This is a genomic window from Tenacibaculum sp. 47A_GOM-205m, from assembly GCF_000518405.1.
GTDB lineage: Bacteria > Bacteroidota > Bacteroidia > Flavobacteriales > Flavobacteriaceae > Polaribacter > Polaribacter lutimaris.
Genome location: NZ_JADN01000009.1, coordinates 1 through 115,343, shown reverse-complemented (window position 1 = coordinate 115,343; position 115,343 = coordinate 1). Strand labels below are relative to the sequence as shown.

Genomic DNA, 115,343 nt, shown 5'->3' with positions numbered 1-115,343 from the left:
AACTTCCGATTGCTTTTCTAAAAAGTTTACAGAGATATAAGCATCTCTTTGGAAAAAACGACTTTTACGCATGTTTTTCATTGAAATTCTACTAGCTGTTAGGTTTGCAACACAACCGTTTTCAAATTCAATACGTGCATTGGCAATATCAGGAGTTTCTGAAATAACTGATACTCCACTTGCATGCACATTCTTTACTTTTGAATTTACCACAGATAAAATAATGTCAATATCATGAATCATTAAATCTAAAACAACAGGAACATCTGTTCCTCGAGGGTTAAATTCAGCTAAACGATGTGTTTCAATAAACATTGGTGTGTCAATCAAGTCTTTAACAGCCATAAAAGCAGGGTTAAAACGCTCTACATGTCCAACTTGACCACGAACATGATGTTGACTAGCTAAAGTTCTTATAGCTTCTGCTTCTAATACTGTATTAGTAATAGGCTTTTCAATAAAAATATGCTTCCCTTTTTCAATGGCTTGTTTAGCACAATCAAAGTGAGAAAGAGTAGGAGTAACAATATCAACTACTTCAACAGCATCAATTAATGCTTCTACTGAATCGAATAATTTATAGCCAAACTCATCAGCTACTTTTTGAGCGTTTTCTGTAAAAGGGTCATAAAACCCTACTAATTCGTATTTTTCTGATTGTTGTAACAAACGCAAATGGATTTTTCCTAAGTGACCTGCGCCTAAAACTCCAGCTTTTAACATAAGTGAAAGATTATTAGTTATTTGATTGGTTTGTTGAAAAAGAAATGATTTCCACAAAAAATCAACGCAAACAAAGATACACTTTTATACAGATTTATTACTACTTTTATCCTGCCGAAATTTTATAATTATTGAGCCCTATAAAGGGGATTTTAAATAAGAAATTATAGGTTTTATAGTAATTTAGCTAGTAATTACCTATTGGTAGATTAATGTAAGAATGAAGGATACAACCAAACATCAAGGACTTAGAAATCAATTAGCAAACGTTTTAGAAGCAAAAGGAATTACCGATACTAAAGTATTAGATGCGGTACGAAAAATTCCAAGACACTTGTTTATGGATAGTAGTTTTGAAGCACATGCATATCAAGACAAAGCTTTTCCTATTGCGGCTGAACAAACCATCTCTCAACCTTATACTGTGGCTTTTCAATCGGAAGTTTTAGAGATACAACCTGGTGAGAAAGTGTTAGAAATTGGTACAGGGTCTGGGTACCAGACAGCAGTTTTATTAGAGTTGGGAGCAGAAGTGTACTCGATAGAGCGTCAGCACGAATTATTCAAGAAAACCTCTATGTTTTTACCAAAACTAGGATATAGACCCAAGCGTTTTATTTTTGGAGATGGTTATAAAGGGTTACCAGAAGAAGCTCCTTTTGATAAAATTATTGTAACAGCTGGGGCTCCGTATGTGCCTAAAGCACTATTAGGACAGATTAAAGTAGGAGGTAGGTTGTTGATTCCTGTGGGAGATAAAGAGCAAGTAATGACATTGTTTATTAGAAAGTCACCAAAAGAATTTGAAAAGCATGAACTAGGTGGTTTTAGGTTTGTGCCAATGTTAAAAGAGAAGAATTAAACAAAAAAATCCGCCTAAAAAAGCGGATTTATTGAATTTGAATAAAGAAACATCAACTTATTCAGCAATCGCTACTTCAGTTGCATCGGCAACTACTACCTCTTGTTGTTGATGTTGTTTTTGTTGAGTTTGATTAGTTTTGGCTAAACCACAAGGACTAGTACTTCCGCAAGAAGAAAAACCTAATACACTAACAGTACAAATTGCAATAAATACTACTTTTTTCATGTGTTTGTTTTTATCGTTTTTAATAGTAATACCTTAATTAAGCAAGGTATAGTTATGTAAGCTATACTATTTAAAATAGTCAATTTATTGAATGTATAATGATTATTTTAAACAGATTGGCTTAATTGTTTTTTATTTAATAGAAATCAAATATACATATTTCTGATTAAGTCACCAGAATTTTCCTTCTTTTCAATAACGTTAAACTCTACCATTTTATTTTGTATGGCAGAAATTAAATCTTCACTAATAGGTTTTCCATCGTTCCATTCTGTAATAGATAACCACTTTTGAATATCATCTAGCTGTTGTTCGTATCTATTAGCAAGAATTTCATCGATGTTGTCAAAGTCTTTAAAATCTTTCGTACAGCTGTTAATAATATCGTGTACTTTTTTTACTTCTTCAAAATGGTTTTCTAATATTTCGTTACGAACAGCAATTACAAAACAAGGCCAAGGTGTAGGGCAATCACCAACACGTCTAAAAGTGCCGTTATCTACCAAAGGTTTTGTTGTAAAATGTTCCCACATAAAATAACCTGCATCACCATTTGTTAAAGCGTCAATTCCTCCTTGTAAATCTCCAACTACTTTAAATTGTAAATTGTTTACATTCCAACCATTATTATGCGCATTAACAATAGCCATAAGGTGCGAACCAGAGCCAAAGCGACTAATGGCTACCGTAGCATGTTCTAAATCAGCAATAGTTTTAAATTTAGAGTTTGCACCTACATGAATTCCCCAAATAAGTGGACTTTTTACAAAGGTTTGTGTGATTTTTGAAGGATTACCATTGATGATGTCTTTTATAATCCCTTCTGTAAGTACTAAAGCGATATCAACTTCGCCAGCACGTAGCGCTTTAGACATGGCGCCTGTACCTCCAGGGTAATCTTGCCAACGCAGGTTGATTCCTTCTTTAGTGTATTCTTTATTTTTTAAAGTAATGTACCATGGATAATTAAAGTGTTCTGGTACACCACCTATTCTTAACTTTATCATGAAATAATTAAAATAATAATTATTAAAAATATTAATAATACAGAGGTTAATACTGTAAAAAGTGAATTAGATGTAAATTTAGGAAGTCTAGTTTCAATATTAGGTAATGAATCTAAATAGATTTCAAGTTGATTTTTCACACAAATAGTATCAAATTTTTTTCTGTCAGAATTTTTAATATAATACTTGTTTGACCTTGAGTTAGTTAAATATTCTAATTCATTATGATACTGAATATTGTTTTCAAGCATTAATTTTTCAAACTTAAATATATCTTGAAATCGAATATGAAATTTAAACGTTTCCTCTCCATTAAACATTTATTCAACTAATTTATCTAGAGTATATACAATCAAATCATTAACGACTTTGTATGGATCTTCACTAAATGTTCCATTGGCTCTGTTAGCAATAATAGCATTCATAGAGGCTGCATTGTGCCCTAACAATTTGGCTAAACCGTAAATGGCAGAAGTTTCCATTTCTAGGTTAGTAATTCGATTATTGTTATAGTTAAAACTATCAATTTTATGATTTAACTCAGCGTCTTGTAAAGGTAAACGTAACACACGACCTTGAGGTCCGTAAAAACCACCAGCAGTAGCTGTAATTCCTTTGTAAACTTTATCAGATAATAACTTGTTTTCTAAAGGTTTTCCGTTAGAAACAATTAAGGGATATGATTTTTTTGTACTCCAGTTAGTATGTTTTATAAAAGCTTCTTCAAGATCAGGGTGTGAAATTTCATCTACTTGATATGATTGAAGCAATCCGTTTAAATCTAAACCATGAGAACTTAATAAAAAACTATCAACAGGAATATCATTGTGTAAAGAGCCAGAGGTTCCAATTCTTGTTATGTTTAATTGGGTATGGTTTTCTTTTACTTTACGTGTATTTAAATCAATATTTACAAGTGCGTCTAACTCGTTTAAAACAATATCAATATTATCAGGACCTATACCTGTAGAAATAACAGTAATTCGTTTTCCTTTATAGGTACCAGTGGTAGTTTTAAATTCTCTTTTTTGGGTGCTGAATTCTATCGTGTCAAAATGTTTCGTAACCTTATCTACACGATATTGATCACCAACGAAAATGATATCGGAAGCAATATGTTCAGGTCTTAAATTCAAATGATAGATACTACCATCTGGATTTAAGATGAGCTCAGAATGTTGTATACTCATTTATGATGTTATTTTTAACAGCTTATCGGTAGAGTTTACATAGAGATAGCTGTATTTTTTTGCGCCACCAAGATACGAAAAATCAGAACGAATTTTAGCATAATAATTGGTTTGGTTTTGCAACACCTTTTTTCCTGTCTTACTTAATTTAACAGGATCAAAAGAAGTAAATAGTTTTTTAAGTTCATCTAGCTTATGAAAATATTGATTATCACCAAATCCGTAATTTTCTTGATGAGTTAACATGTAGTTAACTAATTCGTTTTGGTTAGCAAAATTATGTTCGTTAGCAGTTTTTAATATGTTGTTTTCTAAGTGATTTAATCCGTTTTCAATTGAAGGAAAACGAAGTAAGTGCGCTTTAATAGCACTTTCTAAGTAAATAAAAGGTGATTTTGGATTGAATTTATGAGCATTTTCAAGAGGTAATGGGCTGTCAGAACAATATAATTGCCATATATAATCAGCATATTCAATATCATCGTTAGTTAACTCTATCCTATTTTCAAAATGTTGTTGTAATTGTGTTTCAGATAATTCTCCTAAACCAAATAATTTTTCTTCTCCAGGAATTTTACCACTTGTAACTAAAGAAACTTTGTGACCAGAACGGTATCGTTTTAACCAACTAATTACAGCAACCATGTTTATTTGGCAAAACAAATCGTACTCAAACCATAAAACAATTTCATCTTGTTGTTTTTGGTTACAAAGGTTTCTGTATTCTTTTAAAGTGTAATCGATGAATTTCTTTTTAGTGATTTTATAAGAGTCTTTTAAAAAGTCGAAACGGATTTTCCAAAAGTTTTCGCTTCCAACATCGACAGAAGTTTTTCCTTCACATAACATTTCACGCCAAGTAATAATGTCTCCTTCAATATTTAATTTTTGAAGTCTTTGAGTCGTGTAGTCTCCATTAGTTATGTGTAATAAAGAATGTTTCATAATTTTTTAAGGGAATTAGTTGATTTCTTTATTGATATAAAATAAACGGTTTATTTTATACGTTATTATTTATTGATTGATATTTAACACTTTACAAAAAGTTGTAAATATAAAAAAAATGTCGAGGAATCAAATTCCTGACATTTTTTTGTTTATCCACCAACGCGTTTTACGTTGAATCCTTTGTCTTTTAAAAGCTGCATTATAGTGTCTCTATAATCGCCTTGAATGATGATTTTGTCATCTTTAAAACTACCACCAACACTTAGTTTAGTTTTGATTTCTTTTGCTAATTTCTTGAAATCTTCAGTAGCTCCATTGTATCCGTCTATAATAGTAACTGGTTTACCTTTTCGCTTTTCGTATTTGCATAAAATAGGATCATCTTGAAGCCAGATATCAGGCTTTTCTTCAATAGATTTTTCTTCAAATTGATGATCAGGGAAAAGATTTTTTAATTGATCTTGTAAATCCATTAGATTTATTTTTTCAATCCTAATTCACGTAAACGCTCATCTAAAAATTCACCAGCAGTAATATCTTCAAACTGCTTTGGGTTGTTCTCGTCAATACAGTTTTCTAAAACATCTAATTTCATATCAGAAACAGGGTGCATAAAAAAAGGAATAGAGTAACGAGAAGTTCCCCATAATTCTTTAGGAGGGTTTGTTACTTGGTGAATGGTAGATTTTAATTTGTTGTTACTATGACGTGATAACATATCACCTACATTAATCATTAACTCATCTGGTTCAGCAATTGCGTCAATCCATTCTCCTTTGTGGTTTTGAACTTGTAATCCTTTTCCTTGAGCTCCCATTAATAAAGTGATCAAGTTAATATCACCATGAGCGGCAGCTCTTACAGCTCCTTTAGGTTCTGTAGTAATAGGAGGGTAGTGAATTGGACGTAAAATGCTATTTCCGTTTTTAATATAATTATCAAAATACGTTTCTTCCAAGCCCAAGTGTAATGCTAACGAACGTAACACGTATTTAGCTGTTTTTTCTAACATTTGGTATGCTTCTTTACCTACTTTGTTGAATTCAGGTAATTCCTCAACCTCTACATTTTCTGGGTATTCTTTAGCGTACTTTGAATCTGCATCAACATACTGACCAAAGTGCCAAAACTCTTTTAAATCTCCTTCTTTTTTTCCTTTTGCACTTTCTTTACCAAAAGAAACATATCCTCTTTGACCTCCAATACCTGGAATTTCGTACTTTTCTTTTACTTCAGTAGGTAAATCAAAAAACTTCTTGATTTCAGCATATAAGTTATCTACTAATTCATCGTCTAAAAAGTGTCCTTTTAATGCTACAAATCCTATATTCTCATAAGCGTCACCAATCTCGTTGATGAATTTTTGTTTTCTTTCAGCATCATCAGATAAAAAGTCTGCTAAGTTTACGCTTGGAATTTTATTCATTGTTAATAAGTTTTATTATTCAAGCTGTAAAGTTAGTGAAATCAAGTGTATGCTGATAATTTATTTATTAACAAAAGGGATTAAGTACGATATTGTATAGTTAAACCCGAAGCCTGTGTTACTTTCAAAAACACGGTTAAAACCAGGGGTATACAAGGTTTTAAAGCCTTTTTGATCGTCGATACTTAACATAATTTTATATGAAAAGCTAAAACCTACGAACAAGTTTTTAAAAGTTTCTGCTTTTATACCTAGTTGTAATTCAGTCCAATGAGCAGTAAGTCCATCATCAGACATAGGTGTTTTAATAGGAGTTGAGGGAAAATAAGGAGGAAGGTTTTCTGTTCCTGAAGAAACATTAGGTTGGTAGCTGTTTAGGGTATGATCAAATATGGCAAAACCATAACGCATACCTACGAAAATTTCATTGTTCATATCAAGCCAATTTTCATAAGCGTTGTAATTAGCTCCAATTTTGATATAATTTCCTTTGGCAGAAGAAGATAAAAAATCTTCAAAAGTAGTTTCATCTTCATGTCCTATTTCTGCAGCAACATACCATTTTTTAGAGATTCTATAATCACCTACAAGTTCTAAACCACTATAGCTTTTATCAACAATAGAAAGAGCTGGTTTGCTAATATCTATTCCAAGACGTAAGCCATATCCTGTTTTGTATGTAACGGTATCTTTTTTTTCTTCGGATTTTTCTTTAGTTGTGTTTTGTTGAGAATAACCGTTTATAAACACAAAAGCGAAACATAGACTAATGAAATACTTGTACATGGGCGCTAGCTTGATTGTCGATTAAAGGAATTTCTTTGGTAGATAAACTGTCTATCCAACCAGTATGATCTAAAGTTACATTTTCATAAATAATTCTGAAACCACATGAGCGAGAAACGAAATCTTCTTCAGGGTTATATTCAATAGTTAGCGTAGCGGTTTGATTGTTAGCTATATTACCGTCTACATCATTCATTTTTAATGTATAAACTGTTTTTTGTGATGTGCCATCTAATGGAATAGCAATACTATCATTAGTTATATTTGTAAAAAGACTATCCGTTTTACCTTCTGCAATGACAGATAAGCGTTCTACATTTTTTAAGTCATTCGTATTATCCATGTCGTAAAAACGAAGCACTAAATTGGGTGTTACTGGATTTTGTGTACAGAAATCATCTTTTTCACAGGCTGTTAAACCTACTATAAGTATGAATAGAGCAATATATTTTTTCATTAATATTTATTTTTCAAATAAAACTACCGTTTCTATGTGTGATGTATGTGGAAATTGATCTACTAAACTAATCTTTTTTAATTGGTATCCGTTGCTTATCAATTCCTCCGTGTCACGAGCTTGTGTTGCTGGGTTACAAGATACATAAACCATTCTATCAGCGTTTAAGTTTATGATTTTCTTAAGCGTTTTTGGCGCAATTCCTGCACGAGCTGGGTCTAAAATAATGGTTCTTATTTTGTTTTTATATTGTGGGTGTTCATTTAAGAACTTTCCTACATCAGCTGCATAAAATTGTAAACCTTCAATATTGTTTCGTTCTGCATTCTTCTTAGCGTCTTCAATAGCAGAGGCTACAATATCTACACCAACAATTTTAGTGTTATTCGACTTTGAAGCAATAATTTGCCCAATGGTTCCAGTACCACAGAATAAATCCATCACTACGGTATTGTCAATTGCATCTTTGTTTTCTAACGCATAATCAACTACTTTGGTATATAGTTTTTCGGCAGATTTAGGGTTGGTTTGGAAGAAGCTTTTCATGCTAATTTCAAAATTCAACCCTAATAACTCTTCTACAATTTTATCTTTTCCGTATACCAATTTAACGCTTCCTGAAGTAGCAATAGTTCTATCACCAGTTTCGTCGTTAATAGTGTGTAATAAACCAGCCACTCTATCACCAAATAACTCTACTAGATAGTTAGCAAACTCTTTTAAATCAAATTTTGATAAATCGTGAGAAGTGGTTACTAAGTTGAATAATAATTCGTTGGTTTTGTATGATTTTCTTACCACAAAATATCTAAAGAAACCTTCTTTTTTAGGTCCGTGCCAAGGCGCCAAACCAGTTTTTTCACAATACTCTCTAATGTTTTTGATGTTATCTTCAACTTGTTTGTCAAATAAACCAGAATCTTTTTCAAGGTTATCACCCATCCACCAAACACCACGACGTTTAAAACCTAATGTAAACTCATCTATATCGGTTTTATTTTCACGGTCGTAACCAATGGCAGAAAAGCCATATTCCATTTTATTGCGGTAGTGAAATACATTTGGAGAAGCAATAAACTTATCAAACAGATCTTCAATATTTTCAACTTTACCAATGCGTTTAAATAAAGATAAAGTACTTTCTTGCTTGTATTTGTGTTGTAAATCTATAGGTAATTGAATATAAGGTGCTCCAGGAATATCTTGATATGGAACAGGTACTTCATCATCAGAATGTTTTAAAACATCAATTAACTTACACTCTGCATACTTCTTTTTTGATTTATCTACACGTGCTTTTACTAATTGTCCTGGTAAAGTGTTAGGAACAAAAACTACAAAAACACCTTCTTCTGAACGTATTCTTCCAATTCCTTTTCCGCCGAAGGCATAGTCTTCAATTAAAATTTCAATGACTTGTCCTCTTTTTACAAACTTATTTCGCTCTCTTCTTGGCATTCTATACTATGATTTATGGTGTGCAAAATTAGGAAAAGATATGGTTTGAAGATAAAAAAAAGACTACTCATTTAGAGTAGTCTTTAATCTTTGTTGTGAAGGCTTTTTTATTGACCTGCTTCTTTTTTAGCTTCTTTTATCATTTGTTCGTTTGCAACAATAGCAAATTCAACACGTCTGTTTTTACTTCTTCCTTCAGCAGTATCGTTAGTAGCAATAGGATCTTTAACACCTAGTCCTTTAGTTTCAAAACGACTGTTGTTTAATCCTTTACTAGCTAAGTAGTTTCTTACTGAATTAGCTCTTTTTTCTGAAAGTTTTTGGTTATAATCAACAGCACCAGTACTATCTGTATAACCGTAAATTACAATATTTGTGTTTTCATAATCTTTAAATACAGGTACTAATTTATCTAAGTTGGTCTGCGCTGTAGCTGTTAAAGTAGCTTTATTAGTAGCAAAACGAACAGCATTTTCTCCTAAAGTAAGTTTAATACCTTCACCAACTCTTTCTACTTCTGCACCTGGTAAAGCTTCTTCAATTTCACGAGCTTGCTTATCCATTTGGTTACCAATTACACCACCAGCAACACCACCTACAACACCACCTAAAATAGCTCCTAATTCAGAGTTGTTTTTGCTTCCTACATTGTTACCTATTACAGCACCTATTACAGCACCAGCAGCAGTACCAATAGCAGCACCTTTTTGAGTGTTGTTAGCGTTTTGTATAGATTTACAAGAGGTAAAAATAGTACCAGCTAAAAATAAAATTGATAAACTATAAATGGTTGATTTTTTCATAATATTCTTATTAATTATTGTCTTTGAAATGAATATGTAATGTCTTTTACTTGCCCTGCAACGTTAACTTGATCTATTAAATCAAAACTAGTTTCGGTAACGTTACGTAACCTTAAAATATATCCAGCATTAACGTCTTTAGCTTTGTGATTATTAATAACCTTTAATACAAAGTTTCCATCTTTATTAACATACCATGTAATAGGAGAGCTAAAGTCTTTACAATCTGTACTTGGATTATTTAAGCTCATTTCTCCTTTGTTGTTGTTTGAAACAAAACTCCAGTTACTACCAATAAAGCAGTTAGAGTCTTCTAAATTAAATGAGTTTACTTTTAGGTAGTTTGAACCTGGAAAGTTTACAGCAGTAATAGTCCAGTTACCTTTTAGCATTCGTTCAGTTTTATTGTCAAGTTTAGTGTTAGTTACAGATGTAGATTTACACCCAATTACAGCTACTGAAAGCAGTAATAAAAAAAAGATTCTTTTCATAAAATGATATTTAGTTAATTCCTTTTAAAGATAAAAAAACTATTTAACCTTGTTTTTATTGTTTATTATAAAAAAGTTATGTTGTTTGTATTTTTAGACCCTTCAAAGTCTATGAAAGTCACTTAAATTTGATAATTTTGTAGCTAGGGATGATTTCTTTCCCACGCTGAATTTTCGAAATTTCTTTTTCGAAAGGATAAAGGTAGATAAGGAATGGTTATTTTATAAATTTTAAAAATTAAGAAAAATGGCTGTTTTAGACCAATTAACTTCGCAACAAGCGATCGACTTAGAAAACAAATACGGAGCGCATAACTATCACCCATTACCAGTAGTATTGAGTAAAGGAGAAGGAGTATATGTATGGGATGTTGAAGGAAAAAAATATTATGATTTTTTATCAGCTTACTCTGCAGTAAACCAAGGACATTGTCATCCAAAAATTGTTGGAGCGATGGTAAACCAAGCACAAACATTAACGTTAACTTCTCGTGCTTTTTATAACGATATGTTAGGAAAGTATGAAAAGTTTGCAACTGAATACTTCGGTTTTGATAAATTATTACCAATGAATACGGGTGCTGAAGCTGTAGAAACTGCTTTAAAAATCTGTAGAAAATGGGCGTACGAAGTAAAAGGAATTAATGAAAACGAAGCACAAATTATTGTTTGTAAAAATAACTTCCACGGAAGAACAACTACAATTATTTCTTTTTCAAACGATCCTGTTGCACGTAAAAACTTTGGTCCGTTTACTGAAGGGTTTATTAAAATTGAATACGATAATTTACAAGCTTTAGAAGAAGCATTAGAAAACAACAATAATATTGCTGGTTTTATGGCTGAACCTATTCAAGGAGAAGCTGGGGTATATGTGCCTTCTGAAGGATATTTAGCAGCAGCTAAAGCGTTATGTGAAAAGCATAATGTATTATTTATTGCTGATGAAGTACAAACAGGTATTGCACGTACAGGTCAGTTATTAGCAGTAAACCACGAAGATGTACAACCAGATATTTTAATTTTAGGTAAAGCTTTAAGTGGAGGAGCATATCCAGTATCTGCAGTATTAGCAAACGATGACATTATGAATGTTATTAAACCTGGTAACCACGGTTCTACTTTCGGAGGAAACCCTGTTGCTGCAGCAGTTGCTATTGCAGCATTAGAGGTGGTTAAAGATGAAAAATTAGCTGAAAATGCTGAGCGTTTAGGTGAAATTTTTAGAGAGGAGTTGGCTGAGTTTGCTAAAGAAAACGAATTAGTAACGTTAGTACGTGGTAAAGGATTGTTAAATGCTGTGGTAATTAACGATACTGAGGATAGCTCAACTGCTTGGGATATTTGTATGAAGTTACGTGATAACGGTTTGTTAGCAAAACCAACACACGGAAACATTATTCGTTTTGCACCACCATTAGTAATGAACGAAGAACAATTAAGAGACTGTATTAACATTATTAAGAAAACTATTACTGAGTTTAAAAAATAAGTTTACAGCATTGTATATTAAAAAAAAGGAACGATTTAATCGTTCCTTTTTTTGTTGTTATTTATTAGTTTTTAATTACTAAAACATGAAACTAACATTTTTATAAATGTTATTAAAAATGTTTAATAGCAATTTAGGTACTTTCCTGTACACTTTTTAAATTGGTGATTTTTTTTGGTGTACAAAAATATAATTAGTTTGCCATTTCATAAATATTTAGGTGTCTTTTTAAGATTCCAGAAGGCGTATTTTTGGTTTCATCAAAAATTCGGGTATCACCAAAAAGAATAAAACTTTCTTTAGCTCTAGAAACCGCTACATTTAGCATATTAGGCTTGTTGTCTTTTTCAAAAAACAAGGTTCCTTCATCATCATTAGAATACACAGAGCTGAACAAGATAATGTTTCGTTCTGCACCTTGTAAAGCGTGTACTGTACCCAGTTTAATGTCGCTAACTTTATAGCCCGCATCGGTTAAAGCTTTAGATAATTCTCCTTTTTGACTTGCGAAAGGGGTAATGATTCCTAAAACAGGTTCAATAGCATCTACATTGTAGGCTTCTTGAATGGTTTCTTTGTTTTGCTGTAACCAAGAAATTATGGCTTTTACTTCACTAATGTTTTGACGACTGTTGTATTTGCGTTCACTAACTCCTTCTATATGATATGCCATCATTGATGGGAATGCTTGGTTTTCTTTCGCTTTTCCTTTCATGGGTTTTAAAATACCATCGTACGCCAATTCGTTGCAAAAACTAATAATTTCATCATTACATCGTCTGTGCTCTAACAAAACCAATCCTTGTTCTTTTTTTGCGGGTAGGGGAGTTTCAAATTCGCAGGCATTTTGAGCCATTTTCATAATGCTTCCGCTAGAAGCTAAAAAACCTAGCTCATCTAAATGTGCGTCATTTTGATTTTCAATAATATCAAGACTTGTTAAGTTTCCTTGGTCAATTTTTTTAGGAATAGACCAAATAGGTTCAATTTGTTTTAAATCACCTACTACAAAGGCTTTTTGAGTTAATGAAAATACAGGAATACTTACTTCTGGAGTAACCTGACCTGCTTCATCAATAATTAATAAATCTAAAAAATTGTATAGCGGTAAATATTCAAAAATAGGTTTTCCGTTTTCGTTTTCTCCTTGAAATTGACTGTATAAAAAGTGACTTGGAGCTGTATAAAAGGTAGCTACAAAACAAGGAGTTAACATGGCTCTTCGTTTCCATTTAGCTTTTATAGCGAGTTCACCAGTTCCTTTTTCGGTATCATATTCTAGCATTTCTTTAGTCTCAAGTAACCAACGAGCTTCCCAATAATGGGTTGCTAATAAAAATGCTTTGTGGCGTAAATCAATATCTAATTCATCATAAAAGAAACGTTGTGTGGTGTCGTTAGAGTTTATTTTTTCATATTCGTATGCCCACATTTGTTCTTCTGAAACAAAAGGAAATCCTTTAATATTGTTTTCATACTTCCAGTTTTTTAGGCTTAAATGCGATTGTAATAGCAGATTTACATTGTTTGTACATTCTTTTATGTATGCTGCTGCTTTTTTAGCATTTAAGAATGTTTTTTCTGTAGTTTTAAAAACATGTTCAGAATTTTTTGTTTCCAACTGAGTCTCATCAATAAAATAGCGTTGTACTTTATCAATAAAATCAGTGTCTTTTGCAGCTGTTTTTAAATCGTTTAAAACAGTTCTCCATTCTTGTAGTTTGGAGATTTTAAACGTATTTTTTTCGATGAAATCTTCTTCGTGTACGAGTATGCTGTTAATATAGTTTACAGCATTGATATAGTTTCTAGAGTAGTCAACACCATCAGCTAAAATATTTTGAATCCCAATAATTTCTTCTTGTAAATGATTGCATACATCGTCAAGTGAATTTGTTTGGGTATTAAAGTACTGACAGTAGTTTGTTAAAAAATAATATTCTGCTTCAGAGATGTATTTTTCATTTTCTAGATTACATAATGTTCCTTCATGACCAAATAAGTTTCCCTTTAAATAATTAATATTGGCCAGTTTTTTCTCACTTTTTGAACTGGATGGGAGGTAGGTAGCATATCCGTTAAAATCAGGAATCCAACGATTGGCCAATTCTCCCATAGTACTTTCAGAATTGATAAAACTATCAATAATATTCGTTACTGCTTGGTTGTTGTTAGAACAAGCTAAGATTATAGGAGCTTCTTCACCGTTAATAGCGGCTTTTACAAATTCGGTAGCAACTAAACTTTGTAAAAGTGTAGTTTTTCCAGTTCCTGGAGGTCCGTTTACAGCAGTAACCGCATTTTCTTCGGCAACTAAATAGGATAATAATGTTTTACGTTGACTAACAGAAAGTGGAAATTTATTTGACATTTGCCCTAAATGCAAATGGTTATACACTAAAAATCCGTTATCGGTAATGGCTTCTTGTCGTTCTCTAGTATATGGGTTGATGATTTTAGAAAGTACGGGTAATTCATCCGTATTTTTAAGTAGGTTTTCGTACAGAAATAAAATACTTTTTGCTGTAGAAATTTTAGAACTTAAAGCAAAGTAAGTAAGCTCATATTGCGTGGTATAGCGTTCTACTTGATAACGGTATAGGTTGCTAAAAGTTATCGCAGAAAATACTTCGTTAATATAGTTCCAGTATTCATCCCAAGGCACAGGGTCTTCGCTATTTTCAAAATCAGGAGAAGCTAATTCTTTAGCATCTAAAACGGTATCGATAGAAGAGAAGATAAAATCGTTCTTAATATCTGCCATAGGAGTTAGATAGTTACGAACAATTAAAGGAAATCCATCTTTTGGAGCTGATAATTGTCCTGAACGATTTACAATAGCACTAATCCAAAAAGGATGAATAGTGCGTTGTTTGAATTTAGTGTTGTCGGTTTGATAAACTAAATGAAAGGGGGCAATTAATATTTTAGTTTCTTCTACTTTATGCCACTTAGGATTGTCTTTTTTAGTAATTCCTTTTAATCGATTAATTCTACGTTCTTCAACATCTAACAGTTGACTTGCTTGTTTAGAATTGATGAGCGCATTGCTTAAATCGGATGATTTTTGATAAAAAAGGTTTTTTATTTTACTAATGTCGATAGCTAAGTTTTCACTATCAGATAAGCTGTTTTTATAATATTGTAACCAGTTTTTTTCGTCGTTCATAGTTGTTCTCGTGCCCTTGAAATGTGATTTTTTCAATAAGAAAGGGTGCGAAAATACTATATTCAACGGGTGAAAAAATAGTTTTTGTTAGCTTTTTATTAACGAAAAAAAATACTCTAAGAGTAGAGGGTTAATTATCAATAAAATAAAAAGAAGAAAAATTACTGCCTTGCGTAGTAATGATAATCTTTAATTACGGTATTTATAAATTGAGCAGGTTTTTGCTCTGTGGTAATTCCTGTTAACTCAATAACTTTTGTATGTAGTTTTAAAATTACTTTATGATTTCTTTTTCTCATGGCGTCCCTATATACATTTGAGATAGTGTGAATATCGCTATCAGTCAACAAAGTTACTTGCGAATAGGTAGGAGTGTAATTGTCTACTACATCATTAGCAATGGTATCTTTTAAAGTAATTCTTTTCTTTTCAGATATTACAGTAGTTCCCGCAGCAATATCTCCTAAGCGTTGCCCTTTTCCGTTTAATAAAATCGTAAGAACAGCAACAGAACCACTAGCTAAGGTAAAATCTACAACTCGTAATAACCAACGAATTAAATAGCTTCCAAAAGTAGGTTTAGATCCGTCTAACTTTACCACTCTAGTTTGGTTAAAGTATTTTCCAGGAGTTTGTCCGTTCATTAAAACTTCAAAAATCAAGCTGTAAAAAAATATTGGCAATCCAAGCAGCATGTACAAGCTCAGGTATTCCATACTAAAAGGAATATCTAACATTCCTATTATAATGGCAATAATGATATAATATCCGAAGATAAATAAAGCATCAATTAAGTATGACCCTATGCGAGTAGTAACATGTGCGACATTTTGGCTAATAGCGATGTTCTGAGCTGTTTCTATTTGAAATTTATCCATGTATTAGTTTTTCAATTTTTTTATTGATATTTCTACAACTTTTTTTAGTTTAGCGAAGATAAAAATATTCTATGATTAAGGAAACTTCTCAACAAATACACTTTAATTTTTTGAGTAAATGAGAGAAGCTGCTTTTGTAAATAAAAATAAAGAAAAGTGGCAGCTTTTTGAAGATGCTTTGTATCAAAAAACAATTATCTCTCCAGATAAATTATCAGATTTATATGTAGAGTTAACTGATGATTTGAGCTATGCTAAAACCTTTTACCCTAATGGGAATACGGTTGTGTACCTTAACTCTATAGCTTCTGCTGCGCATCAAAAAATTTATAAAACCAAAAAAGAAAGTAAGAATAGATTTACCAGTTTTTTTAAAACAGAGTTTCCTTTACTTTTTTACAGTTATCAAAAAGAACTGTTTGTTGCTTTTATCGTTTTTGCTTTTTTTACAATATGCGGTGTTTTTTCAGCAGCGACTGATACTGATTTTGTACGTCTTATTTTAGGTGATACTTATGTGAATATGACCCTAGAAAACATAGAGAAGGGAGATCCTATGGCTGTATACAAAGATGCAAATGAAATTAACATGTTTGTTGGAATTACTATGAACAACATACGAGTTGCTATGTATGCTTTTGTATTAGGAATACTGTTTTCCGTAGGAACCCTATACATAATGATGCAAAACGGAATTATGTTAGGCTCATTTTTGTATTTCTTTTACGAAAAAGGTTTGTTTTGGGAATCTTCAAGAACTATTTGGATCCACGGAACTATAGAAATATCAGTAATTGTAATTGCAGGTTGTGCAGGTTTGGTATTGGGGAATAGTATATTATTTCCTAAAACCTATTCACGATTAGAATCGTTTAAAAGAGGAATGAAAGACGGATTGAAAATTATGGTAAGTACCATTCCGTTTTTTATTGTTGCAGGTTTTTTAGAAGGTTTTGTAACCCGTCATACCGAAATGCCCGATTGGTTAGCTATTTTAATTATAGGTACTTCATTAGTATTAATTATATTTTATTACGTCATTTATCCAGTTAAAGTTTATAAAAATCAACTAACACATGAATAAAGAATATATCGAGTTTAAAAGAGAGAGAGATTTAGGAAGTATTATTTCAGATGCTTTTAAGTTTATTAGGTTAGAAGGAAAACAATTCTTTTTATCTATTTTAAAAGTAGCTGCAATACCAATAGTTGTAGCTGTAGCTTCTATGATTTACTATATGATATCTATGTCATCAATAATTACTGAAGATGCAAGTGCTGTTATTGGTATGATAGGATCTGTGTTTATTATGATGATAGCTTATTTAGTAGCCATTGTTTTTATAAACCTAGCAGGTATGTACTACATTAAATCTTATATAGATAATAAAGGTGTGGTGAATCAAGAAGAAGTTGTGGCTAACACAAAAGCAAAGTTTTGGTCGTTTACAGGTTTTGGTATTTTAGCAGGATTGATATTGTTTGCAAGTGCTATGTTATGTGTATTACCAGTATTTTATACTTGGCCAGCGTTATCTTTAGGGGCTTCAATCTTAGTGTTTCAAAATGAAACAGCTTCAGGAGCAGTGGGTAAATGTTTTAACTTTATAAGTGGGTATTTCTGGGAAGTTTTTGGAGTAGTTTTCGTGGTGTCTATTTTGGTAAGTGTTCTAGGATATGTATTCCAAATCCCAGCAATGATTTATCAATTTGCAAAAATGGGATTAAGTATGGGGAGTGATGATCCAGCAGAAGTTTTTGGGTTTTTTAGTGATCCTATTTATTTGATTTTAAATGTTGTTTCAATAGCAGGTCAGCTAATTTTTTATTCAATAACGTTAATCACCAATGTGTTTTTATATTTTGATGTTAACGAGAAAAAGAATTTAACAGGAACTATTGAAAGAATTGATAGTTTAGGACAGTAATCTTTTGAAACAGTTTCTTTTTTACATAGCGTTTTTTATTTGCTCAATAACTCTTTTCTCTCAAGAAGAAAAAAGAGAAGTTAGGTATGATGATACTATTATTGAACAAAAAAAGTTTGATGCTCAAAAAATTGAAGAGTATAAACAAAAAGAAGAGTTTATATACATCGTAGAAAAGAGAGAACCTACTATTTTAGAGAAAATATGGGATTGGATAAAGCGAACAGTTATTAAAATACTTTCATACGTTTTTGATGATATTACACCAGCAGTAGGATTTTTACGTGTTGTTTTAAAGATTTTGCCATATGTAATTGCAGGGCTCGTACTTTTCTTTATTATAAAATTCTTCCTAAAAGTAAACGCTAGTAATATTATTGATGGTAAAAGAGTAAAACCTATCGTGCATCTTTCGGAAGAAGAAGAATTGATAAAAGAGAAAGATTTACCAAAGTTAATAGAGCAAGCCATTACAGAAGGAAACTATCAATTAGCTGTGCGTTATTACTATTTATTTTTGTTAAAAAACTTATCAGATAAAGAGTTTATTTCTTGGCAACAAGAAAAAACAAATGAAGATTACATAAAGGAATTGGCATCTAAGCAACAATTACATGGTGATTTTAAAAAGCTAACCTATTTGTATGATTATGTATGGTATGGAGAGTTTTCAATCGATAAAGAAAAATTCATGCAAGCAGAAAGTAAGTTTAAAAATACACTAGCTAAAATTTACTAATTTGGATAAGAAACTTAAAATATACATTGGTTTATTGGTGTTTATACTGCTAGGTATTATTTATATCGAGTCAGTAAAACCGAAAGAAATCAATTGGTATCCAAGTTATGCAGCTAAGCATAAGATTCCGTATGGTACGTATGTATTGCATAAAGAAATGCCAAGTTTATTTCCGAAGAAAAAAGTAAAAGATATACATCAAAATCCGTATACTTTTTTAAAAGATTCAACCAATAACGGAACTTATTTTTTTGTTGATAATGCACTGAATTTTGGTGAAGATGAGTTTTCTAAACTGCTCAAGTTTGTAAAAAGAGGCAACAATGTTTTTATAGCTACAAACGGAGTACATATTGATACATTAAAAACAGAAACAAGTATTTTAACAACATCGGCTTTTGAAGAAAAATCGTATCAAAAAATGAGTAATCCAATTTTTGGTGAAACAGAATATCATTTTGATAGAGATTTTTCTAAATTCTATTTTTCTGAAGTAGATACCTTAAACACAACTGTTTTAGGTGAGTTAGTAGTAAGAAATGAAAACGATTCTATCATCAGTAAAAAACCAAATTACATTAAAGTAAAACACGGAAAAGGAAATTTCTATTTGCATACTTTTCCGCAGGCTTTTACCAATTACAACATGTTGTTAAACAACAATTATGAATATGTAGCGAATGTGTTATCGTACTTAAATAATCAGCAAAAAAATGAAACGGGGGCTGGGGGAGGCTCTAATAGTAGAAGTGCCATTTTATGGGATGCCTATTATAAAACGGGAAAGAGTGGCATTGCTTCACCCATGCACTATATTTTATCAACCCCACCGTTAAAATGGGCATATTACATCGCTTTAATAGGTGTATTATTTTTCATTATTTTTAAAGGAAAACGAAATCAGCGATTAATTCCTGTAATTACACCGTTAAAAAATCAAACGTTGGCTTTTACACGTACCATAGCAAATATGTATTATGAAAAGTCAGATCATAAAAATATAGCAGAGCATAAAATTAACTATTTTTTAGAGTACATAAGAGTTAAATACCGATTATCAACTCTAAAAATAGATGAGAATTTTTATAAAAATGTAGCTAGTAGAAGTGGAAATTCTGAAGAAAAAATCAAAGATTTATTTCAGAAAATAAAACAGATACAATCAAAATCAAATATAATCGAAGAGGATTTGATAGCCTTAAACAAAGCTATTGAAGATTTTAAAGCATATAAAAATAGTTAATATGAATACAGAAAATAATTCAGTAGAAACAACAAACGAGTTGTTTACAAGTAGAGTTGACTTGTCAAAATTAAAAGAAGCTGTTATTAAAATAAAAGAACAGTTAGGAAAAGTAATTGTAGGACAAGAGGAGTTTATGGAGCTGTTATTAGTTTCTTTATTAGCTGATGGTCATGTGTTAATTGAGGGAGTTCCTGGAGTTGCTAAAACAGTAACCGCAAAACTATTAGCAAAAACCATTGCAACTGATTTTAGCCGAATTCAATTTACGCCAGATTTAATGCCTTCAGATGTGTTAGGAACTTCGGTACTAAATATGAAAACATCTGATTTTGAATTCAAAAAAGGACCTATTTTCTCAAATATTGTATTGATTGATGAGATTAACAGAGCGCCTGCAAAAACACAAGCAGCGTTGTTTGAGGTGATGGAAGAAAAACAAATTACGATGGATGGTGAGCGTTATGTTATGAATCCACCATTTATGGTATTGGCAACCCAAAACCCAATAGAGCAGGAGGGAACTTATGCTTTACCAGAAGCCCAATTAGACCGTTTCTTGTTTAAAATAAATGTAGGGTATCCTAATTTAGATGAAGAAATACAAATTATCACTGCTCATAACGATCGTAAAGGAGCACTACCACAAACTAAAGTGGAAGCAGTATTAACTGAGTCTGAATTATTAGAATACAGAAACAAGGTTTTTGAGGTATTGGTAGAAGAAAAGATTATCAAATATATAGCGCAACTCATTTCTAACACGCGTAACAATGCACATTTGTATTTAGGAGGTTCGCCAAGAGCAAGTATTGCAGTATTGATGGCATCTAAAGCGTTTGCGGCAATTAACGGACGTGATTTTGTAATTCCAGAAGATGTAAAAAAGAGTATTTATCCAGTATTACGTCATAGAATTATGTTAACTCCTGAACGCGAAATGGAAGGAATGACTGCCGATAAGGTGATTGAAATGATTGTACAATCTGTAGAAGTTCCAAGATAGTGATTCAATTCTTTAAATCGTTATACGTACACAATCGCTTTTTTATCTATATAAGCGTAATTTCGGCATTGTTTTTATTGTCGTTTTGGCTTCCTGCGTTGTATTCAGCAACATGGATGTTAGTATGGTTATTTGTGATAGCGATGTGTGTTGATGTACTTATTTTATATCGATTTAAAAATGGATTTTCAGCGAAAAGAATTGCATCAGAAAAGCTGTCAAACTCTGATGATAATGAAATAGCAATTACACTTGAAAATAATTATCCGTTTCAAGTTTTTATTTCGTTGATTGATGAATTGCCAGCACAATTTCAAAAAAGAGATTTTGAACATGGAATGTCTTTGAAACCTGGAGAGAAGTCTACTTATACATACAATGTAAGGCCTGTTGAAAGAGGAGAGTACAAATTTGGAAAAGTAAATGTATTCGTGTCTTCTTTTTTACAAATGTTTTCTAAACGTTATTTGTTTTCTGCGGAAGAAAGTGTGAAAGTATATCCGTCGTATATACAAATGAAGAAGTATGAGTTTTTGGCTATGAACAATAACTTAACGGAGTTTGGTATGAAGAAAATTCGACGAATAGGGCATACAATGGAGTTTGAGCAGATAAAAAACTATATTCCAGGAGATGATATTCGTACCATAAACTGGAAGGCTACTGCTAAAAGAGCGGAGTTAATGGTGAATCAATACCAAGATGAAAAATCGCAGCCTATTTACTCTATAATAGACTTAGGACGCGTAATGAAAATGCCTTTTGAAGGATTAAAGTTACTAGACTATGCAATTAATTCAACGTTAGCTTTTTCAAACATAGCTTTATTAAAAAATGATAAAGCAGGGATGCTTACATTCTCTAAAAATGTAGAGAAAATAGTAGCAGCGAGTAGTAAGAAAACAAATTTATCGGTCATAAACGAAGAGTTGTATAATATAACTACCGACTTTTCGGACGCGAATTTTGCTTTGTTGTATGCAAATATTAAACGAAAAATAAATCAACGTAGTTTGTTGATTTTATATACTAATTTTGAACATATTTCAGCTTTAAAACGTCAATTACCTTATTTAAAGGCTATTGCTAAAAAGCATTTATTGGTAACTGTTTTCTTTGAAAACACAGAGTTGGATACGTTAATTAAAGAAAATGCAGAAGACTTGCAAAGTGTTTATCACAAAACAATTGCAGAGAAATATGCTTACGAAAAACGTTTGATGATAAAAGAACTAGAGAAAAATGCTGTGCATGCTATTTTAACCAAGCCGCAACATTTATCCGTAAATGTAATTAATAAATACCTAGAGTTTAAAGCAAAAGGAATGATATAAAAAAAGCGACCATTTGGTCGCTTTTTTATTTTTTTATTGATGTAGAATTATTGTAGTTCTTGTAATCTTTCTTGTAATAATTCTGGATTTCCTAATGCATCCATTCCTATCATTGAAATAATCCAAACAATGTAAGCTATAAAAATAACGTTTAATATAATACCAACAATACCAAGTATTTTCCCTGTATTAGCATTTTTTACTCCCTCGTACATATCAGGGTTTTCGTTATTCAATTTAATAGCTTTGTTACCTAAAACTAAAGCAATAATTCCTAAAGGTAGCCCAATAACTCCATAACAACAGCAAGTTACAATAGAGCATATACCTAAAACTAATGCAGTAGTTGAATTTGGTAGTTTTTGTTTTTCCATAGTTTTTCTAAAGTTTAAATTATTTGATTCATTTTTATTACATAGCTAATCACAATAATGGCTATGTTAACGATAGCCAATATACTGATTATTTTTTGGGCGTATTTTACTTTATAAAAGAAGTTAATAGCAACCACAAAAGCTAACGCTAGTAAGGTATATATAGCAGGGTACATTTTAAAAGCCGCTATAAATTCCCCATGAAAAACTAAGCTTAACGCACGTTGTATACCGCAACCTAAACAATCCATTCCAAAGAATTGTTTGTTTAAGCAGGGTAGCATATAATCTTCTAATTGTAAAAACATGGCTTATTATTTAAACATATCCATTCCAGGAATGTTAGGCATCCCACTCTTTGCAGCAACTGCTAATTCTTGTTCGTTAATTTCACCAGCACGCTTTAACGCTTTGTTTAAAGCTAAAATTAAGTAATCTTCTAGCTCTTCTTTATCTTCTAATAAAGATTCGTCAACAGTAATAGCCTTTATTTCTCTATTTGCCGTTACGGTAACTTTTACATTTCCATCAGCAACGCTTTCGTCAATTAAAACGGTATCTAAACGCTTTTTTGTTTCTTCTACTTTTTGTTGGGCTTCTTTTAATTTACCCATCATTCCAGAAATATCTCCGAACATAATCCTTCTATTTTATGATTTACTTAACAACAAAAATAGTATTTTCACAAGAAATATAAACCAACTTTAAAAATGAAAAAATTAATGCTACCAGCTTTGGCATTTAGTCTTATTTTTGCGTCTTGTAAAAAGCAAGAAATGAAGAAAGATATCAAAGCTCCAGTTGCTGAAAAACAGCCGACAAAGTTAGAGAAACATGGAGATGTACGTACCGATGATTATTTTTGGATGCGTTTAACCGATGAGCAAAAAAATGCTGAGGTTAAAGATGAGCAAACCCAAAAAGTATATGATTACCTAAATGCAGAGAATACCTATTATGATGAAATGACGAAAGAAACGAAAGAGTTTCAAGAAGAGTTATTTCAAGAAATGAAGGGACGTATAAAAGAAGATGATGAGTCTGTTCCGTATAAACAAGATGGGTACTTTTATATTACGCGTTATGAAAAAGGGCAACAGTACCCAATTCATAGCCGTAAAAAAGAAACTTTAGAGGCTGAAGAAGAAATCATGTTTAATGTGAATGATGAAGCTAAAGGATATGATTATTTTCAGTTAGGAGGATTAACGGTATCGACAGATAATAAATTAGTTGCATTTGCTACTGATACAGTAAGTCGTCGTCAGTATTTTATCAGAATAAAAAATCTTGAAACAGGTGATATTTATAAGGATGTTATTGAAAATACTACAGGAGGTTCTGTATGGGCAAATGATAATAAAACATTGTTTTATGCTAAAAAAGATCCTGTAACGTTACGTTCTTCAAAAATATACAAACATACGTTGGGTTCTGATGCGTCTTTAGATGAATTAGTGTATGAAGAAAAAGACGATACGTTCGGAGCTTTTGTTACCAAATCAAAATCTAAGGATTATATCATAATAGGTTCGTATAGTACAGTTTCTACAGAGTACCATGTATTAGATGCTAACAATCCTGATGGAGAGTTACGCATTATTCAACCTCGTGAGCGTGATTTAGAGTACGATGTAGCACACTACGGAGATCATTTTTATATCAAAACGAATAAAGACGGAGCGACTAACTTTAAGTTGATGAAAACTCCTGTAGATAAGCCTGGAAAAGAAAACTGGGTAGATGTAATTCCTCATAGAGATGATACGTTATTTGAAGATTTCTCAATTTTTAAAGACTATTTAGTTTTAGAGGAAAGAAATGAAGGATTAAATAAAATCCGTATCAAGCGCTGGGATGGAGCAGAAGATTATTACTTGCCTTTCGATGAAGAAACATATTCAGCAGGTGTATACGGAAATCCTGAGTTTGATACAGAGGTAATTCGTTATTCGTATAACTCAATGACAACTCCAAGTTCTGTGATTGATTTCAACATGAAAGACAAATCAAAAGAAATTAAAAAAGAACAAGAAGTTTTAGGAGGAAAGTTTGATAAAAACAATTATGTAAGCAAACGTATTTGGGTACCTGCTCGTGATGGTAAAAAAGTAGCGTTGTCAATTGTACATCATAAAGATACTAAGCTTGATAAAAACACACCAATTTTACAATATGCATATGGTTCTTACGGATATACAATTAATGACGGATTTTCAACAACACGTTTAAGTTTATTAGATCGCGGATTTGTATATGCATTAGCGCATATTAGAGGAAGCCAGTATTTAGGACGTGAGTGGTATGAAGATGGTAAAATGTTGAATAAGAAAAACACATTTACTGATTTTATTGACTGTTCTAAATATTTAATAGATAATGGTTATACATCTCCAGAGCATTTATATGCTATGGGAGGTTCTGCTGGAGGTTTATTAATGGGAGCTGTAATTAATATGAATCCAGAGTTATATAATGGAATAATTGCTGCGGTACCATTTGTAGATGTAATTTCTACGATGTTAGACGATAGTATTCCATTAACAACAGGTGAGTATGATGAGTGGGGTAATCCTAATAATAAAGAATATTACGATTATATCAAGTCGTATTCTCCTTATGACCAAGTTGAAGCTAAAGCATATCCAAATATGTTGGTAACTACAGGACTACATGATAGTCAAGTACAATATTGGGAACCAGCAAAATGGGTGGCTAAACTACGTGAGTTAAAAACAGATAATAATTTATTATTCTTACATACAAACATGGAAGCAGGTCATGGAGGAGCATCAGGAAGGTTTGATGCTTTAAAAGAAACTGCAGAAGAATACACGTTCTTTTTAATGTTAGAAGGTAAGTTAAAAAAATAATTATATTTTTGCGCTCGATTGAGTGTAAGTGTCATTGCGAAAGCAACGAACAATCTCAACAGATTTTTCGTGTCTAATTTTCGTAATGACACTTTTTCTTATTTATAAAACATAATGAAAAGACATCAAGGTATAACCAATTCAATAATAGATTTAGTAGGTCAAACCCCCATGATTCAACTGCATCGAATTACCCAAGATTTACCGGGTACATATTATGCAAAAGTTGAAGCCTTTAACCCAGGGCACTCTGCTAAAGATAGGATTGCACTGCATATTATAGAAACTGCTGAAGAAAAAGGAATTGTAAAAGAAGGAGATATTATTGTAGAAACAACTTCAGGAAATACAGGGTTTTCATTAGCAATGATTAGTATTGTAAAAGGGTATCGCTGTATTTTAGCAGTAAGTGATAAGTCTTCTCAAGATAAAATTGACATGTTAAAGTCAATGGGAGCAGAAGTACATGTTTGTCCTGCAAATGTTACTCCAGACGATCCTCGTTCTTATTACGAAGTAGCAAAACGATTGCATAGAGAAAATCCAGGGTCTATTTATATCAATCAGTATTTTAATGAATTAAATATTGAAGCACATTACAAGAGTACAGGGCCAGAAATTTGGGAACAGACTGAAGGAAAAGTAACACATGTAGTCGCAGCAAGTGGAACAGGAGGTACAATTTCTGGAACTGCGCGATACCTAAAAGAACAGAATCCTGATATTCAAATTTTAGGAGTAGATGCTATGGGGTCTGTTATTAAGAAGTATCATGAAACTGGTGAGTTTGATGCAAATGAAATTAGTCCTTATAAAATTGAAGGATTAGGAAAGAACTTAATACCTACTTCTACCGATTTTGATGTGGTAGATGTGTACGAAAAAGTATCAGATAAAGAAGCAGCGTTAAAAGCAAGAGAATTAGTGAAAACGGAAGGGATTTTCGCAGGATACACTTCTGGAGCAGCCTTACAAGCTACACAACAATACGCAGACAACGGATTTTTTGATGAAAATAGTGTAGTAGTGGTGATTTTACCAGATCACGGTTCTCGTTATATGAATAAAATCTATTCTAACAATTGGATGAAAGAACAAGGTTTCTTATAAAAAACCTTGTGTAATAAAACTAAAAAGTTTCGTTTTTGTTTTTTAGCATAAGCAATAGCGGAATTAATGACGTTGTTTTAGAATAAATGTCATCTGATGGGAGATAGGGGGAAATGCTATTGCCTATACTTAGAGTTATATGTTAGATTTTTTAATCGTCCACATAGCTCCATTTTTAGTAGCAATTTTTTCTAAATACTCCTTTTTCACGAGGTCATTTAATAATTGTTCACTTTGTATTCTAGGAATTCCAGATAATTCTGAATACTCTCTAACAGTAAGTGAATTGTATTTAGCGAATAAAGTTTTCCAGTCCTTAGCATATTCACTTTTAGAAATTGTAGGTTGAATTTTTAAAATAGCCATTTCGTAGAAAGCATACGCTTTAGAACCGTATACGATTTCTTGGTTGCCAGAATTATCTTCAAAATACATTGTAGGAAAACCTCTTACTCTATAAGCTCTCGCTAATTTTAAATCTTCTTCAAATAATAGTTTAGCTTTTCCTTCATAATCAGTTTTTAATGAATCAACATCAAGTCCTACATTTTTTGCTGCGGTTGCCATGTGCTCCCATTTAGCAATATTTTTCTTTTTTAAGAATACCATTTCTCGCATTTCTCTTAAAAACAATAGCGCTTTATCTTGGTCTTGCAACTGAGCAGCTTTAAATGCTATTGAAGGAGGGTAAGATGAATCTAAAGGGTCTTCTAACCACACATCCCCATCTATAGGCATATCGTAATAAACGCTAACTTCGTCCCAATGGTGAGCAACGTCTGAAGGTTTGCTTATTCCACCGCTGTTATAGCTCCAATCAGGTAATAAACCACCCATTCTATAATCAATTTCAATATTATCTCCGTATTCTAACTTTAATTTTCGTAGTTGAGGTTCAATCCCCCAACAAGAAGAACAAATAGGATCGGTAAAGTAAACTACCTTTATTTTCTTTTCTTTTGGTTGCTCTTTTTTTATAGTAGCGTTTTCGGTACTATCATTTGCTACTTCGCACATTCCTGTTAGCGGATCGCATAAAAGCGGATTTGAGTTCGATGTTTGTTCATTCATGTTGTTTGTTTTTGACTGTCCTTTGCAAGCTGCAAGATTCAACAAGGCAATAAATACTATTAGTACATTAATATTTTTAACCATGTTCTTATTTGTTTTACAATTGATTTATAAAGCAAAACTATGATAGATAACTAGTATATTTGGCATGAGTTTCCTAAAGGAAAGTACTTTCCTCTAGGAAACTGCCTTAGTGTTTAAAGAATAAATTATAGAGTTTACATCAGTGAAAAAATCAGTAATAAACAATACAACTGTTTGTCAAGTTAGAATGCAAGCTATAAGTGATGCAATGAGTATCTTATCAGGAAAATGGAAGTTCCATATTTTAGGAACGCTGATAGAAGGCAATAAACTAGGGTTTATGGATTTATTGCGAGAAATTAACGGAATTGGATCGAAAATGCTATCGAAAGAATTGCAAGATTTAGAAATGAATCGTTTGGTTAACAGAACGGTTAAAAATACGAAACCAATTACGGTTGAATATACCATTACTGAATACAGTAAAACACTAGCTCCTTTAATTGATAATTTAGCAAACTGGGGAATTAACTATAGGCAATCGATGTGTGAGGATAAATGATTTTAAATAAGGAGAAAAATTTATTCTCATAATTTAGATGAAAGAATAGAGAAGTGAATAGGCGTAATAATTTACAGAATTATTGCCACAGATATTCTAAATCTTCTAAATAAAAATAAGTTTCATAGGCTTTATTTGTGTCTTTTTTAAATAGAAATATATTTTTTGATTTTGAAGGTTTACTAATAGAATCTCCTTTTTCAAAATATTTTAAAGCGTCTTGATTAATTCTTAAATTAATTAAACCATTAACATTTTTAAGTTTAAATACAAAACCACCTGTAGATCGAATTTTGTATTCGATTACTCCTTCGATTTGATTATTAAAGAAGATTCTTTCTTTATTTTTATTATTCCAGAATATAAAAATAACAAAAGAAATAAATATTAAAATTAAGCTTGTTTTTAGAAGTTTAATTACCATAGTTTCTAAAACTTATAACTCCATCAAAAGTATTTAAAAATGTTTATTGATAAATTAATTTAAAAAAACAATTACTCATACAACAAATACTGCTCACGTACTTTTTTAAAATTATCTAAATCTTGTTGCCAACTAGCTTTAATTTCTTCTTCCGAAAGTCCTTCTTCAATTTGTTGTTGCAATTTTTTAGTTCCTGCTAATTTGGTGAAAAAATCATTAAAAAAATCTTTTTTAGGAGACTGTTGATACGCTTTTAGTAACCAACTAAGGTCTAAGTTAGCTAAACGTTTTGAAGTGCTTAAATCTTCTCCAAAACACATCCTTTCTTTATGTTTAGGATGCTTTGCTCCTTCGTTGGACTGTGGTGTAAAGCTAAAGTCTGATTTTTCTAAAAAAGGTGAACCATACACTTGAAACTGTTTGTTGGTGCCTCTTCCAGCAGATACATTAGTTCCTTCAAAAAAGCACAAACTAGGGTATAGGTTTATTGAAATGTCGTTCGGTAAATTAGGCGATGGTTTTATCGGTAAACTATATGTTGACTGATGTGTGTAATTTTCTAACTGAATAACAGTTAAATCACATTGAATACCATTTGCTAACCATTGTTCACCGTTAATCATTTGTCCGTATTCCCCAATCGTCATTCCATATACAACAGGTACAGGATGCATCCCTACAAAACTTGTATGTTCGGGTTCTAAAACAGGTCCGTCAATATAATGCCCGTTAGGATTGGGTCTATCTAATAAAATCACAGGAATATTTGCCTCAGCACAAGCTTCCATCACATAATGTAACGTAGAAATATAGGTGTAAAAACGCGCGCCCACATCTTGAATGTCAAAAACTACAACATCAATTCCTTTGAGTTGCTCAGGAGAAGGTTTTTTATTTTTTCCGTATAAAGAAATAATTGGAATCCCCGTTTTTATGTCCTTTCCATCAGCAATCGCTTCACCAGCATCCGCTTTTCCTCTAAAGCCATGTTCAGGAGCAAAAACTTTTTGTACGTTAATTCCCTCGTAATTATGTAAATAATCTACTAAATGGTGTGTAACATGTTTAGATCCCATAACATTGGGTGAAACTTCAGCTCGTTGTAATACTTGTAAAACGGAAGTTTGATTTGCAACAATGGCTATATTTTTATTTTTTAAAAGAGGAAGGTATAGGTTAGTTCTATCAGCACCCGTTTTAATTGTTTTTGGTTCTTCTTGTTTTATAGCTTCTTTAGTAGTAGATTTTTTTTGCTGTTGTGCACAAGAAGAAAATTGAAAACTGAATACTAAAAAAAGTAAAAAAATGGAATTAAAAGAAAGCTTCATCTATAAAAAATTAAAACATAAAGGTACAGAATTCTATTTTTTAAGAATAATAAAAGTTAAAGAATTAAAACCTAGGTATTCTTCTCTTTCTTTACATAAGAATTAATTACTTTTGGTTTTGTAAAAAAGAAAACATTTGAACTTCGAACTATTCATAGCAAAACGAATCATTGCCCGTAAACAGTATAAAAGCAGTATTTCATCACCTATCATAACCATTGCTACTATAGCCATTGCTCTTGGTGTAGCTATTATGTTGGTAGCGGTATCTATTACCTCAGGGTTTCAGAATAAGGTACGTGATAAAATGACAGGTTTTAAAGGGCATATTCAAATTGTAAATTATGATAATAATAATTCAGATGTTTCCACAGTTCCTATTGATATTAACCAAGAGTTTTATCCTGAATTTAAAAATATTGACGGCATAAAAAAAGTGCAACCGTTTGCCAATGTGGGAGGGATAATTAGAACTCCAACCGATTTTGAAGGAATTATTCTAAAAGGAGTTTCAGCTGATTATGATTTTACATTTTTTAACGAATGTTTGGTAGAAGGTCGTTTACCAGATTTTTCGCAAGATAGAAATAGAGAAATTCTAATTTCAGAATCCATAGCAAACCGATTACATTTTAAAGTTAACGATACAATTCAAACATGGTTTGGTGCAGAAAATAGTAGTTTGAAATTTAAAATGAGAAAACCTGTAGTTGTAGGAATTTACAATACAGGGTTTGAGCAGTTTGATAAAATCATGGTGTTGGGTGATTTAAGAGAAGTACAACAGATTAATCGTTGGGAAGAAAATCAAGTAGGGGGTTTTGAAGTACTGATAGATGATAACGATGAGTTAAAACAAAAAGGTGATGAAGTGTATACAAGCATTGGTGCAACCCTAAATAGTATTACAATTGTAAGTAATTATCCTGCTATTTTTGAGTGGTTAAAACTACTAGATAATAACGTGTGGTTTATTATCGGAATCATGGTATTAGTTGCAGGAATAAACATGGTAACAGCTTTGTTAGTGCTTATTTTAGAGCGTGTACAAATGGTTGGCATACTTAAGGCTTTAGGAAGTGTAAATTGGAGTATCCGAAAAATATTTTTATACAATGCTTCTTACTTAATTTTAAAAGGATTGTTCTGGGGTAACCTTATTGGGCTTAGCATTCTTTTAATTCAGAAATATACGAAGCTAATAAGTCTAGATCCTGAAACTTATTATGTATCAACAATGCCTGTAGATATTAATTTATTAGCTATTTTGTTGTTAAATATTGGTACGTTAGTATTATGTTTTTTAATGCTGATTGTTCCTTCATACATCATCACAAAAATCCGCCCTTCAAAATCCATTCGATTTGCTTAGTTTTGCATAACATTAATTAGATATGAAGTACGCAAAAAATATATTAGAAACTATTGGTAACACACCTTTAGTTCAGTTAAACTCAGTAACAAAAGAAGTAGATGCTTTAGTATTAGCTAAAGTAGAAACGTTTAATCCAGGAAACTCTGTAAAAGACCGTATGGCACTTAAAATGATTGAAGATGCTGAAGCAGATGGTCGTTTAAAGCCAGGAGGTACTATTATTGAAGGTACTTCAGGAAATACAGGAATGGGATTAGCATTAGCAGCTATTGTAAAAGGGTACAAGTGTATTTTTGTAATTTCAGATAAGCAATCCAAAGAGAAAATGGATATTCTGCGTGCAGTAGGAGCAGAGGTAGTTGTTTGTCCTACGAATGTAGAACCAAGTGATCCTCGTTCATATTATTCTGTTTCTAAACGTTTAGGTGAAGAAACACCAAACTCTTGGTATGTAAATCAATATGACAATCCGTCAAATGCACAAGCACATTACGAGCAAACTGGACCAGAAATTTGGGAACAAACAGATGGTAAAATAACACATTTTGTAGTTGGAGTAGGAACAGGAGGAACTGTTTCAGGTACAGCTAAGTTTTTAAAAGAAAAGAATCCGAATATTAAAATTTGGGGAATAGATACGTACGGATCTGTATTTAAAAAATACCACGAAACAGGTATTTTTGATGAGAATGAGATCTACCCATATATCACTGAAGGTATTGGTGAAGATATTTTACCTAAGAATGTTGATTTTTCTTTAATTGATGGATTTACAAAGGTAACCGATAAAGATGCTGCTATTTACACCCGTAGAATAGCTAAGGAAGAAGGTATTTTTGTAGGTAATTCTGCTGGATCAGCAATTAAAGGATTGTTACAATTAAAAGATGAGTTTAAACCAGATGATGTAGTAGTAGTGTTATTCCACGATCATGGAAGTCGTTATGTAGGAAAAATGTTTAATGACGATTGGATGCGTGATAGAGGCTTTTTAGAAGAAGAAATTACTACTGCGGAAGATTTAATTAAAGATCATATAGATAAACCGTTAGTAACTGTTCAAACAGAAGAATTAGTATCTCATGCTATTGAAAGAATGCGTGCATTTAAAATATCACAAATTCCAGTAAGAGATGCAAATGGATTTGTAGGTTCTGTAGATGAATCAGCTTTATTACACAGTTATTTAGAAGACAAAAATATAGCCGATAAGCCTATTAAAGATGTAATGGGTAAAGCATACCCTATAGTTAAAAAATCGGCTTCAATAGAAGAAGTGTCTAAATTAATAGACAAAGATAGTCAAGCTGTATTGGTTGATTTAGAAAATGGGAAGTATCATATCGTTACTAAATACGACATTATCAGAGCAATATAAGTTGTAAAACATTATAAAATCAAAAAGCCCACTCAATAGAGTGGGCTTTTTTGTTAATCAACTAATTCAAATAATTTACACAATGAAAACAATGTTACTTGTTTACATAAATACTGTTTCCAATATCTGTGCCAAAATTAAAAAGAAAAAACACACGTTAGTGTGTTTTTTAAATATTTGACATTTTTTTAACGTTGAAACGTTAAAAAGTTAAGGATTTTTTAAAGCTGAAATTAGCTAGCATGTTTGTGTGCTTTGTATGAAGAACGTACTAAAGCCCCGCTTTCTACGTACATAAAGCCCATTTCTAATCCTAAAGTTTCGTATTTTTTAAACTGTTCTGGTGTTATGAATTCCTTAACAGGTAAATGTTTTTTACTAGGTTGTAAATATTGGCCGATAGTTATAATATCTAATCCAACACTACGTAAATCTTTCATGGTTTGTATTACTTCTTCTTCTGTTTCTCCTAAACCAAGCATAATTCCAGATTTAGTACGCATACCATTATCTTTTAAGTATTTTAAAACTCCCAAACTACGATCGTATTTTGCTTGAATACGAACTTCACGTGTTAAACGACGTACCGTTTCCATATTGTGAGAAACTACTTCAGGAGCTACTTCAATAATACGGTCTATTAATCTTTCATTTCCTTGAAAATCAGGAATTAAGGTTTCTAAAGTAGTATTCGGATTTGCTCTACGAATTGCTTGTACAGTTTCAGCCCAAATAATAGAACCACCGTCTTTTAAATCATCACGGTCAACAGAAGTAATAACTGCGTGTTTAATATTCATTAATTTGATAGAGCGCGCAACTTTTTCTGGTTCGTCCCATTCAACAGTTTCTGGTCTACCTGTTTTTACACCACAAAACCCGCAAGAACGTGTACAGATATTTCCTAAAATCATAAAGGTAGCAGTACCTTCTCCCCAGCATTCACCCATGTTAGGGCAGCTTCCACTAGTACAAATTGTATTCAGTTTATACTTATCAACTAGTCCTCTTAGTTCGGTATATTTTTTACCAACAGGTAATTTTACACGTAACCATTTTGGTTTTTTTGTTCTTTCTGGTGCTACTGTAGATTCGTTTGCCATTCCATAAAAAATTGAATTGCAAATTTACAAAGAAAAGATTTATAAACTAAGTAAAAACCAAATACTAAAACCAATCAGAAAAACGATGCCAACTAAGCTTAAAACACGCAAGCCTATTTCTGGTCTGTGTTTTTTAGGTGTATGGTTTCCTGTTATTAAAATATAGTTTAAAATAGCGTAAAAAGGTGCTGTTAAAAACGATAAAATAGTAGCAATTCTTACAAGAAAAACCATATCACTTAAAAAGTAACGAAGAATTATATACGTACCAATTGTTAAAAGTATAATCCAAAACCAGTAGTTTAATTTTATCTTTTTAGAAAAGAGTAAAGAAGACGATTTTTCCATTGCTCTTGGTGAAGCATCTAAGGTGGTAATCGTTGTGCTAAACATAGTTGTAAATGCTGCAGCACCTATAAATATTCCGGAGAATTCACCAAGGTTTTCAGTATATAAATTTATAAGTTGTGAGGCAAAAGTAGCTCCTTTGCTAGAAAAAGACTCTCCTGATTGATACATAACTAAAGCCCCTAACATTACAAAACATACTCCTAAAAATAAGGCTCCAATGTATCCTACATTAAAATCAAAAATAGCTTGTTTAGGTTTAATCTTTTCAAAAGTAACTTTATCTTTTTCAACCGACCATAATGAATGCCAGATAGAAATGTCTAACGGAGCAGGCATCCATCCTAAAAAGGCAATTAAAAAAGTAACTTGTGCTGTTCCACTAGGAATTATTTGTTGAAAGCTGAATCCTTTTTCAGTTTTAAATAAGGCAATAGCAACAGCAATAATAGTACTTACAGTTAAAATAGCTATAATGTACTTCATTAAGTTGTCTAAAAGAGTATACTTACCAAGACCTAAAAAAAGAATGCTAACTAGCATAATAGCTAAAGACCATGCAACTAAATCGTGTGAAAAACCAAAGAGGTTAGCAGCCAAACTAGCAGTAACAATTGTTACAGCAGCTTGAATGGTAAACATGGTAGCAAAATTTAAAATATAGTAACTTATTAAAACGCCTTTGCCTAATTTTTTGTAGCCATCTAACAGCGTTTCTCCTGTTGCAGCCGCATAGCGTGGTCCGAATTGAAAGAAAGGATATTTAAAAATATGTACTAATAGAAGCGCCCAAAGTAAACCAAAACCAAAATCGGCACCAGCTCTGGTAGACTGTACTAAGTGTGAAACACCAATAGCAGCACCAGCAAATAAAATTCCAGGACCTAATAAATTTAAGAGGGATTTTTTCATGAGAGAAGAGAAAGTTTAAAAGATTAGATAATCGCTGTTTTTTAGTTTTTTTAAAATAGCGTTTACGTGTTCTTTTCTTCCTCTTTTTAACCGAAGCTCTTTATATAATTCTTTTTTGTATACGTTTTTTGCGTTTGCATGAAACTGTAAAATCATAAGTTTTTGATTTTTATGTTCTTGCAATTTATGATTTCTTTATTATTTCAGCTAATAATTTTTTTGCGCGCAATAATTTAACTTTAACATTGTTGATTGGCTCGTTAATTTGTTCAGAAATTTCCTTATAACTCAATTCCTGAAAGTAACGAAGATTAATAACTTCTTGATATTTTGGTTTTAGTTTTTTGATATCTTTTAGAAGCTTAGCTAAGTTTTGTTCTGTAATAATTTTATCTTCTGGCGAAGGTGCGTCATCAACAACAGCATATACTTCTTTTTCTTGTTCTTCGGTAGTTTGAGTATAAATGGAAGACTTTTTCTTTCGAAGAAAATCGATATATACATTTTTAGAAATGGTAATCAACCAAGTTTTAAATTGATAATCTTCATCAAAAGTTTCAATTCTATCAAAAGCTTTAGAAAAAGTTTGAATAGTAATATCTTCAGCATCATTATCATTCTGAGTTTGTTTTAATTGAAAAGCATATACATTTCCCCAAAAAGTGTCTAACAAATAATTAAAAGCTATTTGATTCCCTTTTTTTGCTTGCTGAATATTGTGAAGAACTTTCTCTTGATTTATTTCCAATGTTTTGGTTTCGAAATTTGGTTTGATATAAATATACTAATTTGTAATAATACTAAACAAATATCTAAGAAAGGTAGTAATATAATTACATTTTTTTCTTGAAATTTTGAAGCAGCTTTTCCTAAAACTGTATATAGTAAAGTAAAGTAGCCTATAATGAAAGGCAAGGCAATTGCCCAGTTAATTACTGCTATATAAATAGCCAAAATGTAGAATACTAGTTTTGAAACTTTGAATAAGCGTAGTAAAAATTGATGCTTCTTTTTGTATAATGAAATTAAAATAGTTTCTTTTTTTTGTAGAGAAAACCATTCTTTGAAAGTTGTTTTTTTTCTAGAGGAAACAAAGCTATTAATGTCAGTAGAGTAGGTAGTGTTAATTTTGGTAGCAGCATCTTTTATGAATAAATCGGCTTCGCCAATAAAAAGATTTACATGATTAATATATCCGTTAACTTTAAAAAACTCACTTTTTGTATAGGCTAGATTATGATTTGTAGCTCTATACGGACTTCCAAATTTAGTATAAGTAAAAATCTGAATACTGTTTAATAAATGGTGAAATCGTATAAATACATTATTTAACGAATTCTTTTTACGTTTTAACTTTTGATAACCAATAATTATTGATTTTTCTTGTGAAAAGTTACAAGCCATTTCACTAATCCAGTTTTCATTTAAAATCTTGCTGTCTATTTCGGTAAATAATAAGTGTTCGTGTGTAGCAGCTTTAACCCCAAGAGTAAGTGCATATTTTTTATTTCCCCAAAAGGCCTCCGTGTTTTTTACATCTACAATTTTTAAGTTAGTGTATTGTTTTTGTAGTTCTTCTAAGATATCTATAGTATTATCTATTGAAGCGTTATTAACAAGAACAATTTCAAAATTATGGTATTTCTGTTTGACCAAATGTTGAATATATTCAGTTAAAATATCAGCATTATTTTTTATATATACAATTACTGAAATAGGGATATTCACATCTTCATTTTTTTCTTTTTTTTTCTCAAAGACAAAAGAACAGAAGAACAAATAATACACTACTTGTATAGCCGTAGCTACAACAAAAGTGTAGAACAGTATAGTAAATACCATAAAAATAAAAAGGTTAGTTGAGTAAGACCGTTAGTTGTGTTGAGGTTCGCTACAAGTATCGAATTGATCTGGGGTTTTACCACAAAATCCGCAAGCTTCACCACTTTCGTTTAACATTGGGTTTTGACTAGCACAAGTACCAGCAAACTCTCCGTCTTTTTTTGCCCAAATTTTAATGGCAATTCCAGCAAATGCTAACGCTAATAATCCTATGGTAACAAAAATTAATTTCATGATGTATTGTTTTGTATTGCAAAGATACAAACTTCCCATTTTTTATGGAGTTAAAATGTAGTAGATTTATAACAATGTGACTTTTATTTAAATAAGGGTCATATTTAAGAATCAATTAATTTAAAAACATGGATATGAAAAAATATTTTGCAGAACTTTTCGGAACATTTTGGTTAGTTTTTGGAGGTTGTGGTAGTGCAATTTTTGCAGCTAGTTTTCCTGAGCTAGGAATAGGTTTTGCAGGAGTAGCCTTAGCGTTTGGTTTAACAGTATTAACAATGGCGTATGCTGTAGGACATATTTCTGGAGGTCATTTTAACCCCGCAGTTACTATTGGGCTTTGGGTTGGTGGAAATCATACAGCTAAAGAAGTGGTTCCATACATTGTATCACAATTAGTAGGTGCTGTATTAGCAGCTACTTTTTTATATTTAATAGTAACAGATAACGACGGATTTGAAACACTTGGGGGCTTTGCAGCTAATGGTTATGGAGAGTTATCTCCTGGTGGTTATAATTTAACAGCCGCTTTTATAGCAGAGTTTTTGTTAACCATGTTTTTCTTACTAATTATTTTAGGAAGTATTCATAAAAATGCTCCGAAAGGTTTTGCACCAATTGCAATTGGTTTAGGGCTAACTTTAATTCATTTAATTAGCATTCCTATAACCAATACATCTGTTAATCCAGCACGTTCTATGAGTCAAGCATTATTTGCTGGCGGAGGTTATTTGTCGCAGGTATGGTTGTTTTGGGTAGCGCCTATTGCAGGAGCAATTGTAGGAGGTTTAATTTATAAAGCTTTGTTAGAAAAAGAATAGAAAAAATAGGTGTAGAAATATAAAGGAGCGTAACTACTACGCTTCTTTTTTATTGAATAATATTAACTTCTATTTCAAGGTTAATATCAAATGTACCTTTAATAGTATGTTGAATTTTTTGTGCCAATTCATAAATTTCTTTCCCTGAGGCATCCCCATAATTTACTAAAACTAAGGCTTGTTTTTCATGAACTCCGAAGTTACCGAAACGCTTTCCTTTAAAGCCGCTTTGTTCAATTAGCCAACCAGCAGGGACTTTAATTTCGGTATCTGAAATCACATAACTAGGAATGCTTGGATAATTTTTTTGAAGTTTTTCAAAATGTTCTTTAGAAATTACTGGGTTTTTAAAGAAACTTCCGCTATTACCAATTTCTTTTGGGTCGGGTAATTTAGATTGACGAATAGTAATAACAGCATCAGAAATATCTTTAATGGTTGGATTTGTTATTCCTTTTGAAGATAATTCAGATTCTATTGCTCCGTAAGAAGTATTAAGCTTATGATTGTTTTTAGTTAATTTAAAACTAACAGAAGTTAATATATACTTTCCTTTAGCTTTATTTTTAAAAATGGAATTTCGATATCCAAACTGGCATTCTTCAGCAGAAAAAGAAACGAGTTTTCCTGTTTTTATTTCAATAGCTTCTACTTTAGTTATAGTATCTTTTACTTCAACTCCGTAAGCTCCAATATTTTGAATTGGGCAAGTGCCTACATTTCCAGGAATAAGCGATAAGTTTTCTAAGCCGCCATAATTTAGTGAAACACACCATAATACAAACTCGTGCCAATTCTCACCAGCATTTACAGTTATGTAGACATCGTTATGGTTTTGTTGATCTATTGAAATTCCTTTAAAATTAATATGTACAACTAAGGTTTCAATATCTTTGGTAAGTAACATGTTACTACCGCCAGAAATTAAAAAAATGTCTTTTTCCTCTTTTATAAGTTGTTGTAATTGGTATACTGAAGTAATAGAAACAAAACGTTTGGCATTTACATCAATACCAAACGTGTTGTATTCTTTTAAAGATATGTTTTCTTGAATATTCAATTAACTATTATATTTTTCTAAGGCGATTTTTAATATTTCAACAGAACGTTTTAAATCAGTTTTATTCAAAACGTAAGCAATACGCACTTGGTTTTTCCCTTCACCTTCGGTAGAGTAGAATCCACTTGCAGGGGCTACCATTACTGTTTCGTTATTATCATTGAATTTTTCTAAAATCCATTGCGCAAAATCATCAGTATCTTTAACTGGCAATTCAACAACACAGTAAAAAGCACCTTTAGGATTAGCAACTTTTACACCGTCTATTTTTTGTAATTCAGTGATTAACGTATTTCTACGATCTTCATACTCTTCAATAACTTCATCAAAATAACTTTGAGGTGTATCTAAAGCAGCTTCACTGGCAATTAAAGCATACGTTGGTGGGCTTAAACGCGCTTGTGCAAACTTAAGAGCTGTATTTATAAACTCTTCGTTTTTAGAAACTATACAACCAATTCTTGCACCACACATACTATAACGTTTCGATACAGAATCAATCATAATAGCATTTTGCTCTAATCCTTCAAAAGCCATAACTGAGTTATGTTTTTCACCATCGTAAGTAAACTCACGATACACTTCATCAGCAATTAAAAATAAATCGTGTTTTAACACAATTTGTTTTAGCTTTTCAATTTCTTCTTTACTGTATAAGTATCCAGTTGGATTTCCAGGGTTACAAATTAAGATAGCCTTTGTTTTAGGAGTAATTAACTTCTCAAAATCTTCAATTGCAGGTAAGGCAAAATTATTTTCAATTTTAGAAATAACAGGAACTACTTTCACACCTGAAGCAGTAGAAAAACCATTATAGTTCGCATAAAAAGGCTCAGGGATAATGATCTCATCTCCCGGGTCTGTAATACTACCAATTGTAAATAGTAAAGCTTCTGAACCTCCTGTAGTAGCAATAATGTTGTTTGCTGTTACATGAATGTCGTTTTTAGCATAGTAATTTGCTAATTTAGTTCTGTATTCTTCTGAACCTTCAGATCTAGCATATGATAATACTTCGATAGTATTATTTTTTACAGCATCTAAAGCAACTTGTGGAGTTTTTATGTCTGGTTGACCAATGTTTAAATGATAAACTTTTGTTCCGTTCTTTTTAGCAGCCTCAGCAAAAGGAACCAATTTACGTATTGGTGATTGAGGCATTGCATTTCCTTTACTAGAAATTGATGGCATTTTTATATTAATTAGTTGTTTGAGTGGCAAATTTGCGAAATATATTTGATAAACTAAGGTAGTTTTTAAGGAAAAAGGGGGTTAAAAAAATCATAAAAAGTAAAAAAAAACGAGTAGAAGATTGTATCTTTAAGTACAGAACCATAAAACAAGTTTTTTTGACTAGACTACTACTATACACGTTAACACTATTTTTTAGTGTGTCTGTTTTTGCACAGCAAAATTTTAATTTTTTTGGAAACAATACAGATAAACAATCGGTTAATTTTCAATTAATAAACAATCTTATTGTTATTCCTTTAGAAATTAACGGACATCAATTGTCGTTTATTTTGGATACAGGGGTGAGTAAAACAATTTTATTCAATCTCACGTCAAAAGACAGTGTTGGTTTAAATGATATAGAACGTGTATTGATTCGAGGGTTAGGTACAGGTGAGCCTGTTGAAGCATTGAAGTCTAAAAATAATAGTTTTAGAATAAAGAATATTAAGAGCACAAATGAAGAATTATACGTTATATTAAAGGATGCTTTTGATATTTCTGCTAAAATGGGAACAACTATTCATGGTATTATAGGGTACGATTTGTTAAAAGATGTCATTGTAAAAATTAATTACAACAATAAAAGGATTGACTTTTATAATCCAAGAACTTATAAAAAATCTATCTGTAGGAATTGTGAAAGCTTTCCTTTACAGTTTTATAGGAACAAACCTTATATAGATACTCACATACAACTAGATTCTGATGTGAGTACTATAATACCTGTAAAATTATTAATAGATACTGGGGGAAGTGATGCGATTTGGTTGTTTGAAGGAACGAAAGAACAAATACAAACACCTAAAAAGTTTTTTAAGGATATTATAGGTGAAGGTTTTAGCGGAACGATTTATGGAAATAGAAGTAGAATACAAAACATAACAATAGGAAAATTTGAAATTAAGGAGCCAACAGCTTCTTTTTTGGATTCTTCTTCAACATTTAACGCAAGACAATTTAAAGAGCGAAATGGAAGTATTGGTGGAGCCATTTTAAAACGTTTTAAAGTTTGGATCGATTATCCTAACAAAAGGATTGTGCTAAAAAAGAATAGTTCTTTAAGTGCAGGTTTTTACTACAATATGAGTGGTATACATGTTGTGCATGCAGGACAAGAGTTAGTTAGAGAAAAATCAATGACCAAAGCAGTTGATAGTTATAATAACGATGCACAACAAAAAAATGTTATTTCATTTATTGATAGTTATTTTTATCGTTTTAAACCTAAATATAAAATAGATAAAATTGTAGAAAATTCTCCTGCTTTTAAAGCAGGGCTAAAGGTAGACGATGTTGTAAAAAAGATTAACGGTAAAGCAGCGCATGAATATCAACTGAATGAAATTATTGAAATGTTTCATGTCAAACCAGGTAAAAAAATAAGAATAGAAGTTGAAAGAGCAGGAGTGAAGTTAAAATTTGAATTTAAATTAGAACAACGGATATAAATAAAAAAGCTCAACTTATTAAGTTGAGCTTTTTTATCTTAACAAGTGTAGTTTTTAGCTATCACTTACAGTACTTTTTTCTTTGGCTGGAGTTGCATCTTTTACGATAAAACCTTTGATTTTAACCATTTTTCTGCTTTTCTTAGCATTAGAAATAATAGTAATGGCTTTAGAGAAACCACCAGGTCTTTTAGTATCATAAGAAACTTCAATTTCTCCTTTTTCACCTGGCATAATTGGTTTTTCAGGTTTAGATGGAACTGTACATCCACAGGTAGATACGATGTCTTTTATAATTAAAGGAGCATCTCCTACGTTAGTGAATTCAAATACGCGTTTTCCTTCAGATCCAAGAGCTATTTTTCCGTAATCGATTGTTTCAGTTTCAAATTTAAATTCTTGAGCGCTTACTGTTAACGTAATAAAGAAAACAGCGACAAATGATAAAATTGTTTTCATAATGTTAAAATTAATTTTAAGGTGTAAACCAATACAAATTTAGTATTATTTATTTAAGATCTTAAAAAAACAACTTCTAATTTTCTGTACCTCATAGATAGTTGTATTTTTGCTAATCAATTTTCAAAAACAATGCCAAAAGCTAATTTTAATTAGTAATAAGCAAAACAAGATATTTTAACATATATGAATATTCCATCAAAATACAATTCTAAAGAAGTAGAAGGTAAATGGTACGATTACTGGATGAAACATAATTATTTTCATTCTGAAGTAGATGAAAGAGAACCATACACAATAGTAATACCTCCACCAAACGTCACAGGAGTATTGCATATGGGGCATATGTTAAACAATACCATTCAAGATGTATTAATCCGTAGAGCTCGTTTACAAGGAAAAAATGCGTGTTGGGTTCCTGGTACTGATCATGCTTCGATTGCGACTGAAGCAAAAGTTGTAGCGAAGTTAAAAGAGCAAGGGATTGATAAAAACGATTTAACACGTGAAGAATTTTTAGCGCATGCTTGGGAATGGAAACATGAATATGGAGGAATTATTCTTGATCAGTTAAAAAAGTTAGGAGCTTCTTGTGATTGGGAGCGTACTGCATTTACGATGGATCCTGCATTGTCAGAATCAGTAATTAAAGTATTTGTAGACTTATATAATAAAGGTCTAATTTACCGTGGATATCGTATGGTAAATTGGGACCCTGAAGCAAAAACTACCCTTTCTGATGAAGAAGTAATTTATGAAGAGCGTCAAGGAAATTTATACTATTTACAGTATGATATTGTAGGTTCTGATGAAAAAGTGACAATTGCAACCACACGTCCTGAAACTATTTTAGGAGATACTGCTATTTGTATCAATCCAAATGATGAGCGTTTTACTCATTTAAAAGGAAAGAAAGCTATTGTACCTTTATGTAATCGTGAAATTCCAATTATAGAAGATGAGTATGTAGATGTTGAATTTGGTACGGGTTGTTTAAAAGTTACCCCTGCTCATGATGAAAACGATAAAGTTTTAGGAGATAAGCACAATTTAGAAGTAATAGATATTTTTAATGAAGATGCTAGTTTAAACTCATTCGGATTACACTACGAAGGAAAAGATCGTTTTGTAGTTCGTAAGGAAATTACTAAAGAATTAGAAGAAAAAGGATTCTTAGTAAAAACAGAAGTTCATACCAATAAAGTTGGAACTTCAGAAAGAACGAAAGCGGTAATAGAACCAAGATTATCAGATCAATGGTTCTTAAAAATGGAAGAATTGGTAAAACCAGCTATCGAAGCTGTTTTAGGTGAAGATAGAGAGGTGAAGCTATTCCCAAGAAAGTTTGAAAACACATATCGTCACTGGATGGAAAACATTCGTGATTGGAATATTTCTCGTCAGTTATGGTGGGGACAACAAATTCCTGCTTTCTATTTTGGAGATGGTAAAGAAGATTTTGTAGTAGCAGAGAATATTGAAGAGGCAGTAAAATTAGCTCAAGAAAAAACAGGGAATACATCATTAACTGCTTCTAACTTAAAACAAGATCCAGATGCGTTAGATACTTGGTTCTCTTCTTGGTTATGGCCAATGAGTGTTTTTGATGGAATTCGTAATCCTGAGAATGAAGAAATTAAGTATTATTATCCTACCAACGATTTAGTAACAGGTCCAGATATTTTATTCTTCTGGGTAGCTCGTATGATTATTGCTGGATATGAGTATAAGGGAGAGCGTCCGTTTGAAAATGTGTATTTAACAGGTTTAGTACGTGACAAGCAACGCAGAAAAATGTCAAAATCCTTAGGAAACTCACCAGATGCTTTAAAATTAATCGAAGATTTTGGTGCTGACGGAGTTCGTGTAGGGTTATTATTGAGTTCTGCTGCTGGAAACGATTTATTATTTGACGAAGATTTATGTCAACAAGGAAAAGGATTTGCAAATAAAATCTGGAATACCTTCCGTTTAATTAAGGGATGGGAGATTGATGAAAACTTAGCGCAACCAGAAACAGCTAAAATTGGATTAGCTTGGTACGAAGCGAAATTTAATAAAGTGTTATTAGAAATAGAAGATCATTTTAGTAAATATCGTTTATCTGATGCGTTAATGGCAATTTATAAATTAATAACTGATGATTTCTCATCATGGTTATTAGAAATTGTAAAACCAGGATATCAACAACCAATTGATGCTAAAACATACAAAGCTGTAATAGAAATATTAGAGAATAACTTAAAAGTATTGCATCCATTTATGCCTTTCTTAACAGAGGAAATCTGGCAACATATTACTGAAAGAACACCAGAGGATGCATTAATTATTGCTAAATACCCTGTAATTGGTGATGTTAATGAAGAGTTGATCGCTAATTTTGAGTTTATGACTGATGTGGTTTCCGGAATTAGAACGATTAGAAAAAATAAAAATATTTCGTTTAAAGACACTATTGAATTATCAGTAGTAAATAATGAAAACTACACTAAAGATTTTGATGCTGTAATTCAAAAGTTGACTAACGCTTCTGAAGTTTCGTACGTTTCAGATAAAGTAGAAGGAGCTGCATCGTTCCGTGTGAAGTCAAATGAATATTTTGTTCCTATTTCGTTAGATACGATTGATGTTGAAGCAGAAATTACAAAACTAAATGCTGAGTTAAAACGTGCAGAAGGTTTCTTAACAGGAATTCAAAAGAAATTGTCTAACGAACGATTTGTGAGTAATGCACCAGAGCAGGTAATTACTTTAGAACGTAAAAAAGAATCTGATACGTTGGCAAAAATCGAAACGATTAAGGCTAGTTTAGCTTCGTTACAATAAGTTAGTCGTTTTTAATAAATAAAAAGTCCGCTGTTCGTGAACAGCGGACTTTTTTTGTGGATTTTTAGGATATTTTATTCTATTTGTTTAGGTTTGAGGATATTTCAAAAATGCTATATTTTAAAATTCACTATGACTTATTATTTAACTTATTCAAAAATGAAAAGTATATTTATTTATGCACTTTTCTTATTTCTTTCGTCAACTTTATATGCACAAAAAAACACCAAAATATGGGAGGCTTTATTAAATAACAATAGAGAAAAAGCCAATAGTTTAGTAGGTAAACTAAATATAGAGGATGATGTAGAAAATCTCGTTTTGAAGAAATTAGTAGAAATGGAAAATGGAAACATGAGAAGTGACTATAATTTTTTAAAAAGGATTTCTAATTATGAAGACTATGAAAATTATATGTTCTCTAATTGGACAATGACTTATTTTTTTAGCGACTATTTTGATGCAGGATTTAATTTTGAAACATATAACTCACCGCACTTAATTGATGCATCTAAAATAAAAAATACAACAGTTCAGAATGGACTTTTTTACTTACAATCTATAACAAAAAGACATCTTAAAGATTGGACTGCTTACACCGAATTAATGAGTAATATTAATGCGGTTAGAGGATGGGAATATTGTGGTGTTTTTGAAAATTTAAATTCTAGTGGTATAGATATGTCTTATCCCCCAGAAGAAGAAGTGTCTAATAAAGTCGTTTTTGATGCTCAAAGTAATGGAGATGCACAATGGTATAAATCATCAAATAATACTGAAGCGTATAACTTTTTTACGAATCACTCAGAATATGGTGCAGGCGTTCATTATGCTCAAACATTTATTAATTCTTCAAAAGACCAGAGAGTTCGATTTAAAATAGGAAAATCGGGATTGATTCGTCTTTGGTTAAATGATGCGTTAGTCTTAGAAGATGATGATCAATATTACACAGAATTAGATGCTTATACTTATGAGGTTAACCTTCAAAAGGGCGTTAATAGAGTGTTGGTTAAGTTAGCAACTAATGGCGGAACCCCTTATTTTATTTTGCGTTTAGAGGATTTAGAAGGTAAATCTTTAAATAATTATGAGGTTTCTTTTGAGGAAAGAAATTATAAAAAAAGGAATACAGAAGAAGTAAAAGCTAAATTAATTCCTCATGATGTGGAAACATATTTTGAAAACAGGCTTAATGATACAAGTTATGATACTAATTTAACAAAATTTAGCTTGTTTCTTACATATTACAGAAACGGAAAAATAAATAAAGCAATTAATCTTTTAGAGGAATGGTATGTAAAATACCCAAAAAGTTCATTAATACGTTCATGTTTAATGAAGTGTTATACAACTAAAGGAGATAATAGCGCCTTAAAAAGGATACAAGATAATTTAAAAAGGGAAGACCCTGAATATTATTTATCGTCTTTTATAGAGTATCAAAACTTTGATGATTTAATGAGGTTAGATATTGAGACGTATGAAAAGAAGATGAAAAAAATAAAGAATTCGATTGATTATCCATTTATGGAAAAGGTATCAGAGTTTATGATTTTTTTACGTCGAGAAGATAAGCAAAATATGAGAGAGAAGTTAGATGAGTTGTTAGCAGATGAAACATTATTATCTTCTATGAAACCTGTGTTTTCTGAATTTTATACTAATCTTTTTAATGATGATAAGACAACTATAAACACTTTAGAAAAGTATAATAAATCAGAGTTCAACTCCGAAATAATAAAATATTTAGCCTATTACTATAAAAAACAAAATAGAATTGAAGATGTTGTTGATTTGTATACAGAGGTTATAAATAGATTTGATTACGATAATGATTTTTTGTACACATTAATTCAATTATTACATGATACAAACCAGTATAAGAGATCTTTGCCATTTATAGAAAGAGGAATAAAAAACTACCCTAATTCATATTCTTTTGTTAAAGCAAAAGGAGATGTGTATGCCCAGTTAGGCAAGAAAAAAGAAGCAATAGAATTATATAAAATAGCTTTAGTAAGAAATTCATCTGATCTTAAATTAAGAAAAAAAATTAATGATTTAGAAAATAAAAAAAATGTACTAGATGAGTTTAGTTTAAAAGAAGCGTATACTTTTATAAAAGAAAATAGAGGCAAGAATATCACGAATAATTATGGTGTAAATACATTATTAAATCAAGTAGCTGTTCTAAGTTATGAAAGAGGAGGAGGAGAGTTTCATGAAACACTTATTCATGAAGTAACGTCACTCAATGGTATTAATATTTTTAAAGAATATAATTTAGGTTTATCAGGAGATTATCAAATAAAGAAGGCAGAAATAGTAAAACCTAATGGAGAAACTGTACCGGCAGATCGTAATGGGGCTAATCTTGTTTTTTCAGGATTAGAAATAGGCGATGTTGTTTACGTAGATTATACAACAACTTATTCATCTTATGGTAGATTCTACAAAGACTATGTGTTAAGCCATACTTTTAAAGGGTACCATCCAGTTTTTAAAAGTGTTTATAGATTTTTAACCATTGATAAAAAAGTGAATTATGTAGAGAAAAATGGTAAAATTAACTACAATAGCTATAAAAAAGGAGGTTACTATGTTCATGAGTGGAAGTTAGAAAATATACCTAACATCCCTATTACAGAAGATTTTATGCCTGCATTTAATGATGTAGTAACAAGATTAAGTATTAGCTCGATAGATTCTTGGAACGATATTGCAATTTGGTATTCAGATATCGTAAGAAAACAACTAAGGGTAGATAAAGAAGTTGAAGAGACCTTTAATGAGATATTTAAAGAAGGATATAAACAATTGTCAGAAAATGAAAGGGCAAAAAAAATATATTATTATATAACAGACAATTTAAATTATAGCCATGTAAGTTTTAGACAAGGAGGGTATGTACCACAAAAACCATCTAAAACATTAAAAACAAAATTAGGAGACTGTAAAGATTTCTCATCGTTGTTTTTAGTACTAGCTAAAAAAGCTGAGTTAGACGTAAATATGGTTTTAATTTTAACAGCAGATTATGCTAAAAATCAGCTATTACTCCCTAGTACTGACTTCAATCATTGTATTGTAAAAGTTAAAATAGAAGGTAAAGATCAATTTTTAGAACTTACAGACAAGAATCTTCCGTTTAAATCTTTACCAATGTCTTTGCGTGAAGCTACAGCTCTAGAAATACCTTATGATAATTTAACTCAAAATAGGTATGATTTATTTAAACTAGATAAAGTGTCTAGAGAAAAGACAACATTTACAAGTGTTACAGAATTAGATTTAAACAGAGAAGAATCAGATATTGAATTAAGAAGTAAGATTACAGGTCATTTAGCGTCTTATTATATTGATGTTATAAAGAATAAAGAGGGTAAATTGTTAAAAGATGAACTACATCAAGAGCTTTCTAATAGAGCAAGTGAAACAGTAAAGTTAATTAATATTGAAAAAGTAAGTTTAAATAAAGATAAAGGAGAGGCTGCTTATACTATGAAGTTAACTTCTGATATTAAGATAAGTAAGGTAGGAGGTATGCAAACATTTAAGGTGCCTTACTTCTTAAATCCGTATAATAATTCGATTATTCAGTTAGAAAAACGGTCATATCCAATAGATTATAGGCAGTATGAGAATACCGATTATTATAGAGAAAAAATAATTATAAAGCTTAAAGAAAATGAAGAGTTTGTTGGGTTACCAGAGAACACAACTTATAGTTTTAAGAACCATTTTTTTTCTATTTCGTATAAATTAATTAAAGAAAATCATTTAGAAATAAATATTGAAGCTGATGTAAACTCTAATTTAATAACTTCTGAAGAGTATCCTGATTTTAAGGATTTTGTGGAGAAAGTTTTAGATACAAGGGAGGTTTTAATTGCATTTAAGTACACAGACCCGATAGATTAATAAATAAAAAATCCGCTGTAAATTTATAGCGGATTTTTTAGTTGTAGTTAGTTTATACTGAGTTTAGTTTTTGTCAACCACGTCTCCAGAACCTAAAGAGTTACTATCAATTTGAGATGGATTTCCTTTGTAGTAAACGCTTCCAGATCCAACTACAGTTGCTTTGATTTTATTTTTAACTGAAATTTGTACATCACCAGATCCAGCAATACTAGCTTTTAAAGAATTAGCATCTAATTCGTAAGCTTTTACATCTCCAGAACCTCCAATAGAACATTTTAAATAGTCAGTTTTCCCTTTTAATTTAATACTTCCAGAGCCTCCAATTGAAGTCTTAACAGTATTAGCATCTACATTAGCTACAATATTTCCAGAACCTCCTAAAGCAAAAGATACTTCATCGGCTTTAATACGTTTTTTAGCAATTATGTTACCCGATCCTCCTAGCGAAACAGATTCTAGATTTTCAAAAGGAACAGTAATTGTTAATTTTTTAGTCATACTAATGTTAGTGTTGTCTTTAAATCCAAGGTATAGTTTTCCGTTTTTAACTTCAGTTTCAACATATTTTAAGATGTTTTCTTCTCCTTCAATTGTTAACTTACCTTCATTACCCTCAATTAAATAAACATCGAAAGAGCCTCCTACGCTTACTTTTTCAAAAGAACCGACATTACGTGTTTCAGTAGTAACATTTCCGTTTCCTCTTACTTTTTTAGAATTCCACCAACTTTGTGCCTGCGTTTGTAAGCTGAAAGTAAGGGTAAGTAATATAATTGCTAATTTTTTCATAATAATATAATTTATAAGTTGGTTAATCATTTAGTTTTAAAGAGACACCACCATAGTTAGATTTAATGGTAATCTTTGAATTCGAATTTCCTTTGCCAAAAGTACCTTCATAGTATTTTTTAGATGTTTTTTTGATGCTTTTGTATAGCTCTACATTGTTATCAGGATAGCCAAAACTAGCATAAGATAAATCGATTGTAAAGTTGAAATTATTACTGTTACTAGTTCCTAATTTAATACTAGCATGGTTTCCATCAATAACGATTTTATCAAATCCTTTAACGATGTTTTGAATTCTAATTCCGCCATAATCGCTATTAATTTTTAAGCTCTTTTTAAGTGTGCCTATTTTAACACTAGCGTAATCAGAATTCCCTATTACGTTTGTTGCTTCATCAGCAGAAATACTTCCGTAGTCACTATTAAATGTAATGTCATTGGCTTCCCCAATTTTTATGGTTGAATAGTCTGCACTTACTTTTAAGTTGTTAGATTTTCTAATAGTTAATTTAGAATAATCAACATTAAGATTTCCTGATTTCATATAGCTGATTTCAGAAGAGCCACAATAATCTAAGCTAATATTGTTGTTATTATTAAGTAATTGATCAATTTGAATTTTACCATAATCACAGTTAATATTTGATTTTCCTTCAAGTTTATCTAATAAGTATATATTTCCATACTTATTGTGTAAGTCAGCATTGTTGGTAATGGGCATCCTTACCGAATAATTAATTTTATAATTTGTATTGTTGCTACCTCCCCACCAAGACCAAGAAGATTTACTTTTTTCTATAATAGTTCTTGCCTCAACTAAACTGGAAGTGGATTCAAATTGAATATCAATATCTTTTAATTTACGTTCAACGCTTGAAAGATCATCACCTTTTACAGTTATTTTAACATTGATTTCTATACGGTTTTCATTCCATGTAGTTACGTTTACATTTCCGTATTTGTTGTTAATGTATAAAGTAGCGTTTTTGTTAACGTTAAACGTTTTGCTAATATTCTTGCTTTTTTCGTGTTTTCTATCGTTAGCGATAAGAATGGTAGGAATAAATAAGAATAAGAAAAGTAGTTTATATAATTTCATCGTCTAATAATTCTAATTTTGCTGGGTTTTGTAATTGCTCTAATTGTAAAAGAAGCCTTTCTAACACATCTAATCGTTGCTGATAATTTTGTATCATTTCTCGTATGATTTGACGTTTGTTTTCTTTTTTAGAAAGCTCTTTTTCAAGAGAGTTATATTGGTCTTCTAGTTCTTCAATTTCATTTAATGAATCTTCAATAATTGTTTCGGTTTCTAAACTTCTAAACTGTTCAACTTCTTTTAATTCTTGGTTTAGAGTTGTAACAAAAAAGTTTTGAGCTTCAGCCATTTTAGGTGAAACATCTGCTAGAGTATACGTTTTTTGTTGCTGGTAGTTACCAAGATAAAAACCTAACATTAATACAATTGATGCAGCTATACTCATCCAGAAAATTGAAGGTTTTTTATTTCTCTTCGGATTTTCTAGTTTACGCTGAAAACGTTCTAAATGTCCTTGATGAGGTTCAAAAACATCGAAATCATTTTCTTTAAAAAATTGATGTAGTTTATCCTCCATATCCTTGTGTTTTATTAGTATCGTTTACCAATACTTGTTTTAATTTCTTTTTAGCTCTTGATATTGTTGTGCGCACATTTTCGTTAGTATAATCCAATATCTGAGCTATTTCTTCATAATCATAGCCTTCAATTAAGTTCAAAGTCAATACAATTCTGTAATTATCTTTTAAACTTTGCAAACAGTTGAGTACTCTTTGTACTTCAAGAGAGCTATAATCTATCTCAACTTCTTCGATTTCATAATTCGGAATCACATCCATTTTAACTTCATCATATCGGGTTACTTTTTTTAGTTGCGTTAAACTTTTATTAATAACTATTCGTTTTAACCAAGCACCAAAAGTAACTTCGCCTTTAAAAGAGTTTAATTTTGTGAAAGCAGTTAAAAATGCTTCTTGAATTAAATCTTCAGCTTCGAACTCGTCTTTTAAAATACGAAACGACGTGTTATACATAGCTTTATAATAGCTTTGATACACTTGCATTTGTGCAGTGCTATCGTTTTTCTTACAGCGTTCGATTAGTTGGTTGATATGTGTTTTTTGCGACTCCAATGAAATCATTCTATACTAGAGACAATTTAACTTTTAAATTGTGACAGTTTGTTTTAATAAAAGTAACTTTTTTTGATAAAAGAGATTGTTTTTTTATGGAGTTTGATTATAAGTTACTGGATTTTAAATATTTGTGATGTTCTTTTTTTGTAAGGGTTTGAAGCAATCTTAAATTAGATGAAGTGAACCAAAATTATGTATATTTGACACAATGGTTAACAGTGTTAAAATTATTGAATGCCCAAGAGATGCAATGCAAGGAATTAAAAGTCATTTTATTCCTACAGAAGCTAAGGCAAAATACATCAACTCACTGTTAAAGGTGGGGTTTGATACTATAGATTTTGGAAGTTTTGTGTCACCAAAGGCAATACCTCAAATGAGAGATACCGCAGAGGTTTTGTCAAAATTAGATTTATCGTCTACTACAAGTAAACTTTTAGCAATTATAGCTAACGTACGTGGGGCAAATGATGCATCACAGTTTGAAGAAATTGATTATTTAGGATATCCTTTCTCAATTTCTGAAAATTTTCAAATGCGTAATACACACAAAACAATAGAACAATCTATTGATACATTAAAAGAAGTTTTAACGATAGCTAATAGAACAAATAAAGAAGTGGTAGCTTATTTATCAATGGGGTTTGGAAATCCTTATGGTGATCCTTGGAATGTAGAGATTGTAGGAGAATGGACAGAGAAACTTTCTAACTTAGGTGTTAAGATATTATCTTTGTCAGACACTATTGGAAGTTCAACACCTGAAGATATAGATTATTTATTTTCAAACTTAATACCTAGTTATCCTCAAATTGAATTCGGAGCGCATCTTCATACAACACCAACCAAATGGCACGAAAAAGTAGATAGTGCTTTCAAAGCAGGCTGTAGGCGTTTTGACGGGGCTATAAAAGGTTATGGAGGTTGTCCAATGGCAAAAGATGAGTTGACAGGTAATATGCCTACAGAGAAATTACTGTCATATTTTACAGCAAATAAAGTTGAAACTAATATAAAACCAATGAGTTTTGAAAGTGCCTATAATAAAGCACTTGAAGTTTTTTAAAAGATTATGAAATTAATACATATTATTTTTCTTTTTTTCAGCCTTTTCTCAAGCTACAGATAGTGAGAGAATAGGGACATGGAGTGTGAAAAATGGTGAAATAATACGAAATAGATCTAAAAACGATCAACTGGCCATTTATTATTGGAATGAATTCAATAGAATTTTCCCTCAAGAGTTGACCAAAAAATATATCAAGAGAATTGTTTTAATGACTGACGGACTTGATGAAAAAACAGGTGCTTTGGTGGCTTTGAGTTCAAAAAATGACAAATGGCAACTAGAAATAGATGTTAATGATGTTAACTTTTATTCTAAAGATAAAAAAAGACTTCATGAGTCTGTTTACACTTTAGTACACGAGTTTGGACATTTACTTACCTTAAACAGAACACAAATACGTCCTACCGATAAAAAACTACAAGATGAAGGAGAGTTGTATTTAACTTTAGAAGGAGAGGCGTATAAAAATAGTTACATCAATAGGTTTGTTAATTTGTTTTGGAAAGGAGCATTGTTAAATCGTTGGGATGTAATTCAGCGTAAATATTGCTATACTGAAGCGAACTGTGTTGAAAAATTATATGACTTGTATTTAAATAATAGAACAGAGTTCCTTACAGATTACGCTGCTGAAAGTCCAGAAGAAGATATTGTTGAAAGCTGGACAGCCTTTGTACTAAGACCTAAGATTAAAAAACCTAGAACGATTGCGCATAAGAAAATCAATTTCTTTTACCAATTTCCAGAATTGGTAGAATATAGAAGAATGATTCGACAAAACACACGCCAATATCTTCATTAGAATTTGTAAATTTGGTTTCTTTTTTAAAGTAAAATCAAATGAAACAGATTAGAATTCTTTTAGTACTTTTTATAACCTTATTTATAGTTAGTTGTAACTCCAATAAAAAAACAGCTAACACTTCTACAAACAAATATCAGTTTACAAAAGATGCTGATAAAACGTATTTTACAATTCTTCAGCTAAACGATGTATATGAAATAGCTCCAATACAAGGAGGTAAATATGGAGGAATGGCAAGGGTAGAAACAGTACATCAAAATTTACTTAAAGAAAACGAGCAAACAATGCTAGTTTTAGCAGGAGACTTTTTATCACCATCTTTAATAGGAACTATGAGACATAATGGAGAACGTGTTAGAGGTAAGCAAATGGTAGAAGTAATGAATGCAATGAACTTTGATGTAGTTGCTTTTGGTAATCATGAATTCGATTTAAGTTATACAAACTTACAAGCGAGATTAAATGAAAGTAAATTTGAATGGATTTCTGCCAATGTTTTACATAATAGAGATGGTGAGCATTCATATTTTTATAAATCTATTGATGGAGAAAAACATAGCTTAAAAGATTCTTACATAAAAGAATTTACAAATCCAGATGGTACAAAATTAAAGGTAGGTTTTATAAGTGTTTGTATTCCTTCTAATCCTAAGAGTTATGTATATTATGGTGATATGTACGAAGAGATAAAGCGAGCATATAATGAGATTAAAGACAATGTAGATATAGTTATTGGCTTAACTCACGCTTCGCTAACGCAAGACAAAGAAATAGCAAAATTACTACCTAATGTACCATTAATAATGGGAGGGCACGAACACACAAATAGCTACGATAAAGTAGGAGAGGTAGTAATAGCAAAAGCAGATGCAAATGCCAAAACAGCTTATATTCATAGATTTGAATATGATCCAGCAACAAAGAAAACTCAATTTAAATCTGAGTTAAAAGAAATTAATGATTCAATTGTTTCAAATGAAAAAGTACAAGCTGTAGTTGATAAATGGCAGGTTGTTTTACAAAATAAAATTCAAGAAGTAGTTTCTAACCCTTACGAAGTTTTATATACAGCTAAAGAGCCACTTGATGCAAGAGAAAGCACAATTAGAACTGTACAAACAAACATGGGGAAGATTATTGCAGAATCTATGAGCTTAGCCTATAACAATGAGGTTGATTGTGCATTAGTAAATGGAGGTTCTGTTAGAATAGACGATATACTAGCAGGAAATGTTAATGCCGTTGATATTTTTAGAGTTTTACCTTATGGGGGAGAAGTTTTAAAAGTAGAGATCAAAGGAAGTCTGTTAAAAGAAGTGTTAGATTTTGGAGAAGCAGCTTCTGGAACAGGAGCTTATTTACAACGATTTAATGCTAAGAAAGAAAATGAAGAATGGATACTTAAAAATGGCAAGCTTGAAGAAGACAAAACTTATACAGTTGCCTTTTCAGATTATTTATTAAGAGGACTTGATATACCTATGCTTTCGGATAAAAGTGAAGGAGTTATTAATATATATACACCTCAAAAAGAAGAAATAGCATACGATATACGTAAAGCCATTGTTAATTTTTTTAAAGGATAGAAATCTTAAAGTGCTGTTTATTAATTAAATACTAAAAACTGTTAATTTTATTTAAAATAAATCTTAATAAAATTTGTTAGATTGATTATCTCTACTAATTTTGCGGTCGTAAAATAAAAATAGTTTAAAATTAATCTAAATAAGATGAAAAAAGTATTTTTCGGTTTATTAGCAGGAGCATCATTATTCGCATCAGCGCAAACAGCTCCAAAAGATAGTATCCCAACTAACCCACAAACACAGCAAAATGCTGCGCAACGTCTTTTATCTTCAAATTTAAGTCAACAAGGATTAACAGTAGGTGGTTATGGTGAGGTTCATTACAATAGAGCAACAGGAAAAAATGCAAATTTAGATGTGCATAGAGTTGTAATGTTATTTGGTTACAAGTTTAACGAAAGAACTCAATTTGTTACAGAAATTGAATTTGAACACGTAAAAGAAGTTTACATTGAACAAGCATTTTTACAGTATAGTTTAACAGATAATTTAAATGTAAATGCAGGTTTAATGTTAGTACCAATGGGTATTGTAAATGAGTATCACGAACCAACTACATTTAATGGAGTTGAAAGACCAAGTATGGATAAAGCAATTGTACCAACTACTTGGAGAGAAATTGGTTTAGGGTTATCTGGTAAATGGGATGAAGCTTCTTTACGTTACCAAGCTTATATGTTTAACGGATTTAATACAGGGTCGTATGATGCTGCTACAGGAGAATATACAGGTAAATTAGGAGGAGAAAACGGTTTACGTGGTGGTCGCCAAAAAGGAGCTGAATCTAAAATGAACAATATTAACTTCTCTGGAAAAGTAGATTACTATGGGTTACCAGGTTTACGTTTAGGATTATCAGGATATTTTGGTAGAACACAATCTGATAGAGCAATTGAAGATATTGACGGTGCTGATGTAGGAATTGCCATGTTAGGTTTAGACGCTCGTTACGCATATCAACGTTTTACTGCCCGTGGTCAGTTTATCCATGCTAGTTTATCGGATACTGAAGCATACAATAACTTATATGAAACGAATAATACTGATGATGCCTTAGGAAGTGAGTTACAAGGTTGGTATTTAGAAGCTGCTTATAACTTATTACCAATGACTAAAAAGCAACAATTATATGCTTTTGCTCGTTATGAAGACTATAACACACATGCAGCAGTAGACGGTGGTATTAGCAAAAATTTAGCTTATGACCGTGATGAGTGGACGTTTGGTTTAACTTATAAAGTAGCACCAGGAGCTGCATTTAAGGCAGATTACCAATTAAAGAATAATGCAGTAGCAGGTAGCCAAACAATAAAACAATTAAACTTAGGTTTCGGAGTTTGGTTCTAATGTAAACTGAAACATATTAAACTAAAAAACGAATCAAATTATGTTAATTTGGTTCGTTTTTTGTTTTTTATTTAGACTAATTCTAATATTTTTGTAACATGAGAAAACAACTATTATTTCCTTTTGTACTGTTTATAGCTTCTTTTAGCTTGTTATCATTTGTCATTCCTAAAAATGTACAAAAGAAAGTAACAAAAGAAATAAGTAAAACTTTTGAGGTAGAAACTTTTGATTTAGAGGAAATAAAAATTTCAAAAGATGTAAACGATTTGTTAGTTCGTAAAATTGAAGGAGAAAAGCTTTTTAAGATTGTTGTAAAAAACGAATTAATAGGGTATGCCTACGTAGATAAAGCTCCGAGTAAAACTGATGAGTTCGATTATTTAATTCTGTTAGATAAAGACTTAATTATAGTAAAAACTAAAGTGTTAATTTACCGTGAAGATTATGGTGGAGAGATAGGTAGTAAGCGCTGGTTAAAACAATTTAACGGTAAAACATCAAAAGATAAATTGAAGTATCAAAAAGATATTATGGCAATTTCAGGGGCAACTATATCAGCTTCTTCAATGACAATTGCTGTAAATACCTTTCTTCAAAACTTAGCAATTCTTCATCAAAATAAAGTATTATAAATGCAGGTTCACGGAGTTATTCATCAGTTTCCTAAAGAAATAAAACATTTAATAGTTGTTTTTGTAGCCACATTAAGTATAGGCTATTTTGGAGGTCTTTCATTTGTAAATGACACAACCAATGCGAGTTCTAAAGGAATACAAGAACGTTATTTAGGAAATGAAGATGATGAAGAAGCTACCAAAATGATGTTTAAAAAATCTTCAGGAGAAATAAAAACATTGGTGCATAACCATATTTTATCACTTTCAGTAATTTTCTTTTTATTGGCTATTATCTTGTCTACTACAAGTATTGGTATGAAACTTAAATTATTTTTAATGATAGAACCTTTCGTTTCTGTAGTATGTACCTTTGGTGGTATTTATGTAATGTGGACAGGTATTACTTGGATGAAATACGTAGTTATGGCTTCAGGTTTTTTAATGACAGCTGTGTATACAACTTCAATAATTGTTATTCTACAACAATTGTATTTTAAAAAGAAATAATAATTTTTTTCTATCTAAACTTCTTTTTTGAGAGAATAGTAATTTACTTTATAAAGTATTACTTAAAAATTATTTTAAGTAGGTTTTCTATATAGTCTTTTTATTGTAATTTTAGCCAATAACCAAACTTAAATTATAAAAACATGGGAAACCAAGTAAACGTTAATGGAGTTACATTGACATTAAAAGATTTTAGAAAATTTGATACTAATATTAGTTCAGAAAATGTACCGAAAGGGCCTTTAGTTAACATGTCTGGGTTTGAAGGTAGTAATGGAACTCCTTTTACCGTAACAGTTTTAGCGTATTTACCAGACAACCCTTTACAACCAATTGAAAAGACAGATGGTTTACAGCTTCAAGGAAACGAAATCTATTTAAACTATTACGGGATTACACCAATCAAAATACTAAATAAAGATGGTGGATACACTACAGTAAGTGGTAGAGATTTTAGAGTGGATTTTAATTGTAAAAAAGAAGCTAGCCATTTTGATTTGTATTACTTACAATTTACGTATCAGTTAGAAGAAGGGGCTGAATTAGCAGACATGATTTATGTTAGAGATAATAATACGAATCCAATTTTAGGTGATGTAAACGATGATCCTGTAACAGAAAGAGGTACGGTAACCACCCCTGCTACACCACCACCTCCAACAATGCCAAAAAAATAATTTTGAAAAAAGACTTTTTTTTTCTTTGGGTGTTTATATTCTTTTTTGGAATAAATAGTTATAGTCAAAAATCAAATTTCCTATATGAAAGAGGAAATGAAATTTGTCAAAAATCGAATAATAAAATTTTTTGCAAGGCTATAGAGTTTTATAATAAAAAGCAGTACGATTCATGTTATGCTTATAGCAATAGAGCTTTAATGATTGCAAGAACAAAAAAAGAGAAAGATTTTTTTAATTGTATTCAAGGTTATAGTGCGTTTATCAATAAACTTTACACTAAGGCTCTATTGAATATTTCTGAAATCTCAGAAGATAAATCTTATAATCAAATTAAATTATACTTATTAGGTAATATTTATTTGAATAGTAAGAAGTATGATAAATCAGTGTTGAGTTTTAAAGAATGGATAGAAAATGATTCTGTAAATAATAGAAGTGTTAGGAAGACTATTTATCATAATTTAGGGCTTTGCTATATTTATAAGAAAGATTATGCCAAGGCTAATGAATATTTTAATAAAGAATTAAATTTAATTCAGGCTATAGATACAGCAGCTTTAATTAGTGCTAAAATGGATCTAGCAAATGTATATTACAATCAATATTTAGATGATAAAGCAATTCCATTATTTAAAGAAGCTTATGATTTGTCAAAATTTTATTCTGATGTAAGGTTGAAGCAAAATTCAGCAAGAAATATGGCGGTTGTAGAGAAGAATAGGAAAAATTACCAGAAAAGTATAGAGTATTATATGGAATATGGTAATTGGAAAGACTCTATTTGGAACCGTGATAAAATTTGGGAGTTGACAGAAAAAGACAAACAATTAGCCGTAGCTCAGAAACAACAAGAAATCGTTTTACAAGAAGAAGAATTAAAGCGTCAAGCACTTGTACAAAAGAGTTTAGCTGTAGGAGCTTCCGGTTTATTAATTTTTCTCGGGTTTTTAGGTTATTTTTATAGAGAGTTAAAAAGTAAAAATAAGTTTATAACTCAGCAAAAAGAGGAGTTAAACGTAGCAAATAAAACCAAAGATTATTTGTTTTCTGTGGTATCTCACGATTTACGTTCACCAATAAATACAATTAAGCGACAACACGAAAAGCTAAAACGACAGTTAAAAAACAAAGAATACGATGCGGTAAGTGAAACTACTAACAATGCTATTGCGTTAACTGAAAGTACAAGTCACTTATTAAACAATGTGTTGCATTGGTCGTTAGAGCAAAACAACCAGTTATCATTTAAAGCAGAAGAGTATCCTTTAAAGCCCTTGGTAGAACAGGCTGTTTATAACTTTGAAGAAATCGCTGAAGCTAAAAACATTGCACTGACTACAAATTTAGAAGCTACTATTTTGGTAAAAGCTGACAAAGAGTCCTTAAAAATAGTATTGAGAAATTTGTTAGATAATGCTCTAAAATACACAGGAGAAAACGGTAAAATTGAAGTGAAAACCTATAAAGACTCTGAAGAATTTAGTACAATTGAAATTAAAGACACAGGTTTTGGAATTTCAGAAGAAAAACTAGCAAAAATTAAAGAATTAGAAGACTTGAGTATTGACAAAATTAACAGATCCGAAGGGGTAGGTTTGGGTATGTTACTCTGTCAAACACTTATTAAAAAGAATAACGGAAAATTACTCATAGATAGTGAGTTGAATGTGGGGACTACTATACGAATTTTGTTACCCAATGCAAGTGCATAAATTATGAAAAAACTACAATTATTATTGTTAGAAGATTCAGAAGAAGAAGCCTTAGAGCTTTCTTCTTTTTTAGAAGATAATGACTATGAAATATCATTAGCAAAAAATGCTGTAGAAGCAGAAAAGCTAATTAGAAACCGTTTTTTTGATGTTATCATATTAGATATTATGATTAACGGAAAACCAGATGGAATTTCATTAGCACACCGTTTGAATAAAGAAGGAATCAATGTACCTTTTTTATTCTTAACCAGTATGCAAGGAAGAGAAATTTTTGATGAAGCAAAACTAACCAATCCGTTAGTGTATCTTTTAAAACCATACAACAAGTTAGAGTTACTATTTTCTTTAGAGTTAGCTATCGAATCATGCTATCAGCAAAGTAATAGCATAAGCTTAGCATCAGATAACGCGGTGTTAAGTCCTGCTTTTTTGTTTATCAAGAAAAAAAGAAGTGTGGTAAAAGTAGATGTTTCCTCCATTAATTATGTAGAGGTAAAGGAAAAGTACTGTAGTTTAATTTGTGATTCAGGAAACTATCTTATTAAATTATCATTAACTAAGTTGAAAGACATGCTTTCTAATCCAGATTTTAAGCAAGTACATAGAAATTACTTAGTAAATGTTAAGAGAATTAAAGAGATTTATTTTGAAGACAATCTTATTGTTTTAGATAGTGGCGAAAAAATTCTTTTTAGTGAACGATATAAAAATGCATTTATAAAAGATAATACAATTTTTAGATAGCTATATAACTTTAGAAGCTAAACTTATTAAAAAGCCAAAGCCATTTTCGATATTAGAAATTGCTTTGGCTTTTTCATTGGTACTCATAGTAGCGTCATCAACTAGTTTAAGTGTTTTAACAATATTTGTATTGGTAATTTTACATTCCTTAGTTATATCGTTGATTTTAGTTGGGTTTAAATTAGTAAGAATAGCCAATTGCTGATTAAACTCTTTATCAGTTTGTAGCGTAGCTTGTTGTGCTAAATCATTCCAGTTTATAGTGTTCATATATGTTTTTTATTAATTACTTTTTCAATTTGTAATAGCTTGTTTACAGTAAAAAGCTTTACTCATAGCAGAGAGTAGTTAAAAGTAAAAAGGTTATGTGTTTGTATAATAGGATTTTCCCTGAACGTAAAAAAGTTGATTATCAACGTGCAAATTTTTAGATAAAAAAGACAATGAAAAACTAAAAAAAGAAACAAAGTCGCCCTTATAAAGAACGACTTTGCAAAGTTAGTGGTTAGTATACTAAGTTTGGTTAGAAGATACTAATTGTTTGATTTTACAGGTACATCATTAACTTCATTATTCCCATAAGTAAATCCACCTGTACCATTCCAATCATTATCAATATCCATATAGGCAGAAAATTTTTCTAAATAACTTCCTATTGCAGGAGGTGGAACTGAAATTACGTATTCACCGGTTAAGTTTACAATTTTTGTTACTTTACCATAACCTGTTGCACGAATACTACCTGTAACGTGTACGCTTATAGGTTTTGCATTGATTGCTTGAGTTATTTCTACCATTCCAGAAACAGAATTTGATACGGGAGAAACTACTAATGAAAAATGTGCAATAGGTGCTCCTGGCATACCAACGTTTCCAATAGTTCCTTTAGTTAAATATGCACCAACTAAAGTTGATTTAACTGTGTCTTGTGTTGCTGTACTCATAATTATTTTGTTTTAAGGTTTCTTATTCTTTTTATATGTTAATTAATTTTTTAGGTAGCTACAAGTTAAGAAATTTCATTACCGAAATTACAAATCAATTATAATCATTAAGAAAAAATATCCTTAAGCGTAAAGAATAGAAGAATGAATGTTGGTTATTAAATGGCGGAAACTATTTTGAAATTAAATTTAACGACTTAACCTAAACTTAAAGGTTATATTTACATAATTTGTAGTATATTTGCATGCAATTAATTAACAACACACTAAATTGATTGCATATGCAAGCTCATCAATCTAAAATACTAGGTGAAGGATTAACGTATGATGACGTTTTATTAGTTCCTGCCTACTCAGAAGTACTTCCAAGAGAAGTTTCAATCCAAACAAAATTTACAAGAAACATAACAATCAATGTTCCTATAGTGTCTGCAGCAATGGATACTGTAACCGAATCTGCTATGGCAATTGCTATAGCAAGAGAAGGAGGAATAGGAGTGTTGCATAAGAACATGACGATTGAGCAGCAAGCTCTTGAAGTTCGTAAGGTTAAACGTGCAGAAAGCGGTATGATCATCGATCCTATAACCTTATCATTAACTTCAATTGTGTTAGATGCAAAGCAAGCAATGCGAGAACATAAAATTGGAGGAATTCCAATTGTTGACGAAGCAGGAAAATTAGTAGGAATTGTTACAAATCGTGACTTACGTTTCGAAAAAAATAACGAGCGTCCTATTGTAGAGGTAATGACATCTGAAAATTTAGTAACTGTTGCTGAAGGAACGTCGTTAAAAGACGCAGAGGTAATTTTACAAGAAAATAAAATTGAAAAATTACCAGTTGTTAATGATGATGATAAATTAGTAGGGTTAATCACTTTTAGAGATATTACCAAGTTAACACAAAAACCAATTGCCAATAAAGATTCTTACGGACGTTTACGAGTAGCTGCTGCATTAGGAGTAACTCATGATGCTGTTGATAGAGCTGAAGCATTGGTAAATGCAGGAGTAGATGCTGTAATTATTGATACAGCACATGGACATACTCAAGGTGTAGTTTCAGTATTAAAGAAAGTAAAAGAGAAATTCCCAACGTTAGATGTAGTAGTTGGTAATATTGCAACACCAGACGCAGCTAAATATTTAGTTGAAGCTGGAGCAGATGCTGTAAAAGTAGGAATCGGACCAGGATCAATTTGTACTACTCGTGTAGTAGCAGGTGTTGGATTTCCTCAATTTTCTGCAGTGTTAGAAGTTGCCGCAGCTATTAAAGGAAGTGGAGTTCCAGTAATTGCAGATGGTGGTATTCGTTATACAGGAGATATACCAAAAGCGATTGCAGCTGGAGCAGATTGTGTGATGTTAGGATCGTTATTAGCGGGAACTAAAGAGTCTCCAGGAGAAACGATTATTTATGACGGAAGAAAATTCAAGTCTTACCGTGGAATGGGATCTGTTGAAGCGATGAAACAAGGATCGAAAGACCGTTATTTCCAAGATGTAGAAGATGATATCAAGAAGTTAGTTCCTGAAGGAATTGTAGGACGTGTGCCTTACAAAGGAGAGTTACAAGAAAGTATTCATCAGTTTGTTGGAGGTTTACGTGCAGGAATGGGGTATTGTGGAGCAAAAGATGTTGAAACCTTGAAAGAAACAGGAAAATTCATTCGTATTACTGCAAGTGGAATTAACGAAAGTCATCCACACGATGTAGCTATTACAAAGGAGGCACCAAATTACAGTAGAAGATAAACTAGTTGTTTATAAAATCATTCTTGCTATGAGCAGGAATCTAAAAAACAAAAACGCCGTTAATATTTATTAACGGCGTTTTTTATTCGTCTAATAAACCTTCACTATGTAAAATATCTCTAGTTATTGGGGCTAATTCTTTTAGTGTTTCAGGATGCACCCCTCTGGCTGTAAAAAACTCTCGCTTTTTATCTTTATTTCTTCCATACCAATAATTTGGTTTTCCTTCAGTAAAAAATGCCATATCCCTTATAAGAACTACTTTTTTAAAACGCTTAATATCTATATTATATAGCTCGTTTTTAATAGCTCCTTTAGTTATACATGCTGTAGTTTCATAGTGATTTTCTTTCCAAATAATACAATTATTGTTCTCAAATAAAGTATACTTATAAGTAAAAAGTAATATAAGAAAGAAAACAGAGGAGACTAAAAAATGTTTTTTAAATTTTAAAATAAAAGGCAGGATTTTTTCAGAAGTCTTTTTAATGTTGGTTTTTAACTCTTCTTCTGTTGTTGGTTTTTCTTTAATAATTGTTTTGATATAATCTTTTGTTTCTGAATTTTCTGTAAATGATTTTTTCTTGAAATCTTCAAAATCTTCAAATCCTAAATATTCAGCTATGAAATTCCGTTGATAACTATTAGGAGCTTTAACACTAACATCTTTTTTTTCTTCTATATATTTTTCATAGTAGCGTTTCGCTTTTCTTTCACCTATATAATTCTCATCGTTATAATCTGCTTTTTGGAGTTCGTTTACCCAAAAGAGAGCTTTAGCATTTTTATTGGTTTTAAACTCTCTTTCTTCAATGGTATTGAAAAAATCGATAAACAGTTGTTTAATCATGATAGTTTGGTGTTTGGACAAATGTATCCAAAGTGGTCACTTTTTGGTTACGGATATCCATAAAATAGACAATGCTGTTTGGTTAAAAACTGACCAGGTTTTGTCTGATAATAACCTGAAAAACCTTTTAATATTTGCATCAGAATTAATCGAAAAATAAAAAGAAAACAAATTGATTGGTTCTAATTAAAAGATAAAATATCGGTAAAGTTTCTTAGAAGGGAAGCTACTAAACAATACTGATACCAATCTTCACTTCCCGCGAAAGAGGCGCGCGACTCTTTTAAAAATTCTACACCCAATATGGTGTAACTGTAGCTAAGCAAAGTGCTTGGACAGGATAAATTTTATCAATTTTTAAAAGAAACAAAATGAACAAGGTTTTATTTATCATAACATTTTTAGTAAGCAATGGATTATATACATTAAACACAGATTCATCTACTGTAGTCCCACAAACAAATTCTACAGAAACAACGACAGATGATACAGGAGGGGGAAATAGCGGAGGAAACGATCATGATCCAGATCCAGAACCAGAAGATTAATTATTTTATTATAAGTTAATTTAATAATTTAGGAGAATGAAAACAAGAAAAGTAGTTCTCCTATTTTATTTATTATTTAGTAGTATTTTAGGTAATAGTCAAGAAAAAGAATTAAAAGAGAAAATATTAAATATCAGACAAGAGATATTAAATCTAGAAAAAGAAAAATTAGCAAAAAAATACTATCAATTAGGGTATTATTATAAAAAGGATAATAATATAGATAGTGCTTATAAATATTTTGATGCTTCAAAAAAAGAGTATGAAGCATTGGGAGATAGCATAAAAATAGCAGAAAAATTATTCAGTTTAGCAAAAATAGAATCTGAAATAGAATTATTTTTTAAAAGTGATTCTACGGCTATAAAAGCTCTTAAGTATTTAGGCAACAATAAAGGTAAATACTCTTTAACCACTTCTTTATACAACACATTAGGAATTAACGCAAATTCAAAAGAAAATTATAAGAACGCTATTTATTGGTATACTAAGGCAATGGAATTTGCAAAAGACTCAATAAAAAAATATCGTTACGAAAGTAATATAGCAAACAATTATATTTCTTTAAAAGAGTATAAATCAGCTATAAAAATATATGAAAATTTATTGTTGTCGTTAGAACCTTATACAGATAATAGTATTGGACTTAACTTAAAAGCAAAAGCACTTGATAATTATAATTATGCTAGATTATTAAATGGAGATGAAGTAAACGAGGATGATTTTTTAAAAACGCAAAAACTTAAAAAACAAACTAAAGATTTTAGAGCATTGGCGAGTAACTATTTTTATTTATATGTTTATTATGAAAAAATGAATATACCCGACACAGCTCAAAAATATGCATACCTAATGTATGATTTAGCTTCAAAATATGAAATGCCAAAGTATATCATTTTAGGTATAGATAAGATTTTATTGTCATCAAAACCAACAAAACTCCAGAAACTAGCTTTAGAAAGAATAAAACTACAAGACAGTATTACTGTATCAAAAAGAAAATTAAGAAATAAGTTTGCAACTTATATGTATAGCTATGAAGAAGAAAAAAAACAAAAACTTGAAGCTAGAGCAAAGTTAGCAGAGTCAAATCTTAGTTTAGAACAACAAAAATCTCAAAAGCAATTATTATGGTTTGTAGTAATTTTTACAATTCTATCTTCAATAGTATATTTCTTCTACAAAAGAGAAAAGAATAAAAAAGAAAAAGCCATAGAAGTATACAATACAGAAACCCGTTTAGCTAAAAAAATACATGATGAATTAGCAAACGATGTATACGCGGTAATGAATACATTGTACAATACATCAACAACAGATGCTAGGTTGCTTACAAGAATAGAGGAAATATATGCTCAAACCAGAAATATTTCTCACGAAAACAGCCCTATACTAACAGGAGAACACTTTGAGGATTTCTTAAAACAATTATTTATAGATTTTACAAGCGATCACTGTAAAGTAATTCATAAAGGATTGCTAGAGGTAAATATAAACCAGTTAGCCAAAGAAAAACAAATAGTAGTGTATAGGGTATTGCAAGAGCTTTTAGTAAACATGAAAAAATACAGTGAAGCAACGTTGGTGCTCGTAACTTTTTCAGTAGAAAAAAACAAACTATCAGTAGCGTATCAAGACAACGGAAAGGGAGTTGAAAATCTCTCTGTAAAAAATGGTTTGCAAAATATGGAAATCCGTATTAAATCAGTAGGAGGGTTTATTACTTTTGAATCGAAGCAAGAAAAAGGATTTAAAGCAAAGTTTCAATTTAAAAAGTAGTTATGTTCAAAAAAGTATTGATAGCCGAAGATGCCGATTTTATGTCAAGCGGAATAAAAGTAGCGTTAAAAGATATACAAATTCCAATTGTAGAGTATGCTCAATATTGTGATGAAGCTTTTTTAAAACTAAAGAAAGCGTGTTTAGATAATGAACCGTTCGATTTGTTAGTAAGCGATTTATCATTTAAAGACAATATAAACCCTCAGCGATTACAATCAGGAGAAGAATTAATTGCTGAAGCCAAAAAATTACAACCAACTTTAAAAACGGTAGTATTTTCAGTAGAAGACAAACCTTACCGAATTAAACAATTATGTAATGAGTTAGAAGTGGATGCTTATGTATGGAAATCCAATCACGGACAAAAGGAGTTGAAGAAAGCAGTACAGTTAGCTTATAACAATGAGTTTTTTATTACACCACAACTGGCACATGCCTTACGAGATAAAGAAGCCTTTGAAGTTACGGATTACGATGTGTTTTTATTACAACATTTAGCTGAAGGTTTAGATCAGAAAGAGATAAGTGAAGAATTAAAAAACAATAAAATTAAGCCAAGTAGTATAAGTTCAGTAGAAAAACGCTTAAAGCTACTAAAAGAAAGTTTCAATGCAAATAACCTCACTCAACTTATAGCTATTACCAAAGACTTTGGACTTATTTAAAAGTAAAAAACACAAAACCCTACGGAAACCCGTAGGGTTTTGTGTTTTTATAAAGGTAGGTTTGTAATGATATTAACAAAAAAATATAGATATGGCTGTAAAACACACACCAACAAATGAGGTTCATAAAGGAAGTAAGGGAGGAACGACAGGATGCGGTTTTGATACAACAGAGCACCCAGAACATTGGGTAAGTACTAGTGATAGAATTACTTGTGATAAAAATGGTTGTAAAAACTAAGAATCAAATTTTAAAGAGAGAGTTATGCAATATAAAGTAATACCCTTTACACCGTCTATTGATAGAAATAAAGGAAACTCAGCAAAAGTAGCACAACAATTAGAAGCTATTATTAGTAATTACAACGATCAAGGTTGGCGATATGTTCGACTTGAGAGTGTGGAAACTCATGTTCTCCCTGATTCAGGTTGTTTTGGAATAGGTTCTCAACCAGGATATACAGCATACAGACAAATGATTGTTTTTAGTAAAGAATAATGAAACATTTGTTACTTCTTTCTATAAAGGCGTATTGGAAGTTTAAACCAAAGGATAAGCCAGCACGCTGTATATTTAGAAAATCCTGTTCACATTATGTATATGAAGAAACAAAAAGAAAAGGACTGTTAGCAGGAATAAAAGCATTAAAATATCGGTTTAACAATTGTACTTATGGTTATGAACTGTATTTAAACCCGATTAGTGAGAATAAACAGATGTTGCTAAAGAATGGAGAAGTACTAGAAGAAGAGGAAATAGCAAAACGACTATTATATTGATTAAACCCTACGGATTTCCGTAGGGTTTAATGTTTTACAATAATTAGATTTGAGACTATAGAAACATAAACAAAAATATGAATGAAAATAAAACACCAATTATTCGGAGTAGGAATGATATCAGTAGTTATTCTTACATTAGGATTTGCTAAATATCCCACAACCAAAGAATCTTTAAAGAACGTAAGTATTTTAGGGTGTTATGTAGATACAGAAGCGAGATGTACGGGGTCTGCATACTGTAGGGCATGTAAAAATTGCAGTAGGTGCAAGCATTGTAGTGGAGGTGGGTCATGCGGGGTTTGTGCTCGAGGGAAACAAACAAGAAGTTATACCAATTCATATAAGAGTGATAGAAAAACTCAACAAACTAAGAAAACTGTTTTTAATGGAAGCACTAGTATTACATCATTAGAAAAGCCTAATAACTTAAAAACATTGCTTGTAAATAAAAAAAATCTTAATGTAAGGAGTGGTCCAGATATATCATATTATATAATTCAACAACTGGAATTTGGAGAAAAATTAAGTCTAATATCTACGCATGGTAAATGGATTAAAATTAAAGTAAAGAAAACTAAGGTAGTGGGATTTGTACATCAGAGTGAAGTTCTTTTGCTGGAAGATTAAAAGAATATTTAGATCTAATTTTTAACCTTACGGAAATCCGTAAGGTTTTGTTTTTTAGGGAGTTTAGATTTGATGTGTTTAACTAAAACTTGTAAAATGGAACTAGCCAACAAACTAAAAGCACTTTCACAAAAAATTACAACATTAAGAGATCAGATAGAAACGGAAGAAGCAACTAAAACAGCCTTTGTATTGCCTTTTATAGACTTATTGGGGTATGATATTTTTAATCCTACCGAAGTAATACCTGAGTTTACAGCTGATATTGGATTAAAAAAAGGAGAAAAAGTTGATTATGCTATCATAGAGAATAGTGTTCCTATTTTAATAATAGAGTGTAAACATTGGAAAGAAGATTTAAATACACATAACTCTCAGTTGTTTAGATATTTTCATACGTCAAAATCAAGATTTGCACTATTAACAAATGGAATAGAATATAAGTTTTTTACTGACTTAGAAGCTACCAATAAGATGGATGAAAAACCATTCTTAGAATTTGATATAACGAAATTAAAGGAGCCCACTATAAATGAAATAGTGAAATTTCATAAAACAAAATTTGATATCGATCAAATAGTGAATAACGCAAGCTCTTTAAAGTATTCGAAAGAGATTAAAAAGATTTTTAGCTCACAATTAATTGAGCCAGAAAATGATTTTATTCGATTTTTTACTTCAAGAGTTTATTCTGGAAGACAGACAGAAAAAGTATTGGAACAATTTAAAGAATTAGTATCAAAATCTATTAATCAATTTATTAGTGAAAGAGTAAATGATAGATTACAAAATGCGTTGAATAAAGAAGAAGAGAAAATGGTAGAAGAGCAAAAAGAATCTGAGCCAAAAAGTGAAAGTAAAATAGTAACCACAGAAGAAGAAATGGAGGCTTACAGAATTGTTAAGGCTATTTTGAGAAGAAAAATACCTTTAAATAGAATAGCTTTTAGAGATACACAGTCATATTTTGGAATTTTATTAGACGATAATAATCGTAAACCATTATGTAGGCTTCATCTAAATGGAAAAACTAAATACATAGGACTGTTCGATGTAAATAAAAAAGAAGTAAGAGAAAGAATAGAGAGTATTGATGATATCTATAAACTAGATACCTTACTTTTAAGAACTGTAGATTATTACGAGGAGTCTGAAGTAGAAAAAGTTAATTAAAATCTTAAATTAGGTTCTGAATTATAGATTAAACTATGTACCTAAAAACAATACTATTATTTTTATTAATAACTCTAACAGGGGCAAAAGTACCGAAAGAATTTAGTGCAAGAGTAATTGGGGTAGTAGACGGAGATACATTAAAGATATTATATGAAAACAAGCCAATTCAAATTAGGCTAGAGCATATTGATTGTCCAGAAAAAGGACAAGCTTATAGTACGAAAGCAAAACAGTTTGTATCCAACAGTATATTTGGGAAAACAGTTAAAGTAGTTAACAAGGGTAAGTGGCATTGGAACCGTTTAATTGCCGAGATTTATTATGATAAGAATCAAAATATAAATAAAAGCTTGGTTAAAAATGGGCTAGCAATGCATTTTATAAAGTATTCAAAAAGTAAAGAATATAGTGAGCTAGAACAAAAAGCTAGAATCAACAAAGTAGGAGTTTGGTCATTATCAAAAGTAATAGCTCCTTGGGAATACAGAAAAGCAAAAAAGAATAAAACTTTTATTGAAAAATAAAAAATCAGAATAATGAAATATATACTACTCATATTTGCGACATTAATGTTAATGGCTTTTCAAGAAAAGAAAGATAAAAACGTATTTATTTGTAAAAGTGTAGCAAGTGAACGTTATCATTTAAAGAAAACATGTAGAGGACTTTCTACTTGTAAAACAGAAATAAAAACGATTGTAAGGAAGAAAGCCGAAAGTTATGGTCGGACTCTGTGTAAAATAGAAGCTAAACAATTAAAGGGAAAATAACACAAACTCTGTTAATAATTAAATTAACAGAGTTTTTTGTTTTTACGTTGTAAACACTATTTTAGCAGAGACTTCAATTGCTTTTATTTTTATGACTCAAGAAACAAAATATACCGAAGATAATATTCGCTCGCTCGATTGGAAAGAACATATCCGTATGCGTCCTGGGATGTATATTGGAAAATTAGGAGACGGTTCTTCACCCGACGATGGTATCTATATTTTGGTAAAAGAAGTGCTTGATAACTCTATTGATGAGTTTGTTATGGGTACAGGAAAAACGATTGAAGTTTCGGTACAGGGCGAAAAAGTAATTGTGCGCGATTATGGTCGTGGTATTCCGTTAGGAAAAGTAGTAGATGTTGTATCGAAAATGAATACTGGGGGTAAGTATGATTCACGCGCCTTTAAAAAATCGGTAGGATTAAACGGAGTAGGTACAAAAGCGGTAAACGCCTTATCTACTTACTTCAGAGTTGAGTCTACCCGTGATGGTAAATCAGCAGCAGCAGAGTTTGAAAAAGGAAATTTAACGAATGAAGAATTTCTTGAAGAAACATCACGTCGAAGAGGTACCAAAGTAACCTTTATTGCAGATGATAGTATTTTTAAGAACTACAAGTATCGTCCAGAATATATTATAAAACTACTGAAAAACTACGTATATCTTAATCCAGGATTAACTATTGTTTTTAACGGTGAAAAATTCTATTCAGAAAACGGATTAAAAGATTTATTAGAAGATAACAACAATCAAGATGATATGTTGTATCCGATAATTCATTTGCGTGGTGATGATATTGAAATTGCGATGACGCACAGTAAAACGCAATATTCAGAAGAATATCACTCATTTGTAAATGGACAAAACACCACACAAGGAGGTACACACTTAAATGCTTTTAGAGAAGCAGTAGTAAAAACGGTACGTGAGTTTTTTGGAAAGAATTTTGATGCATCTGATGTGCGTAAATCCATCATTGCAGCGATTTCTATCAAGGTAATGGAACCTGTTTTTGAAAGTCAGACCAAAACCAAGTTGGGTTCTACTGAAATGGGAGGTGATTTACCAACCGTTCGTACCTATATCAACGACTTTGTAAAAACGCAATTAGACAACTTTTTACATAAAAATACAGAGATAGCTGATAAACTTCAAAAGAAGATATTGCAAGCTGAAAAAGAACGTAAAGAGTTATCAGGAATTCGAAAATTAGCTCGTGAGCGCGCAAAAAAAGCAAGTTTACACAACAAAAAGCTACGTGATTGTCGTATTCACTTTGGAGATACTAAAAAAGACGGATATTTAGATACAACTCTATTTATTACCGAGGGAGATTCGGCAAGTGGATCGATAACCAAGTCTCGAAACGTAAACACACAAGCAGTATTTAGTTTAAAAGGAAAACCGTTAAACTCGTACGGATTGTCAAAGAAAATCGTATATGAAAATGAAGAGTTTAACCTGTTACAAGCAGCCTTAAATATAGAAGACGGATTGGAAGATTTGCGTTACAACAATATCGTAATTGCTACCGATGCCGATGTAGATGGAATGCACATACGCTTGTTATTAATTACCTTCTTTTTGCAATTCTTCCCAGAAGTTATTAAAGAAGGACATCTCTACATTTTAGATACACCACTTTTTAGGGTTCGAAATAAAAAGGAAACCATTTATTGTTATTCAGAAGAAGAAAAGCAAGCCGCAATAAATAAGTTGAGAGGAAAACCTGAAATAACTCGATTTAAGGGGTTAGGGGAGATTTCTCCTAACGAATTTGTCCATTTTATTGGAGATGATATTCGTTTAGACCCAGTAATGTTAGACAAAGAAATGTCGATAGAACAAATGTTAGAGTTCTATATGGGTAAAAATACTCCAGACAGACAAAAGTTTATCATTAACAACTTAAAGGTTGAGTTAGATATTGTAGAAGAAGTTTAATATGAAAGAATTAAAGAAATTAATTATAATAGTATCATTGATAATGATTCTCGCGTGTGCCTTAATGATTTATTTTGGTAGTCCATCAAATCAAAATTCATATATAGGAATATTATTAATGCTGATTATGGCTTTAGTATTAGGTTTATCTATCAAAAAAATTAAAGAATAAAGATCAGATAAATAAATTAACTTGTAACGAAGTACAAGAAATAATAATGGATAGAAATAGAAGAGCCAGAATATATTTATTAATAGCATTTTCAATTTTTTTTGTCAACGTATTTAATGTTGATTTTGACAATTTAAGTTGGGAGGGAAATAAGGCGCCTTATATCAATATGATAGTTGCAGCCTTAGTTTTTATAGCTATTTTTTTACTAATTAAGAAGAAACAAAAGGACTCTTAAACGAATAAACGTTTAAACATTCATACATGAGTGAAGAAAACAACAATTACGAACACGAAGAAGAATTAACAAATGAAAATCATTCAGAAGTAACCGAAACCATTACTAAGGTAACGGGTATGTATAAAGAATGGTTTTTAGATTATGCTTCCTATGTAATTTTAGAACGTGCAGTACCATCGATTGAAGACGGATTTAAACCCGTACAACGTCGTATTATGCATTCGATGAAAGATTTAGATGATGGTCGCTATAACAAAGTAGCGAACATTGTTGGGCATACCATGCAGTATCATCCGCATGGAGATGCTTCTATTGCCGATGCCATGGTACAAATGGGGCAAAAGGAGTTATTGATAGATATGCAAGGTAACTGGGGTAATATCCTAACAGGTGACCGTGCTGCAGCCTCACGTTATATTGAAGCTCGTTTGTCTAAGTTCGCGTTAGATGTTGTTTTTAATGCTAAAACTACCGAGTGGCAAGCATCGTATGACGGACGTAAAAAAGAACCTGTAAACTTACCTGTAAAGTTTCCACTGTTATTAGCACAAGGAGCAGAAGGGATTGCTGTAGGCCTTTCTACCAAAATACTTCCACATAACTTTAACGAGTTAATAGATGCTTCTATAAAATATTTAAAAGGAAGAAGTTTTACCATTGTTCCTGATTTTTTAACTGGAGGTATCGTAGATGTAACCGATTATAAAGACGGAAAAAGAGGTGGTAAAATTAGAGTACGTGCTAAAATATCAGCACTTGATAAAAAAACACTAGTTATTAATGAAATTCCTTTTGGAACGACTACCTCATCATTAATTGACAGTATTTTAAAGGCAAATGACAAAGGGAAAATTAAAATTAAAAAGATAGAAGATAACACAGCTGCTGAGGTAGAAATTTTGGTGCATTTACCACCTAATGTATCGCCAGATAAAACAATTGATGCGTTATATGCTTTTACCAATTGTGAAAACTCAATATCTCCTCTATGTTGTATTATTGAAGACAACAAACCTATTTTTATAGGAGTAAGTGAAATTCTAAGAAAATCAACAGACTTTACGGTTGAATTACTTAAGCGTGAATTAGAAATTCAGTTACACGAGTTAGAAGAACAATGGCACTTTGCCTCGTTAGAACGTATATTTATTGAAAATAGAATTTACCGTGATATTGAAGAAGTTGAAACTTGGGAAGGTGTAATTGAAGCGATTGATAAAGGGTTACAACCGCATATCAAACATTTAAGACGCGAAGTAACAGAAGAAGATATCGTGCGTTTAACAGAAATTCGAATTAAAAAGATTTCTAAGTTTGATATTGACAAGGCGAAACAATTTATTGAAAGCTTAGAAGAAAAAATAGCAGAGGTAAAGAATTACTTAGCAAACCTTATCGATTTTGCGATTGATTATTTTAAAGAATTAAAAACGAAATACGGAAAAGGTAAAGAGCGAAAAACAGAAATCCGAATTTTTGACGATATCGTAGCTACCAAGGTAGTTATGCGTAATTCTAAACTATATGTAAATAGAGAAGAAGGATTTATTGGAACATCCTTGAAAAAAGACGAATACGTTACCGATTGTGCTGATATTGATGATGTTATTGTTTTTAGAGAAGACGGATCAATGATTGTTACAAAAGTAGATTCTAAAACCTTTGTGGGTAAAGGAATTATACACGTTGCCATTTTCAAAAAGAAAGACAAGCGCACTGTTTATAACATGATTTATAGAGATGGAGCTAAAGGAGCTTCCTTTATGAAACGTTTCAATGTAACATCGGTTACACGTGATAAAGAGTACAACTTAGCAAATGACGATTCTAAATCGAAAGTATTGTACTTCTCAGCAAACCCTAATGGAGAAGCAGAAGTAGTAACTATTTTGCTGCGTGCTGTTGGAAGTATCAAAAAGCTAAAGTGGGATATTGATTTTGCTGATTTAGCAATAAAAGGGCGTAGTGTTAGAGGGAATCAGGTAACCAAATATGCGATTAAAAAAGTAGAGTTTAAAGAAGCAGGTGTATCTACTTTAAAACCGCGTAAAGTTTGGTTTGATGATACGGTTCAACGTTTAAATGTAGATGGAAGAGGAGAGTTGTTAGGAGAGTTTAAAGCAGAAGATAAAATTTTAATTGCGACGCAATCAGGTAAAATAAAAGCAGTGACTCCAGATTTAGGAATGCATTTCGAAGATGACATGATTGTCTTAGAAAAATGGAAGCCTAATAAGCCTATTTCAGTAATTTATTTTGACGGAAATAAAGAACGTTATTTTGTAAAACGTTTTTTAATTGAAGCTCCTGATAAAGAAGAAATTTTCATTTCAGAGCACGAAAAATCGAAATTACAAATTATAGTAACCGATTATCGTCCAGTAGCTGAGGTAATTTTTTCAAAGCGAAGTTTAGAGAATATCGAGGTAAACTTTGAAGAGTTTATAGCGGTTAAAGGTATTAAAGCCTTAGGAAATCAGTTAACTGTTGAAAAAATAAAAACAGTTAATTTGTTAGAGTCACTTCCGTATGAAGAACCAGAGGAGGATAAAGTAGAAGATATTGAGGTAAACGAAGAGGAAGAAATAGTTGAAGAGTCTTTAGGTTTAGATGTTTCTGAGATAAAAAAAGAATTCGAAGAGTCGAAAGAAGATAAGGCAAAAAAAGCTTTAGAAAGAGCACTTCAAAAGAAGAAAAAAAGTAAAGATGACGAAAGTCAAACAGCATTATTTTAATGAGTGAATTAATATCATATCGTTTCAATTTAGATACTTTTTTTGGTGTTTTAGGTTATATTATAGTTGCTTTTCTAACCTCTTGGCTTATATCCAGGTTAGTTAGAGCAATTATTTGGCAACTAATTAAAAGTAAAAAAGAAGATCGTTTTGGTAGAACTAGTATTCAGTTTTTACGTAATTCGGTAACCTTTGTAATAGGGCTTTTAACTGTTATATACATTATTATGACAGTTCCGGCTTTTAGAAGTAAGGCAACATTAATTTTTTCTGGAGCAGGTATTATTGCTGCGATTATAGGTTTTGCTGCGCAAGCAGCGCTCTCTAATTTAATTGCAGGAGCTTTTATTGTTATTTTTCGTCCGTTTCGAGTAGGCGATTATATTAAATTAGATGAAACCCGTGTAGGAATTGTAGAAGACATTACGTTACGTCATACAGTAATTAATAATTTTGAAAATAAACGATTGATTATACCAAACTCTGTAATTAGTACCGATTCTATCTTAAATCATACTATAGAAGATTCTCATATTCTAAGTTTTAATAATTTTAAATTAGGAATAAAAGCAGATATAGATTTAGCACGAAAAATTATTCAAGATGAGGCGGTAAAGTTACCAACAGTAATAGATTATCGTACACCAGAGCAAGTAATGGCAGATGTAAATCAAGTAGATGTTCGTGTTATTGATATACATCCAGACCATATACATATGCGTGCATACGTATGGTTGAATGAACCTTTTCAGGAATTTAAAACAAAATGTAACCTAAAAGAAGCGGTGCATAAACGTTTTTTAAAAGAGGGAGTAGACTTGCCTATTCCAATCAATATAAATGAAATAATTAACAAAGTAAACTAAGTTTACTTTGTTAATAGACTTCAAAAGTTATAAAAAGCTTTTTATCAGAAGGTTTAGGAACTTCAGAAATTAAACCATAAATACCTTTATCTAGTATTGCTGTAAAATACCCTTTGTTTCCTGCAGGCATGTCATTTACACCACCTAAGAAAATTACATCAGAAGGTGCAGGTTCTATTAATCCTTTAGGTTCAGCCCAGTTCATCCATTTTTCTAAATTTTTAAGATCTGTTTTGTTTTGTAGTTTAACAAGATTAATATCGTGTCCAACGAAACTTTCATATACAGTTTGATCTTTAAAAAGAACAGAAAATGTACGTTTCCCTGCAAAAACTGAGTCTTTTAAAATAATCCCTTCAGTACTAGAAATAGTTATATTGGCATCGGCTTCAGGTTCAGAGTTTCCTGAATCTTTATTTGAAACAACAAGGTCTTTGACCATTCCCATAGAAGAGTGAAATACGCCGTTACTCATTTTTACATAACACTCTAGCATATAATTTCCTGGTTTTAAATACAGGATTGTTTCGCCTGTTTTTTCAGGAGAAAGTAATCCACTACCACCTAAAAAAGTTACTTCACTAAACCATTCAGGTAGTTTCTTAAATTCTTCAAATCCTTTTTTAGGATTTCCTTCATTAATAAGCTTCATTGCTTCATCAAATACAGGAGCTACAAATTTTTTAGCATCCTCTGAGTTTTTCCCTTCAGGATACTTATCTACAAGAAAGAAATGAGTTTGTGGCGATTTATTTAAGTATTTAAAAGTATTCCAGCCTGAAGGAATGGTATCAGCCATTTGAAAATCCATACTTTCAGTAATAATTGTAATAACATTTTTCTTTTTAGCTTTTTGTTCCGTTGGAATAATAGTAGTGTTTTGGTTTTCTTTTTTGTCTGATTTACAGGCGTTAAATAATACAATGAAGCAACCAATTACTATAGATAATAGTATTCTTTTTTTTAGAGTTTTCATACGAAGTTAGGTTTTGTTAGTATTTCTATTAAAGAAAAGGGAACTAATAGAGGAGGTGTTACAAATCTTATCGACGTACGAAAGTAAGAAATTATAAAAAGAAAATAAAAGGTAAAATCCTGATTATTAATGTTTTTAGTTTTGTTTTTTAAAAAGAAATCCTAACCCAAGACGACTTAAAAACTTCTTTTCAAAGTCCCAGAAAAAATTAAATTGACCAAATAACCAACCTAATAAAGGTAAAGTAGTTTGATAAATAGGGAAAATAAGTAAAATTCTTAAAGGGTAATACAACCAAGGAGACATAGTTTCAGGAGACAAACCAAGTAAGCCCGTTATAGGTTTAGCTACCCAAGCAGCAAATGAACCATTCATAGCAAATACAATAAAAATTGAAGCTAAAGACCAGTTATTGTCTACTCCCCAACGTTGTTTTAGTTTTTCCATACAGACTAATAATCGTGGCAAAAGTAATTAAAAGAAAAAGGGCAAACAAATGTTTGCCCTTTGATTCATCATTAAAAGAGAAAGTTTATTTTTTTCCAAAAACCCCACCTAATAATCCGCCTAATAAACCACCAGAATTTTGTTTACTGCTGCTAGCGTTTCCTAATACCATACCAGCTACATCATCAACAATACTACCGTCACCATCGGCATCTAAAATTTGTTCTAAGAAGCTTTGTTCTCTTTCGTTAGAGTTTCCACCAAGCAAACCACCTAATAAACTTCCTAAGTCACCAGTATTATTTACATTGGTTTCACGTTTTTGTTTTCCTAAAAGACCCAATAAGATTGGAGCAGCTGTTTTTAAGATATCTGCTACAGCATTTGTGTCTATACCTGCTTTTTGACCAATTACTTGTTCAACGCCTTGTTGTTTGTTTCCTAAAACATGTCCTAAAATTTTACTTCCGTCTTGTAAAACATCTGAGTTTACACCGCCATTAAATAAATCACCAAGGTTGTCTAAAATTCCTCCATCATGTTTATTTAATGCGCTCATTAAGCCTTCTGCACCTTCAGAAGAAGAAGCATTACGTTGCATAGCTTTCATTAAAACAGGCAAAGCCATTGTTAATACGCTGCTTGTTTTATCAGTATCTTGACCAGTAGATCCTGCTACACCAGAAACAATTGTTTTACCTAAATCACTGTTTAATAAGTCTAAAATTCCTGCCATTTTTAATTTTATAAGGTTAGTACTAAGTTCTTATTTATTGAGACACAAGTTACAAATTAGAGGTCACTTTTTTTTTCAATATTTCTTTTTACCTTACAGCCTCAAAAAACTAATAGATTACATGAAGAAACTTGCACTACACTGGCAAATTTTAATAGGAATGATTTTAGGAATTTTATTTGGTTTAGCGATGACTTTCGTTGAAGGAGGAGCGTCATTTGTAGCTAACTGGATAAAACCATTGGGAACTATTTTTGTGAAATTATTAAAGTTAATAGCTGTTCCATTAATTATAGCGTCTTTAGTAAAAGGGATATCGGATTTAAAAGATATTTCTAAGTTTAAAAATATAGGGCTACGTACCATACTTATATATATAGGTACTACAGTAATTGCAATTACTGTAGGGTTAATGTTGGTTAACATTGTACAGCCAGGAAATGGAATTTCTGAAGATACTATAGCAAAATTAACAGAAACCTATGCGAATAGTGGAGGAGTACAATCAAAAATAGCAGAAGCGAGTAAACAAAAAGCAAGCGGACCTTTACAATTTATTGTAGATATGGTTCCTGATAACGCAATGCAGGCAATGAGTAGTAACAAAGCAATGTTACAAGTAATTTTCTTTACCATTTTCTTAGGAATATCGATGTTACTGGTAGGGGAGAAGAAATCTAAGCCTTTAAAGAAGTTTTTCGATTCTTTAAATGAAGTTGTACTAAAAATGGTAGATTTAATTATGTTGTCTGCTCCGTATGCTGTATTCGCATTATTAGCTAACGTAGTAGTGTCTTCAAATGACCCAGATTTATTATTAGCATTATTAAAATATGCATTAACAGTGGTAGGTGGCTTGTTGATATTGATTGTATTCTATATGATTTTAATAAGTGTATTTGTAAAAAAGAATCCATTTTGGTTTTTACAACAAATTAGTCCAGCACAATTGTTAGCTTTTTCTACAAGTTCTAGTGCTGCAACGTTACCAGTAACAATGGAGCGTGTTGAAGAGCATGTAGGTGTAGATAAAGAAGTGTCGAGTTTTGTATTACCAGTAGGTGCTACTATTAATATGGACGGTACGAGCTTGTATCAAGCCGTGGCGGCTGTATTTATAGCACAAGCATTAAGTTTTAATCTAACTTTTGGAGATCAATTAACCATTATACTTACAGCATTATTAGCATCTATAGGTTCTGCTGCAGTACCGGGTGCAGGTATGGTAATGTTGGTTATTGTGTTAGAGTCTGTAGGTTTTCCGGCAGATAAATTAGCAATTGGTTTAGCATTAATTTTTGCTGTTGACAGACCTTTAGATATGTGTAGAACAGTAATTAATGTTACAGGCGATGCTACTGTATCTACTTTAGTAGCAAAATCTGTAGGTAAATTAGGGAAACCACATCCTCAAAATTGGGATGATCATTATGATGAAGTAAAGTAAATGTATAGCATTACTTATATAAATAGATTGAATAATAGTAATTAAAGAAGAAAGAATAAACAAATCAGGTTAAATGAATATTTGTTTTTTAATGTATCCTTGGGAAGAAATAAATCCTGAGAAAGATTCAACTTTAACGTTGATACATGAGTGTGCAAAACGAGGGCATGGAGTAGCAATATGTACACCATCTAACTTAACAATACGAAATAGTGTAACAAATGCTTTTTGTACCATTGTTGGAAGAATGGACAAAGTACCAGCAAGTATAAAATCGTACTATAAAAAAGCAACTACAAGAGAAGAAATGCTTCCTTTAGCTGGATTCGATGCTATTTTCATGAGAGCAAATCCACCTTTAGACCCATTAATGTTGAACTTTTTAGATTCAGTAAAAGATGATGTTTTTGTCATCAACTCGGTTCAAGGAATGCGTGAAGCAAATAACAAGTTGTATACCGCTGTTTTTGAAGATCCAAACAATGAGATAATTCCAGTAACTCACGTTTCTAAAAACAAAGACTATTTGATAAATATTATTGAAGAATCTGAGTCAGATAAAATGATCTTAAAACCATTAAACGGATATGGAGGTTCAGGAGTAATTTTGATTGAAAAGTCGGCAATGGGAAATATTAATTCTCTGTTAGATTTTTATATAAATAAAAGTGATGGATCTTCCGATTATGTCATTCTACAAGATTATATAGAAGGAGCCGATCAAGGTGATGTACGTATTTTATTGTTAAACGGATTGCCTATTGGGGCAATGAGACGTATTCCTGGAGATAAAGATCATCGTTCAAATATTACAGCAGGTGGTAGGGTAGAAAAGCATAAGCTAACAAAAGCTGAAAAGTTATTGTGTGATAAGATTGGTCCAAAATTGGTTCAAGACGGATTGTATTTTGTAGGAATAGATGTTATTGGGGGAAAACTAGTCGAGGTTAATGTGATGAGTCCAGGAGGAATTGTTTACATTAATAAAGTATCAAAAGTTAAGATTCAAGAAAAGGTAATTGACTTTTTAGAGAGTAAAGTTTTAGAAAAAAATGCAGCATTCAGAAGAATGACAGATTTAAAACGTAAAGTAGATGATGCTTAAAGTAGTTACACCTCTTGTTTCAGTAGAATGGTTACAAGAGAATTTAGAGGCTAAAAATCTAATTATTTTAGATGCAACCATTCCTAAAGTAGGAGGTACATTAGATATTACAAAAGAAAAACAGCAAATTAAAAATGCTGTTTTCTTTGATTTAAAGAACGTTTTCTTAAATATTGAAGGAGAATATCCAAATACAATTCCGTCGAAAGAACACTTTGAAAAACAAGTTCAAAAACTAGGAATAAACAATAATAGTTGTATTGTGGTTTATGACGATTTAGGGGTGTATTCATCGCCAAGAGTATGGTGGCTGTTCAATGTTTTTGGATTTCAAAATATCGCTGTTTTAAATGGAGGATTACCTGCATGGAAAGAAGCAGGATATAATGTAGAGCCTCAGAAAGAAAAGAAAATTGAAAGAGGTAATTTTGAAGCTGAATACCAAGAAGATTTGCTACGAGTAACCGAACAAGTTTTGGAAGCTTCCAATAATAAAGAGTTGATTTTGGATGCGCGTTCGAAAGGACGTTTTTACGCTACTGAACCAGAACCAAGAGCCGATATGCGTGGAGGTCATATTCCAAATTCGAAAAGTTTGCCTCACGGAAGATTACAGTCTGATGGGAAAATGAAATCAGTAGAGGAGCTTCAACAATTATTTTTTGAAATGAATCCTAAAAAAGAACACATGACTTTTTCGTGTGGATCAGGAATAACGGCGTGTATTTTAGCTTTAGGAGCGGAGGCGTCAGGATATACAAATTATAGTGTATATGATGGTTCTTGGACAGAGTGGGCAAGTAGATTAGAGTTACCTGTTGAAAAGTAGTTGTATGATGGAAAAACTTTCGATAGCAGAAATTATAGAAAAAATTCAAAAGGAAGAGATTTTTGAAGCCGTATCTAGCGATTATTCCTTTACTATAAAAATAGAAGAGTATGTTCCGTATGTATGTGGAGCCGTTCATGACGGGCATCAATTCAGACAAGAGTTGTGGGAAAATTGTATGCATACCGAATATGAACGTTGGTACGAAGAAGATCCAGAAACCAAAGCAATGGTACAATCGCACCCAATTGTTATTGCAGGAATGGACTCTCGTTTCGAGTATGATTTGAACCGTGCTCCTGAAACAGCAATTTATACCGATGCTTGGGGTAAGCAATTGTGGTACAAGCCACTTTCTGAAGAAATGAGAATTAAAAGTTTGAATAAACATGCTAATTTTTACAAAGTTGTTCATGCGTTGATTTCAAAAATTGAAGAAAAATTTAGCATTTGTATTGTGTATGATATGCATTCTTATAATTGGCAACGTTGGGATAGGGAAGTGCCAACATGGAATTTAGGTACTGCTAATGTAGATAATGGTCGTTTCGGTAATGAAATAGAAGCGTGGAGAGGCATATTAGAACAAATGCCTTTACCTAACAATATCAAATCAACGTCTAAAATCAATGATACTTTTCAAGGGAATGGTTATTTCTTAAAGTATATCACGCAAAACTTTAATAATACTTTAGTGTTGGCGACAGAAATAGCGAAAGTATATTGCGATGAGTTAGCACAAATCACATATCCAGAAGTTGTAGGTGCTGTAGAAAAGTATTTAAAAGAGGAGTTAAAATTGCATGCGCAATCATTTTATGAAACGCATAAAAAATAAATTTGTAGTTACTTTAATAAATTACAATGAAGGAAATTAATGCTACCGCAGAAGCGATTGCTGATATAGATAAAAAAATAGATAAACTCGTTAAAAAAATAGAGTTATTACGTTACGTAAACCCTGTTAATATAGAGGAAGAAAAGCAACGCTTTTTTGAGTCGAAATACTTAACCGATCCTGTTTTTGAATATCCAAAGAGAGATTTTGACAAATTTAAACTGCATCGAGAGTTTTTTACACTTCCGTTGGAGTTGATAGAGGATGAAAAAATTCGTAATCTATATGAAGAAATCATTTATTACTACTCGGGAATTGTACAGTGTATCGAAACTGTAGGAGAAGGAAAAAAATTCTATTACAACAGTTTGCGTTCTTTTGGAAAACCTACTGAGCAAGATGTAGAGAATGCAAAATTCATTTTACATTTTGATGCTGAAGATACTTCCGAAGAAATATTTCAACCAAAATACTCTATAGAAGAAGCGGAAAAATTATTTAGAGAATACGGAAGTAGGTATGACTTTTCTTTTAATATAAAAGAATCTGATACTATGGGGGCTATTGCTATGGTGTTAAATAGTACACAAACCTTGGTGTTGAACAGTAATCATATCTTTTCAAAAAATGAAATGGGTATTTTAACCAATCATGAAATCGGAGTACATATGGTAACAACGATGAATGGTGTATTGCATCCGCTTAAAATATTTTCTCATGGGTTTCCTAATAATGTTGAGACACAAGAAGGACTAGCTGTTTTTAGTGAATACATGTCAGGTAATTTAACGATTAAACGTTTAAAAGAATTGGCGTATCGAGTAATTGCTGTAAATAGTTTGGTAAAAGGATCTTCATTTTCAAAAACATTTAGATTGCTACATAATAACTATGATTTAGAAAGAGAACAAGCGTTTTATATTACAACGCGTATTCATAGAGGAGGAGGTTTTACAAAAGATTATTTGTACTTAACAGGGCTAAAAAAAATCTATGATTATTTTCATTCTGGTAAAGATTTGAGTGTGTTATTAACAGGAAAAGTTTCGTTAGAATATGTAAATGATATTGAATATTTGATTAATAGAGGGTATGCTGAGCATGCAAAATATATAACCGATTCTTATGTAGCAAATTCAAATACCAACCCCAAGATTGATTTTATTCTAAATAATTTAAAATAAATAGTTTACATTAGTAATCTAAAACTTTAATGATTATGAAAAAAGCCATTTTTTTACTTTTATTTTTATTTATCAGTACAGTTAGTTTTGCACAAAGGAGCTATTGGTTGGGAGAGTTTAAAAGTGGTGCGAAAATTTATTTAGCTTTAATTAAGAATGATGATAATCATGGCTTGCATGTAAGAATGTATAGTACTCATAATGATAGAGCTGTTTTGATTCGTGCTAATAAAAAGAAAAATTCAGAAACCTATAATATGCAAAAGAAATATGGAGGTTGGTCTGATAAAAATTATCTGGCATTTTCTAATCTCTTAGGAGAGGGGAAAGGTTATCTTGTTATGAATGGGAAGCCATTGAGTATAAAAAAGATTAGTAGAAGTGAAATTCCGGAATATATAAAAGGTTCACGAACAGAATATAAAAGAACATATGTTACAAATTAAAAAAAACCTCCAAACGGAGGCTTTTTTATTATATCAGTTTTTTAACTTCTTGTTTTAAAAAGCCAATAGCAGTATTTGCAGGACTTTCTTCTTGAGAGTAATCAATGAGTACATTTTCACGTAAATCTTTTGCAGTACTTACATTATCTGCAGTTGATCGAAGCTTTGCGATAATAGCCAGTTTAGCAGCTAAAACAGCTTTCCAGCTATCTTCAGAAATATATAATTGTTGCACTAGGTTGTGCTCAAATTCTTGTTCAATATTTCCTATTAAAAGTTGTAAATAGTTATCTGGATCATCTCCAATAGGATTTACTCTTAATAATAATTTTGATGGATTAATACGTTCACAAAACAATAACATACGTTCGTATGCTTGTAGTTTTACTGGTAAACTTTCTCGTTTTTTTTCAACTAAGGCGTTAAAGGTTTTTTCTTTGTTGTCTTGTTCTATAAAACGACCTAAAATAAGATAAGCTACACCACCAGTTACTAAAGCAGGTAGGGCATAGGCTAATCCTTCTATAATTTTATCTTCCATAATGCGAATATACGAGTCCTGTTAAAATTGCCAATCCAAAACTTAATAAAGTTCCGACAAGTACATACTCTGTTAATTTTCTATCTTTTGATGCGGTTAAATCTCCAAACCTGAATATAGATTTTGCTGCGAGTAAAAACCCCACTCCAGCCCATTGATTAATTGCTATAAAAACAAAAACCAATAAACGTTCTAAAAAGCCAATATACTTTCCTGCGTTAGCTAACGATTGTTCTTCTGATTTATTATTTTTCTCAGGATTCCATTTAGAAATCAACGTATTTATAATAATAGATGAGGTAAATGTTACAAAAAGTAAACAACAGGTTAAGAGTAAATTATGCTCACTTGCTATTGCTGAAAATGTAAAGTTAAAAGGTTGGGAAATATAAGTGGCTATTCCTACAAAAAAGAGGTGTAAAGTTTGATCTAAAAAGAAAAGCAAACGCTTGTTTTTCTTTTTTTGAAGATAAATTTTACCCAAATCAATTAAAAAGTGAGAAACTATTATTAATAAGAAAACATTCCAATATTGTAAGTTAAACTGTAATAAGATTAATAACAGAAAAGCATGAACACCTATGTGAGCGTATAGTTTTGTTGATTTGATTTTCTTTTTCTCTTTGTCTTTAACCCAGCTTTTTGGTTGAAAAACAAAATCGCCCAATAAATGAGCTACTAAAAGTTTTAAAAAGAGTATCATAGGTTGGTTAGTTTCTTATTCATAAGAGTTCTATAACGTTTTTCTAACTTCATGATTTCATCAAAACCAGCACGTTTTCTTCGTTCGCTAGCACTACTTTCTGAAATGGCTAATTTTTTAGCAATTACTTTTTGAGTACTTTCAGGGTTTTCTAAATACATTTTTACAAAAGCAGCCGAATTTACTGTCCAATTATCCATAATCAGCAAACTTAAACCTAAAGAAACTTCAAACTCTTCATTAATGTCTTTCCAAGGTGTTTTTAGAGCTAAATTTTGCTTTTTTAATGAATGATCGAAGGCATAACCTGAATTAACAAAAGCTTCACCATTAGCTTCTGTTACTTTATCAGCATCAAAGCTTTTAGTTCCTATACCAATAGCTAAACGAATATCTAAATCTTTTATTTTTTTTATAGTAGTTTTTAATTCAATAGCAAAAAGTAAAGTATCAGCAATATTTTCAATTTCAATTTGAAAACTATCACCGCGAAAAATTTCCCATGTTTTAGGAGTTTCTCCTATTTTGTTAAAGCTTTGCTTTAAAATAGGAAGCCATATTTTAGCTAATACATCTCTAGAATTTATAATATCACCTGTAATTACACTTGTCATACTGCTAAATTTTTAGTAAAAATAAATCTTTATATTCATAAAACAAAATAATTCGGGTTTTAAAACGAATATGTATTTATTTGGGTTATTAGACGAATTTTTAAATATTCGGTAATTATATCGAATTTTTCAAGAATAAAATTCGTGAATAAAAAATGGTTCAGAATCTTTAATAAACCTAAAAGAATGGTTAATTTTCCATTTTTAAAATCTTTCAATTTATTTTTCATTGAGTACTTATTTAGAGCAACTTAACGAGCCACAGAGAGCAGCCGTTTTACAAAAAGACGGTCCAATGATTATTATTGCCGGAGCAGGATCGGGTAAAACACGTGTATTAACCTATAGAATTGCTTATTTAATGGAGCAAGGAGTAGATGCGTTTAACATCTTGTCACTTACCTTTACCAATAAAGCTGCCCGCGAAATGAAAGACCGTATTGGTAAAGTAGTAGGTTATAGCGAAGCTAAAAACTTATGGATGGGAACTTTTCACTCGGTTTTTGCACGTATTTTACGTTCAGAAGCTGACCGATTAGGATATCCATCAAACTTCACCATTTACGATACACAAGATTCAGTTCGATTGATAACGGCAATTATCAAAGAAATGAATTTGGATAAAGATAGATATAAGCCAAAGCAAATTTTAAGTAGAATATCGTCTTTTAAAAACAGTTTAATTACGGTTAGAGCGTATTTTAATAATTCTGATTTACAACAAGCCGATTTAGAAGCTAGTAGACCGAGAACAGGAGATATTTATAAAGAATATGTAGATAGATGTTTTAAGTCTGGAGCTATGGATTTTGACGATTTACTACTGCGAACGAATGAGTTGTTAGCGCGTTTTCCAGATGTGTTAGCAAAATATCAAGATCGTTTCCGATATATTTTGGTAGATGAGTACCAGGATACTAACCATTCACAGTATTTAATTGTACGTGCGTTGGCAGATCGTTTTCAGAATATTTGTGTGGTAGGAGATGATTCACAAAGTATCTATGGATTCCGTGGTGCAAACATTCAAAACATCTTAAATTTCCAAAAGGATTATCCGGATGTAAAAACTTTTAAGTTAGAACAAAACTACCGCTCAACTAGTAACATTGTACGAGCTGCGAATAGTGTTATTGATAAGAACAAAACCAAGTTAGATAAAGAAATTTGGACAGCTAATGATGCGGGAGATAGCGTGAAAGTGATGCGTACGATTTCTGATGGAGAAGAAGGACGTTTTGTAGCACAATCTATTTGGGAAAACCAAATGAATCACCAATTGACAAGTGATCAGTTTGCGATTCTATACCGTACCAATGCTCAATCAAGAGCGATAGAAGATGCGTTACGTAAAAAAGACATTAAGTATAAAATTTACGGAGGAATCTCATTCTACCAACGTAAAGAAATTAAAGATTTACTATCATATTTACGAATTTTAATCAATCCGAATGACGAGGAAGCATTAAAGCGTATTATCAATTATCCTGCAAGGGGTATTGGTGCTACAACGATAGATAAGTTAACTATTGCTGCAAATCACTATAAAAAATCAATGTTTGATATTTTAAAGAATATCAGTACGATTGATATCAGTATTAATTCTGGAACCAAAACAAAGTTACAGAATTTTGTAAACATGATTCAGCGTTTTCAAATAGAAGCGCAAACCAAAAATGCTTTTGAAATAGCAGATTTGGTGGTGAAACAAACGCAATTAGTTAAAGATTTACAAAAAGACGGAACTCCCGAAGGAGTGAACAAGGTTGAAAACGTTCAGGAATTATTAAACGGGATAAAAGATTTTATTACAGATAAGATTGAGACAGGAGAGGATGCTTCGTTAACGTCTTTTTTAGAGGATGTAGCACTAGCGACTGATTTTGATTCTGATAAACAAGATGAAGAACCTCGAGTTTCGTTAATGACAATTCACTTATCAAAAGGATTAGAATTTCCATACGTGTATATTGTAGGGTTAGAAGAAAGCTTGTTTCCTTCTGCAATGAGTATGAACACACGTAGTGAGTTAGAGGAAGAAAGACGTTTATTTTACGTAGCTTTAACAAGAGCAGAAAAAGGAGCCTATTTAACTTATGCACAAACACGTTATCGTTGGGGTAAATTAACTGACGGTGAACCAAGTAGGTTTTTAGAAGAAATAGATGAACAGTATTTAGAGTATTTAACACCTAAAGTTCCAGAACCTTCTGCAAATAGATTTATTGATGCAAGTTTATTTGATGATACTCCGAAGCAAATTCGTTTTCAAAAGCCTATTCAGAAAAAAAGAAAAGAGTTTTTAGAAAAGAAAGAAAAACCGATGACGATTCCTCCAAAAAGTAAGATGAAAAAGGTTTCAGATATGAATCCCAAAATGAATTTATTTGATGGAGAAATTACCGTAGGAAATTTAGTAGAGCATAACCGTTTTGGTACAGGAAGAGTAATAGCTTTAGAAGGGAAAGGACCCAATAAAAAAGCAGAAATAGAGTTTAGTACCGTAGGTAAAAAGAAATTATTGTTACAATTTGCAAAATTGAAGGTAGTCGGATAGCTAGTTCGTAAATAATTACCTATTTTGCATGGATAAAAATATAGAGAAATGACGTTTGATTTAGAATACAATTCAGAAAGATCGAAATTAATTATTCCTGAATACGGAAGACATATACAAAAACTCGTAAATCATTGTGTTGCTTTAGAAGATAGAGAAGAGCGTAACACAATGGCTAAGGCAATTATAGACGTAATGGGTAATTTACAACCACACTTACGTGATGTTCCTGATTTTAAACATAAGCTATGGGATCAGCTACATATCATGTCTAATTTTAAATTAGATGTAGATTCTCCTTATGACACACCTTCTAAAGAAGAGTTGCAAGAGGCTCCAGAAAGAATGGCATATCCTAAATCAGCTTCTAAATATCGTTTTTATGGAACAAATATTCAAACGATGATTGATGTAGCTTTAACTTGGGAAGATGGTGATATGAAAGAAGCGTTGATTTTTACCATTGCGAATCATATGAAGAAATGTTATCTAAATTGGAATAAAGACACGGTTGATGATAATGTAATTTTTGATCATCTGTATGAATTATCAGACGGAAAAATAGACATCAGAAGTATTGAAGAAGATTTAACAGATAGTAAAAGTTTGTTAAGAAAACGTAGTACCCAAGGTCAGCACAAATCAAAAGGAAAATCAAACACTAAATACAGAAAAAAGTAAATGGCATCATTTAAAATTGAAGGAGGTCACAAATTAAAAGGAACAATAACACCACAAGGGGCAAAAAACGAAGCATTACAAGTAATTTGTGCAGTGTTATTAACTTCAGAAAAAGTAATAATTAACAACATTCCTGATATTATTGATGTCAATAAATTGATTTTCATTTTAGGAGAATTAGGAGTTAAGATTGAAAAACTTTCTAAAAATTCTTATAGTTTTCAAGCAGATGATATCAATTTAAAATATCTAGAATCAGCAGACTTTAAAAGGGATGGAAGCTCACTAAGAGGTTCTATTATGATTGTTGGTCCGTTGTTAGCTCGTTTTGGAAAAGGATACATTCCACGTCCAGGAGGAGATAAAATTGGTCGTCGTCGTTTAGATACACACTTTGAAGGATTCATCAATTTAGGAGCAAAATTCCGTTATAATCGTGAGGAATATTTTTATGGAGTAGAAACTGAAACAGGTTTGGTTGGTACAGAAATGTTGCTAGACGAAGCTTCAGTAACTGGAACTGCAAACATCATTATGGCGGCAGTTTTAGCAAAGGGAACTACAACTATTTATAACGCTGCGTGTGAACCTTATATTCAACAATTATCAAAAATGTTGAACTCTATGGGAGCAAAAATCTCAGGAGTAGGTTCTAATTTATTAACTATTGAAGGAGTTGAGTCTTTAGGAGGTTGTGAGCATACTATTTTACCAGATATGATTGAAATAGGAAGTTGGATAGGTATGGCTGCAATGACGCGTTCTGAATTAACTATCAAAGATGTTAGTTGGGATGATTTAGGACAAATTCCTAATGTGTTTAGAAAATTAGGAATTCAACTAGAAAAAAGAGGGGATGATATCTTTATTCCTGAACAAGATAGTTATGAGATTCAAAGTTACATTGATGGATCAGTACTTACAGTAGCCGATGCGCCTTGGCCAGGGTTTACACCAGATTTATTAAGTATTGTATTAGTAGTAGCAACTCAAGCAAAAGGTACGGTTTTAATTCATCAAAAAATGTTTGAAAGTCGCTTGTTCTTTGTTGATAAATTAATAGACATGGGAGCTAAAGTAATTTTATGTGATCCACATAGAGCTACAGTAATTGGGCACGATTTCAAATCGCAATTAAAAGCAACTAAAATGACTTCACCAGATATTCGTGCAGGTATTTCTTTATTAATTGCTGCCTTATCAGCAAAAGGAACGAGTATCATAGATAATATTGAACAAATTGATAGAGGTTACGAGGATATTGAAGCTCGTTTAAAATCTATCGGAGCTAAAATTGAAAGAATTAGTTAACTAAATATAAATCAAAAATAATTTTTAAAAGATGAAAATGATTAAGAATTTATTTCTTTTTACAGTTTTATTGGTATGTACCAATATATTTTCTCAAAACACTCAGTTTAAACCTCATAAGTTTGAATTGGAGTTTAATCAACCAGAGTTTTTTAAGAACTTAAAAACTATTAGCTATGAAATTCAAGATGATGGAACTTATTGGAATCATGAATATGATGAAAATGATAATAAGCCAGAAAACTATAGAGATTTTCCAACGTTACAATCTTTTACTGAAGGCTTAAAAGTAAAAGGGTATGAGTATGTAGAAAATGAAGGAGACATTCAAATAGTAGTGGGTTTTACTGGTAGTCAATTACAGCATGTAGAAAATGGATTACAGTTACAAGGTACTATGAATTTAATGGTGTTGGTTGATGGAGATAAAATGATTCATAATGAGGTAAGAAGAATAAAGTCTATCGTACCAAATTCAAAAGAATATCCAACTGAAACTAGGTTTTATAGAAATAAAACAAAGGCTATGTTGTTAACAAAGGAGGTACAAGATTACATTGATAGTAATGTAGGTGTTTTGTTTACAGGTAAGTCAGAAGTTGAATTATATTTTGGTTTATTTAGGAATGCCAAAAAAGGAAAAGCTAAAGAATTTAATGATATTTCTACACCACTGATTGAAGAAATAAAGACTACACAATCTAGTGAAACTCTTAAAAAAGCTGTTGAATACTGGAAAGAACAAGTAGATGTAGATTACGGAAAAAAATTAAAGCTAAAAAGAAAGCTTAAAGTAATTTATGCGAATTTAACAACAGCAAGTATTTTACTAGGTGATATAGATAATGCTAAAGAGTATGCGAAAATAGCTAGAAAAAATGCAGGTTTCTTAGATTATTTTAATAATGGTTATAATGATTATGAAAAGAAATTAAAGTATGTGTCAGAAAATCAAGATCTTAAAATGCATAGTATTACTAAAGAAGGTAGATACGCATATGAAATTGATATTAAAGAAGAGGGTGAGTTTGATTTAGGTAAAAAATCAAAAGGTTTTTCAAGAATTATTATACAAAGATACCTTCCAGTTGCAAGTTCAAATTCAGGAATGATGTCTTTAGATGCTGGGGAAAGTCCAACAGCAAAGTTATTTATTGATGGAGAACCAAAGTATATCTATAATTGTAGTAGCAAACACTCTATAAAACTTAAAAATGGTAAGACTATTATTTTTAAATTACAAAAAGGAGAATATGTACCTTATGTAACAGTTGATGGAGCAGAAGTAGGAAGACTACATTAAGACTAACCAGATATTATAATAATAAAAAAATCGTGTCAAGTTGACACGATTTTTTTATTGGCAACATTCTTGTTAATCAAAAGAAAGAAAATAAAGAAACTATTTACAATGAGTAAGGATCAATATACAAAAGAAGACGAAATTAATGACGCTGTAAAAAGTGGAGAATTAGGAGGAGAGCAAGAAGAAACTCAAGAAAATAAAGAGGTTGAGGCAAAAGATGAGCCTACAGCTGAAGAGTTAATTCAAGTAGAAAAAGACAAATATTTACGTTTGTTTGCTGAATTTGAAAACTATAAAAAACGTACTTCTAAAGAGCGTATCGAGCTTTTTAAAACAGCAAGTCAAGAATTAATGACAGCTTTACTGCCAATTATGGATGATTTTGATAGAGGTTTGGCAGAAATTAAAAAGACTGAAGATTCTGAATTATTAAAAGGAATGGAGCTTATCAACAACAAGTTTAAAAGCACATTAACTCAAAAAGGATTAGTAGAAATTGAAGTAAAGCCAGGAGATGATTTTGATGCTGAAATTCATGATGCAATTACACAAATACCTGCGCCAACAGAAGATTTAAAAGGAAAAATCATCGATTGTGTAGAGAAAGGATACAAACTAGGAGATAAAATTATTCGTCACCCTAAAGTAGTAATGGGGCAAGCGTAAAACAATTATCATTAATACAATTATTGGTTATTGTTTAAAATAACTGTTTACTGATAATTGAACATTGAAAGTTATGGCAAAACAAGATTATTACGAAATATTAGGAATATCAAAATCGGCATCGCAAGCTGAAATAAAAAAAGCATATCGAAAGATGGCTATTAAGTATCATCCAGATAAAAATCCAGATGATAAAGATGCTGAAGAAAAATTCAAGTTAGCTGCAGAAGCGTATGAAATATTAAGTGATGAGAACAAGAAAGCTCGTTACGATCAGTATGGTCATGCTGCTTTTGAAGGAGGTCACGCAGGCTTCGGCGGTGGCGGAATGAATATGGATGACATTTTTAGCCAATTTGGAGATATTTTTGGAGGAGCCTTTGGTGGCGGTTTCGGTGGTTTTGGTGGCGGTGGTCACCGTCAAGCACGAGTAAAAGGTAGTAACTTACGTATTCGTGTAAAACTAACTTTAGAAGATATAGCCAAGGGAGTTGAAAAGAAGGTAAAAGTTCGTAGAAAAGTTCAAGCAGAAGGAGTAACGTATAAAACCTGTTCAACCTGTAACGGTACAGGGCAACAAATGCGAGTTACCAATACTATTTTAGGTAGAATGCAAACAGCTACTACTTGTGGTACTTGTCATGGAGCAGGAGAAATGTTAGATAAGAAACCTAGTGGAGCCGATGCACAAGGTATGATTGTAAAAGAAGAAACTGTTTCTATTAATATTCCTGAAGGAGTTACAGAAGGAGTTCAACTAAAAGTAGGAGGAAAAGGAAACGAAGCTCCTGGTAAGAACTCAATTCCTGGTGATTTATTAGTGTTGATTGAAGAAGTACCACACGATACTTTAAAGAGAGAAGGAAGCAATATTCACTACGATTTATATATAAACTTCTCAGAAGCTGTTTTAGGAACTTCTAAAGAAATAGATACAGTTACAGGAAAAGTTAAGATTAAAGTTGATGCAGGAACGCAATCTGGTAAGATTTTACGATTAAAAGGAAAAGGATTACCTAGTATTGAACGTTATGGACATGGAGATTTCTTAATTCACATAAATGTGTGGACACCACAAGAATTAACAAAGGATCAACGTAAATTTTTTGAGGAAATGCAAGAGGATGAGAACTTTAGCCCAAACCCTCAAAAGTCAGACAAGTCGTTCTTCGAAAAGGTTAAAGACATGTTTTCTTAAAAAAAATATAAAATTTGAATTTTTTTTGATTTAAATTTTTTTAAAACAAAAAACGTTTATATATTTGCAGTGTCTAGGAGACGTTCTAGACACTTTTTCTTTTTCATAGCAATTTTCCCACTCAATTTTTTGAGTGGGTTTTTTTATGAATAAAGATGTGAACTAAAAACATATTAAGCAGACCTATCTTATCGACTTACAGCAAATGTAAGTAGGAAAGTCTGGACACCATAGAGTAGCATAGCGGATAACATCCGTCCGGTGTAAACCGAGGACAAGTGCAACAGAAAGTATGTACAGGTAATGCTGTAGTGAAACCAGGTAAACTCTATGCGGTGCAATGCCATGTACATTAGAGCTCGAGCGCTACTCGCGCGATTCTAAGGGGTAGGCAGATTGATTCCGTTAGTAATTTCGGAACTAGATAAATGATAAGAGCCTCATTTTTGAGGAACAGAATCCAGCTTATGGGTCTGCTTTTTTTTCCTATTTAGAATCATTATAGCTTTTTCTGTACTTTACTTAAAATATCTCAATTATCAAATTGATAATTAATTGACTGGTTTTTAAGTGTTTTTTTGAGATATTTTTAAAAACAGCTATTTCAAATTAAATAAATTTAGTATTTCTCCTGTTTTGTTGTTTATTTTTAAAATTGAGGTTAAAATAGTACTTTTGCTAGGCAAAAAAATAACAAGATATACTCGTATGTAAATTTGATATATGTGCTTACATATAACAGTTTTAGATACAAATAAATTAAGAAACAATAAAAGGGAGTTTTTATAAGTCAATTGTATCACAATCAATTTCAATAAATCTTAACTTTTACAGTTTCTTTTCAAATATTAAATAATAAACCTTTTATGAACACATACTCAGATTACCTAAAGGAGATTGAAGTAAGAAAAGGGCAAGGTCTACACCCTAAGCCAATTGACGGAAGTGAATTGTTAACTGAAATTATTTCACAAATTAAAGATGTAAATAACGAGCACCGTAAAGAGTCTCTTAATTTCTTTATTTATAATGTTTTACCAGGTACAACAAATGCTGCTGGTGTAAAAGCTGAATTTTTGAAAGAAATTATTTTAGGAGAGTTTGTAGTAGAAGAAATTACTCCAGCTTTTGCTTTTGAACAATTATCTCACATGAAAGGTGGGCCTTCTATCAAGGTTTTATTAGACTTAGCTTTAGGAAATGATGAAGCGATAGCTAAAGAAGCAGCTAAAGTGTTAAAGACTCAGGTATTTTTATACGAAGCAGATACTGAGCGTTTAGAGGAGGCTATGAAAGCAGGAAGTGCAATAGCTAAAGAAATTATTGAAAGTTATGCACAAGCAGAATTTTTTACAAAGTTACCAGAGGTAGATGAAGAAATTCAAATAGTAACATTTGTTGCAGGAGTAGGGGATATATCTACAGATTTATTATCTCCAGGTGCAGATGCACACTCTAGATCTGACCGTGAGTTACACGGACAATCTATTTTTGAGCACAACAAAGAAATGCAACAAGAATTGTTAGCATTAAAAGAGCAGCATCCTGATAAACGAGTGATGTTAATCGCTGAAAAAGGAACAATGGGAGTAGGATCTTCAAGAATGTCTGGAGTAAATAACGTTGCTCTTTGGACAGGGATTTCTTCTAGTCCTTATGTGCCATTTATCAATATAGCTCCTGTAATTGCAGGAACAAATGGAATTTCACCTATTTTCTTAACAACAGTTGGTGTAACAGGGGGTATTGGTATTGATCTTAAAAACTGGGTAAAACAAAAAGATGCTGAAGGAAATACAGTATTAAATGCTGATGGAGAACCAGTTTTAGAACAAACCTATTCTGTTGATACAGGAACTGTGTTAACGATTAACACAAAAACTAAGAAATTATATAACGGAGATAAAGAATTAAAAGATATTTCTGACGCTTTAACTCCACAGAAAATGGAGTTTATTAAAGCAGGAGGTTCTTATGCTGTAGTTTTTGGTAAAAAATTACAAACATTCGCTGCCAAAGTTTTAGGAATTGAAGCTCCACAAGTATATGCAGCTTCTAAAGAAATTTCTGTTGAAGGACAAGGATTAACAGCAGTTGAAAAAATATTCAACAAAAATGCAGTAGGAACTACTCCAGGTAAAACATTACATGCAGGTTCTGATGTTCGTGTAGAGGTAAATATCGTAGGATCTCAAGATACTACGGGGTTAATGACTTCTCAAGAGTTAGAAATGATGGCTGCAACGGTAATTTCTCCAATTGTTGATGGAGGATACCAATCAGGATGTCATACTGCTTCAGTTTGGGATGATAAGTCAAAAGCGAATATTCCTAGATTAATGAAGTTTATGAACGACTTTGGTTTAATTACTGGTCGTGATCCTAAAGGTGAGTATCATGCAATGACGGATGTAATTCATAAAGTATTGAATGATATTACAGTAAGTGATTGGGATATTATTATTGGAGGAGATTCTCACACACGTATGTCAAAAGGAGTTGCTTTTGGTGCAGATTCAGGAACTGTAGCATTAGCTTTAGCAACCGGGGAAGCAACGATGCCAATTCCACAATCAGTAAAAGTTACTTTTAAGGGAGACATGAGAAGCTTCATGGATTTCCGTGATGTAGTGCATGCTACACAACAACAAATGTTAAAGCAATTTGGAGGAGAAAATGTATTCCAAGGAAGAGTTATTGAGGTGCATATAGGTACCTTAACAGCTGATCAAGCTTTTACGTTTACTGACTGGACTGCAGAGATGAAAGCAAAGGCTTCTATCTGTATTTCAGAAGATGAAACATTAATTGAATCATTGGAAATTGCTAGAGATCGTATCCAAATCATGATTGATAAGGGAATGGATAATAAAAAGCAAGTATTACAAGGTTTAGTTGATAAGGCAAATACTAGAATCCAAGAAGTTAAAACAGGAAATAAACCAGCGTTAAAACCAGATGCGGATGCTAAATATTATGCAGAAGTTGTAATTGATTTAGATGAAATCGCTGAACCAATGATTGCTGATCCTGATGTAAATAACGAAGATGTTTCTAAACGTTATACGCACGATACAATTCGTCCATTATCATTCTACGGAGGAACTAAAAAAGTAGATTTAGGTTTCGTAGGATCTTGTATGGTTCATAAAGGAGATATGAAAATCTTAGCTCAAATGTTAAAGAACATTGAAGCACAAGAAGGTAAAGTAGAATTCAATGCTCCATTAGTAGTAGCACCACCTACATACAATATTGTAGACGAGTTAAAAGCTGAAGGAGATTGGGAAGTATTACAAAAGTATTCAGGATTTGAGTTTGATGATAATGCACCTAAAGGATTAGCACGTACAAAGTATGAAAACATGTTATACTTAGAACGTCCTGGATGTAACTTATGTATGGGGAATCAAGAAAAAGCTGAGCCAGGAGATACAGTAATGGCTACTTCAACACGTTTATTCCAAGGAAGAGTTGTAAAAGATTCTGGAGAGAAAAAAGGAGAATCTCTATTATCTTCTACACCAGTAGTAGTATTGTCTACTATTTTAGGAAGAACACCTACTATGGAAGAATATGAAAAAGCAGTAGACGGTATTGTTTTAACAAAATTTAAACCATCTCAAAAACAACTAGTAATTTCATAGTTAAATAAAACTATTAGTTATAATATAGAAGCCCGAGTGTTAAAGCTCGGGCTTTGTTGTTATTAATTAATTTCTGTATAAAACTCTACTATAGAAAAAACTTATTTAAACTTATTATAATTATATAGTTACTCCATCTTTTGTACTGTTTTTTTTGGTAAATTCGTACAGCAACAAAAAAATTACATATATGGCTTTTGATATTAACATGATAAAAGAGGTATACAATAAAGTAGTAGAACGAGTGGATGCTGCTCGTGAAATTACAGGTAAACCTTTAACATTAGCAGAGAAAATTTTATACACACACCTTTGGGACGGAAATCCAACGAAAGCATTCGAAAGAGGAAAGGATTATGTTGATTTTGCCCCAGACCGTATTGCTTGTCAAGATGCAACAGCACAAATGGCGTTGTTACAATTTATGCAAGCAGGAAAAGATAAAGTAGCAGTACCAACAACGGTACATTGCGACCACTTAATTCAGGCAAAAGATGGAGCAGCTACCGATTTAAAACACGCAAACGATGTAAGTAGTGAGGTTTTTGATTTTTTAGAGTCTGTATCTAATAAATACGGTATTGGCTTCTGGAAACCTGGAGCAGGAATTATTCACCAAGTGGTATTAGAAAATTATGCATTTCCAGGAGGAATGATGATTGGTACTGATTCTCATACAGTAAACGCTGGAGGGTTAGGAATGGTTGCTATTGGCGTAGGTGGAGCTGATGCAGTAGATGTAATGGCAGGAATGCCTTGGGAATTGAAATTTCCTAAATTAATAGGTGTAAAATTAACAGGTAAATTATCTGGGTGGACAGCACCAAAAGACGTGATTTTAAAAGTAGCAGAAATTCTAACAGTAAAAGGAGGAACAGGAGCTATTGTTGAATATTTTGGACCTGGAGCAACAGCTATGTCTTGTACAGGTAAAGGAACTATTTGTAACATGGGAGCAGAGATTGGAGCTACAACCTCTACTTTCGGTTACGATGAGTCTATGGAACGTTATTTACGTGCTACAGATAGAAATGATGTGGCAGATGCAGCAAATGAAATTAAAGAATACTTAACTGCAGATGTTGAAGTATACGCAAACCCTGAACAATATTTTGATCAAGTAATTGAAATCAATTTATCAGAATTAGGCCCATTATTAAATGGACCTTTTACTCCTGATTTATCTACTTCAGTAGGAAAAGAAATGACAGAGAAGGCTCAAGCAAATGATTGGCCATTACAAGTAGAGTGGGGGCTAATAGGGTCTTGTACAAACTCTTCTTACGAAGATTTATCACGTGCAGCTTCTATTGCACAACAAGCTATAGATAAAGGATTGAAAACAAAAGCAGAGTTTGGTATTAATCCAGGATCTGAGCAAGTACGTTTTACAGCTGAAAGAGATGGAATACTACAAGTCTTTGAAAATTTAGATGCTAAAATATTTACTAACGCATGCGGGCCATGTATTGGACAATGGGCTAGATATAGTGATCCTAAAAATGCGCCAAAGAATAGTATTGTTCACTCTTTCAATCGTAATTTTGCTAAAAGAGCTGATGGTAACCCTAATACACATGCTTTTGTTGCTTCACCAGAATTAACTGCAGCAATAGCAATTTCAGGACGTCTAGATTTTAACCCAATGACAGATTCATTAATTAATGAAAATGGAGAAGAGGTAATGTTTGATGAGCCAACAGGATGGGAATTACCACCAAAAGGTTTTGAGGTTAAAGAGAATGGGTATTTAGCACCAGAGGAAGATGGAAGTCATGTAGAGATAGTTGTAAACCCTAATTCAGAACGTTTAGAATTATTAACGCCATTTGAGCCAATAGGTAATATTATAAAAGGTGCTAAATTATTAATCAAAGCATACGGTAAATGTACAACTGACCATATATCTATGGCAGGACCTTGGTTACGTTATCGTGGACACTTAGATAATATTTCTAACAATATGTTAATTGGAGCTGTAAATGCTTTTAACATGAAGACAAACTTCGTGAAAAACCAATTAACAGGAGAGTATGATGCAGTACCTAAAGTACAGCGAGAGTATAAAGCAAAAGGAATTAAAACAATTGTAGTAGGAGATCATAACTATGGTGAGGGTTCTTCTCGTGAACATGCAGCAATGGAACCACGTCATTTAGGAGTGGCAGCTGTGTTAGTAAAATCATTTGCACGTATTCATGAAACAAACTTGAAAAAACAAGGGATGTTAGGTTTAACATTTGATAATGAAGCAGATTACGATTTAATTCAAGAGGACGATACATTTAACTTCTTAGACTTAAATGAATTTGCACCAGGAAAACCATTAACTGTTGAAGTGGTTCATGCTGATGGTTCAAAAGATATAATTATTGCGAATCATACCTATAATGAAGGGCAAATTGAATGGTATAAAGAAGGTTCTGCTTTAAATTTAATTAAGAAACAGAATGCCTAATACATAACTAGTTTTTTATAAAAAGTGCAGTAATTACTGCACTTTTTTTAATTTTTAAATATGATAGATTTTTTAAATAATATATCTCAAAAACCATTACATGTAGTTGATACTAGTATACCTTTTAGTCAGTACATTCCAATTTCTATAGCTGCATCTAACAAAGAATTAAGCTTTGATGTTTCTTCATCAAAAGAATGGGAAGCATATTTAGAAAGTTATTTTTCAAAGCATAAAAAAACAGTTGCTTTTGGAGGGTATTTAGAAGTAAGAGATATTTATAGTAGAAGTGAGCATTTTAATAAATTATCAGAAGAAAACCAACGCAATATTCATTTGGGAATTGATTTGTGGTGTGATGCAGGTACAGATATTTTAGCTGTATTAGATGGGGAAATTCATAGCTTTAAAAATAATTTAAATTATGGAGATTATGGGCCAACGATTATTGTAAAACATTCAATAGAAGGAAATGAGTTTTATTCATTATATGGTCATTTATCATTAGAATCTTTAGAAGACATATCAGTTGGAACAAAGGTGAAAAAAGGAGAGAAGATAGGAACTTTAGGAGATAGTTCTGTAAACGGAGATTATGCTCCTCATTTACATTTTCAGTTAATGATAGACATTGAAGATTATAAAGGAGATTACCCTGGAGTTTCTTCAAAAAAGAACCTAGATTATTATAAGGAAAATTGCCCCAACCCCAATTTATTACTAAAATTGCCAAATGAAACGAACATTAATAAATTTTAAAAATTTCTATATAAAAGATTTTCTTTAAAATTTTTAATGAGAGAACGGGTGGAGCGAGTGGTTGCAAACGTTCTTAATTTTATTATAATAAATCAATTAATTAAAAAAATTAAAACGTTTGAAATATAGACAACTTACAAAAGAACAGTTTGAAGGATTACATGAAGAATTTACTCGATTTTTAGCATCACAAAACATTGATAAAAAAGAATGGGATGAACTAAAAAAAGAGAAACCACATGTAGCTGAAGATGAAATGAATGTATTTAGCGATGTTGTTTGGGATGATGTATTAACTAAAACAACGTATTTAGAACATTTTTCTCCAAACTTAGTAAACCTATTCAAATGCGAAGAAAAAGAAATACATCGTATTGTAATAAAAATAGAAAAAGACATTAATGTTTTAGAGCAAGAAGGGTTTGAATGGCTACTAAAAAATCCAAATGATGAAGCAATTGAGTTTTTAAGAGGCTCAAAAGCATATCAAGAAGAAAGAAATGTTGAACTTTTTGATTTGATTGAAAAAGGAAGCACAATTTCTAAAGGAGAATTGTATGAGTATTTTGACCGATTAACATCAAATTCATAAAACTTGATACTAAACTTATTTTAGTATAGTAATTAATTTATCAGTACCAGAACTAGCAACGTCTTCAATAATAGTTAAGTTATTGAAGGCGTTTTTATTTACAGCAGGTTTAGGATCTATAAAATAAATAGGAGTATTATGCTGTACATAATTAACCAAACTAGCAGCAGGATATACTTGCATAGAAGTTCCTATAATTACTAAAATATCAGCCTGTTGAGTAATTTCTGCAGCTTTTTCCAAAAGAGGAACATCTTCACCAAACCAAACAATGTGTGGGCGTAATTGAGCATTTTCTTCGCATACATCACCTATAGCAATATCTTTATTCCAATTATAAACAAGATGTTTGTTTTTGGTACTACGAGCTTTTAATAGTTCGCCATGTAAATGTATTACATTTTTGTTTCCTGCTCTTTCGTGTAAATCATCTACGTTTTGAGTAATAATATCAACTTCAAAATCATTCTCTAAAGAAACTAAATTGTGATGTGCTTTATTAGGAGAAACTTTTAAAAGTTGTCTTCTACGTTGATTGTAAAAGTCTAATACCAATTCAGGATTAGCATGAAACCCTTGTGGAGAAGCCACTTCATAAATATCGTGACCTTCCCATAAGCCATCGGCATCTCTAAAAGTTTTAATACCACTTTCAGCACTAATACCAGCACCTGTTAATACAACCAAACGTTTTTTCATAAATCTAAAATATAAAATTTTACTTACTATATAATTGATGAAGGGCAATTAACTTATTTAGAAGGTTTTTATTTTTATTATAGAATAGTTTTATGCTTCTTTAGAGAATAAAAATTAGGTAAATTTGTATTGCTATGAAAATTTTTCCTTTTCTATCTGAACCACTTTACTCATTAAAAAGAGAGCTACACTCATTCCTAATTTTATTTTTCAAGATAAAAGCTCAATTTTATCTAAAATTTAAAGTATTAACTATGAAAAAAATATTATTCATTAACGTTTTATTGGTAAGTTTTGGTCTTTTTTCTCAAGGCACCCCAAAAATTATTTTAAAAGATTCTAGTGAACTAAAACTATCAAATCTAAAAGTAGAAGTAAATATTACAGGTGATTTTGCTACTACCACTTATGATATGGAGTTTTATAATGATTTAGACAGAACACTAGAAGGGGATTTGATATTTCCTTTAGGAGAAGGACAATCTGTATATCAATTTGCGATGGATTTGAATGGAAAGTTAAGAGAAGCTGTAGTTGTAGAAAAAGAATTAGCTAGAGTTGCTTATGAAACTACTGTTAGGCAAAATATTGACCCTGCACTTTTAGAAAAAACATCAGGTAACAATTATAAGGCAAGGGTGTACCCAATTTTTCCTAAAAAAAATAAAAGAGTAGTTTTAACGTATGAAGAAAAGCTTTCTATAATTAGCGATAAACTTGTATATGAGCTTCCTTTAGGAATTAAGAAAGTTGTTGATAATTTTTCTTTAGATATTTTTACTTATGGAATATCTAAACTTCCTGTTGTAAAAAGCGAGTTCTTTAAAGATTTACATTTTATTAAGAAAGGAAGTGTAATGAGTGCTTCTTTAGTTAAAGAGAATGTATCTCCTCAAAAACCAATTAAAGTAGAGTTTAAAAAGCCTTCTAACTCTGAAAATGTTTTAAGCTATGGAGATTATTTTTATAGCTCGATTCCATTGGAAAACAAACCGAATAATAAAGAAAAACCCAAAAAGATAAGTATTCTTTGGGATGTTTCTTTTTCAATGAGAAATAAAAATTTAAATAAAGAAATAGAGCTTTTGAATAAATATTTTAACTACATACAAAATGTGGAAGTTGAATTTATTTCTTTTAATAATACAAAAAATAAAGGTGAGAAATTCGTTATAACTAACGGTACATGGGATAACCTTAAAAAAGAGATACAATCTCAAACTTATGATGGTGGAACTAATTTAGAAACACTAAGTACCTTAAAATTAAATTCAGACGAAATACTTTTATTTTCTGATGGATTGACTAACCTAGGAACTATAGAAGGGTTTAAGAAGAAAATAGTTTATACAATTAACTCATTAACATCTGCTAATCATTTTTTATTAAATAAAATTGCCACTGATCAAGGAGCTGTATATATAAACTTAGGAAAACTTAATAGTGAAGAAGGATATAGATTATTAAAACAAGAAGTATTACAGTTTTTAGGTTTTAAGAGTGATGCTAATTTGGATGAAGTATATCCAAAAAGCAGAACAAATGTTACAAGTGATTTTGTAATTACAGGAAGGTTTAAGGGGAGCCCCTCAGTTGAATTAGAGTTCGGATATCAAGGAAAGGTTACAAAAGTATTAACTCTTAATTTGGAGAATTCTGTAGCTTCAAATCATGTTAAGAGACTTTGGGCAAAGGAGAAATTGAAATATTTAAATAAGGAAAAAGAAAAGAATAAGAAAGAAATTATTTCCTTGGCGAAACAACATCATTTGGTTACAGATTACACTTCAATGTTAATTTTAGATAGAATTGAAGATTATGTACGATATGGCATAGAGCCACCAAAAGAATTAAGATCTCGTTACAAAGAGTTGTTAAAAGAAAAAGAGGAAGATCAAGTTTCAACCATAGAAGATATTGAAGATAGAAGAGAAGACCTTTTTGGTCAATATAAGGATATTATAAATTGGTATAACCATAGATACCCAGAGAAGAAGCAGAAGAAAAAAAGAGCAACTCAAACATCTAGGGTTAGAAATTCTAATACAAATCAAGAAAATAACACTACAAACACAACAAATGGTAACAACTTGAATGAAAATCATGCTGACAACCCAAGAGTAGATGTTGATTATTCTAAAAAGGTAGTGAAAGGTACTGTAAGTGATTCTTCAGACGTTTTACCTGGAGTGAGTGTAATAGTAAAGGGAACAAATCGAGGAACTGAAACTGATTTTGATGGTAATTATGCTATTAATGTGGAGGAGAATGAAGTTTTAGTTTTTTCTTTTGTTGGATGTTCAACTAAAGAAGTTATAATTAATAGCGGTGATACTGTAAATATAGAGCTTGAAGAAGATAATGTTCTTGATGAAGTAGTTGTTACTGGACTAGGTATAGCAAGAGAGTCAAAATTAGTAAATAGTAATATTGTTCAGTCTTTAATTGGTAAATCTTTAGGAGTAAATATTTCTCAAGATAATGAAGGGACAACCAAAGTTTCTATAAGAGGGAACAGTTCATTGAGTCAAAATGAGCCAATGTATATAGTTGATGGAATTTCAGTAAGAAAGAGTTTTATAGGAAAATTAAATACCAAAGACATTTATGCTGTACAGGTAATTAAACCTTTTGATGCAATAAAACTCTATGGAGAAAAAGCAAGGGATGGGATTATAATTTTTACGACAAAAAAAGGAAGAGAAACTAATAAAAAAGAAATAGAGAAATTAAACTTGTTGATAGAGGAAAGAATAGAATTAAAAGCGTGGAACCCTAAAACTCCATATGTAGATATTCTTAAGAAAGAAATTTCGGTTTTATCTGCTTACAATAAATATTTAGAAATTAGAGATTATTATTCTAATAGTCCGATGTTCTACATAGATGTAGCTGATTTCTTTGACCAAAAAGGAGAAAAAGAATTAGCAATTAGAATTTTGACAAATTTAATAGAGATAGATCTAGATAATTATGAACTTATAAAAGCATTGGCATATAAGTTAGAGTACTTTAAGGAGTATGACTTAGCAAAGGAAATTTATAAAAAAGTATTAGAGTTAAGACCTGAAGAACCTCAATCATATAGAGATTTAGCATTAGGGTATGAACTAGCTGGAGATTATCAAGATTGCTTCAATCTGCTTTATAAGATTTATAATGGAGAGCTTTTAGTTAAAGATGAAGATGAACGATTTGACGGTATAGAATCTGTTGTATTTGTAGAGCTTACAAGGATCGTATCGAAGTATGGAAATAAATTAAAGCTAAGTAAACATCAGAGAAAGTTTTTTAAATCAATTCCAGTAGATGCCCGTATAGTTGTTGATTGGAATCATAATGATACAGATATTGATTTATGGGTTATTGATCCAAATGGAGAAAAAGCATATTACAAAAATCAGGAAACAGCTATTGGAGGAAGAATGTCAACAGATATGACGGAAGGCTATGGACCGGAGGAGTTTATGCTAAAGAATGCTATTAAAGGGAAGTATAAAATTATGATTGATTATTATGCAGATAATGTTCAAAAGATATCTGGCCCAACTATTTTAAAAGTAAATATGTTTACAAATTATGGAAAGAAAAATGAAAAAAAACGAACAATCATCGTAAAATTAGAAAAACAAGAGGATTATATTGAGGTAGGAAATTTGTCTTTTTAAAAACAACTTCATTCTAAAATTTACCTTTATTTATGTTAAACATATGGATACTCTAAATTTCTAAATGTTAATTTAGTTACTAGCAATATTTTTACAGCACCTGTTAATACAACCAAACGTTTTTTCATAGATAAAAAATAAAGTTTTAAAAATAGAAAAATTTATTATGCATGTTACATGATTAATTAGGATTTGTAGACTTATTTAAAGATTTCTTAATTTCTTTTCAAAAGCGATAATATAGATAGTTTTTCTATTTTTTTTGTTTTGTATACCTGTTTATGTATTTGAACCTCTAAAAAGATAATTTTCTAGTACTTAAGTAAACTCCAAGAGAAAATTACTCTAGCTTTTCTAAGAATTTAGTAACTTTATCTGTAAGCATAAAAAGACCTAAAAAGAAGATAACATAAATTAGTAAAAATGAAATTATCCATAAAGTTAATAATATTACTATCGATTACAGTTGTCACACTTAATTGTTGTACAACAACTCAATTAGTAGAGTATTGGAAGAATCCAGAAATTGATTCACTATCATTAACCAAAGTATTAATCATTGGTATGACTCCAAATTTAGAGGCTAGAGATAAGTTTGAAGAATTGCTAAAAAAGGAGTTAGAATCTAGAAACATTGATGCAGTGCCAAGTTTAGATATTTTTGAGCCAAAATTTAGAATGGAAGGGAAAACAGAAGAAGAATTAAAACTTATAGAAAATGTTTTAACAGCAAACTTTTATGATGCAGTAATTTATACTAAGGTGGTAGGTGTGGAAGATAGAAAAATATTCTCAGAAAAATATAAAGAAAAAAAATACCTAGATGTAAAGTTTAAGGAAGATTATTATAATCACCGAGAAATTCTAGAAGACCCAAATTATTATGAAAAGTATAAAATATACAAAGCTGAAACCTCTTTATATTGTATTTGTCCAACAAAAGAACGAGAGTTAATTTGGAAAGGATATATAGATATTATTGATCCTAAGTCTATAGAAGAAACTGTAAATGATTACGTTAATTTATTGGTTCTAGCATTAGAAGAGCAAAAACTTATTAATAAAAAAGAAATTTAGCTTTCTCTTCTTTATTTAAGGTCATATTAATTAATAATCCAACACAACTAAGATTTATAGTTTACTTGTTATTTTAATTTAGTTGTGCATAGAGTTAACTACATTTATTAAAAAAGAACGAGTTGTTTAAGCATAAGATAAAATAGGAAAATTTACTATGTTTGTCGTATGATTGATGAAGGATTATTAGCCTATTTAGAAGGTTACATTACTGAAAAAAGGAAAGATACATTTCACAAAGTTTTGAATGAAAGAACACGTCATTTTACAGTAGTGTTAGAAGATATTTATCAGCCACATAATGCAAGCGCAGTGGTAAGAAGTTGTGATATATTTGGTATACAAGATGTATATGCCATAGAAAATAAGTTTACGAACAAAGTATCAAGACATGTAGCCAAAGGAAGTCAAAAATGGTTAGACATTCATCGATATAAAGAAGACGGAGACAATACCAAAGCTTGTTTGGAAGATTTACGAGCAAAAGGGTATCAAATTATAGGTACCACACCACACACTGATTCGTGTATTTTACCTGATTTTGATGTTACTAAAAAATCAGCTTTTGTTTTTGGTGCTGAAAAAGATGGAATTTCGGATTACATAAAACAAGAAGCAGATGGATTTTTAAAAATTCCAATGGTTGGTTTTACCGAAAGCTTAAATATCTCAGTAGCAGCAGCAATCACACTACAAGATGTAACTACCCGATTAAAAAGAACAAATTTAGATTGGCAACTATCAGAAGAAGAAAAGAATGTATTGTATTTTAAATGGATAAAAAACACCATTAAAAACCCAGAGAAATTAATAGAATACTATTATAAAGAACTTACTTAGAAGTCAATATTTTATATACTAACTCTTTGGTTAATGGTTGCCCGTTAGCCATTTTTTTGATGTTTTCAAAAGTAAACACAAAGTCACAACCATTTTTATACTCAGAACATCCATAAGCAGATTTTCCTTTTAAAACGCTTCCTTTGTTACACTTTGGACAAGTTATTTTTTCATTGTCATTACGAGGAGTTTGCGACGAAGTAATCTTTTCATTTGTAACAACTCCTTTTTTTGGTTCAAATTTTAAATTAAAATTATCATCAAAACGAACCAAACCTTCAATTTTATCAGAACCTTGTTTAAATCCTTTTAAATTGGTCGTGCATCCTTTGTCAAGCAAACGAATGAATTGACTTTCAGAAATTTTTTTGTCCATAAATTCAAACGGAAGTGTAAAATCACAACCATTTTTATAGGCAGAACATCCATAAGCAGCACTTCCTTTTAGTAATTGTCCGCTGCTACATTTTGGGCAGTTTTTACCTACCACTTCTTTCTTTTTAGAAGTAGATTTTTTCTTAACCTTATTTGTATTTTCAGAAGTGCTTTTTTCGGCAGATAATCGTACAGATTTGGTATTAGAACGTACCTCGTATACCAAACGGTCTACCATTTTTTTCATTTCATTAATAAAATGAGCAGCACTATACTCACCACGTTCAATTTCTTTCAAACGTTTTTCCCACAAACCAGTTAACTCTGCAGATTTTAGAAGCTCGTTGTCAATTAAATCAATCAGATCAATTCCTGTTTGAGTAGGAATGATCAATTTTTTTTGACGTTCAATGTATTTTCTTCTAAACAACGTTTCAATGATACTTGCACGTGTAGATGGACGACCAATACCGTTTTCTTTCATTAATTCACGCATTTCATCATCATCTACTTGTTTTCCTGCTGTTTCCATAGCACGTAGTAAACTAGCTTCGGTATAATTACGAGGTGGTTTGGTCTCCTTTTCTAAAAAAGAGGGCTCGTGCGGACCTTTTTCTCCTTTGGTAAAAGTTGGTAAAACGTCTTTTTCAGTATCTTTTTTTGGTTCTTTTCCGTATTCAAAAACTTCACGCCAACCTTTGGTAAGAATTTCTTTTCCTGTGGTTTTAAACGAAACTTTATCAGCTTCACCAATTACAGCGGTATTAGAAATATCACTATCAGGATAAAATACAGCGATGAATCGGCGAACAATAATATCGTACACTTGTTGCTGATTGTATTGTAGGTTGATTTCTATTCCTGTAGGAATAATCGCATGGTGATCGGTTACTTTTTTGTCATTAAATACTTTACTCGATTTACGTATTTTTTTCCCTAAAAGAGGTTGGGTTAATGTTGCATATTGTTTTAACCCTTTTAAAATATTCGGAACTTTAGGATATATGTCGTTTGGTAAAAAAGTAGTATCAACCCTTGGGTAGGTAACCACTTTCATTTCATAGAGTTTCTGAACAATTTTCAAGGTTTCATCAGCAGAAAATCCGAATTTGTTATTACAATATACCTGCAAGCCAGTTAAATCGAATAGCTTTGGAGCGTATTCTTTTCCTTTCTTTTTAGTAACAGAGGTTATTTCGAAATCACTTTCTTTTACTTTATCAGCAAAAGCTTGCCCTTCTTCCTTTTTTAAAAAACGGCCTTCTTCACAACTAAAAAGTGTATTGCGATACAAGGTTTGTAGTTCCCAATAAGGTTCTGGCTTAAAATTTTGAATTTCTTTATAACGATCTACCAACATGGCTAGGGTAGGAGTCTGCACTCTACCGATAGATAACACTTGTTTGTAACCACCAAATTTTACAGTATACAATCGTGTAGCATTTAATCCTAATAACCAATCACCAATAGCACGGGAATAGCCTGCATAGTATAAATTGTTATAATCGTCGTTGTCTTTAAGGTTATCAAAGCCTTCTTTAATGGCTTCTTCAGTTAGAGAAGAAATCCACAAACGTTGAATCTTACCTTTATAGTTAGCTTGATTAATTACCCAACGTTGAATGAGTTCTCCTTCTTGTCCCGCATCCCCACAGTTGATAACCACATCGGCTTTTTCAAATAAAGACTTAACAATTTTAAACTGTTTCTGAATTCCACTATCATTAGTAACTTTTGTGTCAAAACGATCAGGAAGCATAGGGAGATTGTTCAAGTCCCAACTTTTCCAGTGAGGTTTGTAGTCTTTAGGCTCTAAAAGTGTACATAAATGACCGAATGTATAAGTAACAGCATAGCCATTCCCTTCGAAATATCCATCTCGTTTGGTATTGGCTCCTAAGATATTAGCAATCTCACGAGCTACACTTGGTTTTTCGGCGATACAAACTTTCATGCAGGTAATTTAGAGGGTCGAAATTACTAAATTATTTGTGAATGTTCTATGTTGTTTTTTGAAAGAAGTTTTGATATGTAAATAACAGAATTTGAACATTTAGGAGCACTATTTAAACTTTATGAGTTAATTAAATGTCAGTTTATGAAGTAAGTTTGTAGTGTAAATAAAGGTTGTAACTTATAGAGCGTTTTGTTAGAAGTATAAAACGAGTAAACTGAATTAGTATGAATCGTATAAAAAGCATGTTAAGAGCAGAACCGAAAGAGGTTTAATATATATTCTCCTTCGAAATTAGCTTTAAAATTAGCTGTAGATAAAAAAACAGACTATGACTATTCAGTTTTTGAAGATAAGAATACGGATAAAAACCGAAGAATCTTAGTAATTGGAACAGAACAAGCACTAATTGAAATGAAAAACGAGAAAAACTTTTTAACAGAAAATCATCCTGTAGAAATATTTGTGCCAATGTTACATTTTATGAAAGCTGGGTTTGAAATGGGTATAGCTACTGTAACAGGAAACCTATTAAAATTAGAAGAGTGGGCTTTTCTTGAAGAAGACAGAGAAGTAATGGCAATTTATGAGACGTTTAAATCGCAAACTCTTACGCCTATTAAATTTGCAGGAAGTAGTTGAAGAATTAGATAAAGAGAGTCCGTATGCAGCAGTATATATTTCAGGAGGGCGTGGTGCTATTATAGATTTACCCTCAAGCTTAGCGGTTAAAAAGGTAATTGATTCGAGGGTGCAAAATGATAAGTGGATGATTTCTATCTGCCACGGTCCAGCAGCTTTTTTAGCAGCAGTTATTAAAGCTTCACCAGAAGAATTTCCATATAAGGGATACAAAGTAGCTGCTTTTCCTGATGGAGCAGATAAAATGCTTCTTTTAACAGGATATATATACCAGGCGTAATGCTTTGGTATTTTGGAGAAAGATTGACAAGATTTGGGTGTAACTATTGTAAATAAGATGCCAAACGGAAAAGAATGTCATGATCGCAAACTTATTACTGGTGATAGTCCAAAAGCAGCAAATAAATTAGGAAAGCTAGCTGTAAGGTTAATGCTTTCTAAAACATCGTAAGTAATAAATTATTGAATATAAAGGGAGCTTCTATTATTATATCTTTATATAATTAACAATGAACAAAAACGCTTTTGTTTTCCTTTATTAAGAATTCTGAAGTAAAGGTATATTAAAGGAGAAGGATACATTATTTTCCGATACAGAAATTCCCAAAAATATGACCTAAAATATCTTTATCAACATCATATTCACCAGTAATATTTCCTAAGTGTCTTAGACACTCTCGAATATCAATAGCAAATAAATCAGAAGAAATATCTAAATCAATTCCATTTTTTACCGAATTAATACTTTCTAGAGCATGGTTTAATGCTTCGAAGTGACGTGAGTTAGTAACAATTGTTTCATTGTTACTTAAAGCACCTGTATTCACTAAAGAAATAAGTTCTTGTTTTAACTCATCAACACCAATATTTTGTTTAGCAGAAAGTAGAATTAAGTTTTCAATTTCTGATTGTAAAATAGAAGAATCATGGCAAGATAATGTATCTATTTTATTAGCAATAACTAACAAACGTTTATTAGGAAAACGTTGTTTAATAGTTTCTATTTCTTCTAAAAATAATTCTTTTGAGTGTATGTATTTATTAGAATCAATTAAAAAGATAATTAGTTGTGCATTTTCTGCTTTTTCATAAGCTTTTTTAATTCCAATACTCTCAACAACATCTTCAGTTTCTCTAATACCAGCAGTATCTATAAAACGGAAAACAACACCATCAATAATTAGTTCATCTTCAATAGCATCACGAGTAGTACCAGCAATATCAGATACAATAGCTTTTTCTTCGTTTAGTAAGGCATTTAACAACGTAGATTTACCAACGTTAGGTTCTCCAATAATAGCAACAGGAATTCCATTTTTCATAGCATTTCCAAAAGCAAAAGAATCAATTAAACGCTTTAAAACAGCTGATATCTTAGCAACCAATTCTTTAAATTTGGTTCTATCAGCAAACTCAACATCCTCACCAGAAAAATCTAGTTCAAGCTCAATTAATGCAGCGAAATCTAATAGTTGAGCTCTTAACTCTTTTAATTCATTGGTGATACCTCCACGCATCTGCTGAATTGCCATTTGATGAGAAGCAGCAGAATTAGAAGCAATTACATCAGCAACAGCCTCAGCTTGCGATAAATCCATTTTACCATTTAAAAAAGCACGCATAGTAAACTCGCCATTATCAGCCATTCTACAACCATTTTGTAAGAAAAGTTGAATGATTTCTTGTTGAATAAAACTAGAACCATGACACGAAATTTCTACTACATCTTCACCAGTATAAGAGTGCGGGTTTTTAAAAATAGATACTAAAACTTGATCAATAACAACTCCATTATTTACAATATGACCTAAGTGTAGGGTATGAGATTTTTGATTTAATAATGATTTATTTTTCTTTACAGAGGAGAAAAATGAATCTACAATTTTTATAGATTTTTCTCCAGAAAGTCTAATAACAGCAATAGCACCAACCCCTGCTGGTGTTGCTAATGCAATAATTGTATCGTTTTGTATCATATTGCAAAATTACCTAATTAAAAAAGAAGTTTATTAAAATATTTTAGTTCTGTTTTTTTCCTTTGTTCGCTAAGGGGAAAACCCCTTTTTTTTAATTTGGATTTTTTGAATCTAAAAATTAGCAGTACTTTTACTTTAAAGTTTTTAGAACTTAAAAAACGTTAATCCCTCAAAATAATACAATTCCCAATCAGTATTATTTTATTTTCCTCAGTTAAAATTTATTGAACATTCTTGTGTATTGAAGTATTGTTAAAAGCAATACTAGGACGTGCGTAACCCTTAATTACCCCATCCCCATTTACCCCATCCCCGTATGGTTTTAGGTAAAACTAAAACTTTTATAAGTATATGTTTTCTAGAAAAGTCTAGAGAAATATTAAAAAAAGTTAATTTAAAAGTTAAGGTATGGGAATGAAAACTACTCATTTAAGAAAATTAATGCTGATACTTTTGTTGTTTAGTGCTAACTATATTTTTTCACAAACAACGGTATCTATGCAGAGTCCCTGTAGCCTTTCTGGGTGTGGAGCTCAGGATGTTGAAATAGGAAGTGTTTATATAGGAGACATAAATGGAAATCCAATAAGCACGTGTACAGTAGGGCAACAGCTCTCTAACGTTTATTTATATGTAGATATTTCAAAAGCAGCAAGTAAAATTGACCTATACATGCAGTTTTACTTGATGAATGGTACAGATAAAATTGATAAAGACGGAAATGTTTATGTAGGTACTGATAAGATTAGTATTGGAATCTCAGGTTCAATTAGTCCAGGTACTTATCAAATGTTTGAATTAATAAATTACACTTGTGGTGAAGAATTAACTTTAACAGACGTTTATCTTTCTTGGCAAACACCAGGAAGTGTTGTAGGACCAGGATGTGCTACACAAACTTCCAAGTGTTCTGGTGAGAACTTACCACCAATTGATGTACAAACACCAATAGCGCCAGATTTTACATTTGAATATAATTGTGGAACTAACAATAGTGGATTTCAAGGAGCAACATTTACAAATACTTCTACAGGAGGAGATGGGGTTTTAACTTATGAATGGAGTTTTGGAACGGATGCTTCTCCGATGGTAGCAACATCAGAAGGCCCTCATCTTGTTAATTACACAAGTGCAGGATCAAAGATGGTAACATTAATTGTGACCGACGAAGATGGTGATACAAACTCAATAATAAAAAATATTACGATTGATAGTACTCCTACAGCTGCTATTGTTGGAACGAATATTACTTGTAATGGGGTTAATGATGGTATAGCTGATTTAACAGTAACAGGAGGAAAAGCTCCTTATACCTATTTATGGAGTACGGGAGCCACTACAGAAGACGTAAGTGGCTTAGGAGTAGGAACACATAATGTTATCGTAACTGATGCCAATGGTTGTATAGCACTAGCGGATGTTACTATAACAGAACCACCAATATTATCTCTTTCTCTTTTAGGAAGTGATTTAAGTTGTGGAGGAAGTGATGGGGCTATTGACTTGACAGTATCAGGAGGAACAGCAGATTATACTTACTTATGGAATACAGGAGCAACTACAGAAGACCTTAGTGGGTTAACAGAGGGGACTTATACAGTTACTGTTACTGATACCAATGGTTGTCAAGAAATAGATTCTATTACCTTAGTATCAAATGATGATGAAGATCCTGTAATAAGTGTTCCTGAAATTTTAGACATAGAAGGTTGTGATGAAAACGATATTACAAATACTAATGCTAAATACTCTTTTAGTTTAGTAGAATCTTCAGATATAAAAGATAGCTTTTTTACCACTGGTTATACGGCTTCAGATGATGGAACAATAGCAAGTATAACTTATATAGATGCGATTAGTTCTGATGATGGATGTATTACTACAGTTACAAGAACGTTTACTGTAACAGATACTTGTGGTAAAACAGGAACAGATTCAATGGTAATCACAATAGTAGATACTACAGATCCAGTATGGGTAAATGAGCCAATGGATATGACAAGTGTAGAGTGTGATCCATCGACAAATGCACAAGCATTTAGTGATTGGTTAGCAAGCTTTAGTGGAAGTGATAGTTGTGGAACAGCTATAGTAACTCATAACAGTACCGGTTTAAGTGATTTATGTGGAGGAACAGGCTCAGAAACTGTAACCTTTACGTTAACGGACGAGTGTGGAAATGATATTACGAAAGATGCAACATTCACAATAGTAGATACTACAGATCCAGTATGGGTAAATGAGCCAATGGATATGACAAGTGTAGA

General features: G+C 31.4%; 106 protein-coding genes, 1 other RNA gene and 1 pseudogene (1 of these 108 running past the window's edge). 63 read left to right on the top strand and 45 right to left on the bottom strand.

Features of this window, described 5'->3' with window-relative positions; translation table 11 throughout:
• Positions 1-723, bottom strand: partial view of a Gfo/Idh/MocA family protein gene (locus N534_RS0111160; RefSeq protein ID WP_028892569.1) — the 5' portion only. It extends 237 nt beyond the left edge of the window; only the first 723 of its 960 coding nucleotides appear in the window; the start codon lies at positions 721-723; its stop codon lies off the left edge, out of view.
• 220 nt (positions 724-943) lie between these two features.
• Between N534_RS0111160 and N534_RS0111155 the strand changes: the two genes are divergently transcribed.
• Positions 944-1,585, top strand: a complete 642-nt coding sequence (locus tag N534_RS0111155) for a protein-L-isoaspartate(D-aspartate) O-methyltransferase (protein WP_028892568.1) — start codon at positions 944-946, stop codon at positions 1,583-1,585.
• A 57-nt stretch (positions 1,586-1,642) separates the two neighbouring features.
• Here N534_RS0111155 and N534_RS15340 read toward each other — a convergent pair whose 3' ends face one another.
• From N534_RS15340 to N534_RS0111095, 12 genes are all read right to left on the bottom strand, one after another.
• Complete coding sequence (locus N534_RS15340; protein WP_156025604.1) at positions 1,643-1,813, bottom strand: hypothetical protein; 171 nt, start codon at positions 1,811-1,813, stop codon at positions 1,643-1,645.
• A 146-nt stretch (positions 1,814-1,959) separates the two neighbouring features.
• Complete coding sequence (locus N534_RS0111145; protein ID WP_028892567.1) at positions 1,960-2,820, bottom strand: substrate-binding domain-containing protein; 861 nt, start codon at positions 2,818-2,820, stop codon at positions 1,960-1,962.
• A complete protein-coding gene (locus N534_RS0111140) occupies positions 2,817-3,140 on the bottom strand; it encodes a hypothetical protein (protein WP_028892566.1) in 324 nt (107 codons plus the stop codon). The genes N534_RS0111145 and N534_RS0111140 overlap by 4 nt, the downstream gene beginning before the upstream one ends.
• Positions 3,141-4,010 (bottom strand): nucleoside phosphorylase, encoded by an 870-nt coding sequence (locus tag N534_RS0111135; RefSeq protein ID WP_028892565.1) that lies wholly within the window; start codon positions 4,008-4,010, stop codon positions 3,141-3,143.
• Positions 4,011-4,955 carry a hypothetical protein gene (locus N534_RS0111130; protein WP_028892564.1) on the bottom strand — a complete coding sequence of 315 codons (945 nt, stop codon included), beginning with the start codon at positions 4,953-4,955 and terminating at the stop codon, positions 4,011-4,013.
• Between the two features lie 152 nt (positions 4,956-5,107).
• Positions 5,108-5,431 (bottom strand): translation initiation factor, encoded by a 324-nt coding sequence (locus N534_RS0111125; RefSeq protein ID WP_028892563.1) that lies wholly within the window; start codon positions 5,429-5,431, stop codon positions 5,108-5,110.
• A 5-nt stretch (positions 5,432-5,436) separates the two neighbouring features.
• On the bottom strand, positions 5,437-6,384 hold the full coding sequence (locus N534_RS0111120; RefSeq protein WP_028892562.1) for an isopenicillin N synthase family oxygenase: 948 nt from the start codon (positions 6,382-6,384) through the stop codon (positions 5,437-5,439).
• Positions 6,385-6,444: 60 nt separating this feature from the next.
• Complete coding sequence (locus tag N534_RS0111115; protein ID WP_028892561.1) at positions 6,445-7,170, bottom strand: DUF6048 family protein; 726 nt, start codon at positions 7,168-7,170, stop codon at positions 6,445-6,447.
• Positions 7,151-7,627: a DUF6452 family protein gene (locus N534_RS0111110; RefSeq protein ID WP_028892560.1), complete on the bottom strand. Its 477-nt coding sequence runs from the start codon at positions 7,625-7,627 to the stop codon at positions 7,151-7,153. The genes N534_RS0111115 and N534_RS0111110 overlap by 20 nt, the downstream gene beginning before the upstream one ends.
• 6 nt (positions 7,628-7,633) lie before the next feature.
• Positions 7,634-9,085, bottom strand: coding sequence for a 23S rRNA (uracil(1939)-C(5))-methyltransferase RlmD (gene rlmD / locus N534_RS0111105; RefSeq protein WP_028892559.1), 1,452 nt, complete (start codon positions 9,083-9,085; stop codon positions 7,634-7,636).
• A 107-nt stretch (positions 9,086-9,192) separates the two neighbouring features.
• The gene (locus tag N534_RS0111100) at positions 9,193-9,888 is read right to left on the bottom strand and encodes an OmpA family protein (protein WP_028892558.1); all 696 of its coding nucleotides are present in this window, start codon (positions 9,886-9,888) and stop codon (positions 9,193-9,195) included.
• 14 nt (positions 9,889-9,902) lie between these two features.
• Positions 9,903-10,379 carry a lipocalin family protein gene (locus tag N534_RS0111095; protein ID WP_028892557.1) on the bottom strand — a complete coding sequence of 159 codons (477 nt, stop codon included), beginning with the start codon at positions 10,377-10,379 and terminating at the stop codon, positions 9,903-9,905.
• 247 nt (positions 10,380-10,626) lie between these two features.
• On the opposite strand from N534_RS0111095, the gene rocD reads away from it, so the two are divergent.
• Positions 10,627-11,871, top strand: coding sequence for an ornithine--oxo-acid transaminase (rocD, locus tag N534_RS0111090; RefSeq protein ID WP_028892556.1), 1,245 nt, complete (start codon positions 10,627-10,629; stop codon positions 11,869-11,871).
• A gap of 193 nt (positions 11,872-12,064) precedes the next feature.
• Here the strand turns inward: rocD and N534_RS0111085 are convergent, their stop codons facing one another.
• Both N534_RS0111085 and N534_RS0111080 read right to left on the bottom strand, forming a co-directional pair.
• The gene (locus N534_RS0111085) at positions 12,065-15,040 is read right to left on the bottom strand and encodes an ATP-binding protein (RefSeq protein WP_028892555.1); all 2,976 of its coding nucleotides are present in this window, start codon (positions 15,038-15,040) and stop codon (positions 12,065-12,067) included.
• Positions 15,041-15,201: 161 nt separating this feature from the next.
• Positions 15,202-15,918 (bottom strand): RDD family protein, encoded by a 717-nt coding sequence (locus tag N534_RS0111080; protein WP_028892554.1) that lies wholly within the window; start codon positions 15,916-15,918, stop codon positions 15,202-15,204.
• A gap of 118 nt (positions 15,919-16,036) precedes the next feature.
• Here N534_RS0111080 and N534_RS0111075 point away from each other — a divergent pair, with 118 nt between their 5' ends.
• The 6 genes from N534_RS0111075 to N534_RS0111050 are packed head-to-tail and all read left to right on the top strand — an operon-like array spanning position 16,037 to position 22,168.
• Entirely contained in the window at positions 16,037-17,002 is a 966-nt protein-coding gene (locus N534_RS0111075; RefSeq protein ID WP_028892553.1) for a stage II sporulation protein M, read from the top strand.
• On the top strand, positions 16,995-17,846 hold the full coding sequence (locus tag N534_RS0111070) for a hypothetical protein (protein ID WP_028892552.1): 852 nt from the start codon (positions 16,995-16,997) through the stop codon (positions 17,844-17,846). Before N534_RS0111075 ends, N534_RS0111070 begins: the two co-directional genes overlap by 8 nt.
• A 4-nt stretch (positions 17,847-17,850) precedes the next feature.
• A complete protein-coding gene (locus tag N534_RS0111065; protein ID WP_051435910.1) occupies positions 17,851-18,585 on the top strand; it encodes a hypothetical protein in 735 nt (244 codons plus the stop codon).
• 1 nt (position 18,586) lies between these two features.
• Positions 18,587-19,828 (top strand): DUF4350 domain-containing protein, encoded by a 1,242-nt coding sequence (locus N534_RS0111060; RefSeq protein WP_028892550.1) that lies wholly within the window; start codon positions 18,587-18,589, stop codon positions 19,826-19,828.
• Position 19,829: 1 nt separating this feature from the next.
• Positions 19,830-20,834 carry a MoxR family ATPase gene (locus N534_RS0111055; RefSeq protein ID WP_028892549.1) on the top strand — a complete coding sequence of 335 codons (1,005 nt, stop codon included), beginning with the start codon at positions 19,830-19,832 and terminating at the stop codon, positions 20,832-20,834.
• A gap of 2 nt (positions 20,835-20,836) precedes the next feature.
• Positions 20,837-22,168 (top strand): DUF58 domain-containing protein, encoded by a 1,332-nt coding sequence (locus N534_RS0111050; RefSeq protein WP_028892548.1) that lies wholly within the window; start codon positions 20,837-20,839, stop codon positions 22,166-22,168.
• A 47-nt stretch (positions 22,169-22,215) separates the two neighbouring features.
• Here N534_RS0111050 and N534_RS0111045 read toward each other — a convergent pair whose 3' ends face one another.
• Genes N534_RS0111045 through N534_RS0111035 form a run of 3 tightly spaced genes read right to left on the bottom strand, consistent with a single transcriptional unit; the run spans position 22,216 to position 23,180 of the window.
• Positions 22,216-22,542, bottom strand: a complete 327-nt coding sequence (locus tag N534_RS0111045) for a CCC motif membrane protein (RefSeq protein ID WP_028892547.1) — start codon at positions 22,540-22,542, stop codon at positions 22,216-22,218.
• Between the two features lie 14 nt (positions 22,543-22,556).
• Positions 22,557-22,850, bottom strand: a complete 294-nt coding sequence (locus N534_RS0111040) for a DUF2752 domain-containing protein (RefSeq protein ID WP_028892546.1) — start codon at positions 22,848-22,850, stop codon at positions 22,557-22,559.
• Between the two features lie 6 nt (positions 22,851-22,856).
• Entirely contained in the window at positions 22,857-23,180 is a 324-nt protein-coding gene (locus tag N534_RS0111035) for a YbaB/EbfC family nucleoid-associated protein (RefSeq protein WP_028892545.1), read from the bottom strand.
• Between the two features lie 138 nt (positions 23,181-23,318).
• On the opposite strand from N534_RS0111035, the gene N534_RS0111030 reads away from it, so the two are divergent.
• Both N534_RS0111030 and N534_RS0111025 read left to right on the top strand, forming a co-directional pair.
• Positions 23,319-25,415, top strand: coding sequence for an oligopeptidase B (locus N534_RS0111030; protein ID WP_028892544.1), 2,097 nt, complete (start codon positions 23,319-23,321; stop codon positions 25,413-25,415).
• 114 nt (positions 25,416-25,529) lie between these two features.
• A complete protein-coding gene (locus tag N534_RS0111025; protein WP_028892543.1) occupies positions 25,530-26,525 on the top strand; it encodes a PLP-dependent cysteine synthase family protein in 996 nt (331 codons plus the stop codon).
• Positions 26,526-26,660: 135 nt separating this feature from the next.
• Here N534_RS0111025 and N534_RS0111020 read toward each other — a convergent pair whose 3' ends face one another.
• Complete coding sequence (locus tag N534_RS0111020; RefSeq protein ID WP_028892542.1) at positions 26,661-27,596, bottom strand: DsbA family protein; 936 nt, start codon at positions 27,594-27,596, stop codon at positions 26,661-26,663.
• A gap of 226 nt (positions 27,597-27,822) precedes the next feature.
• On the opposite strand from N534_RS0111020, the gene N534_RS0111015 reads away from it, so the two are divergent.
• Complete coding sequence (locus N534_RS0111015; protein ID WP_038005985.1) at positions 27,823-28,182, top strand: helix-turn-helix domain-containing protein; 360 nt, start codon at positions 27,823-27,825, stop codon at positions 28,180-28,182.
• Positions 28,183-28,261: 79 nt separating this feature from the next.
• Here the strand turns inward: N534_RS0111015 and N534_RS0111010 are convergent, their stop codons facing one another.
• Both N534_RS0111010 and N534_RS0111005 read right to left on the bottom strand, forming a co-directional pair.
• Positions 28,262-28,606, bottom strand: a complete 345-nt coding sequence (locus N534_RS0111010) for a hypothetical protein (RefSeq protein ID WP_028892540.1) — start codon at positions 28,604-28,606, stop codon at positions 28,262-28,264.
• Positions 28,607-28,677: 71 nt separating this feature from the next.
• Positions 28,678-29,934, bottom strand: a complete 1,257-nt coding sequence (locus N534_RS0111005) for an exo-beta-N-acetylmuramidase NamZ domain-containing protein (RefSeq protein ID WP_038005984.1) — start codon at positions 29,932-29,934, stop codon at positions 28,678-28,680.
• A gap of 136 nt (positions 29,935-30,070) precedes the next feature.
• On the opposite strand from N534_RS0111005, the gene N534_RS0111000 reads away from it, so the two are divergent.
• Both N534_RS0111000 and N534_RS0110995 read left to right on the top strand, forming a co-directional pair.
• Entirely contained in the window at positions 30,071-31,306 is a 1,236-nt protein-coding gene (locus tag N534_RS0111000; protein ID WP_028892538.1) for an ABC transporter permease, read from the top strand.
• Positions 31,307-31,328: 22 nt separating this feature from the next.
• Entirely contained in the window at positions 31,329-32,687 is a 1,359-nt protein-coding gene (locus N534_RS0110995; protein ID WP_028892537.1) for a pyridoxal-phosphate dependent enzyme, read from the top strand.
• 233 nt (positions 32,688-32,920) lie between these two features.
• On the opposite strand, the gene lipA is transcribed toward N534_RS0110995, so the two are convergent.
• From lipA to N534_RS0110965, 5 genes are all read right to left on the bottom strand, one after another.
• Positions 32,921-33,790: a lipoyl synthase gene (lipA, locus tag N534_RS0110990; RefSeq protein WP_028892536.1), complete on the bottom strand. Its 870-nt coding sequence runs from the start codon at positions 33,788-33,790 to the stop codon at positions 32,921-32,923.
• 39 nt (positions 33,791-33,829) lie between these two features.
• Positions 33,830-35,050 carry an Nramp family divalent metal transporter gene (locus tag N534_RS0110985; protein WP_028892535.1) on the bottom strand — a complete coding sequence of 407 codons (1,221 nt, stop codon included), beginning with the start codon at positions 35,048-35,050 and terminating at the stop codon, positions 33,830-33,832.
• A 184-nt stretch (positions 35,051-35,234) separates the two neighbouring features.
• Positions 35,235-35,798, bottom strand: a complete 564-nt coding sequence (locus N534_RS0110975; RefSeq protein ID WP_028892534.1) for an RNA polymerase sigma factor — start codon at positions 35,796-35,798, stop codon at positions 35,235-35,237.
• Positions 35,789-36,892, bottom strand: coding sequence for a glycosyltransferase (locus N534_RS0110970; protein ID WP_028892533.1), 1,104 nt, complete (start codon positions 36,890-36,892; stop codon positions 35,789-35,791). The genes N534_RS0110975 and N534_RS0110970 overlap by 10 nt, the downstream gene beginning before the upstream one ends.
• A gap of 30 nt (positions 36,893-36,922) precedes the next feature.
• Positions 36,923-37,126 (bottom strand): hypothetical protein, encoded by a 204-nt coding sequence (locus N534_RS0110965; RefSeq protein WP_028892532.1) that lies wholly within the window; start codon positions 37,124-37,126, stop codon positions 36,923-36,925.
• A 134-nt stretch (positions 37,127-37,260) separates the two neighbouring features.
• Between N534_RS0110965 and aqpZ the strand changes: the two genes are divergently transcribed.
• Complete coding sequence (gene aqpZ, locus N534_RS0110960; protein WP_028892531.1) at positions 37,261-37,947, top strand: aquaporin Z; 687 nt, start codon at positions 37,261-37,263, stop codon at positions 37,945-37,947.
• Between the two features lie 49 nt (positions 37,948-37,996).
• Here the strand turns inward: aqpZ and murB are convergent, their stop codons facing one another.
• Both murB and N534_RS0110950 read right to left on the bottom strand, forming a co-directional pair.
• Positions 37,997-39,007 (bottom strand): UDP-N-acetylmuramate dehydrogenase, encoded by a 1,011-nt coding sequence (murB, locus tag N534_RS0110955; protein WP_028892530.1) that lies wholly within the window; start codon positions 39,005-39,007, stop codon positions 37,997-37,999.
• Positions 39,008-40,198: a pyridoxal phosphate-dependent aminotransferase gene (locus tag N534_RS0110950; RefSeq protein WP_028892529.1), complete on the bottom strand. Its 1,191-nt coding sequence runs from the start codon at positions 40,196-40,198 to the stop codon at positions 39,008-39,010.
• A 158-nt stretch (positions 40,199-40,356) separates the two neighbouring features.
• Here N534_RS0110950 and N534_RS0110945 point away from each other — a divergent pair, with 158 nt between their 5' ends.
• On the top strand, positions 40,357-41,691 hold the full coding sequence (locus tag N534_RS0110945; RefSeq protein WP_028892528.1) for an aspartyl protease family protein: 1,335 nt from the start codon (positions 40,357-40,359) through the stop codon (positions 41,689-41,691).
• A 54-nt stretch (positions 41,692-41,745) separates the two neighbouring features.
• Here N534_RS0110945 and N534_RS0110940 read toward each other — a convergent pair whose 3' ends face one another.
• Positions 41,746-42,150, bottom strand: coding sequence for a DUF1573 domain-containing protein (locus N534_RS0110940; RefSeq protein WP_028892527.1), 405 nt, complete (start codon positions 42,148-42,150; stop codon positions 41,746-41,748).
• A 186-nt stretch (positions 42,151-42,336) separates the two neighbouring features.
• Here N534_RS0110940 and N534_RS0110935 point away from each other — a divergent pair, with 186 nt between their 5' ends.
• Positions 42,337-44,976, top strand: coding sequence for a valine--tRNA ligase (locus N534_RS0110935; RefSeq protein ID WP_028892526.1), 2,640 nt, complete (start codon positions 42,337-42,339; stop codon positions 44,974-44,976).
• Between the two features lie 159 nt (positions 44,977-45,135).
• Entirely contained in the window at positions 45,136-48,900 is a 3,765-nt protein-coding gene (locus tag N534_RS0110930) for a transglutaminase domain-containing protein (protein WP_197017715.1), read from the top strand.
• Between the two features lie 63 nt (positions 48,901-48,963).
• Here N534_RS0110930 and N534_RS0110925 read toward each other — a convergent pair whose 3' ends face one another.
• The 4 genes from N534_RS0110925 to N534_RS0110910 are packed head-to-tail and all read right to left on the bottom strand — an operon-like array spanning position 48,964 to position 51,873.
• On the bottom strand, positions 48,964-49,692 hold the full coding sequence (locus tag N534_RS0110925) for a head GIN domain-containing protein (RefSeq protein WP_028892524.1): 729 nt from the start codon (positions 49,690-49,692) through the stop codon (positions 48,964-48,966).
• A gap of 22 nt (positions 49,693-49,714) precedes the next feature.
• Positions 49,715-50,791 (bottom strand): hypothetical protein, encoded by a 1,077-nt coding sequence (locus tag N534_RS0110920; RefSeq protein ID WP_028892523.1) that lies wholly within the window; start codon positions 50,789-50,791, stop codon positions 49,715-49,717.
• On the bottom strand, positions 50,778-51,308 hold the full coding sequence (locus N534_RS0110915) for a hypothetical protein (RefSeq protein ID WP_028892522.1): 531 nt from the start codon (positions 51,306-51,308) through the stop codon (positions 50,778-50,780). Before N534_RS0110915 ends, N534_RS0110920 begins: the two co-directional genes overlap by 14 nt.
• Entirely contained in the window at positions 51,298-51,873 is a 576-nt protein-coding gene (locus N534_RS0110910) for an RNA polymerase sigma factor (RefSeq protein WP_051435906.1), read from the bottom strand. Before N534_RS0110910 ends, N534_RS0110915 begins: the two co-directional genes overlap by 11 nt.
• A gap of 202 nt (positions 51,874-52,075) precedes the next feature.
• On the opposite strand from N534_RS0110910, the gene N534_RS0110905 reads away from it, so the two are divergent.
• The 9 genes from N534_RS0110905 to N534_RS0110865 all read left to right on the top strand — a co-directional run bounded on the left by N534_RS0110905 (position 52,076) and on the right by N534_RS0110865 (position 60,940).
• Complete coding sequence (locus tag N534_RS0110905) at positions 52,076-52,933, top strand: hydroxymethylglutaryl-CoA lyase (protein WP_028892520.1); 858 nt, start codon at positions 52,076-52,078, stop codon at positions 52,931-52,933.
• Positions 52,934-53,018: 85 nt separating this feature from the next.
• The gene (locus N534_RS0110900) at positions 53,019-53,738 is read left to right on the top strand and encodes a hypothetical protein (protein ID WP_028892519.1); all 720 of its coding nucleotides are present in this window, start codon (positions 53,019-53,021) and stop codon (positions 53,736-53,738) included.
• Between the two features lie 38 nt (positions 53,739-53,776).
• Positions 53,777-55,327, top strand: a complete 1,551-nt coding sequence (locus N534_RS0110895; RefSeq protein WP_028892518.1) for a bifunctional UDP-sugar hydrolase/5'-nucleotidase — start codon at positions 53,777-53,779, stop codon at positions 55,325-55,327.
• 144 nt (positions 55,328-55,471) lie between these two features.
• The gene (locus N534_RS0110890; RefSeq protein WP_028892517.1) at positions 55,472-56,674 is read left to right on the top strand and encodes a hypothetical protein; all 1,203 of its coding nucleotides are present in this window, start codon (positions 55,472-55,474) and stop codon (positions 56,672-56,674) included.
• Between the two features lie 98 nt (positions 56,675-56,772).
• A complete protein-coding gene (locus tag N534_RS0110885; RefSeq protein ID WP_028892516.1) occupies positions 56,773-57,309 on the top strand; it encodes an FMN-binding protein in 537 nt (178 codons plus the stop codon).
• On the top strand, positions 57,310-57,801 hold the full coding sequence (locus tag N534_RS0110880) for a hypothetical protein (protein ID WP_028892515.1): 492 nt from the start codon (positions 57,310-57,312) through the stop codon (positions 57,799-57,801).
• A 143-nt stretch (positions 57,802-57,944) separates the two neighbouring features.
• Entirely contained in the window at positions 57,945-58,478 is a 534-nt protein-coding gene (locus tag N534_RS0110875; protein WP_028892514.1) for a hypothetical protein, read from the top strand.
• A 2-nt stretch (positions 58,479-58,480) separates the two neighbouring features.
• Positions 58,481-60,193 (top strand): tetratricopeptide repeat-containing sensor histidine kinase, encoded by a 1,713-nt coding sequence (locus tag N534_RS0110870; protein ID WP_156025603.1) that lies wholly within the window; start codon positions 58,481-58,483, stop codon positions 60,191-60,193.
• Between the two features lie 3 nt (positions 60,194-60,196).
• The gene (locus N534_RS0110865; RefSeq protein WP_028892512.1) at positions 60,197-60,940 is read left to right on the top strand and encodes a LytTR family DNA-binding domain-containing protein; all 744 of its coding nucleotides are present in this window, start codon (positions 60,197-60,199) and stop codon (positions 60,938-60,940) included.
• Here N534_RS0110865 and N534_RS0110860 read toward each other — a convergent pair whose 3' ends face one another.
• Both N534_RS0110860 and N534_RS0110855 read right to left on the bottom strand, forming a co-directional pair.
• Positions 60,941-61,210 (bottom strand): hypothetical protein, encoded by a 270-nt coding sequence (locus tag N534_RS0110860; RefSeq protein ID WP_028892511.1) that lies wholly within the window; start codon positions 61,208-61,210, stop codon positions 60,941-60,943.
• 263 nt (positions 61,211-61,473) lie between these two features.
• Positions 61,474-61,884 carry a DUF1842 domain-containing protein gene (locus N534_RS0110855; protein ID WP_028892510.1) on the bottom strand — a complete coding sequence of 137 codons (411 nt, stop codon included), beginning with the start codon at positions 61,882-61,884 and terminating at the stop codon, positions 61,474-61,476.
• Positions 61,885-62,165: 281 nt separating this feature from the next.
• Here N534_RS0110855 and guaB point away from each other — a divergent pair, with 281 nt between their 5' ends.
• The gene (gene guaB / locus N534_RS0110850; RefSeq protein ID WP_028892509.1) at positions 62,166-63,641 is read left to right on the top strand and encodes an IMP dehydrogenase; all 1,476 of its coding nucleotides are present in this window, start codon (positions 62,166-62,168) and stop codon (positions 63,639-63,641) included.
• Positions 63,642-63,723: 82 nt separating this feature from the next.
• Here guaB and N534_RS0110845 read toward each other — a convergent pair whose 3' ends face one another.
• Complete coding sequence (locus N534_RS0110845) at positions 63,724-64,491, bottom strand: hypothetical protein (protein ID WP_028892508.1); 768 nt, start codon at positions 64,489-64,491, stop codon at positions 63,724-63,726.
• A 371-nt stretch (positions 64,492-64,862) separates the two neighbouring features.
• On the opposite strand from N534_RS0110845, the gene N534_RS15335 reads away from it, so the two are divergent.
• The 13 genes from N534_RS15335 to N534_RS14725 all read left to right on the top strand — a co-directional run bounded on the left by N534_RS15335 (position 64,863) and on the right by N534_RS14725 (position 76,804).
• Entirely contained in the window at positions 64,863-65,039 is a 177-nt protein-coding gene (locus N534_RS15335; protein ID WP_156025602.1) for a hypothetical protein, read from the top strand.
• A gap of 36 nt (positions 65,040-65,075) precedes the next feature.
• Complete coding sequence (locus N534_RS0110830) at positions 65,076-66,818, top strand: ATP-binding protein (RefSeq protein ID WP_028892507.1); 1,743 nt, start codon at positions 65,076-65,078, stop codon at positions 66,816-66,818.
• A gap of 2 nt (positions 66,819-66,820) precedes the next feature.
• A complete protein-coding gene (locus N534_RS0110825; RefSeq protein ID WP_028892506.1) occupies positions 66,821-67,486 on the top strand; it encodes a response regulator transcription factor in 666 nt (221 codons plus the stop codon).
• Positions 67,487-67,577: 91 nt separating this feature from the next.
• Entirely contained in the window at positions 67,578-67,727 is a 150-nt protein-coding gene (locus N534_RS15460) for a hypothetical protein (RefSeq protein WP_170141641.1), read from the top strand.
• A 24-nt stretch (positions 67,728-67,751) separates the two neighbouring features.
• On the top strand, positions 67,752-67,985 hold the full coding sequence (locus N534_RS0110815; protein ID WP_028892505.1) for a hypothetical protein: 234 nt from the start codon (positions 67,752-67,754) through the stop codon (positions 67,983-67,985).
• The gene (yidD, locus tag N534_RS0110810; RefSeq protein ID WP_028892504.1) at positions 67,985-68,266 is read left to right on the top strand and encodes a membrane protein insertion efficiency factor YidD; all 282 of its coding nucleotides are present in this window, start codon (positions 67,985-67,987) and stop codon (positions 68,264-68,266) included. Before N534_RS0110815 ends, yidD begins: the two co-directional genes overlap by 1 nt.
• Before the next feature lie 81 nt (positions 68,267-68,347).
• Positions 68,348-68,896, top strand: a complete 549-nt coding sequence (locus tag N534_RS14730; RefSeq protein ID WP_038005976.1) for an SH3 domain-containing protein — start codon at positions 68,348-68,350, stop codon at positions 68,894-68,896.
• 96 nt (positions 68,897-68,992) lie between these two features.
• Positions 68,993-70,069 (top strand): type I restriction endonuclease, encoded by a 1,077-nt coding sequence (locus N534_RS0110800; protein ID WP_028892503.1) that lies wholly within the window; start codon positions 68,993-68,995, stop codon positions 70,067-70,069.
• 35 nt (positions 70,070-70,104) lie between these two features.
• The gene (locus N534_RS0110795; RefSeq protein ID WP_038005974.1) at positions 70,105-70,596 is read left to right on the top strand and encodes a thermonuclease family protein; all 492 of its coding nucleotides are present in this window, start codon (positions 70,105-70,107) and stop codon (positions 70,594-70,596) included.
• A 12-nt stretch (positions 70,597-70,608) separates the two neighbouring features.
• Positions 70,609-70,842, top strand: a complete 234-nt coding sequence (locus N534_RS0110790) for a hypothetical protein (protein WP_038005973.1) — start codon at positions 70,609-70,611, stop codon at positions 70,840-70,842.
• Between the two features lie 91 nt (positions 70,843-70,933).
• The gene (locus tag N534_RS0110785) at positions 70,934-72,790 is read left to right on the top strand and encodes a DNA topoisomerase IV subunit B (protein ID WP_028892500.1); all 1,857 of its coding nucleotides are present in this window, start codon (positions 70,934-70,936) and stop codon (positions 72,788-72,790) included.
• Between the two features lie 436 nt (positions 72,791-73,226).
• Positions 73,227-75,938, top strand: a complete 2,712-nt coding sequence (locus N534_RS0110770; protein ID WP_028892498.1) for a DNA gyrase/topoisomerase IV subunit A — start codon at positions 73,227-73,229, stop codon at positions 75,936-75,938.
• Positions 75,938-76,804, top strand: a complete 867-nt coding sequence (locus N534_RS14725) for a mechanosensitive ion channel family protein (protein WP_051435904.1) — start codon at positions 75,938-75,940, stop codon at positions 76,802-76,804. The genes N534_RS0110770 and N534_RS14725 overlap by 1 nt, the downstream gene beginning before the upstream one ends.
• A 10-nt stretch (positions 76,805-76,814) precedes the next feature.
• On the opposite strand, the gene N534_RS0110760 is transcribed toward N534_RS14725, so the two are convergent.
• The 3 genes from N534_RS0110760 to N534_RS0110750 all read right to left on the bottom strand — a co-directional run bounded on the left by N534_RS0110760 (position 76,815) and on the right by N534_RS0110750 (position 78,963).
• On the bottom strand, positions 76,815-77,780 hold the full coding sequence (locus N534_RS0110760) for a hypothetical protein (protein ID WP_051435903.1): 966 nt from the start codon (positions 77,778-77,780) through the stop codon (positions 76,815-76,817).
• A gap of 135 nt (positions 77,781-77,915) precedes the next feature.
• The gene (locus N534_RS0110755; RefSeq protein WP_028892496.1) at positions 77,916-78,227 is read right to left on the bottom strand and encodes a DUF6787 family protein; all 312 of its coding nucleotides are present in this window, start codon (positions 78,225-78,227) and stop codon (positions 77,916-77,918) included.
• Positions 78,228-78,312: 85 nt separating this feature from the next.
• A complete protein-coding gene (locus N534_RS0110750; RefSeq protein WP_028892495.1) occupies positions 78,313-78,963 on the bottom strand; it encodes a DUF937 domain-containing protein in 651 nt (216 codons plus the stop codon).
• 121 nt (positions 78,964-79,084) lie between these two features.
• Between N534_RS0110750 and N534_RS0110745 the strand changes: the two genes are divergently transcribed.
• The 6 genes from N534_RS0110745 (at position 79,085) to N534_RS0110720 (ending at position 84,812) form a co-directional block, all read left to right on the top strand.
• Entirely contained in the window at positions 79,085-80,410 is a 1,326-nt protein-coding gene (locus N534_RS0110745) for a dicarboxylate/amino acid:cation symporter (protein WP_028892494.1), read from the top strand.
• A 73-nt stretch (positions 80,411-80,483) separates the two neighbouring features.
• Entirely contained in the window at positions 80,484-81,515 is a 1,032-nt protein-coding gene (gene gshB / locus N534_RS0110740) for a glutathione synthase (protein WP_028892493.1), read from the top strand.
• Positions 81,505-82,344 carry a sulfurtransferase gene (locus N534_RS0110735; protein WP_231517321.1) on the top strand — a complete coding sequence of 280 codons (840 nt, stop codon included), beginning with the start codon at positions 81,505-81,507 and terminating at the stop codon, positions 82,342-82,344. The genes gshB and N534_RS0110735 overlap by 11 nt, the downstream gene beginning before the upstream one ends.
• A 7-nt stretch (positions 82,345-82,351) precedes the next feature.
• Positions 82,352-83,182: an N-formylglutamate amidohydrolase gene (locus N534_RS0110730; RefSeq protein ID WP_028892491.1), complete on the top strand. Its 831-nt coding sequence runs from the start codon at positions 82,352-82,354 to the stop codon at positions 83,180-83,182.
• Between the two features lie 26 nt (positions 83,183-83,208).
• On the top strand, positions 83,209-84,366 hold the full coding sequence (locus N534_RS0110725; protein WP_028892490.1) for a flavohemoglobin expression-modulating QEGLA motif protein: 1,158 nt from the start codon (positions 83,209-83,211) through the stop codon (positions 84,364-84,366).
• Between the two features lie 35 nt (positions 84,367-84,401).
• Positions 84,402-84,812, top strand: a complete 411-nt coding sequence (locus tag N534_RS0110720; RefSeq protein ID WP_156025600.1) for a hypothetical protein — start codon at positions 84,402-84,404, stop codon at positions 84,810-84,812.
• A gap of 28 nt (positions 84,813-84,840) precedes the next feature.
• Here N534_RS0110720 and N534_RS0110715 read toward each other — a convergent pair whose 3' ends face one another.
• Genes N534_RS0110715 through N534_RS0110705 form a run of 3 tightly spaced genes read right to left on the bottom strand, consistent with a single transcriptional unit; the run spans position 84,841 to position 86,670 of the window.
• Entirely contained in the window at positions 84,841-85,353 is a 513-nt protein-coding gene (locus N534_RS0110715; protein ID WP_028892488.1) for a hypothetical protein, read from the bottom strand.
• A complete protein-coding gene (locus tag N534_RS0110710) occupies positions 85,343-86,056 on the bottom strand; it encodes a DUF3307 domain-containing protein (RefSeq protein ID WP_028892487.1) in 714 nt (237 codons plus the stop codon). Before N534_RS0110710 ends, N534_RS0110715 begins: the two co-directional genes overlap by 11 nt.
• Positions 86,053-86,670 (bottom strand): SatD family protein, encoded by a 618-nt coding sequence (locus tag N534_RS0110705; protein WP_028892486.1) that lies wholly within the window; start codon positions 86,668-86,670, stop codon positions 86,053-86,055. The genes N534_RS0110710 and N534_RS0110705 overlap by 4 nt, the downstream gene beginning before the upstream one ends.
• Positions 86,671-86,899: 229 nt before the next feature.
• On the opposite strand from N534_RS0110705, the gene N534_RS0110695 reads away from it, so the two are divergent.
• From N534_RS0110695 to N534_RS0110650, 11 genes are all read left to right on the top strand, one after another.
• Positions 86,900-89,227: an ATP-dependent helicase gene (locus N534_RS0110695; protein ID WP_028892485.1), complete on the top strand. Its 2,328-nt coding sequence runs from the start codon at positions 86,900-86,902 to the stop codon at positions 89,225-89,227.
• 48 nt (positions 89,228-89,275) lie between these two features.
• Positions 89,276-89,908 carry a DUF4290 domain-containing protein gene (locus tag N534_RS0110690; protein WP_028892484.1) on the top strand — a complete coding sequence of 211 codons (633 nt, stop codon included), beginning with the start codon at positions 89,276-89,278 and terminating at the stop codon, positions 89,906-89,908.
• On the top strand, positions 89,909-91,219 hold the full coding sequence (gene murA, locus N534_RS0110685; protein ID WP_028892483.1) for a UDP-N-acetylglucosamine 1-carboxyvinyltransferase: 1,311 nt from the start codon (positions 89,909-89,911) through the stop codon (positions 91,217-91,219).
• Positions 91,220-91,256: 37 nt separating this feature from the next.
• Entirely contained in the window at positions 91,257-92,522 is a 1,266-nt protein-coding gene (locus N534_RS0110680) for a hypothetical protein (RefSeq protein WP_156025599.1), read from the top strand.
• 108 nt (positions 92,523-92,630) lie between these two features.
• The gene (locus tag N534_RS0110675) at positions 92,631-93,191 is read left to right on the top strand and encodes a nucleotide exchange factor GrpE (RefSeq protein ID WP_028892481.1); all 561 of its coding nucleotides are present in this window, start codon (positions 92,631-92,633) and stop codon (positions 93,189-93,191) included.
• Positions 93,192-93,264: 73 nt separating this feature from the next.
• The gene (dnaJ, locus tag N534_RS0110670) at positions 93,265-94,389 is read left to right on the top strand and encodes a molecular chaperone DnaJ (RefSeq protein WP_028892480.1); all 1,125 of its coding nucleotides are present in this window, start codon (positions 93,265-93,267) and stop codon (positions 94,387-94,389) included.
• 174 nt (positions 94,390-94,563) lie between these two features.
• An RNA gene (gene rnpB, locus N534_RS15115) (RNase P RNA component class A) lies at positions 94,564-94,873 on the top strand.
• A gap of 382 nt (positions 94,874-95,255) precedes the next feature.
• Positions 95,256-98,036 carry a bifunctional aconitate hydratase 2/2-methylisocitrate dehydratase gene (locus N534_RS0110665; RefSeq protein ID WP_028892479.1) on the top strand — a complete coding sequence of 927 codons (2,781 nt, stop codon included), beginning with the start codon at positions 95,256-95,258 and terminating at the stop codon, positions 98,034-98,036.
• 190 nt (positions 98,037-98,226) lie between these two features.
• Positions 98,227-100,494 carry an aconitate hydratase gene (locus N534_RS0110660; RefSeq protein WP_028892478.1) on the top strand — a complete coding sequence of 756 codons (2,268 nt, stop codon included), beginning with the start codon at positions 98,227-98,229 and terminating at the stop codon, positions 100,492-100,494.
• Positions 100,495-100,554: 60 nt separating this feature from the next.
• Positions 100,555-101,253 carry a peptidoglycan DD-metalloendopeptidase family protein gene (locus N534_RS0110655; protein ID WP_028892477.1) on the top strand — a complete coding sequence of 233 codons (699 nt, stop codon included), beginning with the start codon at positions 100,555-100,557 and terminating at the stop codon, positions 101,251-101,253.
• A 118-nt stretch (positions 101,254-101,371) separates the two neighbouring features.
• The gene (locus N534_RS0110650; protein ID WP_028892476.1) at positions 101,372-101,845 is read left to right on the top strand and encodes a DUF6495 family protein; all 474 of its coding nucleotides are present in this window, start codon (positions 101,372-101,374) and stop codon (positions 101,843-101,845) included.
• A gap of 15 nt (positions 101,846-101,860) precedes the next feature.
• On the opposite strand, the gene N534_RS0110645 is transcribed toward N534_RS0110650, so the two are convergent.
• Positions 101,861-102,544 (bottom strand): NAD-dependent deacylase, encoded by a 684-nt coding sequence (locus tag N534_RS0110645; protein ID WP_028892475.1) that lies wholly within the window; start codon positions 102,542-102,544, stop codon positions 101,861-101,863.
• A 254-nt stretch (positions 102,545-102,798) separates the two neighbouring features.
• Between N534_RS0110645 and N534_RS0110640 the strand changes: the two genes are divergently transcribed.
• From N534_RS0110640 to N534_RS0110625, 3 genes are all read left to right on the top strand, one after another.
• Positions 102,799-106,212, top strand: a complete 3,414-nt coding sequence (locus tag N534_RS0110640; protein WP_197017714.1) for a VIT domain-containing protein — start codon at positions 102,799-102,801, stop codon at positions 106,210-106,212.
• Positions 106,213-106,635: 423 nt separating this feature from the next.
• Positions 106,636-107,289: a hypothetical protein gene (locus N534_RS0110630; RefSeq protein ID WP_051435902.1), complete on the top strand. Its 654-nt coding sequence runs from the start codon at positions 106,636-106,638 to the stop codon at positions 107,287-107,289.
• A gap of 168 nt (positions 107,290-107,457) precedes the next feature.
• A complete protein-coding gene (locus N534_RS0110625) occupies positions 107,458-108,129 on the top strand; it encodes an RNA methyltransferase (protein WP_028892472.1) in 672 nt (223 codons plus the stop codon).
• Here the strand turns inward: N534_RS0110625 and N534_RS0110620 are convergent.
• Positions 108,122-110,458: a type IA DNA topoisomerase gene (locus N534_RS0110620; protein WP_028892471.1), complete on the bottom strand. Its 2,337-nt coding sequence runs from the start codon at positions 110,456-110,458 to the stop codon at positions 108,122-108,124. The two genes, N534_RS0110625 and N534_RS0110620, sit on opposite strands and share 8 nt — an antisense overlap.
• A gap of 414 nt (positions 110,459-110,872) precedes the next feature.
• On the opposite strand from N534_RS0110620, the gene N534_RS15110 reads away from it, so the two are divergent.
• Together N534_RS15110 and N534_RS15105 are read left to right on the top strand one after the other, a co-directional pair.
• Positions 110,873-111,100, top strand: coding sequence for a hypothetical protein (locus N534_RS15110; RefSeq protein ID WP_028892470.1), 228 nt, complete (start codon positions 110,873-110,875; stop codon positions 111,098-111,100).
• Entirely contained in the window at positions 111,084-111,380 is a 297-nt protein-coding gene (locus tag N534_RS15105; protein WP_028892469.1) for a hypothetical protein, read from the top strand. Before N534_RS15110 ends, N534_RS15105 begins: the two co-directional genes overlap by 17 nt.
• Positions 111,381-111,681: 301 nt before the next feature.
• On the opposite strand, the gene mnmE is transcribed toward N534_RS15105, so the two are convergent.
• Complete coding sequence (mnmE, locus tag N534_RS0110600; protein ID WP_028892468.1) at positions 111,682-113,076, bottom strand: tRNA uridine-5-carboxymethylaminomethyl(34) synthesis GTPase MnmE; 1,395 nt, start codon at positions 113,074-113,076, stop codon at positions 111,682-111,684.
• A gap of 408 nt (positions 113,077-113,484) precedes the next feature.
• On the opposite strand from mnmE, the pseudogene N534_RS14715 reads away from it, so the two are divergent.
• Positions 113,485-115,343, top strand: a pseudogene (locus N534_RS14715) (hypothetical protein); the annotation flags it as partial.

Excerpts from the sequence above, each read along its gene's own strand:
- N534_RS0111155 (WP_028892568.1), top strand. The coding sequence starts at position 944 with ATGAAGGATACAACCAAACATCAAGGACTTAGAAATCAATTAGCAAAC.
- N534_RS15340 (WP_156025604.1), bottom strand. The coding sequence starts at position 1,813 with ATGAAAAAAGTAGTATTTATTGCAATTTGTACTGTTAGTGTATTAGGT.
- N534_RS0111145 (WP_028892567.1), bottom strand. The coding sequence starts at position 2,820 with ATGATAAAGTTAAGAATAGGTGGTGTACCAGAACACTTTAATTATCCA.
- N534_RS0111140 (WP_028892566.1), bottom strand. The coding sequence starts at position 3,140 with ATGTTTAATGGAGAGGAAACGTTTAAATTTCATATTCGATTTCAAGAT.
- N534_RS0111135 (WP_028892565.1), bottom strand. The coding sequence starts at position 4,010 with ATGAGTATACAACATTCTGAGCTCATCTTAAATCCAGATGGTAGTATC.
- N534_RS0111130 (WP_028892564.1), bottom strand. The coding sequence starts at position 4,955 with ATGAAACATTCTTTATTACACATAACTAATGGAGACTACACGACTCAA.
- N534_RS0111125 (WP_028892563.1), bottom strand. The coding sequence starts at position 5,431 with ATGGATTTACAAGATCAATTAAAAAATCTTTTCCCTGATCATCAATTT.
- N534_RS0111120 (WP_028892562.1), bottom strand. The coding sequence starts at position 6,384 with ATGAATAAAATTCCAAGCGTAAACTTAGCAGACTTTTTATCTGATGAT.
- N534_RS0111115 (WP_028892561.1), bottom strand. The coding sequence starts at position 7,170 with ATGTACAAGTATTTCATTAGTCTATGTTTCGCTTTTGTGTTTATAAAC.
- N534_RS0111110 (WP_028892560.1), bottom strand. The coding sequence starts at position 7,627 with ATGAAAAAATATATTGCTCTATTCATACTTATAGTAGGTTTAACAGCC.
- rlmD (WP_028892559.1), bottom strand. The coding sequence starts at position 9,085 with ATGCCAAGAAGAGAGCGAAATAAGTTTGTAAAAAGAGGACAAGTCATT.
- N534_RS0111100 (WP_028892558.1), bottom strand. The coding sequence starts at position 9,888 with ATGAAAAAATCAACCATTTATAGTTTATCAATTTTATTTTTAGCTGGT.
- N534_RS0111095 (WP_028892557.1), bottom strand. The coding sequence starts at position 10,379 with ATGAAAAGAATCTTTTTTTTATTACTGCTTTCAGTAGCTGTAATTGGG.
- rocD (WP_028892556.1), top strand. The coding sequence starts at position 10,627 with ATGGCTGTTTTAGACCAATTAACTTCGCAACAAGCGATCGACTTAGAA.
- N534_RS0111085 (WP_028892555.1), bottom strand. The coding sequence starts at position 15,040 with ATGAACGACGAAAAAAACTGGTTACAATATTATAAAAACAGCTTATCT.
- N534_RS0111080 (WP_028892554.1), bottom strand. The coding sequence starts at position 15,918 with ATGGATAAATTTCAAATAGAAACAGCTCAGAACATCGCTATTAGCCAA.
- N534_RS0111075 (WP_028892553.1), top strand. The coding sequence starts at position 16,037 with ATGAGAGAAGCTGCTTTTGTAAATAAAAATAAAGAAAAGTGGCAGCTT.
- N534_RS0111070 (WP_028892552.1), top strand. The coding sequence starts at position 16,995 with ATGAATAAAGAATATATCGAGTTTAAAAGAGAGAGAGATTTAGGAAGT.
- N534_RS0111055 (WP_028892549.1), top strand. The coding sequence starts at position 19,830 with ATGAATACAGAAAATAATTCAGTAGAAACAACAAACGAGTTGTTTACA.
- N534_RS0111045 (WP_028892547.1), bottom strand. The coding sequence starts at position 22,542 with ATGGAAAAACAAAAACTACCAAATTCAACTACTGCATTAGTTTTAGGT.
- N534_RS0111040 (WP_028892546.1), bottom strand. The coding sequence starts at position 22,850 with ATGTTTTTACAATTAGAAGATTATATGCTACCCTGCTTAAACAAACAA.
- N534_RS0111035 (WP_028892545.1), bottom strand. The coding sequence starts at position 23,180 with ATGTTCGGAGATATTTCTGGAATGATGGGTAAATTAAAAGAAGCCCAA.
- N534_RS0111030 (WP_028892544.1), top strand. The coding sequence starts at position 23,319 with ATGAAGAAAGATATCAAAGCTCCAGTTGCTGAAAAACAGCCGACAAAG.
- N534_RS0111025 (WP_028892543.1), top strand. The coding sequence starts at position 25,530 with ATGAAAAGACATCAAGGTATAACCAATTCAATAATAGATTTAGTAGGT.
- N534_RS0111020 (WP_028892542.1), bottom strand. The coding sequence starts at position 27,596 with ATGAATGAACAAACATCGAACTCAAATCCGCTTTTATGCGATCCGCTA.
- N534_RS0111010 (WP_028892540.1), bottom strand. The coding sequence starts at position 28,606 with ATGGTAATTAAACTTCTAAAAACAAGCTTAATTTTAATATTTATTTCT.
- N534_RS0111005 (WP_038005984.1), bottom strand. The coding sequence starts at position 29,934 with ATGAAGCTTTCTTTTAATTCCATTTTTTTACTTTTTTTAGTATTCAGT.
- N534_RS0110995 (WP_028892537.1), top strand. The coding sequence starts at position 31,329 with ATGAAGTACGCAAAAAATATATTAGAAACTATTGGTAACACACCTTTA.
- lipA (WP_028892536.1), bottom strand. The coding sequence starts at position 33,790 with ATGGCAAACGAATCTACAGTAGCACCAGAAAGAACAAAAAAACCAAAA.
- N534_RS0110985 (WP_028892535.1), bottom strand. The coding sequence starts at position 35,050 with ATGAAAAAATCCCTCTTAAATTTATTAGGTCCTGGAATTTTATTTGCT.
- N534_RS0110970 (WP_028892533.1), bottom strand. The coding sequence starts at position 36,892 with ATGGTATTTACTATACTGTTCTACACTTTTGTTGTAGCTACGGCTATA.
- N534_RS0110965 (WP_028892532.1), bottom strand. The coding sequence starts at position 37,126 with ATGAAATTAATTTTTGTTACCATAGGATTATTAGCGTTAGCATTTGCT.
- aqpZ (WP_028892531.1), top strand. The coding sequence starts at position 37,261 with ATGAAAAAATATTTTGCAGAACTTTTCGGAACATTTTGGTTAGTTTTT.
- N534_RS0110950 (WP_028892529.1), bottom strand. The coding sequence starts at position 40,198 with ATGCCATCAATTTCTAGTAAAGGAAATGCAATGCCTCAATCACCAATA.
- N534_RS0110940 (WP_028892527.1), bottom strand. The coding sequence starts at position 42,150 with ATGAAAACAATTTTATCATTTGTCGCTGTTTTCTTTATTACGTTAACA.
- N534_RS0110935 (WP_028892526.1), top strand. The coding sequence starts at position 42,337 with ATGAATATTCCATCAAAATACAATTCTAAAGAAGTAGAAGGTAAATGG.
- N534_RS0110930 (WP_197017715.1), top strand. The coding sequence starts at position 45,136 with ATGAAAAGTATATTTATTTATGCACTTTTCTTATTTCTTTCGTCAACT.
- N534_RS0110925 (WP_028892524.1), bottom strand. The coding sequence starts at position 49,692 with ATGAAAAAATTAGCAATTATATTACTTACCCTTACTTTCAGCTTACAA.
- N534_RS0110920 (WP_028892523.1), bottom strand. The coding sequence starts at position 50,791 with ATGAAATTATATAAACTACTTTTCTTATTCTTATTTATTCCTACCATT.
- N534_RS0110915 (WP_028892522.1), bottom strand. The coding sequence starts at position 51,308 with ATGGAGGATAAACTACATCAATTTTTTAAAGAAAATGATTTCGATGTT.
- N534_RS0110910 (WP_051435906.1), bottom strand. The coding sequence starts at position 51,873 with ATGATTTCATTGGAGTCGCAAAAAACACATATCAACCAACTAATCGAA.
- N534_RS0110905 (WP_028892520.1), top strand. The coding sequence starts at position 52,076 with ATGGTTAACAGTGTTAAAATTATTGAATGCCCAAGAGATGCAATGCAA.
- N534_RS0110895 (WP_028892518.1), top strand. The coding sequence starts at position 53,777 with ATGAAACAGATTAGAATTCTTTTAGTACTTTTTATAACCTTATTTATA.
- N534_RS0110890 (WP_028892517.1), top strand. The coding sequence starts at position 55,472 with ATGAAAAAAGTATTTTTCGGTTTATTAGCAGGAGCATCATTATTCGCA.
- N534_RS0110885 (WP_028892516.1), top strand. The coding sequence starts at position 56,773 with ATGAGAAAACAACTATTATTTCCTTTTGTACTGTTTATAGCTTCTTTT.
- N534_RS0110880 (WP_028892515.1), top strand. The coding sequence starts at position 57,310 with ATGCAGGTTCACGGAGTTATTCATCAGTTTCCTAAAGAAATAAAACAT.
- N534_RS0110875 (WP_028892514.1), top strand. The coding sequence starts at position 57,945 with ATGGGAAACCAAGTAAACGTTAATGGAGTTACATTGACATTAAAAGAT.
- N534_RS0110865 (WP_028892512.1), top strand. The coding sequence starts at position 60,197 with ATGAAAAAACTACAATTATTATTGTTAGAAGATTCAGAAGAAGAAGCC.
- N534_RS0110860 (WP_028892511.1), bottom strand. The coding sequence starts at position 61,210 with ATGAACACTATAAACTGGAATGATTTAGCACAACAAGCTACGCTACAA.
- N534_RS0110855 (WP_028892510.1), bottom strand. The coding sequence starts at position 61,884 with ATGAGTACAGCAACACAAGACACAGTTAAATCAACTTTAGTTGGTGCA.
- guaB (WP_028892509.1), top strand. The coding sequence starts at position 62,166 with ATGCAAGCTCATCAATCTAAAATACTAGGTGAAGGATTAACGTATGAT.
- N534_RS0110845 (WP_028892508.1), bottom strand. The coding sequence starts at position 64,491 with ATGATTAAACAACTGTTTATCGATTTTTTCAATACCATTGAAGAAAGA.
- N534_RS15335 (WP_156025602.1), top strand. The coding sequence starts at position 64,863 with ATGAACAAGGTTTTATTTATCATAACATTTTTAGTAAGCAATGGATTA.
- N534_RS0110830 (WP_028892507.1), top strand. The coding sequence starts at position 65,076 with ATGAAAACAAGAAAAGTAGTTCTCCTATTTTATTTATTATTTAGTAGT.
- N534_RS0110825 (WP_028892506.1), top strand. The coding sequence starts at position 66,821 with ATGTTCAAAAAAGTATTGATAGCCGAAGATGCCGATTTTATGTCAAGC.
- N534_RS15460 (WP_170141641.1), top strand. The coding sequence starts at position 67,578 with ATGGCTGTAAAACACACACCAACAAATGAGGTTCATAAAGGAAGTAAG.
- N534_RS0110815 (WP_028892505.1), top strand. The coding sequence starts at position 67,752 with ATGCAATATAAAGTAATACCCTTTACACCGTCTATTGATAGAAATAAA.
- yidD (WP_028892504.1), top strand. The coding sequence starts at position 67,985 with ATGAAACATTTGTTACTTCTTTCTATAAAGGCGTATTGGAAGTTTAAA.
- N534_RS14730 (WP_038005976.1), top strand. The coding sequence starts at position 68,348 with ATGAAAATAAAACACCAATTATTCGGAGTAGGAATGATATCAGTAGTT.
- N534_RS0110800 (WP_028892503.1), top strand. The coding sequence starts at position 68,993 with ATGGAACTAGCCAACAAACTAAAAGCACTTTCACAAAAAATTACAACA.
- N534_RS0110795 (WP_038005974.1), top strand. The coding sequence starts at position 70,105 with ATGTACCTAAAAACAATACTATTATTTTTATTAATAACTCTAACAGGG.
- N534_RS0110790 (WP_038005973.1), top strand. The coding sequence starts at position 70,609 with ATGAAATATATACTACTCATATTTGCGACATTAATGTTAATGGCTTTT.
- N534_RS0110785 (WP_028892500.1), top strand. The coding sequence starts at position 70,934 with ATGACTCAAGAAACAAAATATACCGAAGATAATATTCGCTCGCTCGAT.
- N534_RS0110770 (WP_028892498.1), top strand. The coding sequence starts at position 73,227 with ATGAGTGAAGAAAACAACAATTACGAACACGAAGAAGAATTAACAAAT.
- N534_RS14725 (WP_051435904.1), top strand. The coding sequence starts at position 75,938 with ATGAGTGAATTAATATCATATCGTTTCAATTTAGATACTTTTTTTGGT.
- N534_RS0110760 (WP_051435903.1), bottom strand. The coding sequence starts at position 77,780 with ATGAAAACTCTAAAAAAAAGAATACTATTATCTATAGTAATTGGTTGC.
- N534_RS0110755 (WP_028892496.1), bottom strand. The coding sequence starts at position 78,227 with ATGGAAAAACTAAAACAACGTTGGGGAGTAGACAATAACTGGTCTTTA.
- N534_RS0110750 (WP_028892495.1), bottom strand. The coding sequence starts at position 78,963 with ATGGCAGGAATTTTAGACTTATTAAACAGTGATTTAGGTAAAACAATT.
- N534_RS0110745 (WP_028892494.1), top strand. The coding sequence starts at position 79,085 with ATGAAGAAACTTGCACTACACTGGCAAATTTTAATAGGAATGATTTTA.
- gshB (WP_028892493.1), top strand. The coding sequence starts at position 80,484 with ATGAATATTTGTTTTTTAATGTATCCTTGGGAAGAAATAAATCCTGAG.
- N534_RS0110735 (WP_231517321.1), top strand. The coding sequence starts at position 81,505 with ATGATGCTTAAAGTAGTTACACCTCTTGTTTCAGTAGAATGGTTACAA.
- N534_RS0110730 (WP_028892491.1), top strand. The coding sequence starts at position 82,352 with ATGGAAAAACTTTCGATAGCAGAAATTATAGAAAAAATTCAAAAGGAA.
- N534_RS0110725 (WP_028892490.1), top strand. The coding sequence starts at position 83,209 with ATGAAGGAAATTAATGCTACCGCAGAAGCGATTGCTGATATAGATAAA.
- N534_RS0110720 (WP_156025600.1), top strand. The coding sequence starts at position 84,402 with ATGAAAAAAGCCATTTTTTTACTTTTATTTTTATTTATCAGTACAGTT.
- N534_RS0110715 (WP_028892488.1), bottom strand. The coding sequence starts at position 85,353 with ATGGAAGATAAAATTATAGAAGGATTAGCCTATGCCCTACCTGCTTTA.
- N534_RS0110710 (WP_028892487.1), bottom strand. The coding sequence starts at position 86,056 with ATGATACTCTTTTTAAAACTTTTAGTAGCTCATTTATTGGGCGATTTT.
- N534_RS0110705 (WP_028892486.1), bottom strand. The coding sequence starts at position 86,670 with ATGACAAGTGTAATTACAGGTGATATTATAAATTCTAGAGATGTATTA.
- N534_RS0110690 (WP_028892484.1), top strand. The coding sequence starts at position 89,276 with ATGACGTTTGATTTAGAATACAATTCAGAAAGATCGAAATTAATTATT.
- murA (WP_028892483.1), top strand. The coding sequence starts at position 89,909 with ATGGCATCATTTAAAATTGAAGGAGGTCACAAATTAAAAGGAACAATA.
- N534_RS0110680 (WP_156025599.1), top strand. The coding sequence starts at position 91,257 with ATGATTAAGAATTTATTTCTTTTTACAGTTTTATTGGTATGTACCAAT.
- N534_RS0110675 (WP_028892481.1), top strand. The coding sequence starts at position 92,631 with ATGAGTAAGGATCAATATACAAAAGAAGACGAAATTAATGACGCTGTA.
- dnaJ (WP_028892480.1), top strand. The coding sequence starts at position 93,265 with ATGGCAAAACAAGATTATTACGAAATATTAGGAATATCAAAATCGGCA.
- N534_RS0110665 (WP_028892479.1), top strand. The coding sequence starts at position 95,256 with ATGAACACATACTCAGATTACCTAAAGGAGATTGAAGTAAGAAAAGGG.
- N534_RS0110660 (WP_028892478.1), top strand. The coding sequence starts at position 98,227 with ATGGCTTTTGATATTAACATGATAAAAGAGGTATACAATAAAGTAGTA.
- N534_RS0110655 (WP_028892477.1), top strand. The coding sequence starts at position 100,555 with ATGATAGATTTTTTAAATAATATATCTCAAAAACCATTACATGTAGTT.
- N534_RS0110645 (WP_028892475.1), bottom strand. The coding sequence starts at position 102,544 with ATGAAAAAACGTTTGGTTGTATTAACAGGTGCTGGTATTAGTGCTGAA.
- N534_RS0110640 (WP_197017714.1), top strand. The coding sequence starts at position 102,799 with ATGAAAAAAATATTATTCATTAACGTTTTATTGGTAAGTTTTGGTCTT.
- N534_RS0110630 (WP_051435902.1), top strand. The coding sequence starts at position 106,636 with ATGAAATTATCCATAAAGTTAATAATATTACTATCGATTACAGTTGTC.
- N534_RS0110625 (WP_028892472.1), top strand. The coding sequence starts at position 107,458 with ATGATTGATGAAGGATTATTAGCCTATTTAGAAGGTTACATTACTGAA.
- N534_RS0110620 (WP_028892471.1), bottom strand. The coding sequence starts at position 110,458 with ATGAAAGTTTGTATCGCCGAAAAACCAAGTGTAGCTCGTGAGATTGCT.
- N534_RS15110 (WP_028892470.1), top strand. The coding sequence starts at position 110,873 with ATGAAAAACGAGAAAAACTTTTTAACAGAAAATCATCCTGTAGAAATA.
- mnmE (WP_028892468.1), bottom strand. The coding sequence starts at position 113,076 with ATGATACAAAACGATACAATTATTGCATTAGCAACACCAGCAGGGGTT.